The following is a 115343-nucleotide window of genomic DNA, read 5'->3' on the forward strand; positions in this document are numbered from 1 at the left end:
CTTCAGCGGTATTTTGGAGTACAGCCCGCGTTTCCCACTGCTCATTATCTGCAAGGGGTAATTGGGTAAAAATTTCTGACATATATAGATTCCAATCTTTTTTATATCTGTAAATTTTTACGTGTATAAATAATCGAGAAAAATATATATGACCCCTAAAACATGTATAGTTTTCATCACTTTTTATACACGTTTTTCCTGTCAGCCCTCCGCGCAAACGTACCCGATTTATCCATTATAGTGACTCAACACAGGGCACTGGCAGCGGGTGAGGAATTGATATTGAGTTGGTATTTCGCTGATTTTCTTGCAAAAAGAGAGGCCCCCGACCATCGAGATCGGGGGCATTACAGCACTGCCGGGCATTTTTTTATACCGCTGTTTGTCGCAACGGAGCCAGTTCAAGGCTGCTGCGGAAATCATCGCCCTGATAATCCGTGTCCAGTAGCTTCCTGCGACGCAGTTCCGGTAACAAGCCGTTCAGTAATAAATCCTGCTGATCCGGTTGTCCCAGCCCATGCAGGGAAATCACATCCAGCACCCCGGCCTGATAACGTTGTTCAATGGCATCCGCCAGCGTGGCAGGCGTCCCGGCAACAAACCAATGCCCGGTCTCTTCTGCTTTAATAATCAGCTCACGCAAGGTCATTCCTTCCAGCGCATACTGGCGGAAAATCGCGGCGCGGCCCTGACGGCGCTGTACCTGCGCCACTTGTGGGATCAACGCGGCAGGCAAGGGACGATCCAGCGGTTGATCGTGCAAATCCACCTCGCCGCCGAGCATATCCGCCACGCGCAACCGGCCCTGCTCATAGTCGATGCGTTCATGTTTTTCTCGCAGACGACGCGCCACATCCGCGTCGCTGTCTCCAATAATCGAATGGAATGAGTTCATGATCAGCGGTGGATGATGCTCACGTCCGAAACGCCGCGCACGCTGGTGTACGTCCGCCACAAACGCCTGTGCCGCTTCAAAGCTGGGTTGTGAGGTGTAGATCACCTCGGCGTAGCGCGCCCCCAGCGTGACACCTGCCTCCGATTGTCCGGCCTGGAACTGCACCGGGCGACGTTGCGGTGAAGGCGGTACATTCAGTGGTCCCGCAACCTGGAAATAGTCGCCCCGATAGTTGATCGGGTGCAGCCTGGCAGGATCAATGCGTATCCCGCCACTGGCGGTGCGCTGTGCCGCTTCGCGTTCGTTCGCGTCATAAAGCGCATTCATCACCTCGATAAACTCCGTGGCACGCGCATAGCGTTCCTGCGGTGGCGGCAGCGGGCTGTCGCCAAAATTCTCCTCACCAACGGAAGAGGTTACCGCATTCCAGCCTGCACGCCCGCCGCTCAGGTGATCGAGCGTACCCACCTGGCGTGCCAAATGGTAAGGATGCAACCAACTGGTGCTGACGGTGGCGATCAAACCAATCTGTGACGTGGCCTGACTCAGTGCCGCGAGCACCATCAGCGGATCCTGGCTGCCGGTGGTGCCAGCCAGTCCGGCAGGATCGGCCTGTAATAAATCAGCGGTAAATAACCCGGTGATCTTCTCGCGCTCTGCAATTTTTGCCAGTTCAATGGCGCGCGCGATGCCCAGCCCCGGCTGGCTGTCATTGCCTGCCGAAATGACGCTGCTGGCACCCACCAGCGTCTTGAGTTTTCTGCGATAGGGTTGCGACACGGTGTTCTCCTTATGGCCGCGTAAAATCAGCTTTGATGGCTTGCAAGGCCCCGGCATCGGTCAACAGACGCAGGCCGGTGCGAGCCAGTACCCGCGCACCGATCAGCAACGCCTGATAACCCCGTTCCGAGTTAGCGGCTTCACGAAAGGGCACGGTGTGGAAAATCAGATCGTCGGGACCGATCTTCAGCCAGGGATGTGCGGTCGGCACCGCGTGGCTGATATCCCCGGCATCCGTCGAGACTTTGTTCTTTTGTGGCGACAGATCGACCTGTTCACCCGCAGCGGTGAGTTCTTCCAGCAGCAGCGCATCCAGCGCCGGATTCAGGCGAAAATCGCGCGGACCAACCTGATGATCGATCTCAACCCGGGTGCCGGTAGCCAGCGCAACGCCTTTGGCAATCGCGCGCAGGCGCGGCTCCAGCAACTCCAACTGCTCGCGGCTGTCGGCACGGATGTAGTAATGCGCTGAGGCATATTCCGGGATCACATTCGGTGCCTGGCCGCCGTTGGTGATAATGCCGTGCACACGCACGCCATCCGGTAGTTGCTGGCGCAGTACGCTGATGCCGTTGTACAGCAACACCAACGCATCGAGCGCGTTAATCCCTTCATGCGGCGCACTGGCGGCGTGCGACGGCTTACCGTAGAAGTGAAAATAGAGGTGATTATTCGCCAGCGTGGCTTCAGTAAGGCGTGTTTTCCCGGCGGGGTGCACCATCAGCGCCGCATCAATCCCTGTCAGTAATCCCGCCTCAACGAAACGTTTTTTCACATTGCCTTTCGGACCGCCCTGTCCCGCCAGACCGCCTTCTTCCGCAGGCGTGCCCAGTACCACTACCCGCCCGCCGGTTTCCGCCAGCACCTGTGCCAGGGTGATGGCCGCCGCCACGCTGGTGGTGCCAATCAGGTTGTGGCCGCAGGCATGACCAATCCCGATCAGCGCATCGTATTCCGCCAGAAAAGCGATGGTCGGCCCCGGTTTGTCGCTACTTTTCTCCGCGTAAAAGGCGGTTTCATGCCCGGCAACATTACGCGTCACCCGGAACCCCTGCGCCTGCAACAACCCGGTCAACTGTTCGCTGGCGAAGTATTCATTGTTGCCGGTTTCCGGGCGCTGAAAGATGGTTTTGGCGATGGCAATGTACTGTGCGCTGTGGTGTTCAAGGCTGCTTGCCAGCGCCTGCTGCCAGTGGGTGATATCGCTCATATCAGGCCACCTGCTGACGGCGCTGCCGGGCAAATTGGTTCTCCGGCGCGGTTAGCCCGAGGTTTTCGCGTAGCGTCGTCCCTTCGTATTCGGTGCGATAAATCCCGCGCTGTTGCAGCAGCGGAATGACCTGTTCAACGAAGTCATCAAAGGCGGTTGGCGTGCCGCCACGCACGATAAATCCATCGGTCGCTCCGGCGAGGAACCACTGCGCCAACCCCTCCGCTACCTGTTGTGCGGTGCCGAGGAAACTGGGACGCGGAGTGGCTTCTTCCAGCGCCACCTGGCGCAGCGTCAGACCACGAGCCTGGGCATTACGTTTAATGGTGTCGGTGGTGCTGCGGAAACTGTTCTCGCCGAGATCGCCGATCTGCGGGAAAGGTTCATCCAGCGGGTACTGGCTAAAGTCGTGATGTTCAAAGTAGCGGCCAAGATACGCCAGCGCTTTATCGATGGTCACCAGCTCGGCGGTTTGCTGGTAACGTTGCTCAGCGTCCTCTGCGGTCGCGCCGATGATGACGCTGATCCCCTGGAAGACGCGAATATCGTCGGCATCTCGCCCCTGCGCCACCAGACGGCGGCGCACGTCTGCGCGGAACTCACGCGCCTGCTCCAGCGTTTCCTGGCGCGTATAGATGGCATCGGCGGCTTCTGCGGCAAACGCTTTACCGGCTTCTGAGGCTCCAGCCTGGAACACAATCGGCCTGCCCTGCGGTGAACGACCGACGTTGAGCGGTCCCTGCACGGAGAAATAGGTGCCTTTGTGGTTAAGGGTGTGCAGTTTGTCAGGATCGAAAAACTGTCCACTGCTTTTATCCCTGACAAACGCATCCTCTTCCCACGAATCCCACAGGCCTTTGACCACCTGCAAATATTCGCTGGCGACACGATATCGTTCATCATGTTCGGGATGAGTGGCACGCGAGAAGTTCCTCGCCGAGCCTGCCAGGGGTGAGGTGACCACGTTCCAGCCGACACGGCCACCACTCAGATGATCAAGACTGGCAAACTGACGCGCGACGGTAAAAGGCTCGCTGTAGGAGGTGGAGAGTGTCGCGACCAGGCCAATTTTCTTTGTCACCAGCGACAGCGCGGACAACAGGGTAATGGGTTCAAAACGATTGAGAAAATGGGGTATCGACTGGGGCGTGATATACAAACCATCGGCGACGAACAGAAAATCAATTTTCGCCTGTTCGGCTTTGCGTGCCAGATCCAGCACATAGTCCACGTTGATGCTGGCATCCGGCACCGCATCCGGATGACGCCAGGCCGACATGTTGCCGGACGCGCCCTGAATAATGGCCCCCAGCCGCAGCTGGCGTTGTGTCTGACTCATACAATGCTCCTTAATATGTGATTGCAGGCTGCCAGTCCGGCAGCACCGGCAACGCCTGTAATAGTTTTTGCGTCCAGGGATGCTGCGGCGTGGCAAAGACTTCGCGGATCTCCCCGCTTTCCACCACCTGCCCGTCCTGCATCACCAGCACCCGGTCGGCCAGATGCTGGATCACCCCCAGGTCATGCGAAATAAACAGCAGTGCCGTGCCGTGTTCGGCCTGCATTTCTGCCAGCAGATCGAGCACCTGCGCCTGTACCGACACATCAAGGGCGCTGACCGGCTCATCCGCCACCAGCAGCGCCGGGTTTGGCGCAAAAGCGCGGGCGATCGCCACCCGCTGCCGCTGACCACCGGATAACTGCTGCGGATAACGTTGCAGGAAGCGTTCGCCAAGCTGCACTTCATCGAGCAACTGACGCACGCGCTGGCGACGGGCATCGCCATAAATCCCCACGCTGTCGAGGCTTTCGCCGATGATTTTTTCCACCGTGTAACGCGGATCGAAGGAACTGAACGGGTCCTGCGCAATGAATTGCAGACGGGCGCGGCGCGCGCGGCGGGCTTTTTCGCTGATGTGCTGCCAGCGACTGCCTTCCAGCAGCAGCGTGCCGCTATCTGGCTCAGTCAGTCCCATGACCACTTTGACCAATGAAGTTTTGCCGGAACCGGACTCGCCCACCACGCCAAGGGTTTCCCCGGCGTGCAGACGGAAGCTGATGTCTTTCAGCACCTGACGATCACCATAGGTTTTATGCAGGCCGATGGCTTCCAGTAACGGCGCGGCTCCCGGCTGAGGGCGCGCGGGCAATGGTGTTGGTTCGGCCGCACTGAGGCGTAAACCACGCGTGGCGGGCGTGGGCACCGCACGCAGCAGGCGTTGCGTCCAGGCATGACGAGGACGATGCAGCAGTGGGCCACTCTCGCCCTGCTCCACCACTTCACCATCGCGCATCACCAGCACTCGGTCTGCCAGCTCGGCAACCACCGCCAGATCGTGACTGATCAGCAGCAGGCCATGCCCTTCACGCCGCCGTGCGGCGAGAAGCTGGAGAATCTGACGTTGCACCGTCATGTCCAGCGCGGTGGTGGGTTCATCGGCGATCAACAATGCCGGACTGCCCGCCAGCGCACTGGCTATCAACGCACGCTGGCGCTGACCACCGGAAAGTTGATGGGGATAACGCGCGAGGCGACTTTCCGCATCCGCGATCCCCGCCGCACGCAGCAGTTCAAGGCTTTTCTGTTGCAACGTCGCCGGGCCACGATAACCGGCGGCGGTCAGGGCATCCGCCAACTGCTGACCAATGCGGCGTAGCGGATCGAGAGAAACCAGTGCATCCTGCAACACGTAACCGATACGGCGGCCACGCAGGGCGCGCCAGTCATGGCGGCTGGCGTTCAGCATGTCGCGTCCGTCGATGACAAACTGGTCGGCGCTGAGTTGCGCCCCTTCCGGTAGCAAGCCAAGCAGGCTCCGGGCGGTGAGGGTTTTTCCCGAGCCGGACTCGCCCACCAACGCCACGGATTCGCCCGGCCATACCTGCAAGCTGAGATTTTTAACCACCTGCTGGGGACCAAAGCGAATGGAAAGATTACGGATATCAATCACTGGCTGGCTCATGAGGTTCTCCCTTCAAAACGTGCCTGCCAGTAGCGGCCCAGCGTATTCACGGCAATCACCGTCAGGGTAATAAACACCCCCGGCCAGACCGCGATCCACCAGGCGTTACGCAGGTAGTTCCGTCCTTCTGCCAACATCAGGCCCCACTCCGCCGTCGGCGGCTGCGGCCCCATGCCAAGGAAACTCAATCCCGCCGTACCAATAATCGCCGTCCCCAGCCCCAGCGTTGCCAGCGCAGGCACCTGCGCGATGGCATGCGGCAGGATATGACGAACGATCAGCGTAAAGCGCGACAAACCAAAGGTGCGCGCCTGTTCCACATAGCCGGAGGTCATCACGCGGTAGGTCTGCGCGCGCACCACGCGGGCAAAGCGCGGTACCGAGGCCACGCCGAGCGCAATAATCAGGTTGTTGGTCCCGGGGCCGGTAAACGCAATCAGCATCAGCGCCAACAACAGATCGGGAAAGGCTGAGATGACGTCAACCGCACGGCTCAACAGCTCGTCCAGCACACCGCGCGCCAGCGCGGCGGTTAAGCCCAGCAGCGTGCCGAACAGCACCGCCAGCGCCATCGCCGCGACGCTGATCAGCAACGAATAACGGCTGCCGTAGATCACCCGAGTCAGCAGATCGCGCCCCAGTTGATCGGTGCCCAGCCAGTGCTGGGCCGAGGGCGGTAACTGCGCATTAACCGGATCGGCCAGCAGCGGGTCACTGGACGTCAGCCAGTGCGGTGCCACAACTGCCAATGCCACCAGCAGCAGATAGAGGATCGCGATCCCTACCGTGGCAGGCAGCGCGGCAGGAAAGCGTTGCAGGATGGCTTGCATTATTTGCTCTCCCCACGCAAACGCGGATCAATCCACAGCGCCAGAATGTCCACCAGCGTGCTCATCACCACGTAAATCAGCGCCGAGAGGATGGCAACCGCCAGCACCACCGGCAGATCCTTCGCCAGCACTGCATCCACCGTCAGCTTGCCGAGTCCGGGACGACCAAACACCTGTTCAGTGATCACCGCCCCACTCAACAGCCCTCCCACCAGCCAGCCGGTTAAGGTCACCGCAGGCAGGGCGGCGTGGCGCAACGCATGCCGCAGCCGAATCGTGGTTTCACCCACGCCCCAGGCGCGAAGTGTCAGGGTAAACGGGGACTCCAGCGCGCGTTCCAGTTCACGGCGCAGCACCTGCGCGATGACTGCCCCTTGGGCGAGGCCGAGCGACAATGCCGGGAGCACCAGCGAGGAGAGATGACGGTCGCCCGCCACCGGAAACCAGCGCAGCGTAAAGCTGAAGATAAACAGCAGGACGATCCCCATCCAGAACGAGGGCGTGGAGGCCAGCAACAGTTCCAGACCATTGGCGATCCGGCGGCCCCAGCGCCGATGCGCCGTGGTCACCGCGATCGTTACGGCAAATACGGCACTGACCAGCAGCGCCGCAAGGGTGAGTTTCAGGGTGGGCCACAACTGCGTCGCCAGCAGTTGGCTTACCTCGGTGTTGAGGATGTAAGAACGTCCGAAATCGCCGTGCAGCACTCGCCACAGATAATGCAGATACTGCCACCACAGCGGTTCGTTCAGCCCCCATTCAGCGCGGATCGCCGCCTCTATCGCCGGTGTGCGGATCTGCTCCCCAATCAGCAGGCTGACAATGTCGCCCGGAGCCAGATGCACCCCAAGAAACGCCAGGGTAACAGCCGCCCACAGCACCAGCACGCCACCGAGCAGGCGCGCAACGATGCGGCGCGCCAGTTCACTGCGCCACAAAACTGGCCCTGGTGTTCTGGGGTTACGGGTAATGATGCTCTCCAGACTCATCCTCGCCTCCACGTATTAGTGTTCGCTCAGCCAGACGTCGTAGACGTTTTCCGGCATCTGTTTAAAACTGCGGAACCCGACACCGTGCACATAACTGGCCGCCGCAATCTGGTCTTCCGGTTCATACAACGGCACCGCCAACGCCTGCTGCGGCAGAGCATATTGCTGGAGCTGGCTGTAGAATTTACGGCGCTGATTGATATCCAGCGTGGCAGCAGCCTGGTCGAGCCAGCCGTTGATTTCCGGGCTGTTGACGCGGCTGTAGTTAATCGGCCCACCGGCTTTTACCGGGCGGTAGTGGTTTTCGATATCGATGCCATCGGTCTCCGTGTTGGAGTTGGCAATCGAGCCAAACTTGCCGGTATTGCGCACCTCAACGTAAGTGCCGGAATCGACATAACGCAGCTTCAACTCCACGCCCAGACGCTGGCGGGCCTGTGCCTGAATGGCCTGCAACAACACATCACGCTGGTCACGCACCGTCGCCTGCGCCTGGATCACCTCAATACTCAGACGCTGGCCGTCTTTGGTGCGGAAACCGTCGGCATCGCGCGTTTTCCAGCCCGCGTCATCGAGCAAGGCGTTGGCAGCCGCCGGATTGTTGCCATATTTTTCTTCCAGATCGTTGTTGTAGAGCGGATCAATCGGTGAGGTGATGCCCCAGGCGCGGGTGCGCTCACCGCGATACACCGATTTGAGGGTCGGATCGATATCCAGACCCTGTAACAGTGCCTGACGCACCTTCACATCTTGCGTCGGTCCATACTCCACGTTAAGGAACAGTGAATACGGCGTGCCGGTATTTAATGCGTGCTGGTAGGTGAAATCACTGCTGTCTTTAAACTCACCGGCATCGTTACCGGAGATCCCTTCAATCACATCCACCTGGCCGGACAGCAATGCCCCGGTACGCACTGACGATTCCGGCAAGAATCGGTAGGTGACACGGTCGAGATACGCCGCTCCCTGATGGTTCGCGGTGGCGGGTGCCCAGTTGTAGTGGGGATTTCTGACGAAGGTAACCTGTTGGCCTTTCTCGTAGCTTTCCAGAATAAAGGGACCGGTCCCGGCGATTTCCTTGCCGCCCGCTTTGAGCTGCGATGAGTGCCAACTGGCCGGAGCGAGGATTTGTAACTTAGCGGCGAAGGCGAGGAACGGTGAATAACCCTGCTTCAGGGTGATAGCGACCGTATGATCGTCCGGGGTGCTGATGGTGGCGATACGTGCGCCGATAGCGCACAGGCTACTACCGGCACAATAGGCCGCGTCCTGCAAATGCCGGAAGTTCTCCGCCACCGCACTGGCATCAAGCTTTTCGCCGTTTGAGAACGTCACGTCACGCCGCAGGTTAAAACGGTAGCTTTTACCGTCCGGGCTGGCCTCATAACTTTCCGCCAGCCAGGGCACAAAGCTGCCATCATTACGACGCGCCAACAACGATTCCCAGACGTTACGCAGCACTACTTCTGCTTTCGACTGGCCATTGAGCTGGGGATTGAACGGTACGGGCTCGGTTTCAACCCCATAAGTCAAACTGCCGCCGCTACGCGGTTGCTCGGCGGCAAAAGTATGGGATGCACTTCCCAGCAGGCAAGAGAGACCCAGCGCGAGAGTCAAGGCATTCGCTTTCATATTACCCTTCATGGTTGCAGGTGTTTTTTAATGTGAGGTTGCGGCACCGGTATTAAATTCCTTTTTCAGAAAAACCAATGCTTCACCTAATGGATTGGTGCGATGATAAAAAGGTTGATAGCCGCGACGCAGATAGAGATCGCTCAACCAGGGATGTTTTGTTGCGGTCGCCAAATAAACACCCGGTGCTTTTAATGTCTCTTTCAGCAATATTTCTTCGGCCCAGTTAATTATTTCCCGTCCATAGCCCTGGCCCTTAAAATCCGGGTCGACGGCAAACCAATGAATAAAGGGCAGTGATGAAGGGGCATTGTCATCCTGTTGCCACGGGAAACGCACGGTCAGCGTCGCCACGGCCCGTTTCCACTTGCGCAGCACCAGCACCGTTTCCTGCTCAATGGTGCGCCGCACCTGATCGACATTGCCCCTGGAAATGGTGAAATGGACATCCAGTGCCACCAGTGAGGCATAAGCGCGTTGTAATAATGCAAAAACCTCTTCCGCGTCGTCGGGGGTTGCCACCAGGATGGACTGACTCATTATTTCCGCTTCCATGTTAAATCATGGGGAAATTATCAAAATCCACCTGTGTAAAGTAAAATGAAAAGAATGAGAATGGTTTGTTAAAATGTGGGAATCAGACGGGAAGTGATGATATAAAAATAACGCATAAGGTAATGAGTAATCTTCTCTTCTTCTGGTTTTGAACATCAGGAGGGAATACGGGCGGATTTTACTACTGGCATCCATGATGTCTGCAAGGCATCAGTTCCAGATAGAAAGAAACACCCCCAGCGGCTCATTCTGCCCCCTGACGTTTAACCAGGACGTTTATCCCGAGCGTGACGGCCCAAAACCCCTGTCTCTGAAGCCAATCGCGACCCTGCCATCGCCATCCGGTTATAAGTCACATTATATTGGATGTTCTTATCACCTGAGCTACCTCTGCATTATTTATCTTACTCGCCTTAAGTGGTTTTGAAAAAACAAAAATCTCTTATCAGGCTATTCACATCTATAGCTTTATCAAACACATTTAATGTTATAAGTTAAAGGCGTGATGGCTTAGCACAGGTAACATAAATGCCCTTCAGATTACACAGCAAATTAATTCATGAAGTCGGTAGTCCAAAAGGTCTTCTGTACAGGATGATAATTTCCTATGCATTCACCTTAGTGCTGGTGATAATTGCAGCAGCAAAACTCAAAACCGGCACATTGAATGTCAACATTTACTTTATAATTAACTTCCTAACGGTTTTTTTGCTCACCTGGTTTATCAGGAAGTCATTCAATATTCTCTCGCAAGACAGGCATCTGGCCACATTCAGAATAGGGCTTTTCCTCCTCCTCAATTCTACACTGGCGTCTACCGCAGGAGGCCTGAAAGTCATAGATCGCGACATGACATCTCTCATCGCAGCGGTACTCTACGCACCCGCCATCTTATTGTTTATTCACTCATTTAATAGATTTATCTACTTTGTCAATGAACGGTACAGATCAGCGGTAGGCTTGTCGCTAACAGATGAGCTTACCCGTCTTCCTAACCGACGGCATATGAATATGAAATTACGTGATACCGAACAGATTGCAGGCATGTTTTGCATCATGGATATCGATGATTTTAAAAAGATAAATGATACATACGGGCATGAAGTCGGTGACAGCGTGCTCAAACAGACTGGAAATATACTCCGCCATTTCATTAATGATAAAACGTTTATCGCGCGTTCCGGTGGAGAAGAGTTCTCCATCATCCTGACAGGTGATGGTCAATCAAAGGAGTGCATTGAGGAAATAAAACACGCGCTTTCGGCTATTTCAATTGATAATCATCCTGTCACATTTAGTTTCGGTGTTGCCGTGAAAAAGGAGCAACAAACTACATCATCGGCATTATCAGCTGCCGACTGCGCATTATACGACTCAAAAAGACATGGAAAAAATAGGATCACCTACCACGCCGCCAAATAAAATCAGTTAAGCACAACTCACGGATAATAAGGCTTTTCCTAAACCTTCAGTGACAAGCAAATATTTCTTCATGGCAAAGAAAAATGAAACAATGCCGCTGACCAGAGAAGAAAAGTTTCAAGCAACGGTATATCTGCCAGGTCATGCCTGTGAATGATGATTGCTGAGCGCGGTATCGGCTGGCGGTCTGATCCAGCGCCGAGACAGATTCATCAGCAATGATCACCTGGGGCTGTACGGCCAGCGCCCGTGCGATGCAGATGCGTTGACGTTGGTCGCCTGAGAACTGATAGGGTAAGGCACTACACACGAATGCCTGCACCATGATAGCGACGAACTCACACAGCTTGGGTTAACGTGAGTTCGTCGTGGTGTTTATATTGTCTATGACTACGAATTAAGTGACTGAATCGCCCTCAAACCCGCTACTCGATTCGATAAACGCCCTATCCCGCTGATTTCAACTTCGATCGTATCACCCTCTTGCATAAATAACGGTGGGTTGCGTTTCTTACCCACACCGCCCGGCGATCCCGTAATAATCACATCCCCTGGATTAAGAGGGCTGAAACGAGAGATATAAGCAATAAGCTCTGCCACAGAACGCACCATATTTTGCGTTGAGTCGTGTTGCACCCGTTGCCCGTTCAGCCAGGTATTGATAGACAGCGTCTGAGGATTTGCAATTTCATCGCTGGTCACCATCCAAGGGCCAAATGCCCCGGTTCTCTGCCAGTTTTTCCCCGAGGTGAACCAGGTGTACTGCATATCACGCACCGAACCATCCATAAAGCAGCTGTAGCCAGCCACATACTCCAGCGCGTTGTTTCGGCTCACATTACTGGCATGCTTGCCAATTATGACCGCTAACTCACCTTCATAATCAAATTCATCGCTGCTCTCCGGCTTGCACAACTCGGTACTGTGGGCTGTCAGCGAATCTGGAAAACGCACGAACAACGTCGGAGCATCAATGGTTTGTTCAAACTCAATACGTTTATCCTGATAGTTCATACCCACACAGAATATTTTACCCGGGTTGTCGATCACCGGCAGAAAGGTGATTTCAGCCAAGGGAAACGCCGGAAATTGCCCATCAACGGGGTGCATATCGTGCAGAAAATTACTCATCAAGGCGGTTTTTAAATCCGGGCAATGACGACCCAAATCATAAACTTGATCATTCTGATGATATCCCCACGTTCTTTTTCCACTATTGGGATGAATAAAACTCAACAGTTTCATATAAACCCTCAGCCATCAGGCTATTTAATAAATTTAACCTGCTGGTTAATCTCTTCAATAATGGGCAATTTCCGCTCATTATAAACCTGCTTATTACCTTCGATCAGGTTGTTGCCTTCCGTATCAATTGAAATGATCAGTGGGCCAAATTCTTTCACCCGGCATACCCATAACGTCTCTGGCATACCTAAATCCCGCCACTGCGCATCCTCAATTTCTTCTACGCAGGTGGCCGCCAACACCGCACAACCGCCGGGGAATATCGCATGTACCGCTTTATGCTCACGGCATCCCTGCTCGGTATTGGGCCCCATGCCGCCTTTGCCGACGATCAGCTTCACACCGGTTTTCTCAATAAATTCTTTTTCGAATTTTTCCATACGCATACTGGTCGTCGGGCCAATTGAGATCATCTGGAACTGGTTGTCCCCTTGTTCGACGACGATCGGCCCAGCATGGAAGATGGCGAGGCCACGCAGATCCACCGGAAGTTCACGGCCCAGTTCAATCAAACGACGGTGCGCCACATCGCGGCAGGTCACCAGCGTCCCGGTCAGGTAAACCACCTCGCCGGGTTTTAATGCCAGTAAATCTTCGTCTTTAATCGGTGTTGTCAGAATTTTTTTCACAGTACCGCCCCCTTGTGAGACAGAATTTCATACGACAAATCAGCAGAGAAACGGATGGCTCCACGTCGATGCGCCCAGCAGCCGGTCGATACCGCGACACCGATGGTGGAAGGATGGCGCGCCGAGGATTCAATATTGACGCCCATCACCGACGCATTGCCGCCCAGCCCCTGAGGTCCCAGTCCGACCTGGTTCAGGCCCGCTTCCAGCAACCTTTCCATTTTTGCCGCATCAGCATTGGGATGGCATGAGTCGACCGGGCGCAGGATGGCTTTTTTCGACAGCCGTGCTGCGGTCTCTACCGAGGTGGACACCCCTACACCCACCAGCAGCGGCGGACAGGCATTGATGCCGTAGGAGGTGATGACGTCAAACACGAACTGGTTCACCCCTTCATAGCCCTGACCGGGCATCAGCACTTTAGCCGCGCCGGGTAACGAGCAACCACCCCCTGCCATATACACTTCAATGGTGCAGCCGTCGTCCTCTGGAATGATTTCCCAGTCCAGCCAGGGCACGCGCGAACCGGTATTGGTCCCGGTATTCTTTTCGACAAAGGTTTCCACCGCGTTATGACGCAAAGGTGCCTTCCGTGTCGCGGCCAAAGTGGCGCTCCGCAGCACCTCCTCAAGTTCACCGAGGTAAGGAAAACGCGCACCCGCCGTAATAAAGTATTGAATCACGCCGGTGTCCTGGCAGGACGGGCGGTCCAGTTCATCTGCACGTTTCTGGTTTTCAAACATCGAGTCATAAACGGCGCAGGCTAAAGGGGCCGTCTCCTGCTCACGCAGCGCTTCCAGTTTTTTCATCACGTCCGTAGGCAGACGTTTACCGACGTAGCCCGTGAATCGGGTCATGATGTCCGTCAGGTTTTCAACAGCATTTAATGTGCTCACAAGGGTTCTCCGACAAGAATTCAGGCAAGGGAATTGTTCACCGCTTCCCGTTTGCGGTTAATTTGCAAAGAAAGGGTCAGGATGGCCGACAGCAGCAACATTCCCGCCACGCAATACATCGCAAGCGAAAAGCTGCCAGTGGTTTCTTTCAGCCAGCCAATAATCGCTGGCCCGGCAAAACCACCAAGGTTGCCAATTGAATTGATCGCTGCCAGTCCGGCTGCGGCTGCCGGGCCTTTCAGAAATAGCGAAGGAATGCTCCACAGCGGCGGTTTACAGGACGAGATACCGACGCTGGCCATAACCAGAGCCACCACCGCCAACGTTAAGCTGTGCACCGAACCGGCCAGAATGAAACCGACGCATGCCAGTAAACAGGCTGACACCACATGCCAGGTGCGTTCATGAGTTTTGTCTGAGTGTTTCGCCCAGCTGATCATCGCAATAATCGACAACGCGGCGGGCAGCGCATTGATAAAACCGGTTTGCAGCGTGGTCAGGCCAAAGGATTTAAGAAATTGCGGGGACCAGATGTTGAGAGAATACAGCCCCGCCGAAGTGCCGAAATAAACGATAGCCAGCGTCAACACACGAATATCGGACAGCCCTTTCCACAGGCTGGTTTTTTCTCCCGGCGCTTTATTCTTGCCTTCCTGTTCGAGGGTGGTGATTAACCATGCGGTCTCGCGCTTATCCAGCCAGTTATTTTTTTCCGGCCGATCATTCAGATAAAAGAAGGTAAAAATACCGAGCAGGATGGCGGCAATCGCGTCCAGCAAAAACATTAACTGCCAGCCTTTCAGGCCCAGCGCACCGTGCATGCTGAGAATACTGGCCGCCAGCGGCGAGCCAAGCATGGCGGAGATCGGTGCTGCCGCCATAAAAAAGGCAATGACCTGCGCACGACGTTTTATCGGGAACCAAGTGCTCAGATACAGGATGATACCGGAGAAAAATCCGGCTTCCGCCACCCCCAACAGGAAACGTAATAAATAGAATCCGCTGGCACTTGTCACAAACATCATGCAGGCGGCAATCACACCCCAGCTAATCATAATGCGGGCCAGCCAGATACGCGGGCCAACCTTTTGCAAAATAACATTTGAAGGAACATCGGTAATAAAATACCCCACAAAAAATAACCCGGCACCCAGACCAAAAACCGAAGAAGAAAAGCCCAAATCCTGATTCATGGTTAATGCCGCAAAACCAATATTTATTCGATCAAAAAAGGCAATGAAGTAGGCAAACATTACAAAAGGGACGATACGCCACGTTATTTTCCTCAACGTGAGATGTTCAATATCATTACTCATATTTTCCAGCCTTATAAATATTATCGTAAAGTAGGTTACGGACTGTTCTTTAGGTTGTGCTGGAAAAACTATAATGAATTAAACTTATGCAATCATTGCGCCTTGGTTATATAAATAATTCACATAATCCAAAAGCCATCACCTGAGAGCATTTTGATTGACCTGGATCACTTAAATCAGGTGATAATTATTTATTTTTACAGCGAGACAAACTTAATCACACGATTAAGAAACAATTACGCGCAGAGGAAATAGTCAGAAGTGTGATCGCATTCAAATTATGATCGGGAGTGGTACTGAATGAAAAGGGGATTAAATAAGATTGATTCTCATCACATCAATATCTTTGCAGACAGGCGGCTGCCCGTCTGCGCCCGCAAAACATCATAGTTTCTCGGTGAGTTCCCGCTTATTATCGGTCAGCAACTTCAGCATATCCCTTAAATACTCATCTTCATTGCCTTTCTGCCAGGCAATGCTCAACGGCAGACCTTTAATATTTTCATCTAATTGCAGGTCAATATAGGCCACATTTTCGCTGTTCATGTTGCGGTAAGACGCAGGCACCACCGCCAGTCCAAGACCGGCAGCCACCAGACTTAAAATGGTCTGTTTTTCCTCAGCAAATTGCGCAATCATCGGCGTCAGTCCCGCCAATTTATAGATGCTCATGGTCAGATCATGGCTATGTGGCCGGGTGCGTCTTTCCGGGATGATCATGGCTTCATGCTTGAAATCATCTAATGATACAGCGCTACGATCGGCCAGCGGATGATTCGCCGGGACCGCCAGTACGCAACTTTCGCGCGTAATAAAACGCACGGAAATGGATGCATCGATGATTTGCGGCGCGCGAAAAAAAATCATATCCAGCCAGCCCGATTTTAATTTAGGCAGCAGGTTGATGGTTTTATCTTCAATGATATGAATATCGGTATTGGGATGCGTCGGAACAAACCGGTTCAATAGCGCCGGGACTAATCCGCGCGCGGCACTGTCAATCGCACCAATTCTTAACGTCCGACGCTCATCTTTTAATCCAACTTTAAAGCGTATTGCCAGAGCATCAAACTGATCGATGATTTTGTTAGCTTCGTCAAAAAAAATGGCACCCTCAGCAGTGAGCGAAACATTGCGTGTTGATCGATTTAAAAGCCGGACCCCGAGGTCCTCTTCGAGTAATCGAATGAAGCGAGAAAGTGACGCAGGCATCATTTCCATTCTTTGGGCTGCCCGCCCGAAATGTAACTCTTTGCCCACGGCGACAAAACAACGCAATTGATTTATATCCACATTTTCCTCGCCAAAGCATTATTCAAATAATTTATATAATCGCACATTAATGATCTGTTGATCCAAAACTGCATACTGAACTCGATTACAAAAAAATAACACACCCCTACACAATCTGGAGCACTTTAATATGAATAATCACCTCGAAAAAAGGGTGATGCGTAAAGTGACGTTGCGCATTGTCCCTTTCATCATGCTGCTCTACTTCATCGCATTTCTCGATCGCGTAAACATTGGTTTTGCGGCATTAACCATGAATCAGGATTTAGGTTTCTCCCCTACCGTATTTGGTCTGGGTGCCGGGATCTTTTTCCTTGGCTATTTTCTCTTCGAAGTGCCCTCAAATTTAATACTGCATAAGGTGGGCGCACGCATCTGGATCGCCCGCGTGATGATCAGCTGGGGTTTGGTGTCAGGCTGCATGGCGTTTGTCCAGGGCACCACCAGCTTCTACACCCTGCGCTTCCTGCTCGGTGTCGCCGAGGCCGGGTTCTTCCCAGGCATCATTCTCTATCTCAGCTACTGGTTTCCGGCAGCGAAACGCGCACAGGTCACGGCGATCTTTATGGCGGCCGCTCCCCTCTCCACCGCGCTGGGGTCGCCGATTTCCGCAGCCCTGCTTGAGATGCACGGCCTGCTGGGCTACGCCGGCTGGCAATGGATGTTTGTGCTGGAAGCCATTCCTGCCGTGGTGTTTGGCATCGTGGTGTTGTTCTTCCTCACTGACCGTCCGGCAAAAGCGAAATGGCTAAGCGAAGAGGAACGTGAGTGGCTGCAAAGTACCATGCAGGCAGAAGAACTGGCGCGTGCGGCAAAGCAGCACCACAGCAGCGCCTGGCGTGGGCTGGCTGATAAGCGGGTGTTAGCGCTGGCGCTGGTTTATTTCGGCACATCCGCCGGGCTTTACACCCTCGGAATCTGGTCACCGCAAATCATCCATAGCTTCGGCGCATCCTCAATGGAAATCGGCTTTCTTAACGCCTTCCCGGCAGTGGTCGGGGTTATCGGCATGATTCTGTGGGCGCGCCATTCTGACCGCAAAAATGAACGCAGCTGGCACGTGATTGCGGCCTGTCTGCTCGCTGCCGCCGGACTGATTTACGCCGGTAATGCCAGCACGCTGCTGGCAGTCATCATCGCACTCACCCTGGTGACCGTCGGGATCAGCGCCTCTAAACCCCCGCTGTGGAGCATGCCAACGCTGTTCCTCAGCGGCCCGGCTGCGGCCGCCGGCATCGCCACCATCAACTCGATCGGCAACCTCGGTGGCTTTGTAGGCCCGATGATGATCGGCGTGATCCGCCAACAGACCGGCAGTTATACCTGGGGACTTTACTTCGTTGCCGGTCTGCTCGCCCTGTCGGCCCTGATTGTTTTGATTCTGTCTGCGCAGGCGAATAAACCGCAGACAGTCGATATTCCACACCCTCATACACATTGATTTCACAGGAGAAATAACATGCGTAACTACTCAATTGCCGCCATTCCTGCGGACGGTATCGGTCCTGAAGTGATTTCGGCCGGTGTTGAAGTGCTCCATGCGCTGGAGCGCCAGAATCCACAGCTGAAATTTGATATTGAGACCTTCGACTGGGGCTCGGATTACTACAAAAAGCACGGTGTGATGATGCCGGAGGACGGTCTGCAAACGCTGAAGAAATTCGATGCGATCTACTTCGGCGCGGTTGGCGCACCAGATGTGCCGGATCACATCACGCTGTGGGGTTTACGTCTGCCGATCTGTCAGGGCTTTGACCAGTACGCAAACGTGCGTCCCACCAAAATCCTGCCGGGTGTGACTTCGCCATTGCGTAATCGTGGTCCGGGCGATCTGGATTGGGTGATCGTGCGCGAAAACTCAGAAGGCGAATACTCCGGTAATGGCGGTCGTGCCCACCGTGGTTTGCCTGAAGAGGTCGGTACTGAAGTGGCGATCTTCACCCGTGTTGGGGTGACCCGCATCATGCGTTACGCCTTCAAGCTGGCACAGTCTCGCCCACGCAAACTGCTGACCGTGGTGACAAAATCTAACGCTCAACGCCACGGTATGGTGATGTGGGATGAGATCGCCGCAGAAGTGGCACAGGAATTCCCGGATGTGAAATGGGACAAGATGCTGGTGGATGCGATGACCCATCGTATGACGGTACATCCGCAGAGTCTGGACACCATCGTCGCCACCAACCTGCACGCGGATATTCTCTCTGACTTAGCCGGTGCGCTGGCGGGCAGTCTCGGTGTGGCCCCGACCGCCAATATCGACCCCGAGCATCGCTTCCCGTCGATGTTCGAACCGATTCACGGTTCCGCCTTTGACATCACCGGCAAAGGTATCGCCAACCCGATCGCTACCTTCTGGACAGCGGTGCAAATGCTTGAACATCTTGGCGAACACGATGCCGCAGCCTTGGTGATGGAAGGTATCGAGTATGCCTGCACCCAAGGCATTCTGACGCCGGACGTCGGTGGCACGGCAAAAACAGCTGATGTGACCAAAGCTGTGGTTGAATTTATCACCTCGAAGGCCACCGTCGCTGAGACCGCATAATCATGAGAAATGCACAGGCCGCAGAGATTCTGCAAGATATCTTTCAGCGTGCTGTTGACAGTGCCCGTCCCGGGCCTGTCATTCCCCCCGCACTCCCTGAAAAACCCAAAGGTCGTTGTGTGGTCATTGGTGCTGGTAAAGCCTCTGCCGCGATGGCCGCAGCAGTAGACGCGGCCTGGCCGGATGTGGATGTCAGTGGTGTGGTGGTGACACGTTATGGTCACGCCGTTCCTGCCGGGCGCATCCGCATTCTGGAGGCGGCCCATCCGGTGTCCGATGCCATGAGTGAAACCGCCGCGATGCTGATCGTGGAATCCCTGCGTGGCTTAACCCCGGATGACCTGGTGCTGGCGTTGATTTCCGGTGGGGGTTCGGCGCTGATGGCACTCCCCGCCCCAGGGCTGACTCTGGCCGATAAGCAGGCGATTACCCGCGCGTTGTTGCATAGCGGGGCCAATATCAAGGAGATGAATCTGGTGCGTCGCCATCTTTCTGCGGTGAAAGGTGGCAAACTGGCGGTGCTGGCACAACCCGCACGACTGGTCACGCTGATTATCAGTGACGTCCCTGGCGATAATCCCACCGATGTCGCCTCCGGCCCGACGGTCGCCGATAGCAGTACCCCAGGCGATGCGCTGAAAGTACTGGAACGCTATGGCATTCCGGTCGCAGAACCGGTGCGCTATGTCCTCACTCAGCCCCGGCGCGAACTGCCGCCGACTGGACAGGCTGAAGCCCGGTTGATTGCGACCCCGGCATTAGCACTTGCAGCGGCCGCGACGGCGGTGCGTCAACATGGCTTAACCCCGTTGATCCTCGGTGACGCCATTGAAGGCGAAAGCCGCCAGGTTGCCGTGGTCATGGCGGGTATTGCCCGTTCGGTGAAACGCTACGGTCATCCGGTTAAAGGGCCAGCGGTGTTGTTGTCAGGAGGGGAAACCACCGTCACCGTGACAAATGGTCGGGCAGGCAAAGGCGGGCGTAATACCGAGTTCCTGCTCAGTCTGGCTTGTGCTCTTCAGGGAGAAAGGGGTATCTGGGCCATTGCCGGTGATAGCGATGGTATCGACGGCACGGAAGATGCTGCCGGAGCCATCATCGCGCCAGATACGCTAACCCGTGGCACGTTAAATGGTTTGAATGCCACCCGCTATCTCGATGAACATGACAGCTACAGCTATTTTCACTCGCTTGGCGATCTGGTGATCACTGGCCCTACCCTGACCAACGTGAATGATATTCGGGCCATATTAATTGCCTGACCTTCCTCCACAGCTTTCCCGGCGATGCGGGAAAGCTGTTATTGCTGCAATCACCTTCATTGTGATCCATTAAATAACACCGCTCGAAAAGCCATCAATTGTTAACGCCCATATGCCTGTGCCTTGCATAAATAATATGCAAAAACATTTCACAGGATTGTAGAGATAAAACAAAGTGTAAATGTACCTTATGGTACATAGTTGTTTTTCCATATAAATCAGGTCGCTAGCCCGATATGGATTATTTAAATAATTTATATAAACCAGATGACGTGATCCCGTGCTACCAATGCGCCTATCATGCGCCGTTACAAAACGGCAACAGAATTTCTAAGGCTATTTAAATATATCCGTTGATTCATTAACAGCAATGGCGCGTTGTTCTCCCACCAGGCAAGTGAATAATTTTCGCACTATAACGAGAAACTGAAATTAAAAATGGCAAATGAACCCTGTCGTATTGGAAGGCGTCCTTTTATTATTGGGTCGCTGATTGGTATCGCCTCATTCGGGATGAAAGGGGGTGTGAGCAGTGTCTTTGCCGCAGTTCCCTCAACTGCGGATGAGCTAAAACAATATCAACCCGTTTTTTTCACCGCAGAAGAGTGGCAATTTATACTGGCCGCCTGCGACCGCTTGATCCCTGCGGACAGGGAAGGCCCTGGCGCATTAGAAACCCATGTGCCGGTTTTCATCGATAAGCAGATGCTGACCCCTTATGGCAAGGGTGACGACTGGTATATGGATGGCCCATTTAACAGCCATGCCAGCCTGCTGTTCGGCTATCAAATGCCCTTCCCGTTACAGGTGCTGTACCGCAAAGGTATTTCACTGACCAATCAATACACGCGTATCAAATACAACCAAAATTTCTGCGACCTGCCAGACAAAATTAAGGATGCCGTGTTAACCGCACTGCAAAAAAATGTCGCTGATTTTGCGCAATTTGGCGAAGCCGATTTGAACGCGGGGTATTTCTTCACCCGGCTACTGGAAAATACCAAAGAAGGCTATCTGGCCGATCCGCAATACGGCGGTAATAAAAACATGGCGGCATGGAAAATGATTAATTTCCCTGGTGCGCGTGCCAGCTTCCCGCAATGGATAAAAATCCATAACGTTAAATATCCGCTTGGCCCGGTCTCGCTTAGCGGCGAACAAGCCTGATTCTTCCTGGAAAGCAAATGAAAAAGATCAATGACGCCGTCGATGTCATCATCGTCGGTTTAGGCTGGGCTGGCTCAATTATGGGTATTGAGTTGGCCCAGGCCGGATTAAAAGTGCGCGCGCTGGAGCGTGGCGAAGACCGTCTCAACAGCGATTACGCCTATCCTAAACCCGCCGATGAACTGGCCTTCACCAAGCGCCATAAAATCATGCAAAGCCCACATGATGCGGCTTTCACCGTTCGCCACAATGCCGCAGAAACCGCCTTGCCGATGCGCGAACTGGGCGCTTTCCGTCTGGGCGATGGCGTGGGCGGGGCCGGTCTGCACTGGACCGGGATGATCACCCGCCCTACACCTGTCGACCTTAAAATGAAAACTTACGCCGACGAACATTTCAAAGCGGGTGAGCTGGATGAAGAACTGCGCATTGCTGATTTCCCGGTCAGTTGGGAAGAGATCGAGCCGCATATGGACTTCTTCGATCGCGTGTGTGGCTCCTCCGGTGAGACTGGCAACCTGCGTGGCGTGATCCAGCAGGGCGGCGACCCGTTTGAAGGTGCGCGATCCAACCCCTTCCCCAACAAACCACTGGAAGATAGCCTCAACGCGACGATGTTTCGCAAGGCCACCCAGGAGATGGGACTCCATCCTTACTCGATGCCTTCGGCAGCGGTTTCTGTACCTTATACCAACCCCTATGGTCAGCAGATTGCCCCCTGCAACTACTGCGGCTTTTGTCAGTTTTACTCATGCCTGAACTATTCAAAAGCCTCGCCGCAAACCGCGATCCTCGATCGCCTGAAGCAGTTTAAAAACTTCGACTATAAAACCCGTGCCAACGTCATCCGGGTAGAAAAACATGCCGACGGCAAAACCGCGACAGGTGTGACGTACATTGATGAAAATGGCGACGAGGTGTTCCAACCCGCCAGCATCGTCATTCTGTCGACCTTTGGCCTGAACAATGTGCGCCTGTTACTTAACTCGTCAATCGGTCAGCCATACAACCCAATCACCGAGGAAGGCGTGATTGGCCGTAACTATACCCACCAGTACGGCGGCGGATTTACCCTGTTCTTCGATAACCTTGAATTCAACCCGTTCGCGACAGCCGGACCAACCGGCACGGTGATCAGTGACTATGGCACCGGCAATATTGACACGGCTCCGCTGGGTTTTATCGGCGGCGCGAAAATCTACAGCTCACAACCCACCGGCACGCCAATGGCGGCAGCGGTGAAGAAAGGCGCACCGTCATGGGGTAGCGGCTGGAAAAAAGCACTGAAGGAAAGTTACGGTCACTCGATGGGCGTCAAGCTCGAAGCCAGCAATATGGCGACGCGTGGCAACTATCTGGACCTTGATCCGGTGTACAAAGACCGTTTCGGCATGCCGCTGCTGCGTGTCACTTATGACTATGTCCAGAACGATCTGCGGATGTTGCAGTATCTGAAAGAGAAGATGGAGGCGATTACCAAACACCTCAATCCAACCCAGTACTCGCACAACATTTTGAAGATGGATAGCCATTTCGCCAGCTCGCCGAACTACGTCAACACCCATAACGCCGGGGGTGCCATCATGGGCGATAACCCACGCACCTCCGCGCTTAACCGCTATCTGCAAAGCTGGGATGTCCACAACGTGTTTGTGATGGGTGCCAACGCCTTCCCGCAAAACTTCTATGCCAACCCCTCGGCGATGGTGGCCGGGCTGGCGTACTGGTCAGCAAAAGCCATTCGCGAGCAGTATCTGAAAAACCCCGGTCCACTGGTGCAGGCATAAGGAGATAACCATGAAAATAAAACTGCGTTATCTGCTGATGGCGGGCCTGATGAGCGCCGCCGCGCAGGCGGCTGATAATCAGGATGCCGCGCTTATCGCCAAAGGGGAATATCTGGCTCGTGCCGGGGATTGCACTGCCTGTCACTCCATTGCCGGTGGTAAAGCGTTTGGTGGTGGCCTGGCGATTGCCAGCCCGATGGGGGTGATCTATTCCACCAATATTTCGCCTGATCCCGAAGCCGGTATCGGCAAGTACACCGAACAGGAATTTGCGGATGCGGTGCGTAAGGGGATCCGTCGCGATGGTAAACATCTCTATCCCGCGATGCCCTACCCGGATTATCGCGGCATTACCGATGAAGATATGCACGCGTTGTATGTCTATTTTATGCAAGGCGTCAAACCGGTGGCTGAAAAAGCGCCGGAAACGTCACTGATGTTCCCGTTTAGCCAGCGCTGGGGCATGTGGTTCTGGAATGTTGCGTTCACCGAAGATAAGCCGTTTGAACCCCGTCATTCCGTCCCTGACGACATCAATCGCGGTAAATATCTGGTGGAAACACTGGGGCACTGCGGTAGTTGCCACACCCCCAGGGGCATCGGCATGCAGGAGAAGGCACTGAATGAATCCAGTGACAAGTATCTCGCTGGTGGAGAGTTAAATGGCTGGCCTGTGCCCTCACTGCGCGGTATGCCAACCTGGAGTATCCAGAACATTACTGATTACCTCGCCACAGGTCGTAATGACTTTGCCTCCGTTGGCGGGGAAATGACCGGTGTGGTGGAGCACAGTATGCAGCATATGAATGATCAGGATCTGCATGCGATTGCGGCGTATCTCAAGTCATTGCCTGCGGATACTCCAGCCGTCAATCGTCGGGCTGATCCCGAGCAGGAAACCCGTAAGACTGCCGATGTTCTCACCCAAGGTCATAATCTGAACCCCGGGCAGATGCTGTATATGAACAACTGCGAAGCCTGTCACTGGACTGATGGTAACGGGGCCAAAGGGATCTTCCCGCGTTTGAACGGGGGTGATGTGGTGGTGGCAGATAACCCAACCGGTTTAATCAACATCATCCTGCAAGGGGCGCAAACCCCTTCAACACCGCAAGCACCGTCAGTTATGGCAATGCCCGGCTTTGCCTCCCGGCTAAGTGACGAACAGGTGGCGCAACTGGCAACATTTGTCCGTAGTGGCTGGAGTAACGATGCACCGGCAGTGTCGGCTAAAGAGGTGAAAAAGGTACGGGAAAGTCTGGCTAAACCTTAATGCAATCCCCGTAGTGGCGCGATAAATCGCGCCACTACGGTACTCAGCAATGAACCGTCTTTTACTCGCCTTTAAAGACCCGCAATCCGCCATAGGACTGGCAAACCGGCATCATTTCCAACGTATTGATATTCACATGCGCAGGCAGATTGCTGACCCACCAAATGGCTTCGGTGATATCTTCCGGCAACAGGGGTTGCGTATTGGCATAAGTCTGATCAACGCGCCCGGCATCACCCTTAAACCGCACGCTGGAGAACTCCGTCCCGCCGACCAACCCCGGTTCAATATTGGTGACACGCACCGCCGTACCCGCTAAATCGGTGCGTAAATTCAGGCTGAACTGCCGCACGAAAGCCTTGGACGCGCCATAGACGTTCCCACCCGCATACGGCCAGCTGCCCGCCGTCGAGCCGAGATTGATAATATGCCCGCGATTGCGTGCAACCATCCCCGGTAAAACCACCCTTGTCACATGCACCAGACCTTTGACGTTAACGTCTATCATCCGGTTCCAGTCATCCATATTGGCCTGCTGAGCAGGTTCCAGCCCCAAAGCCAGACCGGCGTTATTAATCAGCACGTCAATATCCCGCCATGCCAGCGGCAATTGTTCCAGCAGGCTATCCACTGCCAGTGAATCACTGACGTCCAGCCTGAGGGTGAAAATGTTGTCTCCGGCAATGGCTTTCAGGTCATCAAGACGTTCCTGCCGCCGTCCGGTGGCGATCACCCGGTGTCCATGTTGCGCATAACGCAGCGCCAAATCCCAGCCGAATCCGGCTGTCGCTCCGGTAATAAGAATAAGCATGACTACTGTCCTGGTAATTAGAGATCTTTAAATAAAACACCGCCGCGAGACTTGTGTTCTTTGTCCGTTTCAATCAGCGAAATAACAATGTATTCCTCTTTAACCGGTAACGCGTCTTTCACTGCCTGATAAATACCATCCATCAGTTTTTTCTTTTGTTCTGGAGTACGACCACTCACCATGTGCACAATAATTTCTGGCATGTTCTCACCTTATTGCTTTGGCATAATAAACTGGCCGACCAGACCCGCTGAGGCCAGAACGTGACCTTTCAGTTGCAACATTACCGCATCTCTTACCAGGCCTTTTTGCAGCGCATCAGGAGCATAATCAGTCGCAATTAGGGTGAAGTTATAGTTGTGAATATCACCCTTCACCGGAGGGCAAGGACCGGAATAACCCTGAATATTCTTCCCATTGGTGCCAGGGGTATAGCCGACAACGCCGGTCAAGTCCCCTTTAGCAAATTGATGGCGGCTACTGTCGATGCCGTAGCCAAGGAAATGGGTCATGCCCAGGCCGTTGGCCCCCTGCGGATCTTCAATCAGCAGCACATAGCTTTTGGTGTTGGCAGGTGCGCCACGCCAGCTCAACTGCGGTGAAATGTTTTGCCCCGGGCACTGGCCACCGCCACCCATCGCAACAGGTAATTTTCCTGCATTGTTGAACTGATTTGAGTGCAGCGTAAAGGGCGCTGCCAACGCCCCGGCAGAACATAACATCAGGCCTGCAAATAATCCTGCATGAACGCGTGATAACACGGTTTTCTCCTTTCTTCTGAATTATAAATCGATGCTTTTAATATCGGGTACAGCAGCCAGTAATGGATCAGTGTCAGCAATCAAGCGTTTAAAATGGGTTTGCTCGAAGTGATATTGAATCGCCTGTTCGCCTTGCCATTTTTCGTGGATCAGAAAGATATTCTCATCTTGCGTATTCTTATAAACATCGTAATGAATACATCCCTCTTCGGCGCGACTGGGAGCAATGCAGCGTTCAATAGCGTCAAATAATTCCTCCCCCTTTCCTTCCTGCGCAATAAACTTGGCAATAACCAGCTTAATATTTCCGCTCATCAGACTTTCTCTCGTATAAATATGATTTAAATCACTGTAATGCTGCTGTTAAAAAATCGGCGGGTACGATTGTCCAGTCTGTGATTTGACGCTCTTTGCCGCGTTTCCACATTGATCGCCGATCGGCAGACATCCCAGCTGTTGCTCTCGGGATAGCAGGCCAGAACCGAAAAATCCTGACTGCTTTGCAGCAGGCGCTGGCCAGTCCCCGCCGGTAAAAAAATCACATCACCCACCCTCGCTGGCACCACCTCGCCGTTATCGCCACCAATCTGCAACTGACCGTTGCCTGCCACCACGACAAAAATCACATGTGTGCTGCTGTGGAAATGCTGATACGCGAAGGGTTTTCCCTGCCATTGCTGCGACCATCCAGCCTTAATCAACCCGCCTGCGGCAGTCTCAGGCTGTGTCGTTCGGAAATGCATAACAGGTAAGGCGGGATTATTCGGCACCCACCCATCAGCTGACAGACGCCATTGATTGATCAGTTGCAACGGCATCGCGGTTGCACTGTTTGCGGCCCGCACGGCGAGAGTGGGTAAAAAGAAAGCCAGTAACGCCGAGTGCTGCAAAAAGTTGCGTCGGGTGAAGTGAGCCATATCCCTTCCTGAAATATTGTGGTCTGCCGGTACCGGAACAGATTGCAAAATCAACTATCCGGTCTCATTATCATACCTAGATAAACTAGGTATCAAGGCAACCTAAGTCAAGCTAAGATAACGGCGAAGTGTGTATCTATCTTTGTAAGCGGAAAATGACCATGAGAAGCAGTGCTGACGACAATCTGAAGAGCCATATTGAAATGGTCATACTTGCCGCGCTGGAGCGTGGCCCCAGTCATGGCTACGCATTAATTGAATTGATCCACCAGCTGACGGATGGCGTCCTTTCCTTCCAGGAAGGTACTGTCTACCCTCTTCTGCACCGCATGGAACAACGTGGCCTGATTGGCGCAGAGTGGGAGATTGCGCCATCTAAACGGAAACGCCGTGTTTATCAACTGACCAAAGAAGGTCAGCAGGAGTTGGTGAGAAAACGCGAAGCCTGGGATAGCTACTCCCTGGCTGTCTCCTCTTTATTGCAGAGGTCATAATGTCCACGCTGACTGAACTGCCAGAACCCGCTCAACGCTATCTGCTGGAGTTAAAGCATGAGCTACGTTTTGAACAGAAATATGCTGACAATATCTGTCTGGAGATCAGTGAGCATTTTTATGAAGCGGTAGAATGCAGCAACGATACTCCCGAAAAAGCGGCCCTGCGCGTGACGCAACGTTTTGGTTCCCCGCAAAACCTGGCCGCTGAATTTGCTGTGGTATTAATCACGCGCAAACTGCGCAACACCTTGTTTATCAATCTCGGCATCATTATCGCCATCGTGTTTGCCGTGTTTACCTGTCTAACCAATCACCACGGTGGGCCTGCGGTGATCACCGCCGCATTGAGCGGTTGTGTCACCTGGGCAGGTCTGCTGGCGATTCACCGCAACCAGCTTGAAGGGGTCCGCCTCTATCACTGGCTATGTACCCCGATGATTGCCTGTCAGACGACGTCATGCGCCCTGCTGTTGGCGCTGCTGTGGAACATTTTTAGCTCCCCCAACAGCTCCCTTTACTACCATTCTTTTGAATCGGCGGCGGTTGTGATCCTCGCCGCGCGGATGCTCCATTTGAAATTACGCAGCCGCAGCATGTGTGCGCTGTGGAAGAAAACCACGCAGCATTAACGCGTTTCCAGCGGCACCTTACGTGTGGGTGACGGGAAGGCTTCATCCAAGACGTTAAGATCTGCTGGCTGTAACTGCACGCTTAATGCGGCGGCATTCTCTTTGATATGTGCCGCCTCCCCTGACTCCGGTATGGCGATCATATTGCCGTTACGGATCACCCAGGCGAGCAGAATGGTGGAGGGACCGGTTTGATATTTAGCAGCCAGCTGGGTGATCAACGGATGGCGCAGCAGCGATGCCCCTTCACCACCCAGCGGGGAGTACGCCATCATTGGCATATGATGCTGGTTACACCAGGGGATCAAATCAAACTCAATGCCACGGCTCGCCGGGTTATAGAAAATCTGATTGGTTGCACAGCGATCGCCGTTCTCGGTAGCAAACAGATCCTCCATATCACTGACATCAAAATTGGAGACACCCCACGCCTTAATTTTCCCCTGCTGTTTCAGCTTCTCAAAACCTGACACCGCTTCAGACAAGATACTGCTGAAACGCCAGTGCAGCAGATAGAGGTCGAGGCAATCGGTGTTGAGTCGCTTCAGACTGTCATTACAGCTACGTTCCATCATCAGACGATTAGCGTGGTAAGGATAGATCTTTGAAACCAGATACACCTTATCGCGTAAGCCATTAATCGCTTTGCCAATTAATGATTCAGAACGGCCATCACCGTACATTTCGGCGGTGTCGATCACCTTTAGCCCGCTAGCAATACCGGCACGTAACGCATTGATTTCTGCCTGCGCGCTATGCCTGCCCTGACCCAGATGCCAGCTCCCCATGCCAATAGCGGGAACGTTCTGACCGTTAAGAGTGACTGTTTTCATGCAATGTCTCTTTGAGGGGATAAATGGTTTTCTCTTCCAGCTGTATCTGTTTGCGGCCCAACCACTGGCTGTTGACCAGCCAGATCAGCGAAAGGGGTAAGGCCAGCCAAAGCAGCATGCCGCCACTCATGCCTACGGCATTCATTGCCGCCCAACTCCATGCCCCTACCTGGTCACCGGCACGATACACAGCGGTATCAATCACGTTTTTGGCTTTGTATTTGTCTTCGCGTTTTAATACGGTGAACAGGACTTCGCGTGCCGGACGCGCCAGCGCAAAATTGCTGGCGCGTCTGAGCACGGAAAACATCACAATTGAAGCAGCCACCGGCCAGATCGACAGGCTGGCGAATCCCAGCAGCGTGATAATCGGCAGCAGACCGAGCACCAACTTAGTGCCATAACGCGCCATCAGACGGCTGGTGATAAATAACTGCGTCACCAGCGTCAGCACATTCACCACCAGATCAAGGGTGGCAAAAAAGGCGGTACGATCGCTGTCATACTGAAAAAGATGGCGTACCAGATCGGCCTGGCGGAAGTAGATCAGTGTTGAGGTGACCGAGTACAGCAACATGTACAGGCAGATGTTCAGCAAATAAGGCGATTGTGCAATCCGCACAATGCCTGAAAACACCCCGCCACCAAGCGGTTGCGTCTGGGCTGCGCCAGCATGGGTTGCATCCGCGAGATGAGTCACGCTGTTCAACCGCTTCACGCACACAACGGCACATTCCAGCAACACCGCTGCCAGCACGAACAGACCGATGGTATTGAAACGATGTACCAGCAACGCGGTGGTGGCCGATCCGACGATCGCCCCCAACGTGGCCCCGGCAGCCATCATGGCAAACAGCCTGCTGGCACGCTCACGCGAGAAAATATCGGCAACCAGTGACCAGAACACCGACACCACATAAAGGTTAAAGACCGACAGCCAGACGAAAAACACTCTCCCCAGCCACACCTGGGCAGCGACCGGCAGATAAAACTTCAGCACGGCAAAAATCAGTAAATGGCTGATAAAAAAACGATACACCAAAGGAATGAGCTTTTTGCGCGGCAGTTTACGAGACAGCGCCGCAAACGGCAGATTGAGGGCCAGCATCGCCAACAATGTGGCAGTGAACAGCCATTGCAGATTGTGCATTCCGCCATCAATACCAAAGGTGTCGCGGATCGGGCGCAGAACATAATAGGCAGATAACACGCAGAAGATGTAGATCATACAGACCAGCAACGCGCTCACTTCCTCTGCCTTGACGGGTGTCAGACGTAACCAGAAAGGCACTTTTAACTGACTGACAGGTTCAGTCGGCTGATTGCCCATAACGACTCCTGGATAAATAATGATTCCATGTCATCAGGTATCAAGCCGGATGACCCACTTACCTAGATAATCTAGGTAAGTGGGTTTTCACTGTCAAGAAATTGTGACCTGCTTCACAACAGGTCATTTAACGGAAGGGAAATCAGACCTTGTCAGGCAAGGCATAAGCGATAACTTCATCACCTTCTGGCGTCATCATGCCGTGATGACCACCCGCCATGATGATGAGGAACTGCTGTCCGTTCACCTCATAGGTCATCGGCGTGGCCTGTCCGCCAGCCGGAAGTTCGTCCTGCCACAATGTCTTACCGGTTTTCACATCAATAGCGCGCAAGTAGTCGTCGGTGGTCGCCCCCACGAACGCCAGGCCGCTTTGCGTGGTTAACACACCGCCGTTATTTGGCAGACCAATTTGCAGCGGCAGCATTGAATGCAGCCCCCAGGGACCATTACGTTCTGCGGTACCCAGTGGACGATCCCACAACGTTTTACCTGTCGCCAGATCAATGGCTTTGATCATGCCAAACGGCGGCTGTTTACAGATCACACCAATATTGGATACCCAGCCGGTGTTAACATCCTGACCGTAAGGCAGACCAGCCTGCGGACGATTACGTCCCGGTGGTGGGTTCTTATAGCGCGGGTCACCCATCCAGAACACACCCATCGCATCATCGGCTGCACGGGTCACCAGTTTTGAGTAACTTGGCAGATCGTTGTAGTTGGAGATGATAACGCCATTGTGTACATCAACCGAGATGCTGCCCCAGTCTGATCCGCCGTTGTTACCCGGATATTCAATCCAGGGTTTGTCCGCACTCGGTGGCGTAAAGATGCCCTGATAGTTCGCTTCACGATATTGGATACGGCATACCAGCTGGTCGATGGGAGAAATCCCCCACATCATTTTTTCGGTCAGGTCAGGTTTCTGCGTGTGGCTGTACAGTGAACGCGGCTGGGTCTTCGCGCGTTCTTCTGGCTCCACGCCGCCCTGTGGTGCCGGTTGCTCCTCGACCTTATGGAGGGGTTGCCCGGTACGGCGATCCAGCACCCAGAGATCACCCTGCTTGGTGGTTTCAATCAGTGCAGGCACCAGGCCTTTATCGGTCGGGAAATCCACCAGGCTCGGTTGTGCAGGTGAGTCGTAATCCCAGACGTCATTGTGCACAAACTGATATACCCAGCGCGGTTTGCCGGTGGTGACATCCAGTGCGGTGATGGAGGAGCTATATTTGCGCTCTTCTGCTGTTCGGGTTGAACTGTAGTAATCCCCCGCCGAGTTCGCCATCGGCAGATACACCAGCCCTAACTTTTCATCGGCCACGGCCGTGGACCACATATTCGGCGTGCCAAGTGAGTATGTTTTGCCCGCTGGCGGCGTGGTGGTGATATCCGGTTGTTCCATGTCCCATGCGAAGCGTAACTGACCGGTGACCGCATCATAACCGCGCACCACGCCAGAAGGCGCATTGCGCAGTTGGCCGTCCATTACCTGTTGACCCGTGACCACGACGCCCTTCACCACCGTCGGTGCCGCCGTAACCGAAACGATACCCGCAGGCCATTTGCCCATCCCATCCATCAAATCAACAAAGCCGTGATGACCAAAGTCCTGGCACAGTTCACCGGTCCGGGCATCCACCGCCGCCAGTTTGGCATCCAGCGTTCCCACAATAATGCGCTGCGAGCAGCTCTGATCGGCTGGGACGGCTGGATTTTCATAATAAGCCACGCCACGACAGGCCGAGTTGGGCGGAGAGGATTCTGCCGGGGTTTGCGGATCGAACATCCATTTCTGTTTACCGGTGGCGGCGTCAATCGCGAACACTTTATGGCGGATCGTACAACCATACACCACATCACCAATCTTGATGGGTGTCAGCTCGTTACCAAAATTCGGCGTATGTGCTTCACCGGTGTGGTAGACCCAGACACGTTTCAACTGGCTGACATTTTGCGGGGTGATCTGCGTCAGCGCAGAGAAGCGCTGGGCACCGTGACCACCGCCATAGGTCGGCCAGTCCTGCGCGGCTGGCGTGGTGACATTGTCAAAATAATTCCCTGGCGGCGTCGTCGCCGCCTCAACCGGATAGGGTTGCTGCGCCAGCGGGATGGCAATTGCCAACCCCACCACCGTTACCACCAGCAAACCCACACCATAACGCCGATAACCGCGTGCACCATCAGCGCGGTGGGCTGGCATCAGCACCACCGTGATAATCAGGAATAGCAGGGCCAGATCGAGGCGAGGCACCAACGCCCAGCCATCAAGACCCGATTCCCACAGGGACCACAGCAGTGTGGCAATGAAACTGATCAGGTACAGATACAGTCCACTCGCGCGACGTAATACCGCCAGTAAACCCGCAACAATCCACACACCCCCCATCACCAGGTAGTAGGGACTGCCAGAGAGCCGAACCAGTTTAAAGCCCGGTACGGCAAGGATGACGCCGGTGAGAACCAGCAAAACGCCATATCCCAGCGTGCACCATCCTCGCCAGCCTGAGATCCTGGTATTTCCTTGAAATGATGAATTCATGAGTAAGCTCAATGAGTAAGTTGATGACAGGCTGGCGGTGCCGTCTTTTGCAGATACGAGAAGTAAGCGTTGATACCGCCAGCAGGGTTACATGTCTGCAACATTAAAAGATTGTTGTTGTAACAATTTCCTGCATGCCTATATAATCTAGGTATCAACGGATGGGAATGTCAATAGATTTCGCAGAGAATAAACAAGGATAACCACATGATTAATTTGGTTTTTATTCAAATATCATGTGGTGGTTTGCGCAGTCTAATTATCGTTCAGCTGTCATGGATGCTCACTCAATGGGTGGCATCAGGAGGGGGGAAGATCACGACTTTTGTTGTTTAAACAACCATGCCCGCGCCGCATTGATATAGAAAAACTTACGAGCAGACGCCATATGGTCAACGCCCTTAAAGGTCAAAAACGTGATGTTCCCGCCTTCATCAAGGTAATGGTTTACCTGCTCGGTCAGCTTCTGCTGATTGTTAATCGGGAAGATCAGGGTCGGGTCCAGCAATTCGCTCGGCCGCGTCACCTTACCGCCGCCCTGCTCCCACACCGGTAAGCATTTTTCATTCCACGGCGTCGCTTTGTTGTCATCAGATCCGGTGATGATCAGCAATTTCTGCTGCGCCAGGGTCGCGACATCTTTAGGACGCTGTTGCCCGGCAATAATCAGGCCGGCAGCGAAGGTTTCCGGGTGTTTTGCCATCAGCCACAAAGATGTCATCGCTCCCATTGACCATCCGGTGCAGTAAACCCGTGAGGCATCAATTTTCAGGACCTTGTCTGCGCGATCCTCAAGATTGGGGTTACCGTAGTCCCAGGTGTTACTGAGCAAAGATTGCACCAGTCGCCAGGTATTCTCGACATCACTGGTGTGCTCCCAGTAATCGTTCATGGTGGTACGCTCGTAACGCGGTGTAACCACCACACATTCATGCAGATCCTGCTCTTCCGGCATGCTCCAGATCGACGCAATGCATTGTTCAGTCAGCGTCTGGGCACAGGTGCCGTCATAACTGGTGCCGGAGTGGGTGATGGCCAACACCAGCGGATAGGACTGCTTCTCTCCTCCGGGTTTGAGGAACGACTTCGGTAGATAGATGCTGTATTCAAGCCACGCTGAGCGGGTGTCGTCCCACCACCAGTGATTTTGCTCCCAGTCATCAACACCGCGAATAACAACATTGTTGCCATGTGAACCGGTGTTACTCCACGGTGTAGGGTGGGCGGCATAGATCTGACCGGCGAGCGTTTTGACGCTGTTAACCTGTGTCAGCGAGACGATGTCGCTGTCCTGTGTTGGTAGGCTAAGATCCGGGTCATGTGCAAATTCAGCAATCACATAGCGTCCGGTTACGCTGGATTGCCCCGCCAGTAGCGCTGGCTCAGCATTGGTGTAAATCGTTTTGATCGCACGGGGTACTGGCGCAGCCTGAGTGGCATTTTTGTCGGGTTCATTGGGCATACCGGCAAAAAAACCCTCTGCGGCCGGTACCACTCCGGCTTTAAAGGTTGAAAGCGACAGACTGGTCGGATCGATATCCGTATCATATTCAGCGGCAATACCGTAAACCTTTTCCCCACCGCCCGTGACTTCGCACAGTGCAAAAATACGTTGTAAACCCGGCCCTTTACCCGCGCCATCATCCTTGCTGGTCGTATTGGTCGATGCCGCCATAAATCCATTTTTATTCGCGGCAACCGCCTGACGAGTAATCCCGGTTGCGGAGACGACCCCCGCAAGGGCCGTCCCGGCTACCATAAAGGTTCTTCGTGACATATTTGCCATAATTTATCTTCCTGAATGAAGTTTGTACGTCATGCAGGTAAAGCCCGCATATGTTTTAACTGATTAATGATCGCCTGGGCTGCCACTTCACCGGCTCCAGGTGCAAAAGGTGAGGAACGGGCTTCATAGGTAAAGCGATCGTAACTGCTGCTATCAGGCAGGTATTTAGCCGCCCCATCCACCATCGTCATCACAAAGGTCTGTGCAAAAGGGGACGCTGCGCGAATATGTGCACCGAGGCAGGCAGAGAGTTCAGGCTGTACGCCGACTAACGCGCTATCTCCCCACTGCATCACCACCACCGGCAGCGTGCTCACACCGCTGACCTGATAATCAAATGCCTTAACCGGCCCGGTTGGCGCATTGCGCGGGGAGAAAATTTGCGCTTTAACGGTAATTTGCTGCCGTGCGAGCCTGAAGATGCCACCTGGCTCAGGGCTGACACTCTCGGCGATACGAATAACCTCCTCGCCCAAACGCTGACCGAATAAATCCAGCAGCGTGAATCCCTTTTCATGCATATCAATACGACTGGCGCTGCCATCTTTATTGACAACATGACGACTGGCTTGCAGATAGGGAACCTGATCTCCGGCGCATCCCACAAGATAGAACGCCACGGTGCCACTACCATAATGGCCTTCGACATATCGGCAGGTTGCCCCCGCGAGATCTGCGCTCATCAGACGTCCCCCGGCTGCGGTTTGAGATGCATCCATTACCGCCGGTTGCACCGCATAATTGATCAGAATGGCCAGGGGATGGCCGTCCTGCGCGGTCAGGCGAATCAGTCCTACATGCGGATCGGTATAACCGGCATCATCAGCACCAAGCCACCAACCCGCCGGCGTATTGATATTACGATTGACACCCATTCTGCTGAGGCCATTTCCGATGCCGAGCTGGACCGGCTGTAAAGAACGTAGCGCCTGCGTTGCGGCGGTGCGCAAGGCCTGCTCAAAGGCGGTGAGAACCGCGGGTGTCCGTACAGCCTGCGAGGACTCGGTAAAAATATGTGGTGTTGAGAACGAGTGGCTGGCATTGATGGTGGCGTTCGCCGCTGCGACGCCGCATACCTCTGCCAGTATAGACTTCATCCGGGCAATCACGTCCTGCGTCAGTGACGTCAGGTCAACCACCACAATGGCCTGACGTTGGCCTGCCTGTTGCAGCAACAACACTCGAGTCTCCAGCGAGTCATGCTCACCCACAAAATCATCCAGCGGATATAATCCGGTCAGTACAACACTCGCCCGCCCTACGCCCGCATTTAGCATCTTGTTGCTTCCGGTGATCAGGGCCGAAAAACCAGGCGTCAACATCGCTGCTGCCCCCAGCCCCACGCCCGCCTGAATGAAATGTCGTCGACTAAACGTCACCATTATGCGACCTTCACGGCCAGTTCTGTCCCACGCTTGATGGGCAGTGTGACCGAGATGAAACCATTGGCCGGGTTACGGATATACTCGAGGAAATCAGGTTCCGCGTTGTCATTCAGGACGTAACCCCCCACACGTAACTGCGGTGCCATGATCTCAATCACCTGTCTCGCCAGGGTCGGGCCTTCAGCCAACGGCCAGCCATCGATCAACACAAAATCGACTGGCCCACCGGTATCTTTAAGCGTCTCGCGTGCATCACCAATGCGGATATCTACGTAACTATCCAACCCGGCGGCCGCCAGATTGCGCTGTGCGGTGGCGGCTTTCGCAGCCACCAGTTCGGCCCCAATGACCTCACCGCCACCATTGTCGCGCATGGCAGCAGCGAAATAGAGGGCAGACATGCCAACGGAGGTGGCAAAGTCCACTACCCTTGTCGCTTTCATCGCACGACATAACAGATAGATAAGGTCGCCCTGTTCGGGATGAATCGAAAAGCCATAATCAGCAAACATCTCCGGGTCCGGCGCGCCCGGTCCGGCAAACGCGGCTGCATCCGGGCGTTTCCTTCGAGCGTTCATCTGGTTGAGCACATCTAAAATCAGCGGATCACGGATGGCTGAGGAGGATTGAGTAAACGATTCCGATTTCATGGACGTTCTCCAGGGTTACGATAAAATCTGCATTTGCTGGAAAATATCCTGTACCATTTATCGGTACTTATCAAGTACCGTATTTGTGACGAAGATTAACGGAAGACACAGTTAACATGACAAGTAGTGACTCATTACCCACACGCGGTCGCCCCAGAACCCAGGATGCCGCCAGCCGACGTCAGAGCATCATCGAAAGTGCTTACCGCGCCTTCGTGGAACTGGGTTTTGCCAGCACCAGTACAGCGGAAGTTGCCCGGCGAGCAAAAGTCTCGAAGCGAACGCTGTATGAGGTCTTCAGCGATAAACAGGCACTGTTTGCTGCGGTGATCAGCGAACATCGCCATCTTTTGCTTGATTTGCCCAGACCCAAGGATGAAGTGTGTGCATTGGACGAATGTCTGTTTCGAATTTTTCGCCTCGACATCAGCGAAGAAGAATCTCAGGAGCGGGAAGCGATTCTACGATTGATGACGCGTGAATCCATTCTCTTTCCTGAACTGTCTGATTATCTCTATGAAACCAGAGCGGTGAGTTCGCGGGAATTGCTTATGGACTGGTTAGTAAGTACCGCCAGCACGAAAAATTTGCCCCTCGACGATGTGGAAATCTGTGCCGGAATGCTGATGGATGTGGTTTTTGGCGCACTTTTGCCTCACCGACGAGTAGAAGACAGCAAACAAAAAAAGGCGATCACAGCACATATAAAAAGACGCATCCAGATCACGCTGTGTGGTATGGCGTGGTTACCTACGTGACATCGAAGATTAGCATCAACTTTCTGATTTTTCTGTCGCTAGTCTTACCTGATGGGATGCTGCCCGCCGCCAGGCGGGCCTTGCCGCCACGTTAAACCGTTAAAATGTCACACCCACCAGCATAAGCGCGATAAGAATGCTGATAGCCACCGCCACCAGCGTTTCCGCAACAAGTAACGCAATAAGGGAATTCTGGCGGGATCCCCAGGCACCGGATACATATTGCCTCCCACGCTGCGCTTTGAACCGTCGGATATGCATCACGTCTCTGATGTTACTGGCCACCCGCCACCACATGATAATGACAGTGGTGATCAGTACACACAGCATGCTCCAGTCCTTGAATGTCATGCCTTCCACAAATGTCAGAAACCTCTCTCTCATCTGGATTATTCTCCTGAGTTCAGCCATACCACTAACTCGTTTATGGACAACATGAAAATACGGGAACATGAATGAAACAGGCATGGCCGTTCAGACCACGATCTTCACCAGTACGTTACATCTCTCAGCTTCAGGACAGTCAGGAGGCCGACGACGAGCACCACCGCGATCTCGACGACCAGCAAAACATAGACGGGGATCAGTCGAGCCCCCCAGATCCGGCATGCATAGTAGCTCCCGCGTTTCATGCCTAATCGACGGAGATGCAGAATCTCTCTAACATTGCTGCCCACTCGCCAGAGAATGAGTAGGGACACCGTAATCATCGCCACATGTATCAACCATTCCCGGAACGTCATTTCCACGGCTAAGCTAAACAGCCTGCTAACCATCAGAATTGTTCTCCCTACAAAGGAAAAGCCACGTTATTACCTCGTTAAGGAAGTACAGAGCCGCGCCAAAAAGTCCCATCATTAGCTAAAACAGGCTTCTGGCTTTAGCATGTTAATCGACATTAACTGTACCGTACAGTTTATTTATAAAAGATATTTTGCCGTGCCTGACAGGAAGCCTACTTTCCGAATGACTACTGTGGAGAGTAACGGCAGAACGTTAGCATAACCACTATGGAGAGTAACCACCGTTTTCAGGATGACTACTGTGGTGAGAATTACATGATCAGAGGGATACCCACACCTGATTTAATACGTGGGATAAGCGCTTTCCATTAACCTACCATTTCGATGTTAGTGATCACTAACACGTGATGAACAAAGGCCTGACAAGTTAGTAAGTACCAGGGGGGTTGTGAAATGAGAAACTAATGCGTTGCTCTTTATCTCTCTATAGTGGTCATCTCTAGCCTGTGTTTATGCCTGCTTTCTCTCTACAGCGGTTTCCTTCCGGGGAGACAAATGACCACTATAGAGAGCAATAAAGACTACTATAGCGAGTGAACTCCTACATAAGCTTAGTGGAATAAACGCAAAAGACTGCTGTAGCGAGAAGCATCTCACTACAGCATTGAGGGATGGGTTTAAGCAAATTGGCGCTAACCTGGCTGGTCAGCTTTTTTTGGTTTTCCTGATGGTTTCCAGGATGGCAAGTTCTTCATCGGAGAGCATAACCATTTTGCCTGCTGGTTCTTCTTTCGTTTTCTTCGCTCTCGCCGCTGGCTTCGCCCTCACCTTCTGCTTAATCGGAACGATATCAATCTCACCATCCAGATCGTCCTCGCCAAGTTCAGGGAGACTCAAAGGGATGTTTGCCGGTCTGAGTTTGGGCTGTCGATAATGAATGGAGAAGTAGACGGTACTGGCGCGCTTAAACTCGGTGTAATCGAGGTAGCCAATCTCTTTGAGCTGCTCCATCGCCTTTCTGACCGTCGCATACTGGGTGTTTGGACGCGAAGTCAGGTTTAACCGCGCCTGTAAGCGTTGCATGGACACAGGAGCAGGATCCGGGGGCAGACTCTCAATAAAGGTATAAAGGGCCTGCGCGGACTCTTTACGCGCCAATTCGTTAATGGCACGGAGCTGAAGCAATACCTTACGATCAAACTGATACAGTTCGAAGATCTTGGGATCCGCCTGCAACGTGACAGTGTCATTTTTCACACTGTATTTTGCAGACTGCACCAGATGCGTAACGTAATACTCTCCCTCTTTATTGGTAAAGTGGATGGTATTCGTCGCAATACGCGTCAGAGAGGCTTCCAGACGTGTTCTAAGCTTTGCGGAGGAGCGAAGTGAGGGAATGCCACAGAGTTTGGCAAAATCAACGAAAGGCAGCGTTACGCTGTCTCCCAGCACCTTGTACTTGGCAAACGCATGAATGATCCCCACCCATGCTTTGAAGTCGTTGTCCATATCAAGACGCGCGCCGGTGATCTTGATATTTTCGTACCCTTCAGCTTTAACGATCGTCAGCTGCTTCAGCTCATCAGTGACATCCATGGTGGATAACTGATTTTTTCTGCCATTCGCAGTGGATTTGAGGGTTGGAACGAAGAGCCCCAGCCTCATTAACGCCACCGGTTGAACAGTGTTATTACTGTTCGGCGTGAGGTGCACAACCTCGCCGGTTCGTTTATCCGTTTCACTGAAGGCCTCAGCTATCAGTTTGTTTTCTTGTTCTTTTTTCGGCATTTGAAAAATCCGTGATCTGAACAAGCGATGATCGCCGTTACTCGATATTGGGGATACTAGCACTCACTACAGCGGTTATTCTACTCACTACAGCAGTTTAATTGCTCTCCATAGTAGTCATTTAACTCGCTACAGAAGTCTTTTTTACTCTCTACAGCAGTCTTTTTTTGATGTAACTTATTATAAATCATATCCTTGGATAATTAACAAAGTAACGTGACACCTGCAACATCTGGCGGATCGTTTATTAGATCCTGGTTATGGGTGATTTCTGATGGCTCTTTTAATGATTTTGCTGCGCAATTTGCTGTGCATAACTCTATGAAACTTAATCACAGTGAATTTAGAGGGTCAGTTGATAGCAGTAAGGACGCAGCGTAGCTCGAACTTTGCGCGTATTGACTTATAAACAACCAAATCAGATAGTTACTCACTACAGCGGTCATGAACAACTCGGCATAGCAGTCATCTACACTCTCTGTAGCAGTCAATTAGCTCAACACAGCAGTCATTTCTCTCTCCATAGCAGTCGTCAACATCCCTCTAAGCCATATCTATCAAGGGTTTCAGAGGTGATGGGATCTGTTAAGGATCTAAATGGGATCATATTAGGATCGAATAATTGGATCGGGCCTGTGGATAACGAGGACAAGGCTTCCCTGGATTGATATGCATCTGCGTCCTGTTGCTGGTCAACAATTCATAGATATCGATCGGAATGCTTCTACTCTGGAGAGATCAATGATCCGCATTTTGTCATGGTGGCATAAAAAACAGACCTCATCAGACGCAGCAGCAGCAGTTTAAAATGACCACTGTAGTGAGTGTATGACCACTATAGAGAGCAACGGATAATAGATCCGGTTTTAGTGATTCAACGTCAGTGAGCAAGGGCACTTTTCTACAAACCCCCTCCTCACAATCTGCTGCAAAAAACAGAAGACCACTGTAGTGAGTAAACTTACTCGCTATAGTAGTCATCGGCAACGATGCATTTCATCCCTAAATCCTGGGCTTGCCAGAAGAGTTATCAGTTGGTGGGAGAGCTGTTTTGTCCTGATTGATCTACACGGCTAACGATGAGGACGTCGAGTGTGTTTATCTTTCACCACCCGGCTTCAGAATGGGATGTGTTGAATTGCTCCACGTTGTTCATAACTTTGCACGGTAAGCCTTCTCGACGCTCTCATAACACAGTTCAAATCGATAGCCGTAAAGAGTGAACGGATCAAACGTGCATCCTTGCCATTTTTTCGCTGTACAGCTGGATTACATGTGGAAGATGGGTGCATCAAAAAGCTGAGTAAGCAAAAAACGCTTGCGGCAGGTTACCCGTCGCCAATATTTAAACTCGCACGCCGGTGTTACTCATTCTTTGGCTGTACAGCCTTCACTATCGAATCATTGCATAGTAAGAACCGCATCGAGGCTACGGCTTTTTCTGCTTTCGTTTTCTACGCATGAATGATGACGCAACCATTCTTGAGAATTGGTCGTAATACGTTGCTGTTGTTTTGCCGGGATGTCGACACTAGACCGGTGATGTACATAGCGATGTTTTGCGTATCCATCACCTGAATTCATACCGAAGCCCCTGCCCTCTGTTTTCTGCCAGTCTCTAGTAAGTAAGGGGTGTGCGCAGGCTTACCTTTGACTCCGGTGCTAATAATGCAGTTTTGAGTAAAAGCTCAAATGAGTAAATGAAGATATGCTTTTCTCATTATGAACAATAAGTTACATCACATCATGTAAAACACGGTTCACACTCAACTACTCAACTACTCAACTACTCAACTACTCAACTACTCATTTGAGTAAAGCGAATCATCCCCCCACTTCTGCCGAGCGATTATCATTTCATACTGAAAGCGAGCATTCAGCCTTGGTAGTGTTGCGAATGAAGGGTGCATAGTGGACCCAGAGAATAACTCATGAGTAAGTGAGTAAGTGAGTAAGTGAGTAAGTGAAATTATGTGTAAATGCTGATCTGAGTAAAAGCTCAATACCCTGTTTATGAGCGAACTTTTCTCTGAACTTGATGATAAAGCGCAACGGTTCTGTACGAGGTACAGCTTCTCAGGTTCCGATGGCGATCCTGCTCGCTAATGTGAAAAGCATGACTGTTACTGGTTTGAATGCAGGATTGAACATAGCAACGATGGGAAAAGGGACTTCATTTGAGTAAATACACATAAGGTTATATGAGTATTTACTCACTTACTCAAAGGAAGTAATGCGTTTTTACTCAACATGCCTAAAGATCGCAGCTTGGTTCAGACAGGTATGTATATGTTAATTCACTCAAATGTGTGTTTACTTATTTGAGTATAAACTCATTTACATATATGAGTTTGGGCTATACTCTCAAAAGCTCATTTACTCATTATCGTTAAGCCATTGATCTACAAGGTCATTAATAACCACTGTAATGTTGGTTCCACGTTTGGCGCAAGCGGCTTTGAAGCGAGCATGCTTAGCTTCGTCAAAGTTTACATTAACTCGTTTCTGCTTATCTGAACCCGGCAACACCGGAGAAGAGACAATCTTACTGATATCTCTGTGCTCACCAAAAGTCATCGTTGCTGATGAATGCTTCTTTTGCAGTGCCATAATCGTCATCCTTCTTAGTGAGTATTTGTGTAAAAGCAATTTTACTTAAATGAGTATATACCCATATGAGTATAAGCGTATATGAGTATTAACTCATTAAGAGGTTACTCGAAAAACGACTCAATCTCTCTTGTCAGGATTTGGATTTCGCCTTTTGCTGCACCATCTGACGTCTCAAACACGCTATCACCATCGAGGACAGATTTAACGTAACTCTGGCGTTGATTAATCGCCGTTTTCAGCGCCTTAATGCCGGTCTGGGCAATGCTGTCCTTGAGGACACTGAGCATTTTCGCTTGCTCAATCTTACGCGTAATCAGGAAACGGGCTTCAACCGGGCGATTATATGCCTGCGCTTCAAGTACTGTGACGACGGAACCAGAGGCCGAGAAATCCAACGGGCTTGGTGTTACAGGGATAATGATGAGATCACTGACCATCACTGCCGCAGAAGTAATGACGGAAAGAGAACCCGCACCATCAATAATGACGTAGTCATACTCACTAAGTTCTTTACGCACCTGGTAGACATCTTTTTCTGAAGAGGCGGTATAGACATCAAAGCGCGCTTTTTCGTTCCGGTTCCAGTTTGTCAGACTCATCTGCGGGTCGGTGTCGACTACCGCAACTTTTTTACCACTGGCTGCAAGGCAGCTGCTGACATTAATGGTGACGGTAGTTTTTCCAGAACCGCCTTTAGGGTTCAGGAAGGAAATAATTTTCATGCTCAAATCCTCAATGTCTCATATGAGTTATGACTCATATGAAGTAAAACACATATGAGTTAATGTGTAAATACGGTTAGTTTCATATGAGTAAATGAGTATTTGTGTGTTTATAGATTTGCCGATGATCCATCAAATGCCATCACCTCAGTAAAAAATAAATTATAATTTATTGATTTGTTACAATTTTATCGTCGTGAAGGCTTCAGCAGGTTTCTACACAGAGGGCTGATAGCGTTTATCCTTGTTGTCAATTAACAAGGAGAAGGGGAGGTGGTGAGTATGCTGGGCGATTCGAATATCATTGGGTTCAGAACAGCGGTATGCGGTCGAACTTCTTCCGGTATTCACGCGGACTGAGGTGACGATGCTGGCTGAAGATACGAGAAAAATAGAGTGGGTCCTCATAACCAACAGCGCGTGCAATCTGAGTTATCGACAGCTGTGTCTGTTGCAGCAAATCGCAGGCACGGGAGATGCGCTGACTTTCACGCCAGCCAAAAATAGTATTCCCCATCTCTTTTCTGAAGATATGAGTTAACCGGGAAGAGGAGAGGTAGGTCATTCTGGCCAGATCGTCGATGCGAACATCTTCCGCCAGATGCTCATTCAGGTAATGGCAGACCGTCTGGATGCGAGGGTCCCGGTTTCGATGGTTACTGGCTGGCTGTCGCTGGAATAACTCCAGGATAATGCGCTCCAGCGTGTTCATCGCCAACGCTTCAGCAAGTGGCTCTGATGCTGCATTCCAGCGAATCACGTCCTTAAATTGATTCGCGATCTGCTGGCTGTCAGCGGAACTGCCAAGCGGCATACGGCCAATATTCCCCTCGGTTCGATCCCAGTGCAGCCAGTCAATCCAGTAAGGACGTGGAATGAAATAAATCCACAAGTGGTCCCAAGCCGGACTTTCTTTGGCCCGGCCATAATGGTGGAGGACGCCTGGTGGGAATAACAACATCTCATCAGCCACGCAATGAAACTCCCCCTCCGCGTGGCGAATAACGCCTTCACCTTTAAGCGTAAGGTTGAGCATGTAGCCTTTCATGCCTTCGGGCCGGTGAATGAAGAAGTCGAGCCTGCTGCCGGGGCTTATCGGGGTAAATCCTGACACCATAAATGCATTAAAGGTGAAACGTCTCATCAGTGGCGAGTAGTTCACCATTTCCGTGTCAATCAGCTCAGCCATCATTAACCCGTCCGGTTGTTGGATTGCGGGAAGTATAACGGCAACGTCCGACCGAGAAGGACGTTGCCTGTCAGATTTGCGGCGAAGCTCACCCCTGGCTTTGTAATCTCTCCTTTGCGGGGGTTACGGCGGGTACATCAGCTTGTTGGTAACGCCCGGCAGATAAGTCATGAGCCACCGTTTCGTAAAAATCATCCAGCTTATAAAACCAAAGCAGGACCAAATTAATGGCCGCCAACAACAGGGGAAAGAAGATGAACATAAACTCAATGGTCTGAATGACGGTGGCGGACTGAGCCGTATTCCCACCGCTGACAAAACCAGCCGCTCCCAAAATCCAGCCTACGCTGGCAGTACCAAGCCCCATTCCCAGCGTCTGCCCAAGCGTACCCGCGCTGAACAGAATCCCTTCAATCCGCAAACCGGTGCGCCATTCCCCGTAATCAATGGTGTCGGCCAGTAGCGCAAACATCGTGGCTCCAATACCGCAGAAACCTACACTGCGCACCGCCGTGGATATGATGACAAAAAGCGCGTCCTGTTTATTAAGCAACGGGATCAGATAGGCCGCACAACACACCAGCAATCCAAGCGCTGCCAGACGTCGCTTACCCAGTTTTTTCAACAGGAAAGGGATAATCATCAGCGTGAGCAGGCCCGGTATGTACTGCGCCATGCTGATATAAGCAATCAGTGAGACATCAGACAAAATGTACTTGGAGTAATAAACCCCGACTGCGGAAAGGGCCGTCAGACTGGTAAACGTAATCAGCAGGTAAAAAAAGATAATGATCCAGTAGCGGTTTGCCATCATTGAATGCATGACCTGCCGTGCGTTGATCCGCGTACTGTTATCCTGGCTCACAGGTTCTACGCGCTCACGGGTACCCAGGGCGGTCAGCAGCAGGAAAAACGCCGTAAAAAAGCCCAGAATTGCGAACACGATGATCCAGGAGGTCCGGTCATTGCCGAAGAACGCGACCAGCGGCAGGGTAAACACACCCACCGTCAGCGAACCACAGGTCGACAGTCCCTTACGGAAGACACTGAGAATGCCGCGCTGGTAGTTATCTCGCGTAATTAATGCCAGCAACGAGCCATAAGCAATGTTGTTTGCTGTGAAGAATATATTGGCCAGCAGATAGGTAACACAGACCCAGGCGACCTTGAGGCCATAGCTCACGTCCGGCACGGTTGACATTAAGAATGCTGACAGGCCAAACGGGACGGCGGTCCAGAGCACCCACGGGCGGGCTTTACCCAGCCGGGAGCGGGTTTTATCAATCCGGATACCGACGAAAATGCAGATGATGCCATCCAGCACGCGGGCAAAAAACATCAGCGAACCAATTAACAACGCGGGCATACCCACTACGTCGGTGTAGAAAAACGCCAGAAACGTGACCATCAATGTGTAAGTCAGGTTCGTGCCATAGTCTCCAACACCAAAAGCCAGACGCTCTCGGATGCCAATGCGTTGCAGATCTTGATGAGTACCAGGTTGTGCCATCACGCGTTCTCCAGTTCAAAGATTGCTACACCCCAGTCAGCCAGGGTCAGTGTGTTGCCCGCCTGATAGCGCCTGTCGCTCAGTAATTCCCGCCCAGCGTTGAACGGTAAGATGATGTCCTGCGCGTCACTGGAATAGTTGAAGTAAAACAGCACGGTATTGCCGGCACGGTTGATGGCTCGTTTTACGATCAGCGGAAAATGGAGATGTTCAGCCTCGCTGTGCAGTTCAATCCTTTGCTGTAAGCGTGTCAGGACGCTTTCCAGCACGGTTTCGCTGGTGTGGCAGCCAATATAGCTTGCTGTCCCTTTACCGTGGCGTTTATGCACGATGGCGGCGTATTTTTGCCAATAGGGATGCTGATAGCGCGCCCAGACCTCGGTATCCGCACTGTCGACCTCCAGTAGCTCCATCCAGTGGCTGACTGCTGCGGACTCCGGTGGAATATCCAGGACGTCTGAATGTAGGGTGACATCCTGTGGTTCGACAAACAGCTGATAACTGGCTCCCAATGTCTCACGAATGACCGCAGGCTGACGCTCGTGTCGCACTTTGAGATGCTGATTGGCAAAGCCGGACTTGAAGGAGTACAGGATATGGCCGCCATCAGCCACAAACTGATTTAATCGTTGCAGTGAAGCATCAGAAACGGCGTAGAGCAGGGGAGCAATCAACAGTGCATAGCGTGACAGGCGCGGGTCATCCACAGTCAGAATATCGACTTCAATATTAAGTCGGTAGAGCGAGTCGTAGTAGCTGCGAATCAGGTCATTGTATTGATGCTCTTTATGACGCCCGAACTGATGACCCTGCCAGGGATGCCAGTCCACTGCGGTCAGTGAATTGTTGCTGACGAGCAATGCTACCCGGTTTTGCTTTTTCAGCCCGCTGAGTTGCGGTGACAGGCGCGCCAGTGCCTGCCCAACTTCTCTGGCTTCGTCATACACGGGATTGGGTTGCAGATCATGGCTGAGCAAGCCTTTCCAGTAGGTCTCATAGGCGTTATGTAGCGAATGCCAGTGCCAGTATCCGATCATCGCTGCACCAGAAGCGATATGGCTGAAAGCCTGCTGGCGCAATTGCCCCGGGTAGGGCGTCCAGTTCTTGAATGCCTGTGCCTGCGTTTCCAGTACCAGATAGTTTTTATCTTTAGTGGTGCGGGCGATATCCCCGCAGAAGGCAATTTCTGCCCCGGTCAGCTGATGCTGGCTGGGGTGATAAATATCAACGCCAGTGATATCAAGGGCTGCTGACGCGGAGAAGTGATCGACTTCACCCCGCACGCCAAAGGACCAGGTCCGCCACTCGAAATCAAAGTTGTGGGTGATGAACTGTTCCGGCAAACGATACTCACTGACCAGTTTCGCCTGCCAGGCGAGAAAGTCGGTAACCAGATCACGTTGATACTGCTGAAAGGCAGCGCCCAGGCTGGCGTTTATGGTGCTTTCCAGCGGTGGGAAATCTTCCCAGGCATCAATACGGTTGCTCCAGTAATCAAGCCCGTACTGCGCATTGAGTTTTTCCAGGTCCCCGGCAAAGCGTTGTTTCAGATGCTCAACAAAATCGCGCTGCACGTGTTCGCCACAAGTGTCGTAGTACTTGGTTTCGTTGTCTATCTGGTAGCCGATCACCGCCGGATGGTGTGCGGTGGCCGTAAGTAGCGCACGGATAATACGTTCGGCGTAACGCAGATAAATGGGGCTGGTGATGTCCATTTTCTGCCGATGGCCGTACTTGTTGACTCCCTGCGGCGTTGTGGCCATTACGGAAGGATGTTTTTTAGCTAGCCAGGCAGGAATGGCGTAAGTGGGGGTACCAATAATCACGGCAATCTGGTTGGCATGCATGCGGTCCAGTACGGTCAGCACAGAGGAGAAATCAAACTCACCCTCCCGGCGCTCATAACTGCTCCAGGTGCTTTCAGCGATGCGAACCACGTTGATCCCTGCGGCTTTCATCAGACGGATGTCCTCATCCAAGCGTTCTACCGGCATATATTCACGATAATAGGCGACACCGTATAACAGCTTCTCCATTGCACTTCCCTCATCTCAGTACCGATATGGCGGTACGTTATCCGAAGGGATCAGGTGAAAGATGAAGTATGTCGCTGCCAACATAGAGAAACTCGCTTCTGCGTGAGTCTTTTGATGGGCATCACATATCCCTGAAACGCATAACGCCGTAGGTTATCAACAGACTGCGTTGATGAAAGAGAATCTGTCCCCTTGGTTGACCTGTCAGGATCGCTATTGATCCCGCTCGCGATCCTTGCCATTGATAAGATGACTTTTCCAGTTATCCACTGAGATATTTTTAATATTTTTTATATTGTTATCTCTTTTTAAACCTTTTTAGCGTGCTCCCAGCCCTTGCTATCCGTGGCCTGCGAAGGATCAATATGTATAAATTACCCTCAACAGGTGTAGAGATTGCCCTGATTAGATGTAGAAATCACCCTCAGCATGTGTAATATCTGCCCTTAGCAGATGTAGAAACTGCCCTCAAACAGCAAACTTACGCACAGGGATCAACAGAGGATCGAAATCGGTGGATAAAGACAGGCAAGTTTTGACGCTGGTGGAAGCGGTCATGCCGGTGAGCAAGATCATTGCGCAGTCCAATGAGATGACTGAAGCGGCATATCATCTGACGCGCGATCAGAAACGCATCCTTTTCCTGGCGGTAGGGCGGATACGCAACGCCACAAAAGGCGGTGATAAATCTGCCGGTCTGTGTGAGTTTACCGTTGCCGAGTACGCAGACATGTATAATTTGCCCTCAACGGAGGCCAGCAAAGATATCCGTAATGCTCTGGCTGGGTTTGCAGCTAAGGAAGTATGTATTTTTCGCCCTGAAGAGGATGAAGGAAATGAGAAGGGGAGTGAGGTGTATCCCTGGATGATTAAAAAAGCCTACTCTCCGCGCCGTGGTACTTACATTGTCCATCTGAACCCCTACCTGATGCCATTCTTCACCTCACTTGAGAAGCGGTTTACGAAAATCAAGATCAAGGATGTTGCCGGTATCACCAATCCTTACGCCATTCGCTTGTATGAATCACTTTGTCAGTACAAGAATGCCGAAGGTTCTGGCTTTGCGGTGTTGGGGGTGGAGTGGATGATTGAGCGCTACGGTTTGCCGAAGTCGTACCTGAAAATGGCTGAGTTTAAGCGTGGTTTTCTGGTCAAAGCGGTGAAGGAAATCAAAGAAAAAACCCATATGACAATCACTTACAGTGAGAAGAAATCGGGTAATCGCATCACACATTTTCAGTTCACTTACCAGCAAAGCTAAGGGCAATGTCTACACCTTTCTCCTGAGACGGTCGAGGGTGATTTCTACATCTTCTTTGCTGGTAGAAAGGGAGAACTGAGGGCAATTTCTCCATCTCCTATCCTGATGCACACCCGGGCTTGAGGGCAATTCTTACATCTTCTTCCAACGTCACCTCAAAATGATTTAAGCGCTGCAGTCTGAGGGCAAATCTTACATCTGTTCAGGTACTGGATTGAAAACGGGTTGTTTTTAGTACTCTACTTTTTGGCCTGCACCGAAAGATGAGGACGATTTGGCCACACCCAATGTTCGGCAGGTGTAGTTTTTGCCCTTAGCTGAGGGCAAAAACTACATCATTTCACGTTATTCGCTTCTTACGCTCACTGGAATCGGCGCTTTTGAGGGCAAAAACTACACCTCCTGGCGCGGATCTGGGTCGTCATCGAACATTAAGGGCATTTTCTACACCTGACTCCTGCTTTGGCTCCACGCCAGGAATAGCAGAGGGCAATTTCTCCATCTGCACCTTCTCAGCATGAGGGTGATTGCTACACATCCCGGTAAGCATTAAGGGCAATAACTACACATTACGGATTGGGATATTGAGGGTGATTCCTACATCTCAATATAAACATCATAGGCTTAGCACTTCGTTATTATGTCCGTGCTACAAAGGTCAGGTTCTACGCTTTAACAGAGGATTTCATCCCCAACCAGTCCATCATGCCTTGTGCCGCATGGCGGCCTTCTGCCATCGCGGTGACCACCAAATCGGCACCGCGCACGGCATCTCCTCCGGCAAAGATTTTCGGATTCGTGGTTTGATAACGGAACGTGCTGTCTACGCGGGCAGAGATACGCCCCCGCTGGTCAAGGCAGACGTTCTGACGCTCCAGCCACGGCATTGCATGCGGATTGAAGCCAAAGGCCATAATCACGATATCAGCAGGCATCACAAATTCACTGCCCTCAATGGGAACGGGTTGACGACGCCCTGAGGCATCTGGCTCGCCGGGCTGCGTGCGCAGCAGACGAATGCCACAAACGTTGCCGCTGTTATCCACCTCAAGTTGTAGGGGTTGCACATTAAATTCAAATTCCGCACCTTCGTCGCGGGCGTTTTTCACCTCTTTGCGTGAACCAGGCATATTGGCCTCGTCGCGACGATAAGCACAGGTTACTTTACTCGCCCCGTGGCGTATTGATGTACGCACGCAGTCCATCGCGGTATCTCCGCCACCCAACACCACGACATTCAGACCGGCGGTATTGATAAACGGCTGCTCTGCACTGTCCGGCAGTCCCATCAATTGTCGGGTGTTGGCAATTAAAAACGGCAACGCAGCGCAGACACCTGGTGCATCTTCGTTAAGCAGGTTCGCCTTCATTGACTGATAGGTCCCGACGCCGATAAACACCGCGTCGTAATCACTCAGCAACGCTTCCAGCGCAACGTCTTTGCCAATCTCGCAGTTCAACTCGAAACGGATGCCCATGGCGCTGAAGATTTCACGTCGGCGTGCCAGAAGTGCTTTATCCAGTTTAAAAGAGGGGATACCAAAGGTAAGCAAACCGCCGATTTCCGGGTGGCGGTCATACACGGTGGCGCTGATACCGTTACGTACCAGCACATCGGCGCAGGCCAGCCCGGCGGGTCCGGCCCCGATAATGGCAACGCGTTTATCCACTTTCTGTACCGTGCTCAAATCGGGCCGCCAACCTTGAGTCAGCGCGTGATCCGAGATGTAACGTTCGATATTGCCAATGGTCACCGCGCCATATTCGTCGCGTACCGTGCAGGCGCTTTCACATAACCGGTCCTGTGGGCAAACGCGGCCGGTGATTTCAGGCAGACAGTTGGTTTGGTGCGACAACTCGACGGCGGCGGCAATGTCGCCTTCTTTCACCCGCGACACCCATTGTGGGATGTGGTTATGTAGCGGACAGTTCCATTCGCAGATGCTGTGTTCCCCGCAAGTCAGGCAACGCTGTGCTTCGCGCACTGCCTGATCTGTCTGAAAGGGCAGATAGATTTCATCGAAGCCATTTTGGCGTATTGCTACCGGCAGTTTATCCGGTTCACCACGTGGTGGCGTTGCTCGCATTTGCCGTACTTTGGGATGTTCAGGCGCATGTGGCAACGCCCCGGCGTTTTGCCATGGCTGTGCTTCCTGGCTGGCGGCACGCAAGCGACGCGATCTCACCAGACCAGTCAGCGTCGCGTTATTCACCAGTTGCAGAGCATGGGTAGGACAATGTTGTGCACAGGCTGGGCCTTCAGGGCGGCCAAGGCAGAGATCACACTTGTGCGCGGTGGCTTTGAGCTGCCCATTGCCAACAGGTGTGAGCAGCACCTCGAGGGTGCCAAAAGGGCAGGCGATGACGCAGGATTTGCAGCCAATACACAGCTGCTGATCAACCTGGACTGAATCGTCGATGCGGTTGATTGCGCCATTCGGGCAACTGCGGGCACAGGGTGCATCTTCACAGTGATGACAGGTGACGGCATTGCGTTGCCGCAGATGCTGAATCACGGTAATGCGGGGCTTGAACTGCGCAGGGGTTAACACATGTTGCTCATTATTATGCGACATCACACAGGCAACTTCGCACGCCCGACATCCTATGCATTGCTGGCTGTTCGCCATCACAAAACGGTTCATGACAACCTTCTTTTTTGGCTAAAACCTGATTTATTTTCTGGTTATTGGATTTTAAGGGTAGCCGGATGACAAACAATGTACATTTGCCCAGATCAGGTTATCTGTGATTCTGAAACCAAAATTTATTGCTGGTACAACAAGGCCGTGGAGTTCATAGCGCGCGAATTCGTTACCCTGTCACCGTTGAAAACGACTTATGGCAGCATCAGTTATTGGTTCAAAGAGGGACGGACGTAAGACTTTCTTGGTTTCTGGCACGAAACACCCTTTGCTATATGAGTGAACGTCATGCCTCATTGATAACAGAATGGAGTCCGGATAACCCGTCGCGATTGAGACAGTACAATTTTTCCATCGAATGATAAGGTTAGGTTTCCATATCCACTCTGAGCAGGAACGAAAATGAGCATTTCAGAGAAACATGAATGGCGTAAGAATAGCTTCCTGGTAAGCACAGATAGAGAAAAACTGGATGTTCAGGCTATTCATCGTTATCTGACGAGATCCACCTGGGCCAAGGATATTCCCCTGGAGATCGTCTCGGCGTCGATTGAAAACAGCCTTAACTTTGGCGTTTATTATCATGAACGACAGATAGGTTTCGCTCGTCTGATAACGGATTTTGCTACATTTGCCTATCTTTGCGATGTTTATGTCCTGGAGGATTATCAGGGAGAGGGGCTGGGAAGATGGGTTATGGAATGCATACATAATCACCCTCTGTTCGAACAACTGCGCAGGATTATGTTGTTCACAACAACGGCCCCATGGCTGTATGAAAAGTTTGGCTACGAGCCGGTAAATCGGGAAAACTATGCATGGGCTATTGTCCGACCTGAAATTTATACCAATGGATCAAAAACGGGCTGAAGAACACTCATATTCAACCCCCTACGTCCTGTGATACTTAGCTGCCTGTAATGAGCGACCGGCAGAACGAACCTTTCCGGTCTGGGGCAGCGTTGATGTTTCCAGACTGCCTAAGAGGGTTCCACCAAATAAGGTGACAGAAAATCCGCAATTTCATCTTTACCAATACCCAGCGTAAAGCTGATACCTGCATTTTTTAAAATGCGGAGTCCTTCACCACTGTTTCTTGGATGCGGATCTTCAATAGCAATATAGATATGTCGTGGCTTCATCTCAGCAAGTGTTCGAGCACAGGAGGGGGTTCTGCCTTGATAGGAGCAAGGTTCAAGCGTGACAAAGATGTCACATTCACCCATTGGAAACGTTAGTCTTGAGATAGCGTCAATCTCAGCGTGATGATGGCCTGGGGATTGAGTGAAACCTTTGGAAACCACAACACCATTATGAACAATCACGCATCCTACCGGTGGATTTGGTCTGCATTCAGGCAGTGCCAGGCGAGAGTATTCAAGCGCTAACAACATGAAGTCCAGTTCTTTACTCATCCACTTTTCTTCCTGAGTAGGTCAGTCATAGGCTTACGATTTTTAAGGCAATTGGCATAAATGTCCATAAGTTAGCTACCCTCAAACACCATCCATTCTGGACATTCTTTAGGTGAACATTGGGTGTTCAATCAAACCAGGTTTGTTCATCACTTGTCGCTATTCTCAAGCTGACAGTTATCTGTTCAGGTACGATTCTGGATAGCGACAGTGGAGGCAGGTTATTTACATCAAAAAATCCAACGTCAAGTGATTCATGGCTGATGGCAAGACTGCCACCGATTTCTTCGCACAGGAAAATCAACTTGTAAACATGCCAGGGTAATGGCGGATGCCCGTGTAGATTCCGATCCCATACCCCAAGAAGTTTGGTTACTTTTACTTGTAGTCCCGTTTCTTCCTCAACCTCACGGCGTACAGCTTCCAATGGCCGATCTCCGACATCAGCCCAACCGCCAGGGAGGCTCCATAACCCATCTGCAGCTTCCCTGACCATTAGAAGCCGGCCATCACGTAAAATGAATGCACGGACGTCTGTTTAGGGGGTTGCATATCCCGTCTCAGAAACGTTTATTAGTGCTTCTCTTGGGAGATCAAAATGGGAACTAAGCATCTCAGTGGCAATTTCTCTCAGAGTTTCATAACGTTCTTTATCAAAAACGTCTTTTGAATAAGTCAGGCCAGACTGGGCTAATGCCTGTAGTTTCTGCGCAATAGCAATCATATTCTCTTGGTCCAGGATTCCTGACATTTCACATCCTCTTCTCAGCATTTCAAAGGGTTAGTTTAGTTCTTATGTGATTGATGAAAAGTATCACATTTAACCTCAACAGATTTGGTTAAGCGAAATTTAGAGACTGCTGGAAGCATAGAACCTGTTACGACGAAGCAAAGTATTTGCTGGCTCTCAAAGCGCGAAACTCGCCCTTACTGAAGCCATAAAAAGCTTGTCGAATGTCTCAGGGCGTGAAGCGGACATCGATGGGAACAGCGAATCGCGCATTAAGCGTTAAGGATCTCTGGGTATAGATGATTAGTCATCGTGTAGCCGCTAACAGGCCTCATAGTTTATGCTTTGAGCATATAGATGCATGATTTTACTGTCTGCCCGGAAGATATAGTTACCTCAACGGGTACCCGTTCATACTCAAAACCTTCGAACTCATCGAGTATGTGCCAATGTAGATGCAAATCATCTGACGTGAAAAGAAAACCCTGTACACGATTACCTGAATCATCTAATACGATCCCAGGAAATCCCATCTCTGCTCCCCAACCTCTATCTAATAAAGAACCAACTACGTGGCCTTCCTGCCATGTACCCCCGATATTCTCAAGAATATGAGCATTCGGTCGACCAGGGCCCAGCGTCCCGTAAACAAACAAGCTTTCCATCATTCCTCCGATTATCGTAATGCAAATGTGAATGTTCTATGTGCTAGTTTTGATTTTCGGACTCTGGCCTGACAAATCATTTGTTCTCACAACACGCGTGAATTATTATCACGCGTATGATGTTCGAACACCTCCCCCCATTACAGACTCTCCGTGCTTTTGAAGCCGCGGCCCGCCTCTCCAGCATGACGCTGGCCGCAGCGGAGCTGCACGTTACGCATGGCGCTATAAGCCGGCAGATCAGGAAGCTCGAAGAGCATCTGGGGTTAAAGCTGTTTGTCAGACTGACCCGACAGATAATCCTGACAGAGGAAGGAGCTCAATTTCACCATGCGGTTACCCGTATTCTGGGTGAGTTAACTAGAGAATCCGAGCGTCTGCGCCGAAGGAGCCCTGCCAGGTATATACGTATCAGTACAACGGTTTCATTTGCCACTAAGTGGCTGGCCCCGCGTCTAAGCCAGTTCAGGCAGCGATATCCTGACTTTGATATTCAGCTGGATGTTACTGACATTAATGTGGATCTTAATGATGGTCAGGTAGATGCTGCAATTCGTTACGGCCTTGGCCATTATCGCGACGTTGTGTCTGAGCGTATTCTTGATGAAACAGTTACCCCTGTCTGTAGTCCAGGTTATCGTGATACGCATAATGGTCTGACAATAATTCAGGAACTTTCAGGTTGTGTTCTTCTCCATGAGTACAGAATGCTGGCGAACTGGGAGGCATGGTTTGAAATGGCCGGAGAAAAAAATTTCCGCTGCCATCAGGGGCCCTTGTGGACCCTGGGCAGCATGGCGACTGAGGCCGCTATACGTGGCGAAGGTGTGGCTCTTGGACGCAGTGTTCTTGTTGCAGATGATGTAGCTGCGGGAAGGCTTGTTGTTCCGTTTCCGCAATACAAACTTAAGGCTGAGCGGGGATACGATTTAGTTTATCGCTCGGATAATCAGGATTCATTTAAAATACGAATTCTGAGACAGTGGCTCTGTGAAGAAATGAGCTTGCTGGCAGGTTGAATGGCGATCTTAAATAATAAGGGGCTTGGTCAGCGAGGAGCGAGAGTTTACGATTGCTTCCACTGTTAATTAGGTCTTTAAAGCATCTCGGTGTGTAATAAACGGAGAGCAGGCCATGGGCTATACTCACAAGGCTAAGGCTGGCAACGGGTGACCGCCATACCATGTGTTATTCAGCGGGCAGTAAGTTATACCATGTCGTGATATAAAGTCCTTTAGTTGGCAGTTCGATCACCATTTATCGGTGACCGATTTCTACATTAAAAAACTCTTAATTATTTCCTCAGAATTTCTCCAACGTCTATTCGGTTTCCATCCGGGTCAGCGAAAACAAACGCCCGAATACCGTAATCTTTATCTTGTATGCGTTTGATAATTTTGGCACCAATCTCCTGGCATTGTGAATAAAGTGCATTTGCGTCATCTACAAGAAGGTGCGCGACTGGAAAGGAAGGCGCTTTGTGCAGTGGCTGGAGAGTCAAATGTAACTCGGCGGCTTCACGCTTTAGTATCATGAAGCCCACAGGGTCTCCATTTGCAAAAACATCCTTGAAATTCAGTCCATTGACGTAGAATTCACTGGAGAGCTTGATGTTTTTTACTGGTATTACGGCTGCTATACGACCAAATTTTACTGGATGCTGCATGATCAACCTCATGGTTGTTAATCAATAGCATAGCGATGGGCGGTGCCGTAGCTAAGCGACTGGACGGTGCCAGATGATTGATAAATATATGATATTTTATTCATAAATGACATTGAAACTTTTAAGTGCCGTGGCAAGTACTCATCCGCTAACTCTCTGTGATGATATTAACGTCCGTTTCTGGCATGAAGTACCCGGTAACGGGATATTGGTCTCTACAGAATTTGAATGTGAGGCCATGAAAATACGGTTATTTCTTGCACTCAGTATTTCTCTCGATTACCTTGTGTTTGTTAAGTGTCCATGACTGCCAGATCTATAGGGAGATAATCAGATGGTATGGGAATCAGAACGGTTACTTTTGCGTTATACCACACATGAAGATCTGAACGATTTGTTCAGGATTTATGGAAATCCTGAAACTCACAAGTTCAATCCACTTGGCCCTCATTCAGATATTGAATATTCAAAGGGTGTACTGGAAAGAACATTAAACATATATGAAGAGCATGGTTTTGGTGATTGGACCATTTTTGAAAAATCGAACCCAGATAAAGTGATAGGCTTTGGTGGCGTGTTTATAAGCCAATTTGATGGCCGAAAGACAAATAATCTTGGATATCGTTTCGAACCTGACGCATGGGGAAAGGGTTATGCTACTGAGCTTTCCAGAAGAGCTATACGTTTCGGTTTTGAAGAGGTTGGATTGGATGAAATCATAGGTGTGGTTAGAGCAAATCACATTGCTTCCCGTAGAGTATTGGAAAAATCTGGGCTGAAATTCCTTAAAAAAATAGTCGATTCAGAAGACCTTCCACCCAATCTGATGTTCCAGATTAATCGGACTCAATGGATGTCTGATCAATCCTGATTTTTTCGAAAATTCTTCATCCTTCTTTGGAAAGTTAATCTGTCTTTCCTATAACGTTTTCTGAGTGCCGAAAGACTGCTTAGAGCCATTCATATCTTTTTGGCATTTTGCGGCCTGTACGGAAATCTGAGTAGGCCGCGAAGAACGGACTATTTTGAATTATCATTAACGACTATAAAGTTCATTACGTTGAGAAATGAAGTGTAAAGTGAGTGGTTTTTGTTGAAAAAGGTATCTTTGCCATGAACCCTTATGAAAAAAAATACAGGCAACTCATAGCAATTGGCGCTGTAGCCTGGGCTGGAGAAGGGTATCTCAGAGCCAAAAAACAGCAGGAAAAAATCTTTCACTGGCTCGACACTCATCAACACTTACCCCATCCTGGCTCGCAGGTACTTGAGGTGGGATGCGGGAACGGAGCAATGGCGGCTCAGTATCTTGCTGAGCGGGGATATTCTGTCTGGGGGGTAGATTTGTCGGAAACTGCCATCCGATGGGCAAAAAATCGTTTTCAGCAGGCAGGACTGTCTGCTGAATTTATTGTCGGTGATGTTTGCAATATCTATCAATGTCAGAACTCAATGTTTGAGATGATTATTGATGGTAGTTGTTTACATTGCCTGATAGACAATGCCCGCCCCCTCTTTTTTGCCGAGGTGAGAAGGTTACTCAAACCCGGAGGGCGATTTGTGATCAGTTCTATGTGCGGCACCCCTCGTAATCCGGAGGACATTAACGCTTATGATCCAGTCAGGCATCATTTACTGAAAGAGGGCAGGCCCTGGCGTACCCTGAGACCGCTTCTGGCTTTAACTAATGAAATAGAGGCAGAAAAATTTAACGTGATTGCAATCAGCATTAATAACAACCCGTGGTGGGACCATGCCACGTTAGTCTGTTCTGTTAACCAATAATCGACGGATTTGCCAGTTTGATACCTCCGTTCTGACCGAGACGCGGAAGTTAACTACTATTATTCATTTTCGCGGCCGCCGAAAAAATAAGATGGCGACCAACGTCATTGCAAAGCACGTCAGCCTATTTCATTCACATATAGATAAATTCATATTTCACGATGTAGGTTCCGATTTTATTAACACGGACCGTTACCCAAACTCCTGTCATTCCTTGCTTTCGGTGGCTATATAGATAATCTTTGTTTGTACAAAGCTGTATCCATCTGGAGGTGTTCTGATCTTTTAGCCAGATGCCTGCTTCACAATGCCCATGTTTGCCTCTCGACGGCCCTGGGAAGACAACTTCATATTCAGATTTATAGCCAATAATTTTGTCTGGGAAGAGATAAACGTAGACATCGTAGCAGTTCAGGATCAACATAAATCCAAAAAATAACCCCCCCAAGAATGCATTGAGAAGATATTTTAATGTCTTGTTAAAAGTTCGCTGATAAAAAGCATACACTAAACTAACGCAGCCAACAAATACGCCAAATGAAATATATACTATCCATTCATGAACCGATTTTTGTAGGATGGTGTTTTTGGAAATGCTTGATGCCCACAACATATACCAGAACCAGCAGCCTAATAATATGTACATGACTGCTGTCACAAGCCATTTCCTGAATTTATTCTCCATTACTCACCACTATCTTCTCTCGTGTGTCGATTGTTAATATTTATCTCCTCACGGAATACTGTGTTTACTTTATAGTCTAACCATGTTCACTATCCCGGAGTGGTTCCAAAAAAACCGAAACTGGCTAAGCGGCAACGGTTCCGTGAGGTTTTTAGAATATGTAGTAATTATCCTCATGAGATTACTTTCGCTTTTCTAAATCATTTAATGCATACATACCTCGTTCTGCTACTGATGCCGATGTATCTGATGCTAATATTTTTGCCAATGCGAATGCTTCCTCACCAATATGCTCTAACTCCTTGATTAGTATTTCGCCTGCTATTCGGCGAACCATCGGAGAACGATCAACTATTGCCATTTTTAAACTTTCATTAAAGGGCTTAGTTGGGCGTACCATGCGTTCATTCAAAGCAGGAACAAGTCGTTGCTTTCCGTATATTTTGTCTGTCCATTGCCATTTCATTCCCTCAGCCCAAACAAATTTGCTTTCAAACTGGCAGCGATAAGCTTTTGCGCGTAAGGAGGGTTGAACCGATAGCTCTGCAATTTCTGCCAAAAAGGAATCTAACGCCTTGGTGCGACCCGCCTGAGTGAATATTGCAGTAACAGGACCAGAAGTGGATATAATAAGCCGATTCTTAAGAGCATTCGCTACTTTATCCATTGTTATAATTTTCATTATGACATGTTTTTCAGCATCCCTCATTCTTCCCCACGAATTCCAGTAGGGAAGCGTAACGAACAAGACATCAACGACAGTTTCCGGATCTGTCAATTCAGCAATCCATGGTAATGTATCACATGCGGCATTTCTAACCTGACTCACCCAATCATTAAGTCTTCGAAAGGCTAAAGCAAGTAAAAAACTGTTTGGTGCCCCTTCTGCTAATGTCCTTAAAGCTCTCTCTCGTTTGTAGCCATCACCATTACATAAATCCAGCCAACCAAGAGACCCCATTGAATCACTCTTTAGTTTGACGTTTGGACCGAAAGATGAATAAATCGCCCCACGGATTAGACGCTCCCATTCATCCAGTTTTTTTAGTTGCAGATCAGAGGTTACTGCAATGAATGTTGATATGTTTGGTCTAATCCGGTGATAAAAATTTTCAAAGTCCAATGTTTTGTTTATGGCTGAAATTATTTCCTGTTGAAGGGTTTTGTGGAGTTGCATGAGAAAACTTCCTGTTAGATTTTATAGCGGCTTCATTTCAATACACAGCCGGGATAGCTTACAACCAGATCATATTAGTCCGCATACAAACTGTGGCATGTAGATTTCGCGCAAAAAATGGTCCAGTAAGTCTGGAGTGAAATCGGCAAGCGTCTCAAAAACTTTAGCACTTTAAATTGCCATCAAGTAGACAGGGTTAAGAATATACTGACATTCTTCCTGATCACTGGCACAGAGCAAACTGGGTTAAGGCTGCTATGAACGAACAGCAGGTGTTGATTGTACCAACTCCAAGGCTGCCTTATGTTGCCAGGGACATTTTGCTCAATTCCTGATGCATGAAATCAATCAGCGCTCTTGTTTTAGCGGGCAAATAACGCCTATCTGAATACAGTGCGAACAATTGCAAGGGAGCTACAGATTGTTCAAACGCAATCTCGATTAGCCGCCCATCGCTAATATAGGGTTGGCAGGCTTGTTTCGATAGAATGGCAAAACCGACACCTGCTACCGCCGCTCGTCCTGCCATCTCTCCACTGTTGACCCGATAATGCCCTTTAACCTTAATTATCTCGAATCCGCCCTTTGTATTGATAAACTGCCAGGGAGCACCTTTCAGTGCACTTACCGTGGTAATGCAGGGCAATTCTTCAAATTGCTGGATATGAGAAGGGGTGCCATAACGCTGAATGACGGAGGGGGCTGCAACAATGGTGCAAGGGATAGTCACCAGGTGGCGGGCTATGTAGTCACTGTCATCCATCTGACCACGGGTAACGATGATAGCTAAATCCAGATCATCTCGCAGAGATTCGAGACCTGACAAATTGGTGACACAGCTAATCTCCAGGTCCGGGTACTGACAGGCGAAATCGGCAATAGCCGACCCCAGCAATGCAGGACCTATTTCATTGGGAATACAGATTCGTAATGGACCCTTGAGTTGCATTTGCCGCAACGTTAATTCTGTCTCAGTTTGCTCAAGCGCCTCCAGTAATGGTTTCGCTCGGGTATAGAGTAGGTGCCCCGCCTGGGTGAGCTTCATATGTCGGGTGCTGCGCTCAATGAGCTGAAGATTTAGTTTTTCTTCTAACTGAGCAATACAACGACTCACATTTGAAGTTGGCATTTCAAGGACTTTCGATGCCCCAACAAAACTTTCTCTTTCAACCACCGCAACGAACACTTTCAGGGCATTAAAATCAAGAGCCGGACGCATCAATTATCCCATATATGATAATAATAAGTGCCATTTCTACCATATAATAAACACCTTTGATAGCAGCTAAACTCGGATATCTTTCATCCATAGGTTGCTTGCTATGCCACTGGTATCACACACGTTTAATCATAAAGCCCTCATGCGGATAGCCATTGTAATGGCTTTTATCCAGTTCACTAATGCGCTGGAGTACATGGCGTTAACGCCTGTTTTTGCTTTTATGGCAGACGGGTTTTCGGTTCCTGTATCATTTTCTGGCTATGTCTCAGGTATGTACACCCTGGGTGCTGTTCTTACTGGAATTGCTGCTTTTTATTGGATCGACCGGTTTAATAAAAAACAATTCTTGCTCAAGAATATGATGCTGCTGGGAACGCTCACATTTTTGTCCACACTCATTGCTGATTTTGACACTCTCCTGGCACTACGATTTTGTGCAGGATTGGTTGGTGGTACCACAATGGGGGTGGGTATGAGTATTTTGATAAATGATGCCCCGATAAATTTACGTGGAAAAATGCTGGCAACAGTGATTGCATCATTTTCGATGGTAAGTATCGTCGGAATGCCAGCTATATTATTTTTGTGCACGCACTTTGGTTGGCATACTGCGCTGTGGCTAATCAGTTCACTTTGCCTGTTGTCTTTACCGTTGATCGTATTTATCCTTCCCAAGGATACGGTCCCACCAGGCGTGAAGAACAACCTGTCTATTGATACTCAGACCTTACTTTTCGCCTCTTGTACTGCACTGGTACAATTTAGTCCAATGCTGATTATTCCTATTCTGACGCCATTAATGATGCAGTATATGGGAGCATCACAAAACCTGTTGCCGCTATTGTTCTTAAGTGGCGGAATTGCAGGTTATCTGTCTACAAAAATAACAGGTGTTCTGATATCGCATTTGTCTGCTGTGAAGTTGGCATCAATTTCAACTCTGTTCTTTATAGCAAGTTTGCTGATTCCTGCGATGGGCTATCATAATGCATTTCTATTCATAATCTTATTTCTGGCTGCCTCATATAGCCGACTTGTTTCCGCTTCGTCGGTTGCTGTCCATTACCCTGCGGATGAACAACGAGCCAGTTTTTCATCACTACAAACAGCAATGATGTCCCTGATAACAACGCTCGCATTCTTTCTGTCTTCCTTATTGCTGCCTGACCAGGGAATAACACCGCAAAATCTAAACAGACTGTTGGTTGTAAGTGCATTAGCCGCGTCTGGATTTCCCATAATGATCATAATACTGCAAAAGAAACTGGCTAAACGTACTATCCGGCCTGACCACATCATCATTGATTAGCATAGCGTCCGCTTCTGGCATGAAGTTGCCAGAAGAAAGGGCTTGGTCAACTATGAGCGAAAAGCAGCATTAAGCTCTAAAAGCCGTTTGATCACAGGCTTTGGATTAGCAGATGTATACTCAATCACGTTTAACCAGACGATTTTATCTGCGTCGAATCCACGATGAGAAAACAGAAACCTGAGGCCTGGGGCGCAGACGAGAAGAGCAGGAGTACGTGCTATTAAAACCTCAACATTTGACTCGGTGTCATCAGCGAAAACTTTCCAACCAAAATCCCGTTTGTCCAGTTCTCCCTGCAGGGCTTTGATGTACTTATCAGTGAGTGCATAAGGAAAAAACCCTCTCTGCAAGGGTGAACGACCTAATAAAGGGCTGGGACTGTGAATAAAGTAAATAGCTTTGTTTTCCATAACATTCCCTGTTTGCATCAAGACAGCGAAATACAGACAGTTAGTTGTACGCCTCATACCTACAGCATTGCAACGTCTGGATTTAATCTACGCGTTCATAGAGCATCTTCACGATGAATTTAGATTTTAAGTGCAGTGAGGATTGTGGCTTCCATTTTCTCCGGGGTGGTGAACGGGGCAAAACGCTTGAGCGGTTTACCGTCACGTCCGATCAGGAACTTAGTGAAGTTCCACTTGACCCGCCCACCCAGCACGCCGGGCAATTCATTTTTCAGATAACGAAACACCGGGTGCGCAGCGCCTCCGTTGACCTCAACTTTCTCAAACATCGGGAAGCTCACACCGTAGTTAATGTGACATGTCTGCGCGATCTCGTCGGCACCACCGGGTTCCTGTTTGCCGAACTGGTTGCAGGGGAAACCAAGCACGACTAAACCCTGAGCGGCGTACTTCTTGTAAAGCGCTTCAAGGCCGCCGTATTGTGGCGTGAATCCACAATGGCTGGCGGTATTAACGACCAGAACCACCTTTCCAGCATAGTCGGCCATAGAGATAAGCTGGCCGCCAAGACTGGTAGCGGTAAGTTGATAAAAGGTGGTCATAAAGGAATCCTCAAAGCAGAACCAGTTCGACGTCGACATTGCCACGTCACACGTTGTTGCCGGCGCACAAGTCATGGGGCGTGGAGAAGAGTGCTTGCTCGTGATTGCGTGGCAGGTCTGGAATTGTGTGCAATATATCTTTGCAAAGTCGAGGGAAAAGAACAACAAACAGGTGACCTTTAGTCATAAGCGGACTGCTATAAGCGATTTGCTGTCGTACTAACCGTCGATGTAAGAGGTATAACGCCAGACTCAATAACACAAATTATCAGCAAGAAAATGGCCAACCTTGAGATTTGGCCTCCTGAAATAATTTATGCCTGAGGTTGTCCAACCGGGCCTTTACTCATTGGGCCGCCAGGGACTGGCTGCTCCGTTGGGACATTTGGTCGTCCATCGGGACCAATTGGCCGGTCAGGGTGATAGCAACCTGCTAATGCAATCAGGCTGGTGAGAATGATCATCAGCCAGCTTAACGAACGTTTCATATAAGCCATTCCCTTTCATGCAACTTAGTGCTGCCACTTAATCTTAGTACATATGCAAACTCTCTGGCGGCAGTGTTATTTGTCTCGACGGTGTCATAAAGCCAGCTACACAAACTGATGAATGGTCATAGCCCTGTCTGCAGATATGACCAGATTTGAAACGAATATCGCTATTTGGTGTTATCCATCATCGCTTTAATTTCTTTTTCTTTCATCTTTTTCGCCATGGCACTCAAGAAAGATCGGAACATAAAACCATTGGTGAAAGTCGTCAGTGTGATGGTGAAAAATGTGCTGATAGCCAGATCGATATACTTATTTCCACAGCTGATAATCACCGGGCGATAAATGATTACACCGGCAAGTACTACCCAGTGGCTCATACAATAAAAACAATGGAATAAATAGCCGGTCATATGGCCAATCTTATTGGCCAGGTTTCGCACGGGAACGAAGAGTTCTGTCTGGGTAATGGTAAAAGAGATGCTGGCGGCAGCAAAACTCAGAACGAAGCAGGTCCAGAGAGATTGGAGAGTTGATAATTCAATAATGTGTTGCACAAAGGCTCCTGATAATTTGCCTGACTCATGTAACAACAAAAGATACGATCTGTTTTGTGCGAGATCAACATGACAATTCTGGGGTCATAAAAATTTAAGCACGTATAGCTAAAGGGTAGCGATGTGGAGCAATAGGTTAGGTATTGTTTTCTTTGAATTTATTACACAAATGACTGAGGGTTATTTCGTTTAAGCGGTTCATTAACAGTGACTCAGCCTGTTTCAATGCACCATCTAACTCATCATTGACGGCATTCTCAATTAAGCAGTGAGGATTATCCCTGTTAATACCAAGGTTGTAGAGGTGGGTGATACCCACAGCTTTATAGATATCCAGCAACGTCACTTGCGCAGGGTCACAGCTTAATGACCAGCCGCCATTGTGTCCTTTTTCGGAGCGAACATATCCGGCTTCCCGCAATCCGGCCATGGTTCTGCGCACCAGTGCGGCGTTGGTATCCAGCATCTCAGCCAGTTGTTGAGACGTATAATTGCCTGAATCACAGGCCAGATGAACCAGGACGTGTAAAACTCGCGATAATCGTGTGTCGCTTCTCAAGTGCCCTCCGTCGCTCCGGGACTACAGTATCATGTTGGATCATAACGTAATACAGCATGATACTGTAGTCATTCAGCTGTCCAGAGACATGGGTTTGTCACCGCCTGGCGGTAAGCCGAACAACTTACGAACCCAGTTCAGAAACGCACCATAAGGCCGACCCAGAAAAAGCATCATTAAGGCCGCGCCGAGCGTGCCTCGTACCAGCCCGCCACCTGTAGCACCACTGAACGCAATGATGGCTGCATAGATCGGCACCTGGAAACTGACGAGGGCCATGCTGTCCCACAACAACTGAGAACCCCGGCTCGGATTGGCGCGCTGCATGAGCCAATCCCGCCATATGCCATAAGGACGAGCAACCGGAATCATTAAGGCTGCGCCAATGAGGCGAGCATGGAGCACCTGATCCCACGACATCCCGGCAATCATGCGTTCATTAATGATGCCGGTTGTCGTGAAAAAGAGGATGAGTGCAACCGTGTCTGCCAAAAATTCAGTCCCGCGTTTCTTCTGTCTTTGGTTTTTAGCCAAATTTGTTATCCGATCAATTAACGATTGCCATGACAAAGCCATCCCATCCTTTCTCACCAACAGTCTGGATGGCGGTCGCGTCCAGTCGTTCGTCTTCGGCAATCATCTGTATAAAGTCTCTCAGTCCCTTCACATTAGGGTCATTGCTTCCAGGATCAATCACGCCTCCGCCACGCACCACATTATCCCCGACGATTACCGTTCCTTGCCCAGACAGTTTTATTGCCCACTCCAGATAACGCGGATTATTAACTTTATCGGCATCGATAAAAATGAGGTCAAAGGGCGGCTTGAGGGTGGGTAACACATCCAGGGCTGCGCCATTATGAAGTTCGATGCGTTTGGTCAGTCCAGCATTCTCAATATTCTGGCGAGCCACTGCTGCATGATGCGGATTAAACTCGATAGTCGTGACGCATCCGTTATCGGGTAATGCTTTAGCCATCCAAATGGTGCTGTAGCCTCCGAGGGTCCCGATTTCAAGCACGCGTACCGCACGGGTCATTTTAACGAAGAGTGACAGCATCTTGCCTTGTAAGGCCGATACATCAATGGCAGGTAATCCATGAGTGGCGTTATTTGTGAGGGTGTCTTGCAGGTCCGGCTTTTCGGGCGTGAGTTGCTCAGCAAACCAGCTATCGACCTGTGCCCATTTTGTTGCATCGCTGGAGGGATAATCAGGGGTGCGCATAGATGACCTTATCTCCTTTAGTGGGTTTTATTAAAGTGTAGTTATCTCAGGGGAGTCGCTGTGTCTGAAAACGTTTGCAATGCTTCTTCTGGTGTTGGTCCGAAGCCCGGTTTTACCAACATCAGCCTGTTGCCACATGAGTGTGTTTAACCTTTTTCTCTGGTGCAGGATGGTGCATCTTTGTGCAGGACACGTAATGCGTTATCCTGTAGGGAATGAATGAAGAGGTACGTATGAAACAAAAATCCACTCCTGCAGCAGTTGCCGCTATAGTCGCTGCGCTTACTGCATCGCTAGCGCCGGTTCCTGCAAAAAGCACCGTTCTGCCTGCTTCAGTGGTTGAGTCAAAAGCCCACAGCCGAATGGCTACCGTAATGACACTCGATCTTCCTGGTGGGCAAGTGTACTTGCCTTTGGATGTTGCCACTGACTATTTAAATGATATCAGTGAGCGTCAGCAATTTGCCCTTCACAACATAATCCAGGATCGTCAACGTGAGGGAAAAGGGGCGCTTCTGCACGAAGCACAGACGCTGAAGGATCTGAAACGACTCTGCCTTGAGTCAATTGAGAACAGTCTTCGAGTCAAGGAAGCAGTTAAAATTGTCATGGCTCAGGATAACCTTGCCAAGCAATACCCCGGCGATCTGGAACAGCAGGTCAAGTATCGCAACCAGTTAATACGGTTTGGTCGTGCTGTTGCAAAAAGTGAGTTTTTGGCTCGCGATATGATTTCAGCCATAGAGCAGAGCAAGGCACCCGCTAAGACAGTCAAGCTAACTGACATGCCCAGCGATGAAGATGTGCGTAACATGATTGCTGCCGAGCACCGAAACCTTGGACTGCCTTCAACGGGATTCTCTTAATGGCATATGCGGTTAGTATTCATAAGGATGTGGAGTTTCAGCAGATAGCTAAGCCTTATGCTAAAGCCCTCCAGGACTGGAAGAATAACGGTGTTCTGCCTGACCGGTTCGGAAGTGAGGGGCAGTGGGAGCACAATGCCAGGCTCTGTGACTCACACGTTTATAAGATACACATCAGACTCCCAGCTGAGCAAGCATGGCCTAAGAACCGAGCACAGATTGATCGGACATCAGATCATTATCTGGTTTATACAAAGCACTGGATGAGTGAGGAGAGGATTCAGATCATCAGCATCATGAGTCCCAAAGGACACCAGATGGCCAATACATCATTTTTGGCGGTGTTAGAGGCGAGAGCCGAGGATTTTCAAAATGAATAAAGCCCGCGAAAAGCGGGCTTAGTTTTTTCAAGGTGGTCTCAGTGTGGACACTTTCAGAATTAAATCCACTTAATTCAATGAGGTAACACTATGAAATCAACGCTTTATCTGTTTTGTTGCTTAATTCTGTGTGTCAGTACCAGCGTGCTGGCACAAACCCTGCCTCGTATCGGTATTATCGGTGCCGGATCGATGGGGGGAACGCTTGGCCGCTTGTGGGTAAAAGCGGGTTACCCGGTCTTTTTTTCTTCCCGACATCCACAGGAATTACAGCCACTGATCGCCTCGCTCGGTCCCCTGGCGAAGGCGGGTACACCCCAACAGGCCGCTGAGTTCGGTGATGTGGTTGTCATGGCTGTACCTTACGGTGCTCTGCCTTCCCTGGGGAAAAGCCTGGCTGATCCGTTGAAGGGCAAAGTGGTGCTGGATGTAGCCAACCCCTACCCGCAGAGAGATGGTGATGTTGCCACCCAGGCGTTACAGGTTGGAAGCGGTGTTTACAGTGCCGGTCTGTTTCCGGAGGCTCGCGTTGTGCGCGGATTTAATTCGCTGGCGGCTTCCAGTCTTGCATCCAATGCGCATCGGAGCGGCGAGGCTCTGGCCGTACCTCTGGCCGGAGACGACAAAAAGGCGCTGGATACTGTCGTACAATTGACGAAAGCCGCTGGTTTTGCCCCGGTTGTGGTGGGGGATCTGAGCAAAGCCAGGTTATTTCAGCCAGGCAGTGATTTATTTTTACAAACGATGACGGCGGATGAGTTAAAACAGGCGATTAACCAATGACATGAGCCGCGCATAATTCTGATTCGCTGAATAAATGCTTGCTGGCGCTCCATGAAATGTTCATCTTTCTGACAGAGATGATGAGCTAACATGAAGACAGTGAACCAAACCTCACGATTTGTGTTTCCACTCCTCGTGCTTCTACGGCATAATCCGCCCCCGCCGAGTCAGAGGTCCCTCCAGGGCCGTGACGCCACAGAGGTTTAAGTATGACAGACATTCAGCAGCTGATACTCGCTGCCAGGCCCTTGATTCCCTTCAGACGCATCCATGACGCACAGGCATTCCTGAAATTATGGCCGCTGGAGGATCAGTTTGCGCTGATCAGTGCGCTTTGCATCGGGCGTGACCACATGGGTGCCAACGTTATCCGGCCCGGATATGTCGCCGAGGATCAGTCATTTGACCGCTTCCTGCATATCGGTAGCACCGGAATCTGGCTGATCATGCCAGAGGATTTTGCTGGCATGCTGTGTGAGGCTGGCGCATCGCTGTCAGAATGGTTTACCGCGTTTGAGCATTGTGCTGAGGCGTCGGGCTACGAGCTGGACGAATTCTGAATCTTTTGTAGGCTCGCCACCTGTGCACGATTTCGCGGCAAAAACGCCAGAATATTTACATCTTTGACCCGCCCTGGACTTGCGACTCCCTATTGCAAAGGTGCCAACAGTGATTCAGACGCTGGCACCTTTCCAGCTGTTTTCAGGACGAGCAATTATTTAAAACTGCACGCCTTTAGTCAGCCCGCCATCGACAGTGAGGTTAGTCCCTGTGGTAAAGCTCGCTGCGGAGCTTGCCAGAAAAAGCACGGCTTTCGCCACCTCGTCCGGACGTGCCATACGCCCCATTGGGTTCATCGCCAGGCATTCGGCAAACAGTTCAGGTGTCTCACGTTCGATTTTCCCCCACACCCCGTCGGTAAAGTAGACGTTGCCAGGAGAAACGGTATTGACGCGAATGTTTTCAGCGGCCAGCTTTGCCGACAGGGTTTTTCCATAGTGGATCAACGCGCTCTTGAGTACGCCATAGGGTTCAGCAAACATATCCACTTCACGACCAGACACGCTTGAAATAAGCACGATAGATCCCGATTGCGACTGGCGAAGCCAGGGCAAAGCCGCGTTCACCATCCCCACTGAACCGAGCAGGTCGGTTTCAAAAGCGAGACGCCAGGTTTCAGGATCAGAACCCCCGGCCAGGGCGCTGACATTGGGAATAACGATATCGATACCGCCCATTTGTGCGGCAGCTTCCGCCGCCCAAGTGTTTAACTGTTCAGGTTCTGTGACATCGACTTTATAGCCAAAGGCACGCTCTCCCAGTGCGGCTTGTGCCGCCGCAATCTCTTCACCCTTTCTGGCACAAAATGCGACAGTGGCCCCTTCGGATAAAAATGCTTCGGCAATGGCTCGGCCAATTCCGCGTGTTCCACCACTCAGCATGACTCTGGCATTCTTGAGACCCAAATCCATAATATTCTCCTGTTCCCCACGCTCAACCGGCCGGGATGATGATTGTCTGTGGAGCAATATAGGATTTGACCCTCATTCTGAAAAATGAAATTAATAGAACCCATCATTCATAAAATAAGAACACGCAATGCAACTTTCTCAACTCAGAGCTTTCTGTGCGGTCGCGCAAACCGGGTCGATCTCGGGTGCGGCCCGGGTGTTAAACCGAGTACCTTCCGGCATCACGGTGCGCATTCAGCAACTGGAACAGGATTTGGGCTGTGAACTGTTTCTTCGCGACCGGCAGGGGATGTCGCTGTCGCAGAACGGTCGCTTACTGCTGGAGCATGCTCAACGCATTCTGGACCTCACCGACAGTACGCGACTTTTGATGCGAGAAGAAGATTTGGGCGGCAAACTGGTGATTGGCGCTCTGGATGTGGTTTTGGTTGATTTCATGCCCGCACTGATTGGCACCTTTCGTAAAAGATACAGCGGCATTGGTCTCGACATCCGGCACGAAGCCTCTGAAGTTTTAGTGCAACATGTGGCTGATGGGACGCTCGACATCGCACTGACGGATGGCCCGGTACAGTCAAAGGCACTGGAGAGCCGACTGGCCTTCGTGGACGAAATGTTGCTGATTACGGAGCTTAATCATCCCGCCGTAACAACGCCATCGGACCTCCAGTGTTCAGAGCTCTATGGTTTTCGGCATGATTGTTCTTTTCGTTTTCGCATGGATCGATGGCTGGCCGAAGAACGTATCAACCATCTGCCTGTCACGGAAATTGAGTCATACCATACGATGCTGGCCTGCGTAACAGCAGGGATGGGGGCGGCGTGGGTGTTGCGATCGGTATTACAAACCTTACCCGGTCATCAGCTTGTGCGTAGCCACTCACTTGGCAAGGTCGGGTATACCGAAATCCATTATCTCTGGCGCAGCGGGCATTTATCCCCGAATGCCCGCCGGTTGATGGAAACAGGGAGTGAACTGGGCGAACGGCGTAATACCCGTAGCTGGAGCAAAATATGATATCCGGGCCTGCTGAAAATCAGCGGCCCGGACATGCCCCTGCGTTATGACATTGCCACCACAGAACGTTTCATGGTTCCGGTCAGGTTGCCCAACAGGTTGTTAACGATGTGAATCGCCAGCACTACGCTGCGGATATTGTAATAAAGCGCGCCATCGTTCTGGATGAGGTATTGCTCAAATTCGCGATTCTGCATTAACGCCAAGGCCTGGTTGATATGCTCCCGCAGGTGATTGCAGTTATTCATATACACGTCCAGGGACTGATACATGCCATCCGTCAGTTGATAGAGTAGGGCATTCACTTGCTCAAATTGTGTTATCAGTTCCTGATGGTGATGACCGTGTTGAATAAAACCATCGATATCCATTGATTACCTTCCTCTGTCACTGCTTCGCTGATTAGAAACTTTGCCAGTTAGCGTCAGCCGTCTTATCAAGGGATACCGGTTGAAGGGGCAAGGTCTTTACCGTACTGACAGTTTTGTTGGTGTGTACTGACTTCGCCTGAACATCATTTGTGGTAAGGGTGAACTGGCTGACCAGCGCAGATAAAGAGCTTGCCTGATCCTGAAGAGAAGCGGAGGCGGCGGAGGCTTCCTCAACCAGTGCCGCATTCTGCTGGGTAACATCATCCATTTGACTGATGGCAAGATGTACCTGAGTGATACCGGTGTTCTGTTCTTCGGCTGCCGCCGCGATCTCATTGACCAAATCGTTGACCTGCCGGAAAGCGGTTTTCAGACCGGCCATATTTCCTTCGACGGCTTCTGCCTGCACAGCACCGGATTCAACCAAGTTATACGAGCTGTCGATGAGGTGCTTGATCTCCCGGGCAGCTTGGGTAGATCGCTGGGAAAGATTGCGTACCTCGCCAGCCACCACAGCGAACCCTTTACCGTGTTCGCCCGCACGGGCAGCTTCAACCGCAGCATTGAGGGCCAGGATATTAGTCTGGAATGCAATGCCTTCGATTAAGGTTACGATCTCGGTAATTTTTTTCGAACTGCTCCGGATCTCGGTCATCGTCGCCAACATGCTGGCGAGCGATGCCTCGCTCGCGTCAGAGAGTTCAGTTGCATTGCTGGCTAAACGGCTGGCCTGACGGGTGTTATCCGCCGTCTGCCGGACGGTTTCGCTCAGCTCTGCCATGCTGGCTGCGGTCTGCTCAAGTGATGCTGCCTGTTGTTCCGTTCGGGATGACAGATCTTCATTACCTGCTGCGATTTGCGCGGAAGCGGAGCTGACAGAATGGGAGGCCGTGCTCACCGATGCAAGTGCGGAACCCACACGACCAAGAAGCTGGTTAAATGAACGGGCCATCGTACCGACTTCATCTTTGCTACTGGCGTCTGCCGAGACACTCAAGTCCAGGTTTTCACCCACATGGTTCATGATATCGCCAACACGTTTAAGACTGCGGCGGATTCTGATAATCGTCATCGCCGTAAGCGCGCCGAGCAGGATAAGGGCTGTTGTGACACCAATGTTCATGCCCCACAAAGTACGCTGGTAGGTTTGCTGATTAATGGTGCGCAATCCGTCCCCGAGTGCAATGTTTAGCGCCAGCTGTTTGCGATAATTATCTTTAAGCTGGGTAATGGCCCCGCCGATGCCATTCTCGCTATCAAGCATGCTCAGCGTGACGTCATCCTGATGCGATCGCGATGCATTGAGAAATGCAGGCAGACGAGATTCAACTTGTTGCAATATGGCTAAGCCTTTCTCGGTCATTCTTTGGTCTTCATCGCTGGAGATATCGTTTTTGAGGTAGTAATCAGCGAGTGTTTTGATATCCGCTATCCGTTGCATTATCTGTTGTTCAACCGGAGGCATTTTAGCGTTATCGGTCTGGCTCTGGTGCCGGTATAGCGAAATGGAAAGTCGGTTGCTCCGATCAATAAGTTCACCTAAATCTTTTATTGAAGGAATCGCGTTGACCTGTACGAATTCGAAGCGCTCCTGAAACCCGGCCAAAAGTTTGAGCGAGATAATACCGGTAATAACCAGTGACGCTGATAGTAGAACGAAAGCCAGGGTAAGCCTTTGAGTGATATTCATCATTTTTACCTGGTAAATGTTAATAATAGTGAGATGTAACTTCCGAACCATCGGCAGGGGACGGAGAAGTTTTATTTCAAAATAAATGACTTAATTTATTTATTATGTTCAGTTTATTTGATTAAATGGTGGGGTATTAATTCCGACCGGACGTTGCTTTCGCGGCCATCCATTGACGATATTGCGCTGGTGACATTTCCATCATCTGATTAAATGCTTTGCGAAATGAGGTCTCTTCAGAATAACCACAGTCCCTCGAAATCTGACGAATACTGACACTGGTGCTGGTTAGCATGGTACAAGCCGATTCAATCCGGATTCTTGTAATGAATTCCTTTGGTGTTTCCTGGGATAGTGTCTTTAACCTTCTTTGCAGGGTGCGTTCGGTGGTATTTAAGGCAACGGCCAGCTGTGCCGCATTGATGGAAGGGTTCTGAAATCGAATGATCTCCTGGGCACGAACCAGCAGCGACGTCCCGGCACTCAGCGATTCCAGCGGTGTGCCAAGGTGTTGGCCCAGGAAATGGTTATCCGCCAGTGACATCTCTGACGTGAGATGAGCCACCTCTGCACCGGCACCTTTTTCAATGATCTTTAGGGCCAGTGATATCCAGGAAAAACACCCGCCAGTGGTCAGCACTCCCCGGTCTTCGACCAGTGTTTCACCCCGTGCCGGAATGGCGTCTGGATAACGTTCTTGCAGCATATGACTGACCCACCATGTAGTTGCATAAGACCTTCCCTGTAGCAAACCGGCTTCGCCGAGAACGACGCCTCCGGTACCGGAAGCAGCGACCAGAGCACCGTTCTCATACACTTTCTTAAACCAGGCGGCGGCCAGGCGGATATTGGCTATGTTTAGCGGCCGCAGGTCCGCTCCGAGTAACATGCCCGGTGCAATCACCACATCAGGTTGTCCTGCCGCCTGAAAAGAACTGTCGATGTGAATAAGCCGGCCTTCAGTATCCCAGACCGGTCCGCCATCGGCACTGACCACCAGAGTTTCAAAGGTTTTTCCCGGGAATTTAGCCGCATGAGTGGGGGAACCGGCGATGGCTTTATTGGTGATCCAGAATAAATCGGTCAGTCCTGCAACAGCGGAAAGAACGCTGCCTTCCAGGGCAAGTATGGCAATACGCATCTATTTCATCCTGTTTTAAAATTGTCGTAAATTGCGTGAAAAATGTGACTTTTTTCCTGTCTGATTTTTGGCATATCTGACGATCGATTTTTGTTTGCTTTTGTTCACCTAAAACAAGTTTTGAATGGACCTGATTATCCCATGAAAACAGCAGGCACTGCTGCGGTTATGTAACTTTCCTGCTAACAGGATGTGACTGAAATTTGTACAGCAGGCAGGGGCCGGGCGCGCATGACAATAAGTGGGCTGAGGTGGCGGGTATACATGGATAGAAAAGAAGAGATGGTGAAAGCGGGGATATTACTTGTTGTTTATTAGCGTGGCGGAATCGTTATTTTCAATAATGGTTACGCACCCATTTCCCTTACCAGGGAAATGATTGCATTAAACATTCAGTGCTGAGTTTCATGTTCAAAAGAGGATGAAAATTCATCAAAGATGAATCGGTTCGCTGGATAATTTGTCCGGCGTACTTTTTACATCAGCCAATCCAATTTTCAGCCATAAAATCAATAAAACAGCGTATCCGCGGGGAAAGATAGCGACTGGTTGGCCACAATGCGGAAAAGGTGCCCTGCTTTATGCAAGAACCGGCCAGAACTTCTTTCAGTTCTCCCTGATTGAAAGCTTCACGCACGACAAAGTCAGGGACATAACTGATCCCCAGCCCTGAGGTACTGATACGGATGACAGCTTCAATATTGTTCGCCGTTAACACGGACGCGGGATTAAAATCACCGGTGATACGCATCTCGCGCAGCTCCCAGGGTTGGATAAGCCCGGTGGCAGGGAAGCGAAAGAGAACACATTTATGGTTGCTCAACTCTTCGGGTGACGCAGGTGCACCATGCGCATCAAGATAAGCGGGGCTGGCGCAGAGCACGAAGTTAAAATTACCCAACGTTTTTGCTGTCAGCCTGGAATCCGCTATTTCCCCACTGCGAATAGCCACATCGAAACCTTCATCGATAATGTTGACCAGTCGATCGCTGAAGTCCAATTCCAGCTCAATATCAGGGTAACGCTGGGTAAAGGCAGGAAGCAGGGGAAGCAGCAACCGATAGCCAATTACCGGAAGTGAAACCCTCAATTTCCCTGCGGGTTGCTCCACGGTGCTGGTCAGCTCGGCTTCGGCTTCCCGCAACTGTTCAAGAATGTGCTGACAGCGTGCCAGCAATACCACACCTTCAGCCGTCAGGCTGACATTGCGAGTGCTGCGATTAAAAAGCCTGACACCCAGTTTGTTTTCAAGTCTGGCAACGTTCTTGCCCACTGCCGATGCGGAAATACCCAGGGACCGTGCTGCTTCTACAAAGCTCAGGGCTTCGGCTGTGCGAACAAAAGAAGTCAGTGAAGTAAAACTGTCCATTGATTATTAACTTTATGTCAGTTCAGAAGGTATTTTCAGTCTATTTATCTCCTTAAATATCCGCAATAGGATGACTGGATATTGTTTTCCCCTCTTTCAATATCCTGAATGCAAAAGGGTCATCAGATGTCTTTAGTCATCGTATCCTCTTCACGCCATGCCAGAACTGCCGCAGCGATATCGGTTTTCATGGCTGCTATGTTGTTGCCACTCAGCTTTACCGGCGGTGTGGTCACCACGCCTGCGATCAGCCATATGCTGGGAGGCACGCCTGCTGCCCTCGCATGGCTAACCAATGGATTTATGCTGACGTTTGGCAGTTTCCTGCTGGCTGCTGGCATTGTCGCCGACAGTAAAGGCAGCAAGCGCGTATTTACAGCAGGTTCAGTCATTTTTTGCTTAAGCAGCCTGCTGATTTATCTTGCTACCAGTACCGCGGTAATCGGGGCGCTCAGAGCGCTTCAGGGCGTTGCAGCAGCGATGACCCTTGCCGGAGGAAGCACAGCGCTGGCCCGGCTTTATGACGGTAATGCACGCACCCGGGCGTTCAGCATGCTTGGCACGATGTTCGGCACCGGATTAGCGTTTGGCCCGCTGCTTATTGGATTGATTACCGACGCGTTGGGCTGGCGCTGGGTTTATGCTGTGATGGCAATGCTATCCGGTTTCGTCATGCTGACCGGTACAGCATTTCTGCCCGCTTCAGAAAAGCAGTTGGCACAGAAATCCGATGCAGCGGGTATCGTTCTGTTTACTGCGGCGCTCATCCTGTTTACCCTGGGAGTGATGCTGGTGCCTGAGTCAGGATTCTTATCCATTCCCGTTCTGGCGTTATTTATTCTTTCCTTGCTGCTTATCCGAGGGTTTGTCATTCACTGTCGGAAATCACAACACCCGGTTTTTGATCTGGCTCTTTTACGTTATCCGCGCTTTGTTGGCGTGCTGTTACTGCCGGTTGCCACCTGTTATTGCTACGTTGTACTGCTGATTATCCTGCCGCTGCACTTTATGGGAGGGGAGGGCTTCAGCGAGACACAGAGCGCGTTCTATCTGTTGGCACTGACAGCTCCAATGCTGATATTCCCCTCGTTCGCCGCCTTCCTGACCCGATGGTTTAAACCGGGTTCTGTTTCAGCCGTTGGCTTGATCTTCGCTGCCGCTGGTTTGCTTGTTCTGGGACAGGCGTTGCAGGGCAACAACAGCGTTCTGCTGGTGGTCTCCATGATGGTCATTGGTGCCGGAGCGGCGCTCCCATGGGGACTGATGGACGGGTTGGCCGTTTCATCTGTACCTGTGGAAAAAGCGGGTATGGCGGCAGGTTTATTTAATACCGTGCGCGTTGCCGGTGAGGGGATTGCACTGGCGATGGTCACGGCATTTCTGGTCGGGATCAACGATCTGAACCTCGCCGGAATGACGTCGGGTTATACGGCAGATGAAATAAAAAGGGCAGCTACCTGGCTGGGAGCAGGCAATCCCGGTCAGGCTGCAGATAGTCTCCCGGGGGTTGCGATGGCGCTGCTTCGCAGCAGCTATGACTCGGCCTATGCAATTTTATTTCAGGTTCTGGCTGGACTGACTCTGCTGTGTGCTTTTGCGGTCTGGAAAATGTTAAGTAGCAACAAATCAATACGCTAAGGCTGTTCAACAGCTCAGAGGGGTGCGCGCGTGCACCGTGTTTATCCGAGGCGTCACCACAAACCCGAAAGGGCAAAGACGACGAGACAAGAGGGTTGATTGCGGGAGGTTAGGGCCATCACATCATCTTGTCTCGTGTACGAAGCTCTGTTCACGCTGGTATTGTTTTTCCTGGGTATTTCAGTGAACTCAAAACAAATTTAATCAATGCCATAACAACGTATGTAACTGATAAAGAAATGATTATTATCACTGCCACCCTCTGTTACGATGCATATATCGATGTGCCATTCTGCTATTACCTCAGATAAAACCGATAATTATTATTCCAGTTATTTCTATTATTTTTTATAAAACTAAAATTAAAAATGGATTTATTATTAATGCATATTTGCAACTAGTCTGATTAATTAAAAAAGCCTTCACTATTGTTATATAAAACGGCACACTACCAACCAAAAGTGAGGGAGTTAAATAATGAGTGAAAGGGTGATTGGTGAGATAAGAATAATTGATTAAGTGAAAGTGCCTTTCATTCATAAAGAAAAAACAAAAAACCATGTATATGTGAGACATGAAATGTACACTAACGCATTTTGGATCATGCTGGAGAAGTCAGTTAGTATCATCGGCCTGATATATATTAACTCACTCATGGCAAAGTACATTGGCCCTGATAATTTTGGCAAGATAAATATCTCCACTTCGCTCTTTATATTTGTGCAAACATTATCATGGTTTGGTGGCCAGAATATTCTGTTTAAGCGCATGAGCGAAAACACGAAGTCCGGCATCGCGATGGCGATGCATACGCAGAATCAACGGCGTATTTTGTTTCTTCTATCATCAGGATCAATTTTAGCCTATCTGTATTTCTATACTGATTGGGTTGTGTTTCTGTTTGGCGTGGCCAACTGCATTGCTACATATTATATTGTGATGGACTTCTTCTCCATTTACAACAACACACAGTTGAAGTCAAAAATAAACACAATAACCAATGTGGTTGGGCTGTCTTTGGCGCTCGTGATCAGATTTTACATCTCATACTTCAAGCTGCCAGTTTACTACTTCACGATACCCATCATCATCATTCCTTTTATACCTTATGTCATGCGTCTCGTTTATTTTAAATATACAACAAGGCCAAAAGAAAGCAGTAAGGGTGCCGGATTATATAATCGGCACATGCTTTACGCTGGCGGGGCGTTAATCTTATCAAGCCTGTCAGTGGATATTTATACTCAGATATCTAATATTTTCCTGGCAAAAATCCTTTCTTACTCAAACCTGGGGGTCTATAGCGTAGCCTTATCAACGGGAAGTGCGTGGTCATTTATCGTGTTGGCATTGATAACCAGTTTCTTCTCAAAGATATATAGTGAGAAAAGCCCAATAGCTGTTGAGAAGCTACTGATTAAAATTAATCGAATTGTAATCCTGTTTTCTCTTGTTGCTTTAGGCGGGTTCTATATGTTTGGTGATTTTTTTATACATGTACTGTATGGCGATAAATACAGGGATGCAGTTAATATCGTTCCAGTGATAATTATTGCCACAATGTTCTCTGCATTGGGGACGATTTGCTACAGATATATGATAAAAGAATCAGGATACGGTTACCTGGCTAAAAAAATGTTTTTATGTTGTGTATTAACGATACCATTGTCTTGGGTGATGATTAGCTCATTCGGGATTAATGGTGCTGCATATTGTTTCTTGATTGTGGAAGTTTTGTCCTGCACGTTACTTAATTATTTTTTCAGGAACAAAACAATCATTAAAATGCACCTTAATATTTTTAAACCGGGGTTGTTGAAATGAAAATGATAAAACAAACAGTTAGATCGGCTCTAAAGGTTAGTGCTAACATCTTCCCTGAATTCTACGCTAAAACTCACTATCTGATTCGGTTTAAGAAAAAGTTAAACTTACGGAATCCCGCAAGTTTTAATGAAAAAATACAGTGGCTGAAGTTCAATGAGCTAAATGATGACATTTACACGCTGTGCGCTGATAAATATAAGGTTAGGGAATATGTATCCGCTAAAGGATGTGGCGAAATTCTTAATGATCTGTACGGAGTATATGATAACCCGCAAGAAATCGACTATGATGCATTGCCCAAAAAGTTCGCACTTAAATGTAATCATGGTGCGGGTTATAATGTCATATGTGATGATAAATCATCATTGGATATCGAGAAGACGAACAAAAAACTCAATGAATGGTTAAAGCAGGATTACTCTGCAAATTTCGTTGAGCCGCAGTATAAAAAAATAGAAAGAAAAATTTTGTGTGAAAAGTACATTGAAAATGAACGCGGCGGCTTTCCTGATGACTATAAGTTTTACTGTTTTAATGGTAAACCCTACGCAGTAATGGTTTGCGTGGGACGAGAGAAAGGAACGCCCAAGTTTTATTATTTTGATATGAACTGGAACCCTCTTCCTTTTGAGGACACCATTGAGCTGATTAAAGAGAAGCATTGTCTGAAGATGCCAGAGGGTTTTAATAAAATGAAAGCTTATGCCATTAAGTTAGCGTCTGATTTCAAATTCGTTCGAGCTGACTTCTATCTCCTGAACAATGAGGTGATTTTTGGCGAGCTGACATTTACCCCTTCAGCGGGATTGGATGTCACCTTACAGGAAGCCGATATCTTTCTGGGAAGCCAGCTGAAATTGTAGTTTTAGCCGGATCTGGTTTGACTCTGTCTGGCCATTTTCATGCATTTGGATGTCTGCCTGATGTGGGCAGGCATCCACTTGTCACCCATAACTGCCCGGCTCTATTTCTTCTTGTTGAGCATCGACTTCAAATCGGCAAAGGGGTTGTAGGTCGCAGCAGCGACATCTTTTTGCGCATCCTCACCGGCCACAACACGGGTACCGTACTGGTCAGCTTCAGTGTACTTCGAGTGTTCGTGATCATGGCAATACAGGCACAATAGCTCCCAGTTGCTGCCATCTTCAGGGTTATTGGTATGATCGTGATCGATATGGTGAACCGTTAGTTCGCGGAGATTGGAATACACAAACTCACGTGCACAGCGTCCACACACCCATGGATAGATTTTTAGTGCTTTCTCGCGGTAGCCGCTTTCCAGCCGCGCGTAGTTTTTCGGGATCAGAGCCATTGTTGATACTACCTGTCATAAAGTGATATTCCTCCATTATATCCCAAACCAGCCTCGAAAGAGACTGGCTCCCACAGTCCGCTTGAAGCCGTAAGATGACAGATGGAGGCTTAGCATCCTGACAAGGATACTTTGCAGTGATTCAGGGAATGCGATAACGGCTACCTTATCGTCAGACACCCGGCGTGTTATTTCCCTTTATTTAAATCCCCCATCATAAATGTAGAAGGATTTCCGTACTGTGCATCACATAATTAATAAACAAAATTACCTGTGATTGATTCTGCACGGCCTGGAGTTGACTGGAGTCCGAACAGCAGGAAGTTGAAAAAGGCCCGCGACAGCGGGCAAACGGACTTTAGATGATAGATTTTTTATATTAAGCAACACTTTTGCTGTGTGTCGCCTGGCGATCATAACCTATTGATAGATGGTTATGTTTAATGTTTTCAGGGTTTTTATCTGAAAAAATAGATCGCTTGCGTAGGCGAAGAGTGCGTATTTGATGTGACAGATACAGAATATGATTTCGTCCTGCAATGATGTTTGTGATGTTCTCCGTTTCAGACGGCCCACTTTATAAATCATCATACAGTTATCTTCTGGCTATCTAAAAAACAGGCAATTAAAGAAGCTATAAAATCTTAATCTAAGGTAATCCGATTTACAGGTCAGGGTATTCTGATAGCGTTGGAAATCTGAGTCGCGGGGTGCGCGGCAATACGTATTGCGCGGCTATTGAGAGGGCGTTAGCGAATCGGGCTCGAATGGACAAGTCGAACAACCCATTCAGTGTATGCTGAGCAATATTTAGCTGCCCGTCCAGGCAGGCTTAACCACAGGAGTACCGGATGTTTTCACATATGCGCATAGCCAAACCCGTAACGGATCTTGAGCGATCTTTCCTGATGTACCGAAAAGGGTTAGGTTTTAAAAGAATTGCTGATTTCACCGATCACGACGGTTTCAGCGGGATTATGTTAGGTATCGAGGGTTTACCATGGCATATAGAGTTAACGTTATGCCGTAATCACCCGGTGAAGCCTTTGCCGACGGAAGAAGACCTGTTCGTGCTGTATTACCCCGACGAGAAAGAATGGGGACAGGTCTGCGCAAACATGCTCGATGCTGGATTCGTCAGGGTCAACTCGTTTAATCCGTATTGGGACGCTAATGGCCGCACCTTTCGTGATATCGACGGATATAGAGTGGTTATTCAGAATCAGGCATGGGGATGATTAAGCACCGCCCTGATGAGGGTGCTTAATTTAACTACCGATGCCATTTGCTGTCTCTGTCAGACACAGCCAGCCCAAAAATCAAATGCGGGTCAATACATAAGTGAGCGATGCGTTGCGCATTTTTATTATCCTTTAAGTAAGCAACATCACATCCTGGTGATATTCCTGACAGGCATAGAGGTTATGCGCCAGCGTGTATTTCTGACGGTAGCTCGTCATTTTATGCTTTTCTCATCATCCATTGAGAGAGCGACAAATGAACACATTATTCACCCCCATTACCGCAGGAAAACTGCGTCTTCAGCATCGGGTTGTTATGGCACCGGCCACACGTATGCGCAGCGAAACGGGTGGCGTACCGGGTGAGCTGATGGTTGAGTATTACCGTCAGCGCGCCAGTGAGGGGGGGCTGCTGATCGCCGAGGCTACGGCGATTTCCCCCTATGCCAATGCCTATGCAGATGCACCGGGTATCTTCACTCACGAGCAGCAGGCTGGCTGGAAACGTGTGGTGGATGCTGTTCATGGTCGTGGGGGGCAGATTGTGTTGCAGTTGTGGCATCCGGGACGCCAGTCCCTGCCAGAGCTGTCTGATGGCCATCAGCCTGTCGCGCCTTCTGCACTGACAGCGCGTGAAACATACGGCGTGAGCAAAAACAGCGACGGCAGCTATGAGGGGAAATTATTCCCTGAGCCACGTGAGCTTGATGAACAGGAGATAGCAAGCCTGATCGAGGAATTTCGTCAGGCGGCTATGCGGGCTAAAGCTGCGGGGTTTGACGGTGTGGAGCTTCATGCGGCCAATGGATATCTGCCAGAACAGTTCTTGCTGGACGGCAGCAACCGTCGGCAGGATGATTGGGGCGGAAGTCTGCCCAAACGCGCGCGCTTTTTGCTGCAAACGGTAACAGCATTGACGGATGTATGGGGGGCAGGACGCGTGGCGGTGCGTATCTCTCCAAGCGGGATTTACGGTGATATGTATGACAGTGACCCGGCGGCCACTTTCAGCTATCTGGTTGAAAAACTGAACGATGCCGGGCTGGCTTATTTGCATATCATCGAGCCACGTATCGTCGGGCCAGATGACCGGGAAAGTGGTTACTATGCAGAGCCGGTTGCCAGTCGTCAGTTACGTGAGTTCTACCACGGGATCATTATTGCCGCTGGTGGCTTTACGCCTGGAGCGGGTGAAGCAATGTTGGCAGCCGGGGACGCGGATTTGATCGCGTTTGGCCGACTTTTTACCTCCAACCCTGACCTGCCGGAACGCATTCAACAAGGCTACCCTTTGGCACAATATCAGCGTGAAACGTTCTTTGGTGGTGATGCCCGTGGCTATACTGACTTTCCCGCATACACCCTGTAAACCTTAAACTTACAAAGCAGTACGGGCAGCTTTCGAGCCGCCCGTACTGCTTTTCTGGCGTTGAAATCATGGCTCTCTAAATCCGAGAGACCCCAACCGAAGCGCCGCCATCAACATATAATGTCTGTCCGGTAATAAATCCTGCATCTTCTGAAAGCAGGAAGCTGATAGCGGCCGCTATCTCTTCAGGTTTGCCCAAGCGTTTCATCGGTACACTCTCGAGGTAACGTTGTTCCCCCTCACTGCCTGGCGCGTTACTCGCGCGGAACAGCTCGGTTTCAGTCGGGCCGGGAGCAACGGCATTCACCGTAATACCCTGCGTAGCCAGCTCAAGCGCCCAACTGCGGGTGAAGCTCACCAGTGCGGCTTTTGCGGCTGCGTAGGACGTTCGTTGAGGCACACCAAGTACCGTCAAGCTGGCGATATTGATAATTCTGCCCCAGCCGCGGCTTTTCATTCCCGGTAATGCCGCCTGTGCCGCCAGCAGGGCAGGATGCAAATTAACGCGCAATACGTCATCCAGCGCCTCTGTCGTCACCTCCGGCAGCCACTGTGGGCGTACCAGCCCGACGTTATTGATCACGCCATCCAAATTAAATTCAGCATTAATCTCGCTCAATGCGCGCTGAACCGCTGGGGTATCTGCCAGGTTGAGGGTAATAAAATGGCCCGGATAGTCCCGTGCCGGTGCATTTCGGGCAATGCCGATCACCGTATGTCCTGCCAAAGCTAACTTTTCAGATAAGGCGTAACCAATGCCTTTACTTGCGCCAGTGATGAGGAAAGTTCTTTTCTGATCCATAGGATTCTCCGCTAAACGGAACGACAAAAACCGGCGCAGTACGCTGCGCCGGATGAATGATTATTGCAAAGATGAATTAAGATGCTGAGGCCGCCTGCAATGCCACGTCGGCTGCGCTGATGCCTTCCAGCGCCAGGCCATAACCTGCGCCCTCGTCAATAAGGCGACGGAGTCTCTGCGTTAGCGCAATGCGTGTATAGCGACTCGTCAGCGGCGGCAATGCGGCGAGCGACTCTGCCAGTTCATGGGCACGCATCAGCAATGATTCGCGGGGAACGATTTCATTTACCGCTCCCCAATCTTTAGCCGTTGTGGCATCCAGTTCCTGACGTGTCAGCAGGAAATAGCGACCACGTATGCTGCCGATTACTTCAGGCCACAGCAGGTTGACGCCGTCTCCCGGAACGATGCCGAACTCAAAGTGTGGCTTGTCCTGGAATACCGTATCAGGCGTTGCCAGTACGATATCTGACAACAATACATATTCTGAATGCAGGCGGACCGGTCCGTTCAACGCCGTTATTACAGGTACTTCGATGTCCAGCAGGTTCATCAGCACCTTTTTGCCTTCACGATAAATTTTGTCGTAGCCGCGAGGGGTGAAGAAATCAAAGCCATCCGGGCTGATGTTTTCCATAAATGCGTCACCTGCGCCGGTCAGGATAACCACACGGTTATCCGGGTCCGCACCAATCTGGTGAAAGAGTTCGACAAACTCCTCGTGCGTATGGCCGTTAAACAGCAGCGATCCGCCGTCGGTATGCAACATCACTTCGAGCACACCGCTGGCTGAGCGGTTGAGGCGGGCATGGTTAAAGCTGTTACGGTAATTTTCGAAACGGGACATGGTCATTTCCTCTTAGTTGATCAGGATTCAATTAGGGCATGCAGTTTTGCGACTGCACGCATGACAGCAGGGCGTGCGGATACGGTGGCAAACCAGCGGGTAAGGTTGGGCAATCCCTCCAGGCTGACGCCTGCGAATTCACGTCGCCACATCCAGCCGTAATGCGCGATATCAGCGATGGAGTACTCATCGCCAGCAATCCAGGGGGTCTCCCCAAGTTGGCGTTCCAGCAGACCGGTAACTCTGCGGGCTTCCGCGCTGAACCGCTGCTGCGCCAGCGGTTGCGGCTCGGTGGCCAGGCGGGTGAAAAATCCAGCCTGTCCGAATGCAGGGCTGAGCGCGGAGGCGTGGAAAAAGAGCTGTTCAAATACCCGAGCGCGGGAAGCTCCGGAGGCGGGCAGGAGTCTGCCGTGCTTTTCCGCCAGATAAACCAGAATCGCTGCTGACTCGCTCAGCACACTATCGTTGTCACGCAGCACGGGTACCTTGCCGTTCGGATTGAGCGTCAGGAAGTCATCACGCTTTTGCTCTCCCTCGCGGACGTTAACGGCGTGCAGCTGCCAGGGTTGCTCCAGTTCTTCCAGCATGATGGCTGGCTTGATGCTATTGGGGGTGGCGAAGGCGTAAAGTTCATACATGGTCAGGCTCCACTTCAGGTTTAAACAGGCGATGACTGTTGCCCGTTGTCGTTGATGTGAAGTATCTGCTAATGTCCGGGGGTAATGGCAGACAGCTAAAAACCATAATTGCTATTCCCAGGAGGAATGACATGGATCGCTTTCAGGCAATGCAGATGTATGTTCAGGTGGTGGATGCGGGATCATTTTCTGCGGCGGCACGTATCCTTAATATCGGTCAGCCCGCGGTGTCCAAGACCATCGCTCAGCTGGAAAAGCATCTGGACGTGCGTTTATTGCTGCGGACCACTCATGGATTAACGCCGACAGAGGCGGGGCAGCGATTCTATGAGCGGGTGCGGATCACCCTGCAGCAGGCTGAAGAAGCCGAAATCGCTGCAAGGGGGGCGGATAAGGGGCTGACAGGGATTCTTCGGGTTGCTGCGGCACCGACCTTCGCCAGATTGCATGTCATTCCGCACCTGGCAACGTTTATGGCACAACATCCAGAGCTGCAGGTAGATATCATGCTCGACGATCGCCCCATTGATCTTATCTCCGAAGGTATTGATATCTGCCTGCGCATGGGCACTTTGCAGGATTCAGGTGCGGTCGCGCGTAAGCTCGCCACTTCACGCCGCTCTGCTCTGGCTACGTCAGAGTATTTGTCCCGGTACGGGTATCCTCAACATCCTCGTGAGCTGAGTCAGCATGAGGCACTTATTTTCAGCCCGTTAAACGATACATGGCAGTTCAGTCGTAAAGACGAAGTCGAAAATGTCAGTTTACAAGGGCGACTTCATCTCAGCGCAGCGGAAGGTATTCGCTCAGCCGTTCTTGCGCACATGGGGATTACCGTCGCGTCAGACTGGATGTTTTCCGAGGAGATTACTGACGGAACCGTTGAGCGTCTGGTGAGTGACTGGACTTTACCCGATATTGATCTGTGGGCGGTTTTTCCCGGCGGACGAATGGCCACAGCAAAAGCGCGTCAGTTTGCCGCGTTTGTTGAATCCCTGTTCGAAGCATGATGTTTCCCTGAACTCACCGTGGTCACTTTGGTCTGTTGAACGTTATTTAACCGGCGTTGCCACAGGCAGCCTTTCATGCGGATATCAGGCTTTTATTCACAGGCTATTGAGCCGGATATGCACGCTGATTGTGGATAACTGCCATGAAATGTTTAACGCGTCGCTCAGGGGCTGAAGCGGACATAACGGTGACAGATGCGGACAAAAGAGGGTAACCGTCTTGAGTCTGACTATCCCGTTAGGTCACCCTGTATTGACGAAGTGAGTCCACTTTTATCAAAGGGAAAAAGATGAGGTTTTATAGCAGCAAGGAATTTACCGGCTCTAAAGCCTGGGAATCATTACCTGTAGCGAGTTTTGATAATACCAGTGTGAAGCTGCACTGGACGGATCAACCTTACAAGTGGCATATCAACGACGGACATGAAGTCTTTGCGGTGATGGATGGCTGCGTTGAGATGTTTTATAAAGAAAATGGCCAGGTAAAAAGTAAGATGCTGCATACGGGTGATATTTTCTACGCCAGTGAAGGGACAGAACACGTCGCGCATCCACAAGGCGCAGCGCGGGTGTTGGTTATCGAAAAAGAGGGATCTGTTTAGACACATCACAAATGATGTTCCACAGCGGATTCATACCCAGACTCTGAAGAGGGTATGCTGGTGGACAAGGCCCCAATGTCAGGGATTTATCCTGCTCGCCGTTTTCTGGCAACCTCACTTACACCCCCTCGATAAATCCATAATTGTTTTCAACAGAGAGTGATGACCAAATCATTGCCATAGTGGCGGGTTGAATTCTCCATACAACCAGTTAGCGTATGAATTTTATTGAGATGTTGCGTTGCCAGGAGAAGATTGCGTGAAGCGAATCAAAGAACAAATCAGGGAATTGCTTCACATAGTGAAGCAATGCCCGGTGCCGGTTCAGTCAGTTTCTGCTATTGCGCTCTCAATGTTGCGCCATAGGTCGGCCAGCCTTTGGCATACCTCTGCATTTTCGATTAATGAAAATTCTGTGGATTCAGGTAGCACATAAGGCGTAGCAAGCGTCGCTCTGGGACAACATTGGTCAGGCAATAGCGCGCCCATTACGGTTAATGTTTCAGCAAGCTGTGAGTGGGCCAGATGCGCTCTCACAGACAAGTTAGGCAATGCCAATGGCTTATCCAGCAATTCACCGCTGCTCACGATCCAGTCGAGTGCATTTTTAATCACCCCGGTAACACCGTGTGCGTATTCCGGGCTGGCTAATAAGATCAGATCTGCTCTGGAAAGTGCTCGTCTCCAGTGGTCCACCGCCAGGTTCTCGGTGTTTTCATTATCGACGTTAAAAAGCGGAATTTTATCCAGTGAATCATATATTTCGAACGTGATACCCGCAGGGCAGAGAAGGGACATAGCCCGTAAAAAAGCGCTATTGAGAGAAGCAGAACGAAGACTGCCAGAAATGCCTAAGACATATTTTCCATCACGCATTGAAGTCGCTCCCTGAAATTTTATCTTATTTAATATTGAACACCACTTAGGCTACAAGTGAAAACCGTAACATCTCCCTGGTTCTGTCCGCTAATGGCACAGAGTAAACGGGGTTAACGGCTGCTATGAGCGAGGAGCAGATCTTTAAAAATGATATTTAATGGATTGATTGCAGAGAACTAAATGATTAGCATCTTCTCTTTCGGACAAAGAAAATGACTGTTAACGATTCCCTCTTCGCATTCTCTCTCGCAGCACTGTTACTTACCCTGACTCCCGGCCTCGATACGGCACTTATTCTGCGCACCGCTTGTGCTGAGGGCGGTAAAAAGGCTTTTCACGCTGCACTTGGCATTGATGCTGGCTGTTTTATATGGGGCGCGCTGGTCGCGTTAGGTCTTGGCGCTCTTCTGGCGGTTTCAGAGATGGCTTACACTGTGCTCAAAGTTTGTGGCGCTGTCTACCTGAGCTGGCTGGGCTTACAACTCCTGATACGTCCCCGAGCCTCTTTCAGTGATGGCGATGACAACAACGGTTCTCAGAGGAACTGGTTTATGAGAGGAATGCTGGGCAATGTGCTCAATCCCAAAATGGGCATTTTCTATGTCTCTTTTTTGCCGCAGTTCATACCTGTCGGTCACTCACCTTTGATATGGACTTTTATTCTGGTCAGCATCCACGTGGCGATTGGGACTATATGGTCAGTCACGCTCATTTTATCCACGCATTTTGCGTCAGCATTATTGAAGAAAAGCCGCGTTGTCCAGGTGATGGACAGAGCAACAGGGGGCTTATTTTTATGCTTCGCGGCTAAACTTGCTATAAGCACGAGATAGCCTTGGGTTAGCTGTAAACGTCCGCTCTTGGCACGAAGCTGCCAGAAGTAGGGCCTTGGTCAGCTATGAGCGAAAAGCGGATCTTTCCATTACTTTCTCCAGTTCACCAAATCATCAGGATATAACAATTCCCCGTGCTCTCAGGCTACGTCTGCTTGAATTGATGACCTCCAGCAGGCGTGAGTGGCTTTCGCGTAGATGCCCGGAAAGTAATTCCGCCGCTTTTTCAATGTCCTGCGATCGAAGCGCAGCGATTATTGCATGATGATCATCCCAGGCGGGGTTGGATGGCGCGTTGTCGAGCCATCGGGCCCGTGAGAGGCGGCGCAGGGCATCACTTACCCCCTCGATAATAAATGCATTCTGACAAAGGCGGGCCAACTGGAGATGGAATTGTGTTCCGGCATCATGCATCGCCTCTTCAGAGGTATCACTGGCCTCCACTTCGAATAGGGCTTCCAGGCCATTTAGTTGTTCTTCCGTGATCCTGCTGGCTGAAAGTTTTAACGCGGCCACTTCCAGCACTTCCCGATATATACACAATTGTTCCACTTCACTGACATCGATCGGTGCCACCGTCCAGCGTATTCCATCACGGCATACCAGCCCCTCGGACTCCAGCTTTTGTAATGCAGCACGTACCGGCGTTCGTGACGCGTTAAACGTCGCTTCAGCCCAGCGTTCCGTAAGTCTTTCTCCCGGGCCCAGCTCCATGTTGAGTATCAGTTTTCTTAATTGGTTTTCAACGTCTGATGCCTGGCTCATGACGACAATGTCCTCCTGGATTGACAGTAAATTGCGCAATCGATATTGTATACCAGTTTGGTATACCAAAAAAGAGTGCTTTTATGACCCAAATTTATAACAGGTTTTGGCTGCGAAACCTGATCGTTTGCTTTATTGGCTCGTTCTCAACCGTCTTTGCTATGACCCTGATGCTGCCGTTTTTGCCCTTGTATGTCGAAGAGCTTGGTGTTCGTGGACATGCAGCTGTTGTCCAGTGGTCTGGTGTGGCATTTAGCGCAACTTTTATCACTGCCGGGTTGATCGCGCCCGTCTGGGGGCGACTGGGTGACAAGTTTGGACGCAAGTCGATGCTTGTCAGAGCCAGCCTGGGGATGGCGATGACTGTTTCGCTTATGGGGGTGGTGACAAATATCTGGCAACTCGTCGGACTGAGGTTGTTAGTTGGTCTGGCCGGGGGCTATTCATCCGGAGCGACCATTCTCATCGCAGTCCAGGCTCCCAGAGAACGTGCCGCGTGGGCGCTGGGGATTGTTTCATCCGGCGTAATGGCTGGTAATCTTGCGGGCCCACTTGCCGGGGGATGGCTGCCGGGGCTGATTGGTATCCGCTCCACGTTTCTTTGCGCCGGTGCACTGATATTTCTGGCTTTTATCATGACCCTCTCTTTCATCCGCGAAGAGGTGCCAAAACCCGTGGATACTGCAGCCAAAACGCGAGTGAGCTGGTCGGAACTGCCTGCCCGCTCAGTGATTATCTGCATGCTTTGCACGGGCCTGTTACTGATGCTGGCCAATATGTCGATAGAACCCATTATTACAGTCTATGTACGCACCTTAGTCAGCGATGCCTCTCAGGTGACAAAAGTAGCGGGATATGTGATGGCTGCAGCGGCCCTGGGAAGCATTATTTCCGCCTCCTGGCTTGGGAAACTGGCAGACAGAAAAGGACATATGTTCATTATCACGCTGGCACTGGCTGCGGCTGGTTTGTTGCTGATCCCACAGGCATTTGTCTCATCAGGCTGGCAGTTGATTGCTCTGCGCTTCCTTATGGGGCTGGCGCTGGGTGGGTTACTGCCCTGTATTGCGGCGGTGATACGTCATCGCGTACCAGAAGGAATGGTAGGCAGCATCCTCGGCTATTCGGTTGCCGCGCAGTTCGCAGGCCAGTTCATCGGGCCGCTGCTCGGAGGGGTGGTCGGCGGTCATATAGGAATGCGAGCTGTGTTTCTGGCAACCAGCTGCATCCTGCTGCTGGGCGCGGCCTGGAATCTCAAAATACATCGCCAGTCAGTTCCACACTGACTGACTGCTCTATCTTTCACCTGTAAATTGCGGAGATCTCATGACAACTCAACTCAATAATATCCATAAAAACAGCGCATTGCTGGTAATGGACTTTCAGGCGGTGATTCTTAATCACTTTCTCCCGCAAGATCGCGCTGGTGACGTTATTCGTAATACTGCATCGCTGATAGCCTCTGCACGCGCCGCAGGCGTACCCGTCATCTACATCAGTGTTGGATTTCGTCAGGGCTATCCTGAGGTCAGCCAAAACAACACGATTTTCTCGGCGATCAAAAACAATGGAATTTTCATAACCGGCAGCGAGGGTGCGGCCATTCACACTGCTGTTGCACCGGCAGAAAATGAGGTCGTCATCATTAAACGCCGAATTGGTGCTTTTTCATTTACCGATCTCGAGATGATTCTTCGCGCGCAAGGCATCGAAACCTTGATCCTTGCTGGTGTCACTACCAGTGGCGTGGTGCTTTCTACAGTCGGGCAAGCTTTTGATCTGGATTACCGTCTGGTGGTTGCGAGTGATTGCTGTGCCGATCCGGACCATGACATCAACTTGTTTTTACTCGAAAAAATCCTACCTCAACACGCTATTGTGGCCCGTTCATCTGCAATATCAGACGCCTGGGCATAAAAATCTGAGTATTTGGCCGTCGCAATAACCACAGGTTACCAGTGATATCTGACCAGGAACGAGCTTAGTTCAGCAGACCCAGGTGCTCGACAAGGATTGAACTACCGATGGCAATCAGTACCACGCCGCCGAGGATTTCTGCCCATTTGCCGAACTTCGCGCCGAGAAAACGGCCCAGCAGCATGCCGCTGGCGGCCATCACCGTGGTTGCGGCACCGATTGCCAGTGCCGTCACCACGATGTTCACCTGCAAAAATGCCAGGCCAACGCCCACGGCCATCGCATCAAGGCTGGTGGCAATGGCGGTCGTCACCAGCAACCAGAATCCATGGCGGCGCGGTGCCTCTTGCGGCTCGTCAGTTTCTTTGCGGATGCCTTCAACGATCATACGAGCGCCCAGCACAAACAGGAGCGTAAATGCGACCCAATGATCCCAGCTCATGATGAATTGGCTGGCAGCAAGACCGATTCCCCAACCGATAACGGGTGTAATGGCTTCAATAACGCCGAAGATCAGGCCGGTGCGCAGCACCTCTTTGAAAGGAGGGCGGTGCAGTGAGGCACCTTTACCAATGGCGGCGGCAAAGGCATCCATCGACATGCCAAAGGCCAGAATGATCACAGCATAAAAGCTCATAACTGATTCCCGGGTGTGCTTTCAAATCGGGGAAAGCGTGAAGTTTTTTAAGAGGTCGCTATCGTGCCACAAAACAAGAAATAAAAAAACCTTAAAATTCAAGATGTTATAGCTATGGCTAAGTTTGATAGCCAAGGCTATAGCTGCTGTCGAATTAACCTTATCGATAGTGACACTGCATAGAAGGACGGATGCAGCTAAAACCTTAATAAACGCATAAGCCATTGCTGCTTTTCACTCACGCGGTGAGGTAGAGTGGTATTTCCCATTATCCGCATCTCTTGCTTCTTCGCAGATAAGGTTGCTGCCGGGTTAAACGTGTTCCAGTTAAAGGCAAAAGGACTCGCATGATCTACTGTGCGGGCAGAAATGATAAGTGAGGGAATGATGAGAGACTTACTTGAGCTGATTGCTGACTTTTTTATCTACTGGCCAACAGGAAAGAAAGGAAAAACGTTAAAGAAGAAGAGGTCCTCAGATCTGCAATATCGGCCTGTTTGTAAGATTGTACAGACGGAGCTGACGCGTGAGAACGTCAAGACGCGGGGCGAAACGTCCAAAAATTGATGCTCCGTTGCTTATCGACAAAGGTCCGGGAAGCCTGTCATGCGTACCTGTGCTATACCGGATTATCAACCCTGATTGACATTTTCCTTCTCCTTCGGAGAGGGAAAATGGGGTCAAGATCTTCAGATTAATCCATATTCAATTTTTTTGAATTATATCAGCAAATCCCTCAGCTTTTCCTCGCCGCCCGACAGGTCTATTCTCTCTCACATCGAGGCACAACGCCTCACCGACTAAACAAACTTCTGAGGAAATGACCATGAAATCTATCAAAACTTTCGTTGCAGTTGCGGCCCTGTCACTGGTTTCTTTCGGCAGCTTTGCCCAGAGCATTACCGCTTCCGCTTCAACCCTGGACGGCGCAGAAGCCAAAATCGCCGCGCAGGCAAAACAGGCAGGTGCTTCCTACAAAATCACCGGCGCACGCGTAGACAACGGTGCTTACCTGTCAGCGGAACTGACTAAATAAGGTAATAATTAGCAAGATCACAGTTATCGCACTAATTATCAATAATGAAACGATAACTGTAGTTATTATTACTTTCATCGAAGGCGCACAGCCTTCCAACCAGACAAATTAAGGATTAAGACCATGAAAACTATCAAAGCACTGTCAATCGCCGCTGTAGCCGCTCTTTCCCTGATGTCAGCAGCCAGCTTCGCGCAGAGCATCTCTGTGACCTCTTCAACGCTGGACGGTGCGGAAGCGAAAATCGCTGCACAGGCAGCTCAGCAGGGTGCACAGTACAAAATCACTGAAGCGAACACCAATAACCGTGTTCACATGACCGCAGAACTGTACAAATAACGGATAGTCGTACAGTGAAGTGCCGGGAAAGGTCGCCATAGAGCGGCCTTTCTTGTTTTTGTATGCCGCTCAACGGCAAATCAACAGTTCCTCCACACCAGCAATCAGCGCAACTTCTGCCGTGTTTCCCCAAGCATACTGAAACAGCAGGGAGTTGAAGCCAATTGACCCGTTACATTATGCTGGCAACATTGCCAGCGTACCCGACTCAGGGCCGCCTAACCTCCATTGTATAAAAAGGTCCTTATGAACAAAGGAATGCTTATTTCACGCACCACCCTGCACAGTGAAATAGCAGATGCTATCCGGGAGATGATCGTCAGTGGTGAACTGGAACCCGGTGACAGAATCCCGGAAAAAGATCTCTGTGAACGGTTCGGGATATCCCGCACGCCGTTGCGGGAAGCACTTAAGGTGCTGGCGACTGAGGGCATGCTGGTGTTGCTGCCACAGCGCGGTGCGCGCGTAGCGACCCTGACCGATGAAGAACTGAGTGAACTGTTTCCCATCATCGCCAGCCTGGAAGGACTGGCGTGTGAACTGGCCTGCGTGCAGATAACTGACGAAGAAATGGCGCATATTGAACAGCTGCATGCCGATATGCTGCGAAGCTACCAACAGCAGGACAAGCTGGAATACGCACGCTTAAATCGGGAAATCCATCTCGCCTTATTCGATGCCGCACGCAATCAATCGTTGGTGACCTTCTACCGCAATCTGGAACAACGTATCCGTAATATCCGCCACACCGTGCGTCAACTGCCTGATGACTGGCGGCTGGCGGTGCAGGAGCATGAGGAAATCATGGTTTGCCTGCGCGCCCGTGAATCCGCTCGTCTGGCGCAAACCATGCGTCAGCACGTGATGAATACCGCCAACGCGGTCCGTAATGCTGTAAACGCCAGCCGACTCACTTCCGAGTAAAGATTGACGGCGGGGTCGCTCGCCGTCAGCACATCTCTACGACTTTCCCTGACTTTGCCGCCTGGGCATGCTGCTGCCTTTTGGCAATATGAATTCATTATACATTATTAATTTTCGTTGACGAAAACTTCACCAACGATTCATTCTGACGTCCAGCGCTTACGTCATCTGTTCCCGTTGGTGCATGGGAACAGCCAAATTCACATTTGATTGCAACATTTGGCCTGGCACGGAGAAACCATGAAACCCTATCTGCCCCTGTTCACCGTATTCACCCTGGGAATGCTCGCTTTGCCGGTTGCGGGCGAGGAACTTAACGGAACACTGAAGAAGATTGCCGATAGCGGAGAAATCGCCGTCGGGCATCGCGATGGCGCAGTGCCTTTTTCCTATTACGATGACAAGCAGCAGCCAATCGGCTACGCGATGGATATCTGCGGGGCAGTGGTGGATGCAGTCAAAGCCAAGCTGAACAAACCCGATCTGAAGGTTGATACGATGGCCGTGACCGGTGCTACGCGTATCCCGTTGCTGGCCAATGGCACCATAGACATGGAATGCGGCACCACAACGAACAACGCGGAACGGCAAAAACAGGTCACTTTCTCCACGACGTATTTCGTTGCGGCGGTTCGCATCATGTCCAAAAAATCGGCTCCGGTGTCGGATATGGCCGAACTGAAAGGCAAAGCGGTGGTGACGTTGGCTGGCACTACCAGCGTCAAGATCATCAACGATGCTAACAATGCTCAACATCTGGGGATGCGCATTCTATTGGCGAAAGATCTGGCTGAAGGGATGCTGACGCTGGAAACCGGTCGTGCTGCGGCTTTCATTTTCGACGATGTCTCCCTGGCGGGCGCTCGCGCTACAGCCAAATCTCCCGACGACTACCAGATCTCTGAGCAGCCGTTATCAGTAGAACCCTATGGCATCATGCTGCGCCGCGACGATCCGCAGTTCAAAGCGTTGGTGAATGCTGCTATTGAGGGGCTGTATAAAAGCGGCGCTATCAACGCCATCTATGACAAATGGTTTACCCAGCCGATTGCCCCGATGAATGTAAACATGAACTTCCCCATATCGGCACAGTTGCAGAAAGCCATCGCTAACCCGACCGACGATCCAAACCCCGAGCTGTATCGTTAAGCCGTAAAGTGTGGGAAGGAAATACACATGAACTACCACTGGAACTGGGCTGCCTTCTTTGATGTGTCACTGGACGGTGCACATAGCTGGTGGGAAACGCTGGTCATGGGGTTGGGCTGGACCGCTGCCACCGCGGTCGGTGCTTTCGCCATTGCGTTGCTGCTTGGCTCGCTGGCTGGTGTCCTGCGGAACTTACCATCACGCGGGCTGAACGGCATGGGCAGTGCCTTCGTCGAAGTGTTCCGTAATATCCCACTGCTGATGCAGATGTTCCTGTGGTACTTCGTGTTGCCGGAAGCATTGCCCCGTGCGGCTGGGGATTGGCTGAAGCAATTGCCAAATGCCCAGTTCTACACCGCGGTATTATGCCTCGGTTGTTATCACGGTGCGCGCATGGCGGAAGTGGTGCGCGCCGGGCTGGAGAGTTTGTCTAAAGGCCAGCGCATGGCCGGGCAGGCGTTGGGGCTGACGCTGCCTCAAACCTATCGCTATGTCCTGCTGCCGGTGGCGTATCGCATTGTAACCCCCGCCATTACCTCAGAATTTCTCAGCTGTACCAAAAATACCTCAGTGGCGCTGGCGATCGGCCTGATCGAGCTGACCGGCAGCGCCCGTGCCATGCAGGAAAACACATTTCAGGTCTTCGAGGCGTTCAGCGTCGCTACGGTGTTGTATCTGCTGCTCAATATGGCGATCGTCTTCGCGATGCGCGGCATCGAAAAGCGGGCGGCGCTGCCGGGCTTTGGAAAAAAAGGATAGGTTATGCTGTCGGGATTTGACATTCAAAGCATCGTTAGCGCGCTGCCCTATCTGTTTATGACAGGTATGCGCTTCACCCTCAGCCTGACACTTTGTGCCACGGTAATTGGCATTGTGTTCGGTACTGCTCTGGCCATCATGCGTCTGTCCCGCTTCCCACTGCTGGTGATGCTGGCTTCCAGTTACGTCAATCTGATGCGTTCATTGCCGCTGGTGCTGGTGATTTTCTGGTTCTACTTCCTGGTGCCTTACCTGCTTCAGTGGCTCACCGGTTCCTCGTTTCCGGTCCGGGTAGATCCGTTCTGGTCATCGGTGATTACCTTTACCTTGTTCGAAGCCTGCTATTTCTGCGAAATCGTTCGCTCGGGAATCCAGTCGTTGCCGCGAGGCCAGAGCAGTGCCGCGCTGGCACTGGGTCTCACCCCCGCGCAGTCTCTGCTTTACGTGATATTGCCGCAGGCGATGCGCAACATGCTGCCGCTGTTCCTGACGCAAACCATCATTCTTTTTCAGGACACCTCGCTGGTCTATGTCCTCTCGATCACTGATTTCCTCGGCGCTGCCGCCAAAGTAGCCCAGCGCGACGGCCGTCTGCTGGAGATGTACCTGTTTGCGGCGGCGGTCTATTTCCTGATCTCTTACGGCGCTTCGTGCGGCGTGCGCTATCTGCAAAAGCGCATCTCCATCGTGCGCTAACGCGATATTTCAACCTGACGGATGTTTCGATGACTGTACCCCACAATAATGATTACGCCCTGCATGCTAACGATCCTGACGCTCTGCTGCGCGAGTCGGCGGCACGAACGGAAACGTTGTTAAATGGCCGTATTGTGCTTTATGCCGGGGCGAACCTGCCCAGTCCGGCAGCGATGGCCGCCTATGCTCCAGGGTTAAGCGCTTATCCGGCGATGGGGCCCGCTTTCAGCAAGGAGCAGCCAGATACCGGGCTGGTTTCAACACTGGAAGTCGCACTGGAGCAAGAAATCAATGGGTTGCTTGGTTCTGCATGGGCGGAAACCCGATTGCCCAATTGCACTACCGCTAATCTGGCGGTATTCCACGCTTTCAGCCAGCCGGGCGATTTGCTGCTGGCCCCGGATGCGGCCCATGGCGGACACCTGAGCCAACGCCGCAACGGTACGCCTGCTCTGGCTGGCTTGCGGGTGGAGGAATTGCCGTTCGACGCGTCAAACTGTTGTCTCGATGCGGTAGCGGCAGCGGAACAGGTCCGTCAACGACGACCCGCCATGGTGATGTTGGGGCGCTCTGTCATGATCACACCCGACGATGTGGAGCCAGTAGTAGAGGCGGCCCGTGCAGTCGGTGCCATCACGGTGTTCGATGCATCTCATGTGCTGGGCCTGATTATCGGCGGCGTATTTCCCAATCCGCTGGCAATGGGCGTCGATATTCTGACCAGCTCCACCTACAAAACGCTGCCAGGTCGACCGCACAGCATCATCGCCGGACGTGATGCCGCACAGGGGAAACACTTAGCACAACTCATCGGACAGCGGTTGATTGCCAACGCCGATGCAGGCTGTCTGCCGTCATTGCTGGTCACGTTGCAAGAAGCCCGTCAGGAAGGTGTCGGTTACGCTCAGCAAATCTGCCGCAATACAACAGCCATGGCTGAGGCATTGCAGGGGTTTGCTGTGACGGTCACCGCGGCGAAACCCGGGCAAACGGCTACCCACCAATTGCTGATACCCATGAGCGATGTAATGCCAGCCAGCGCGGTGATTGACCATCTGGCCCGTCAGGGTGTGCTGGTGGGTACCTGCAATGATCCCCTGGCTCCCGGTAGATTCGCCCTGCGAGTGGGCACCCAGTTTATGACCAGACAGGGATGTGACGAAAAGGATTTCGAGGTATTTGCCCGTCGCCTGGCGGCGTTATTGGTGCGCGACCCGGATGGGCGTATGGCTTGTCTTCCTGAAAACGGATAAACGGCGTCCCTTCGTTGGTTGTGAACCTCCGGTGAGAACAACATGGTGGTTTATCACCGGAATACACAAATACTCATTTACTCAAAAACTCATGGAGACAGGCATTTAGCGGTAGAGGTAGCTGCCAATCCCCACTAAAGTGACGATGTCACTTTTTGTTGCGGTCACTGTTGGCCGATTAGCCGTATTCATTGTCCATATACGGATACTTTGCACCATCCGGCTTTCTGTATTCTGTGACGACGAGACCTTGTCTGTGTCAAAGGAAAATACATGAAAACGCATCGTCAGATTGTCGTTGACGCCTTAACGGAAATTGTCAGCAACCCAATACATGATGAAGTGAAAATCGCGTCATATTTTTCGCCTGCCTATCAGCAATATGTTGATGGCAAGCATATGGATTACCGCGATTTCATCAAACATATGGCAGTGCTGAAAACGTTGACGCATCAGATGCAGGTAACAATGCTAAGCATTGTTTCTGAAGGAAACAGGGTCTGCACGCATCATCGCGTTAAGGTTGAAAAACACAATGGTGCACGCAGCGAAGTGGAGGTGATGGCACACTTCACGTTGGCAGCAGATCGGATTGTCCGATGTGATGAATTAACCCGTCAGATATCCGGTGATAAGCGTGATCATGATTTGGGCAGCAGGATCTAAGCTGTCAACGAAGCCTTGCCCATCATTTCATCATTGCAATGATGGGGCGGCGGAATGAAACATTAGTCAGTCCTGCCAGCGCCATTCAGGCTGACTGAGATGTTTGGCAAAAAAGTCCGACAGTGCTTTTACCTTAAGCGGGCGGCTGCGCGATGTCGGGGTAACAAAGTAGAGCCCTCCCTGGGTCATCGACCACTCATCAAGCAGATGCACCAGTCTCCCGTCTTTCAGATACTCAGCGGCAATAAATTCAGGCAGTTCGGCGATACCCAACCCCGCCAACAGCGGCGGCAGCAGCGCGTCGGAGTTGGTTACCCGCAACGGGCCGTTCGGCACAATATCTTCCTGCAAACCAGACGAGTGGCTAAACCGCCACACCTGGCTTCGTGCCCTGTAGGCATAGCTGAAGCACTGCCGGGCAGACAACTCACGCGGATGCTGCGGCATACCGTGTTGTGCGAGGTAAGCCGGTGACGCCACCAGATACTGCGTCACCGCACACAGCCGGCGTGCGACCAGTGAGGAATCCGGCAGCGACGCAATACGCAATGCGGCGTCAAAGCCCTCCGCGATCAGATCGACTGACGCATCGGACAGATGCAGATCCACGCTCAGTTCCGGGAACTGGCGAATAAGTTCTGGCATCAGGGGGGCAACCCACCGCAGTCCAAATGACATCGGGACGGCCAGCCGTACCTGACCGCGTGGTTGTACTGCCAGATCGTGCGCTTCGCTTTCCATTTCTTCCGCCTGGCGATACATCTCCGAGGCCTTGGTAACCATGCTCTGACCAAACTCCGTCAGAGCCAGCTGGCGTGACGTTCGGTTAAACAGCCTGCCGCCCAGTCGCTCCTCAAGCCGTGCCACAGCGCGGGAAACGGTCGGTACGGATACGCCCATCACTCTGGCCGCAGCAGCAAAAGAACCTTCCTCTGCCACCTTTGCGAACATCGCGAGTCCTTCAAAATCGGGAAATTTGTTCATTTCAAATTTGCAATGATGAGTTTCAAATCATTCTATTTTGAAAATCACCTTTCGTCGATATGCTTTTCACATCGCGATGACAACCGTTGTCGCCCGGGACTCAGATTCGGGTCATTAACGCATTACAGGGATAAAAAATGAAAACCAACCGCATCGCTTCAACACTGTTTGCTTCCTCTCTGTTACTGGGAGCGGCCAGCGTCGCTGCACCGGCCTTCAGCGCCAGCCAGCCGCCGCTGGTCACGATTTCCGGCGTGGATCATGCCGGGATTAACGTCCCGGATTTGGATAAAGCCATCGCATTTTTCCAGACCACTTTCGGCGCGACACTGGAATCAGACATCACCCCGGGAGCCATCCCGGATGCGTGGAAAGCGGCTTTTAACTGGCATCAGTCCAGTGAACTTAAGCGTTTTGTCATGATGCGCCTGCCGGATGGCACCGGTGTGGAACTCTTCCAGTATCGGGGTGAGTTAATCGGTCATGAGCGTCCTCATCAGGATGATGACGCCGCGACGCACATCGCGCTGAAAACGCATGACGTACAGACCAGCTATGCAGCCATCAAGCAAGCCGGGCTGAAAACCCTGAACGAGCCAGTGACAAACGCCGATGGCACCCAGTGGTTTTACTTCCTGACGCCGTGGGGCTCGCAGATTGAGCTGGTTGGCAAAGTGAAAACATCAAACTGACAGGACACTGAGATGAAAAAGATATTTACCCAAGGCTTACTCCTGACCGCTTTGCTGGCAGGCACCTATAACGTATTTGCGGAGAACACCACCATGAACATCACCACCACTGAGACGGTTCCTGCGGGTTTGCAGCAGCTGATTGATCGCCACTTTGCCATCTGGAACAACACCGATGCCACTGAGCGGGCGAAAGGTTTTGCCGGTGTCTATACATCTGATTTTTTCGTTGCCGATTACGACGGACTGAATAAGGGGGCGGAACGCGTGAATGCCGCCATCAGCCGAGTGCAGTCAAAACACCCTGGTTTTATCTTTACCCCGGCTCCCGTCGAGTGGAATCACGGCATTGCCCGTGTGACATGGGGCTATGGCCCGAAAGATAACCCTTACCTGGTGCGGGGGGAAGATGTCATTACCGTCAGCGGCGACAGGCTGTCGAGCGCCCGTGTTTTTCTCAGCAAATGATGCAGTACGGGCAATCATTATCAATTATCCACCTGTGTGAAGAGTGTTTTTCTGATTAGTGCGTTTTTCCGCACTGATTAAAGACGTTACAGTGCTTGCCGGACGTAATAGCCGGGTTTTCACTGTAATTCATTGATTAAAAATTAATATTAAGGGGTTACACCATGAGTAAAAAACTTTCGGACAAAATCGCGTTAGTCACAGGCGGCAGCTCAGGTATCGGCTTGGCGTCAGCGCAGGAGCTGGCAGAGCAGGGCGCGACAGTGTATATCACGGGCCGCCGCCAGGAAGAACTCGATGCCGCAGTGGCCTTAATCGGGCCGTCAGCAAGAGGGATTCGTGCTGATGCCTCGGTATTAAGCGACCTCGATACTGTGTTTTCGACCATCGCCAGCGCGTCAGGCAAACTGGACATACTGTTCGCCAATGCGGGTGGCGGCGACATGATGCCGCTGGGCAGCATCACTGAAGAACACTTTGACCGTATTTTCGGCACTAACGTGCGTGGCGTGCTGTTCACCGTTCAGAAGGCGCTACCGCTGCTGACAAATGGTGCTTCCGTGATTCTTACCGGTTCAACAGCCGCGACGAAAGGCACCGCCAACTTCAGCGTTTACAGCGCAAGTAAGGCTGCGGTGCGTAACCTGGCCCGTTCCTGGGCGCTTGATCTGAAAGACCGTGGTATTCGCATCAATGTGGTCAGCCCTGGACCGATCCGCACGCCAGGCCTGGGAGGGCTTGTCCCGGAAGAACATCGTCAGGGGCTGTTTGACATGCTGGCCGCTGGCGTACCGCTGGGTCGCCTTGGTGAACCAGAAGAAATTGGTAAAACGGTCGCGTTTCTGGCGTCTGACGATGCGAGTTTTATTAACGCGTCTGAAATCTTCGTTGACGGCGGACTCGCTCAAATTTAACTCGTACACCCGCTATTTAATTACTGCTCCGAAGCAATTTATACGCTTATCGGCCGCATAGCCTTGCGTCATAAATGCCAGAATGAATGTTCGATGTACGTTAACCAATTACGGTCGGAATTTATTTATGGCATGACGTCAGGCGGGAATAACCTGCACATCATTAATGGAGAATGACCATGAGCTTTATTACTACATCTGACAAAACCCGTATCTTTTATAAAGACTGGGGTGACAAAAATGCCCAGCCAGTTATTTTCTCACACGGATGGCCACTCAGTTCTGATGCATGGGACGGGCAAATGCTCTTTCTGTTGCAGCAAGGTTACCGGGTAATTGCACACGATCGTCGCGGACACGGTCGCTCAGATCAGCCAGCTTACGGCAATAATATGGACACCTACGCCGATGACCTGGCAGCCCTGCTGGATGAGCTGGATATTAAAAATGCGGTGCTGGTGGGTCACTCGACCGGGGGCGGTGAAGTTGCTCACTACATCGGTCGCCATGGTGTAGGCCGAGTGGCTAAAGCCGTACTGGTGGGGGCGGTGCCACCGGTCATGGTTTCAACGGCACAGTGGCCGGAAGGGACTGATATCTCGGTATTTGATAACATTCGTCAGAGCGTGATGGATAACCGTTCAGACTTTTATCTCAACCTGGCGATTCCTTTCTATGGCATGAACCGGGAGGGTGTGGCGATCAACGAAGGTCTGCGCCTGAGCTTCTGGAATCAGGGGATGGCGGGATCGATTGTCGGCCAGTACGCCTGTATCAAAGAGTTCTCTGAAGTGGACTACACGGAAGACCTGAAAAAGATTACCGTTCCGGCGCTGGTTATTCATGGTGATGACGACCAGATTGTCCCCATCGCTCATTCAGGCATCCTTGCGGCAGATATTATTCCCAATGCTGAGTTGAAGATTTATGTCGGTGCGTCACATGGCCTGGCAGCAACGCATCAGAACCAGCTTAATAATGATCTTCTGGCATTTATTAAATCCTGAATCAGGAATGCTTACTACCTTATCCATCGATAGGGTGGTAAGCGTATTTATTTAAATGCATTTGATTTGCTATCCCCACAGGTTACAAGCCCCGCTATAAACGACTTAAAAATTCGAGACAGAACTACGAACCATGGTTAAAATGGACGCGCTTACATCATTTAAAAGCAAAATTTTATCGGGATGATAACCTGGCAGGGTATAAAAATGAGAACCGCTTCCATTCTTTTCGCTTCAGCTTTGCTATGCCTTTCAGCTACACAAGTACAGGCAGAGACCGGCTCCGGACTTCCAATGAATCAAGTTTATCTGGGAGCAATCCATCTCCCGGATTTCAATGGAAGAGACAGTCAATACGCCAGATTTAAAACAAGAATTACCAACGAAATGAAGACCGGACCAAATTTTGCGGGCCACTATGCCATCGTGACTGTTGGGTGCGGCACCAGTTGTAACTTTTCCTTTGTGGGGGACGTAGCGACAGGTCAGGTCTACACCTTTCCTTATGGCGGGGAACAATACTACATGCTTCAGTTGCGATACGGGGTTAAAGATAACTCTGTATCGGTAAGATGGGTAGAAAACGAAGTATGTAATTCTGACTACATTAGCTGGAATGGTCATGAGTTCACTTCTACTGGCAAAACTGTCCTCGGGGCAAGAGAAAAGTGTGACTATTAACGCGTAGTGATCACTCCCCTCTCCGTATCCCTGTTCAGAGAGGGGGAAACTTTTCTGCTCCCTTCTGTCGCATAATATTCATTCAATATTTTTGAACTCTATCAGCAAAACCCTCAGCTTTTCCTCACCGCTCGACAGGTCTATTCTCTCTCACATCGAGGCACAACGCCTCACCGACTAAACAAACTTCTGAGGAAATGACCATGAAATCTATCAAAACTTTCGTTGCAGTTGCGGCCCTGTCACTGGTTTCTTTCGGCAGCTTTGCCCAGAGCATTACCGCTTCCGCTTCAACCCTGGACGGTGCAGAAGCCAAAATCGCCGCGCAGGCAAAACAGGCAGGTGCTTCCTACAAAATCACCGGCGCACGCGTAGACAACGGAGCTTACCTGTCAGCGGAACTGACTAAATAAGGTAATAATTAGCAAGATCACAGTTATCGCACTAATTATCAATTATGAAACGATAACTGTAGTTATTATTACTTTCATCGAAGGCGCACAGCCTTCCAACCAGACAAATTAAGGATTAAGACCATGAAAACTATCAAAGCACTGTCAATCGCCGCTGTAGCCGCTCTTTCCCTGATGTCAGCAGCCAGCTTCGCGCAAAGCATCTCTGTGACCTCTTCAACGCTGGACGGTGCAGAAGCGAAAATCGCTGCACAGGCAGCCCAGCAGGGTGCACAGTACAAAATTACCGAAGCGAACACCAATAACCGTGTTCACATGACCGCAGAACTGTACAAATAACGGATGGTCGTACAGGGACGTGCCGGAAGAGGTCGCCGCAAGGCGGCCTTTTTCGTGTTGCCTGTACGGCAGTGATGAATTTTCCCACCATCAACCTTGCCTACCCACTACTCGATCCTCGTTCAGTTTTCTCGCGGCCACCACTTACCAGGGCTGAATACCGGTGAGATCCGTCGCTACCCTGCCTGTGCAATGAGGGCGGGTATCCGCTCAGGTTTTGAAGCCGCAGTCCTCGCTCATGGCGCATACGCGAACCCCCGCAAATCGTAAGGATCAGAGATTTTTTACGCTTTATTGATAATGAAATTGTAAATCACTCTCATTATTGTTAGTGTTCGTATCAAATTCTTACAACTCTTATCTGACATAACAGATCCTGGATACAGGTCACGGGTTTTGACAGTCATGTGCCAGTAAAACTCGCCAGAGGCAGATATTGGGCAGTGCATTTAGGGGCAGGGAAGGTTTTGCTGACATCTGATTATTCTGTGAAGTCGTCAGGTACGGCTGGGTTTTTGACTCAGTCGCCTTGGTTCTCGCATCGCAAAGCCCTCTCAGTTTGTTCCTCGGTTGCGGCACATCTCTTGCTTTTGGTGTTACTGGCGAGCTTCCGTAACGCACCCTTGCCGATAAAGAACGAGGCGGGTCATGCCGGTAATCAAATCTCCGTCGTAAATTTGAATCAGGCGATGTTGCCGGTTGTTGAGCCGCAGCCTTCTTTACCAGAACCGCAGGTGACGTTGCCCAAAACCGTTGTCGTCAGCAAGGCAGAGATTGTCGTTGAAAGGCAAAAGCCCGCCACGCAACATCCGCCGGTAAAAAAAGCCATGACGACAGAAAACCAACCTGTCAGGCCGCGCCCGGTGGTGAAACCCGTGTTACAGCCAGTAACCACGGATATGCAACGGCAAGCGGAACCCGCACCACAGAAAGCAATATCTGAGTCGACGACCGCCACGGTTACCTCTGGCAGTGGTGGCGATGCCGCACCGGGTGGTGAAAGCACCTCCGGCCATGCCGCGAAGGGGGCTGGCAATGCAACTACGTCCAGGGTTCGGGTGCTGAACCGTCGGGTCAATTATCCTGCCCGCGCTCGCTCAATGGGCGTAGAAGGCCGGGTGAAGGTGCAGTTCGATATCAGTGCGTCTGGAACAATAAAAAATATTCAAATTCTTGCTGAAGATCCTGCGGGTGTATTTAGCGGCGATCTGCGGCGGGATATTACACGCTGGCGCTATGACATTACTGGTGAAGTTAAAAACCAGATTGTTACCGTTATTTATAAGTTAGATGGGCGTATTCAGGTCATAAACTGAGTTTCACTTCTGGGAAAATCATGAAAATAGCAGGTTGTATTATTATACCGCTTAGCATGTTTGCTATGCCATCGGTAGCGGAAACGCATGCCGCAATTCAGGACGTAAATACCACCACCGAAGAATCTGGCACTGAACAGCCGGAGGATTCCGGTGATACCATTATTGTTCGCTCTGCGCCAACCAGCCAGACCATGGGCACGCAGGTGATTAACGCCGAACAAATCGCGCGTTATCCGACCGGTAATGGCACCATTACCGAATTGCTGAAACACAATCCAAATGTGCGTTTTGCAAACAATACCGACTCCAGCAATAACCCGGGTGAGATTGCGCCGGAGAATGTCTCGTTTCACGGTGAGAAGTTTTATAACAACAACTTTATGATTGACGGTCTGTCGAACAATAATACTGTCAATCCGGGCAGTAATAATGGTGATTTGACCGCTGATCCCGATGGTTACAGCCCGACAGACCTCCCCGCAGGGGGTACGCAGTCGTTCTGGATAAACTCTGAACTGCTTGACAAGCTAGAAGTTTTTGACAGCAATGTCTCTGCAAAATATGGTGATTTCACTGGTGGCGTAGTTGATGCACGTCTGAAAGACCCCTCCCTTGATCGTGCTTCCGGCAGAGTTTCATGGCGTACTACGCGTGACAGCTGGACGAAATATCATATTGATGAATCAAAGCGTGAAAGTTTTGAAGAGGCGACTGACCTGTCAAATCAACCAAGATTCACTAAAAATTTCTACTCGGTCAGTGTTAACCAACCTTTAAATGACAGTGCGGGTCTCATCTTCTCGTATAACAGGCAGGAATCGAAGATCCCTTTTTATAACCCCAATATGAATATGTGGACCAATCAGGAACGCATTGCCGAAACTTATTTATTGAAGGGAACATGGTTTGCGGAAAATGGGGATATTTTCCGACTGACCGGTATGTACGCGCCACATGAATCGACTTATTACAAAAAGGAGATGATGAATGGCGGTTTTACCAATAAGGGTGGCGGCTATAGGGCAAATATTGAATGGGAACATTTCGCTCCTTGGGGCAAAGTGACCAGCCTTGCAGGCTATCAATACGAGCAAAACAAGATCGAGCATGCAGCAGATTCTTACCAGTTATGGTATCGCTACAATACGAGTCGGAACTTCACGTCGGATGCAATCACCTGGGGAAGCACCGCTGCTGGCTCTAATGCGCAGTACGGTTACATCGGCGGATACGGTACGTTTGGTACCGACAAGTCCACCACCACATTAAAGCAGGACGCAGAATTTAATCCTTTCTCTGCATGGGGCATCACCCATCAACTGGACGCGGGCTGGCAGACAGACTTTTATCAGGCGCGGTATCGCCGATTCAGTGATGTTTCCACCAGTACCGGCACCCCGACCATTGACACCAGCGTTGTTTGTACATCTGGAGATGTCTACTGCATTGACGGTGAGCAGTATATTAAAAACCGCAGGGTGTATCCGGCACGCAGTGTTGAGGGTAACTACACCAATTACGCCCTCTACCTCCAGGACAGCATGCTTTATAAGCGTCTTGAAATCACGCCGGGAGTTCGTCTCCAGTACGATGATTTTATGAAGAACCTGACGTTAGCTCCCCGTTTTGCTACATCGCTGGATGTCTTCGGTGACCGTTCAACACGTCTGTTTGGCGGTGCCAACCGCTACTACGGGCAGAACCTGCTGGCCTACAAATTGCGTTCGGGGATTAGCGAGTACATTGCTCAGACACGTACCAGCGCGAACAGTGCCTGGGTCGGAGATACGTCCAAATACAATTCATACGATTACGATATCTCCGATTTGAAAACCCCTTACAGCGATGAACTGTCTCTGGGGCTGTCCCAGCGAGTGATGGACACCGTCTGGACCCTCAAATGGGTTAACCGTAAAGGCCGCGACCAGTTCGGCCGGGACAGCTACACCGACTCAAGTGGGCAGAAATATTACATCCTGAACAATAACGCGAAAACGGAAGGGAATACCTGGTCGCTGACAGCGCAACCTATCAGCCCGTATCACTTTAGTGTGGCAGATATCAGTTGGGAACTGGGGGCCAGCATCGTCAGGAATAAGTCCAGCTCACAGACGTATTACGATCAGTCGGACAGTGATGACAATATGGTCATCATTGATGGGAAGTTGATGGAAAAAGGAGACATGAAGGCGCTCGATTACAACACGCCTTGGACCGCCTTTATCAATGTGAATACCTTCTTCCCGGCGATCAATCTGAACTGGAGCCAAAACATCGGTTACACCGCGGGGTACACCGGTTATACCACCTCGTCTATTGCCTGCCCTTCGGGTAACAGTGCCTGCGGCAGTTATGAAGGCAATGCCAGCCTGTACCAGAAAACCAAATATGACGACTACTTCACCTATGACTGGCGCTTCGCCTGGTCGCAGCCCACTTTCCAGAATCAATCTGTAGAGCTGACGCTGGACGTGTTGAATGTGTTTGATACCGCTATCGAAGCCAGTCAGACCACCGGCAGCTCTGCCAAAACCGTGACCTACAAAACCGGACGGCAGTTCTGGTTTGGTGTCGCTTATAACTGGTAACCCTCCACGTTGCCTCCGGCGGAATGCCGGAGGATTTGTGCTGCGCGCTTGCAGCACCCGATCTTATAAGGAAGAAACATGTGTAAACGCAGACGTTTTGCCGGGGTTACACTCTTGCTGCTGGCCTTATCTCAGCCAGCATTGGGTGAAGAAGTGAAAACAACGCTGCCGGTTGTAACAGAAGGCGTATTGGCTAATGGGCTTCAATACACCCTGGCACCGATCAAATCCGATGCCGGACGCATTGATGTCCGACTGAGCGTGGAGGCCGGATCGCTTGATGAAACCAACGATCAGTCAGGTGTGGCGCATATGGTTGAGCATATGGTGTTTCGCGCCAGCGACGCCTGGCCGGAGGGGGTGTCGACGGCGCTTGCGCAGCAGGGGTGGTCGCGCGGTGCAAATTATAATGCGGTAACCAATTACGAACGCACCCAGTTCATGATGAGCCCGCCTGATGGGGTAAAAGGGTTAGGTTTAGCCTTACAGGCACTGGCGCAGATGACGGCGCATGCACGTATTACTCAACCTGATCTGGATGATGAACGCAAAGTCATCCTCGAAGAGTGGCGGGGAAAGCTGGGTGTTGCAGCCCGGATGAACCAGCAGCGCATTGCGGCCCTGCGTGAGGGTTCCCGCTATCCTGACCGACCGACCATCGGGCAAGTTGCATCCATTGAGCATACCCCGGCAACCACGCTGCAAGCGTTTTATCAGCGCTGGTATCACCCGGCCAATATGCGTCTCCTGATCATCGGTGATTTCGAGCCAGAGAAAGTGAAAGCGCTGATTACCCAAAATTTTGCCGGATTACCAGCCATCACTGTTCCGTTGCGGCAGGACAGCGATTACAACCAGCAACTGAAAAAGCAGCTGCGGGTGATCCATCTGCAGGATTCGGAAAGCGGCGGCAGTCAGGTTTCGTGGGTAAACCGCTTTGATGAAAAACAGATGCAGGGCACCGCAGGTTATCGGGATCGGTTGATCAACCAAATCACCCTCAGCGTGCTTACCCGTCAGCTCAAACGTCAGCAAAATGCCCTGCCAGACTCGATTGGCAACATCGTCGCGCGGAAATCTGAAACCGGCCGCTCTACCGTGGCGTTTGGACTGTTTGTTGATGTGATGCCGGGTGACTATAAGTTGGGCCTGGAAACGCTGATCCGTGAGCGCGAACGGCTGATACGTTTTGGTCTGGATGCAGACGAAGTTGCAGATGTGAAAAGTGATTTATTGGATGCGGCAACGCGTTTGGCGGGCAAACCGGAAAACCGGACGTTCACTGACTGGGTCCAGACGCTGGCGATTGCCTGGCAGCAACAACAGCCATACGTCGACTCTCAGCAGCGTGGTGTCCGTGCGCTGGCTGAGCTCAAGACCATCACCAGCGCGGATATTAACGCACGTCTGAAAAAGTGGTTACAGGCACCGGATCAAGTGGTGCAGTTCAGCGTTCCCGGACGGGTTGTCTACAGTGTGCCATTGCCTTCCGAGATTCAGCGGATGGTCACGCAAATTTCCACTGAGTCATTAACGCCTACAGTGATGGTAAAGACATCTGCTTTGGCACCCTTGCCGGATCACGATACTTCGGGTAAACGCACCTCCGTGAAAAATTACCCGGCAGAATCAGTGCAGGAGTGGCAGCTCAGTAACGGCGATCGTGTGGTCTGGATGAAAACAGCACCGGCAAAAGGCCGTCTGTGGTTCGAAGCGCAGAGTAATGCTGGCTATCTTGGTTATGGGCTGAGTGCCTGGCAGGCGCAATTAGCGACTCAATTGTTGAGGTATGGTGCCCCGACGGGTTGGAACGAAGATGACTATCGACGCTGGAAGCAGGACAAGGATCTTTCGCTGAGTGTCAGTCAGCAGGAGTACAACCTGGAGATCCTCGGAAATGCGCCTGCCAGTGAGCTCAATACACTCCTGCATGCTTATCAATTGCTGCACACTGATAATCATATCGATCCTGCTTCAATCAAAAACAGCATCCTGACGTTTGCTCGCCAACAGGTCATGCAGGACAGCTCTCTTTCTTCTCAACGTCAGAAAGAAGTGACCAATCTGCGTTACGGCAGAGCGTCGTTCGCGATGCCGGATGAAGCCCAGCTTTCGACTCTCAGCGCTGCAACGCTGGCTGAACAGTGGAAAAAAATCAGCGCTGCGCCTGTGACCTTCTTTGTGATGGCCGACCTGCCTGAAAATACGCTCCGGGAGGCGGTTGAACGCTATCTGGCAGGTATTAAACGTGGCGTTCCCTTACCCGCCGCACCGTATGTCGCGTTGCCTGGGCATCGTGAAAAAGTCAGTCAGCTAAACAGTGAACCGAAAGCTGATGTGACGTTATGGAGCTACAGCGATGAAGTCTGGTCGCCGGAACGCGCAGTACAGGTCAGCATCGCCGAAAATCTGGTTACCCGGCATCTTAAAAAGGTACTGCGCGATGACGCCCGGGGTATCTATAACCTGAGATTTAGCACGGTGCTTAATGACAGAACTAACAGGATTGAAACCGAACTACGGTTCAGCACCTCTCCTGAGCGTGCCAGGGAGTTGGCGTTACTCGCCCGGCAGGCATTTGAACATGCTCAGAGCCAGATCAATGATCGCACCGTGAAAGAGATGAAAGCTTCATTCCGACGTTCACAAGCCTTATGGCAAACCTACGACTTTATGACTCAGCGCCGGCTGATACTCAGCTACCGCCATTTCAATAATCCAGGTTATCTCTCCCGCGTTTCATCACTGGATAACGCCATTACCACTGACGGCGTTCGTGCGATGGCATCGCGTATCTACAACCCGAAAAATCTGGTGATTTACACGGTTCTGCCGCAAGAGAAGAAATAATGAATAAGAAACTGGCCACGGTGTGGCAACTGAGCCGGGCGTTCTGGGGCGGCAAGCAGAGCTGGAGTGCGTGGTTAATTCTGGCGGTGATCCTGGGTCTGGGGGGATCGATCGTCTGGCTGAACGTATTGATCAACGACTGGAGCAAATCCTTCTATGACGCGTTAGGAGAGTTTAATGGCTCAAAGGTCTACAGCCTGGTGAAGGAGTATTGTGTCTTCATCCTGATCTATATCGGCGTGTTCGTTTATCAGGACTGGTTTACCCGGCTGCTGATTATTCGCTGGCGTAAATCGCTGACGGCTCAGCTGGTGGACAGCTGGCTGGCGAAACAGGCTTACTATCATCTGTCCCTCACCGGAAAGGTTGATAACCCGGATCAGCGTATTGCCGAAGACATCAACTTCTTTGTCGATAAGACTATCAGCCTGCTGGTGTCGTTCCTGATCACCAGCGCTCAGTTGTTCTCGTTTGTCTGGATTCTGTGGAAGCTGTCGGGCGTTCAGACCTTCACCCTGTTTGGACAGGAGTGGGTGATTAAAGGCTACCTGGTCTGGGTCGCGGTGCTTTACACCCTGGTGGGCAGTCTGGTGACGCACCTGATAGGTAAGAAGTTGCATGGGCTAAACTATCAGAAACAACGGGCCGAAGCTGACTTCCGCGCAGCCTTGTTACGTAAGCACGATAACGCTGAGCAGATCGCGCTGTATCAGGGGGAATCCTGGGAGAAACAGCATCTGAATCGTGCCTTTAGCGCTATCGCACAAAACTGGCGCGCATTGATGAACGGCGAACGTAACCTGGGCTTCTTCACTACCGGTTACACCCGGATCAGCCTGATTGTACCGGTGTTTGCTGCGCTGCCATTGTTTATGGCGAAAACGATCACCCTCGGTGGTCTGATGCAGGTGCGTTCTGCCTTTGGTCAGGTTCATGGCGCTTTGAGCTGGTTTATTCGTGTTTACAAAGCGCTGGTGGAGCTGTCGGCCAGTATCTCGCGTCTGGAGCAGTTCTGCCAGGCGATCGCGGCATGTCAGAACGGCAAGAATGCCAATCCGGCTGGCGAAATCGTCGAGGTTGATAAACTGACGGTAACCACTCCGCAAGGGAAGGCGTTGCTGTCAGATATGCAATTCCGTTTTCCCGTCGGAAGCTGGAGCAAACTTTCTGGTCGCAGCGGTATCGGCAAATCAACCTTGCTGAGAACGCTGGTCGGTGTCTGGCCCTGGTTTGAAGGCCATTGGCAGAGCCAGCAGGGCAAAAGCCTTTTGCTTCCCCAGAGGGCTTATATCGGACAGGGTACATTGCGTGAGGTGCTGTGCTATCCGCAGCAGCCTGACCCTGATTCGGAGAAACTGGCCCGCTATCTGGCAGATACTGGCCTTGGGGAGTGGAGTGGGGCGCTTGATAAGCAACTTAACTGGGAACAGGTTTTGTCAGGCGGTCAGAAACAGAGGCTGGCATTTGCCCGGGCATTGCGACTGAAACCAGACGTACTGTGGCTGGATGAAGCGACCAGCAGCCTGGATGCTCAGTCGGCGCGTGAGATGTTGCTACTGCTGAAAACCCGGCTGCCAGATTGTACAGTCATTGCAATAACACACCAGACCGATATCGACGGACACTTTGGTCAGCATCTCAATCTTGATAGCGTAGCGGCAGGGAAATAGCACTGCGTCACCGCCAGGTGGAGTGGATTAAAACATGCTCCGCCTGGTTCGCTACCAGAAATACCAGCGCCATTCAGCAGCCTTATACGGTGGTTATACGTTTTTACTGGGTTATTCAAAAGGGTCAGGCTGCGTTAAGCCTGTGAGTTATTGAAGCAGAGTCGTGTTTGTCAGCGAAAAGATGGCACGCCATACTCAGTGCCCTCTTTGAAAGGGAACTTATGTTGTCACTGTTCACAGCTTAACATTTATTCAGTTTTTTTGAACTCTATCAGCAAAACCCTCAGCTTTTCCTCAGCGCTCGACAGGTCTATTCTCTCTCACATCGAGGCACAACGCCTCACCGACTAAACAAACTTCTGAGGAAATGACCATGAAATCTATCAAAACTTTCGTTGCAGTTGCGGCCCTGTCACTGGTTTCTTTCGGCAGCTTTGCGCAGAGCATAACCGCTTCCGCTTCAACCCTGGACGGCGCAGAAGCCAAAATCGCCGCGCAGGCAGCCCAGCAGGGTGCACAGTACAAAATCACCGAAGCGAACACCAATAACCGTGTTCACATGACCGCAGAACTGTACAAATAACGGATGGTCGTACAGGGAAGTGCCGGAAAAGGTCGCCGCAAGGCGGCCTTTTTCGTATTCACAGCGACTGTCTACGGGAACAGGAACACTCCACTGCCATTTTCGAGCATTAATCGCTTATGGATTTTCAGGTCAAAAAGTCACGTGGTGTCGAGCCCAGTATCGAACGAAAAGCCGCAGTAAAAGCAGCCGGACATGAAAAGCCGAGTTGGTAGGCAACCTGTTTAATGGGAATACCAGCGGAAAGCAAATCCAGGGATACACAGATCCGTGCCCGCTGTTTCCAGGTTCTGAAGCTGAAGCCAGTATCCTGGATAAACAGTCGAGAGAAGGTACGCTCCGACATGGCTGCAATGTCCGCGAGGTCGCTCATTGAGGCTGCCCAATGATGATGAATAAGTAACTCTGAGGCGGCATGCGACAGACGCTCGTCCTGCGGCATCGGAAGCTCGGCTGCGAGATGGTCTGTTTCACTCAGGATCTCCATTAACAATAGAGCCATCGCCCTCTGACTCGTGCTCCGATATTCGGGACTGAACAATCCGGCGATAAGCTCTTTCACCAGTGGTGTCGCCGTGATGACATGCACATCGTTGCTCTTGATAAAACTTGTGCATGCTTCAATAAGATTGCGGCTGAAGTAAAGCGTGCGAAGTTCAGTATGCGAAAGCAAGCTGTAACTGTGCTCCTGAAGTGGTGGGAGCCAGAGGGCACGCTGAGGAGGGATTACCCATCGCTTCTCTTCCGTTTCAACCAACATAACACCCCGGGTCGCAAACAGGAGCTGCCCCTCGATATGATAATGCGGGGGATCCACCTCTCCTCGTTTATAACTTTTGGCGAGTGTTGACCAGCCTATCGCTTCATCATGTCTTGGCGCTTTAGCTACATTGTTTGGCATTTCAGATTACAACCCTGCATTTATGATTATCCTGCTCACGATGTCCAGATCGGTTGAACACCGATATTACGGACAACTTAAGCAACGAACGCAACCTCCAAATTGATTCATCTTCATCTGCAAAGAGATAAAAATATGGCTTCGCTTTCTACTGACTCCGATAATTCTTCAGCGATAACGCCCGTCAAAACGTCAGAGCCAGTCCAGGGGTTTTTAATCACTATTGTGGGAGCAACAGCCCTCGCACATGGCTGTAATGACATGATCCAGGCTGTACTGCCCTCGATCTATCCCATGCTAAAAGCGAGTTTCACGCTCACTTATGCGCAGATCGGACTGATATCGTTGGTGTATCAGATTACGGCTTCTTTGCTGCAACCCTGGATAGGACTCTACACCGACAAACATCCCCAACCATTTCTGTTGCCGGCGGGAATGGGGGTCACTCTGTTGGGGATTGGGTTACTCGCTATTGCCAGTAATTTCATGATGATTTTGACTGCCGCCGCGTTAGTTGGGGTCGGGTCCTCCATCTTCCATCCTGAAGCATCCCGCATTGCTCGTATGGCTTCAGGTGGGCGATTTGGAACCGCTCAGTCTGCTTTCCAGGTCGGTGGGAACGCGGGATCTGCATTCGGACCATTACTGGCGGCATTGTTGATAATCCCTCACGGCCAGTTGTCCGTGGCCTGGCTGATGCTTTGCGCGCTGGTTGCCATTGTTATTCTGACGAAACTCAGTCAGTGGTCAGCCCGTCATGGTCATGCGCATATGAAACGGCATGGTAGTGCCGCACTGCAAAAACTGCCAAAAGTGAAAGTGTTACAGGCCCTGGTAGTCGTCAGTATTCTGATGTTCGCTAAATTTACCTACATCGCTTCACTGAGCAACTATTTCACATTTTATCTTGTCCATCGTTTTAGTTTGCCTTTAGAGCAGGCCCAGATGTGCTTGTTTGCATTTCTTGCCGCCGTGGCAGTTGGAACATTCGTAGGAGGGCCGGTCGGTGACCGTATAGGCCGTAAGGCCGTTGTCTGGGTTTCATTTTTGGGGGTCATTCCGTTTTCCCTGCTTTTGCCCCACGTGGATCTTATCTGGACGATCGT

At 50.9% G+C, this 115343-nt stretch carries 113 protein-coding genes and 1 pseudogene (1 of these 114 only partly in view); 52 read left to right on the forward strand and 62 right to left on the reverse strand.

The features are described 5' to 3' along the window. Positions 1-370: 370 nt before the first annotated feature. From PAT9B_RS26580 to PAT9B_RS26615, 8 genes are read right to left on the reverse strand one after another with little or no spacing between them, the layout of a single operon-like run. Positions 371-1675, reverse strand: a complete 1305-nt coding sequence (locus tag PAT9B_RS26580) for an NtaA/DmoA family FMN-dependent monooxygenase (protein ID WP_013512378.1) — start codon at positions 1673-1675, stop codon at positions 371-373. Between the two features lie 10 nt (positions 1676-1685). Then, complete coding sequence (locus PAT9B_RS26585) at positions 1686-2885, reverse strand: M20 family metallopeptidase (protein WP_013512379.1); 1200 nt, start codon at positions 2883-2885, stop codon at positions 1686-1688. Position 2886: 1 nt separating this feature from the next. After that, the gene (locus PAT9B_RS26590) at positions 2887-4224 is read right to left on the reverse strand and encodes an LLM class flavin-dependent oxidoreductase (RefSeq protein WP_013512380.1); all 1338 of its coding nucleotides are present in this window, start codon (positions 4222-4224) and stop codon (positions 2887-2889) included. Positions 4225-4234: 10 nt separating this feature from the next. Next, positions 4235-5848, reverse strand: coding sequence for an ABC transporter ATP-binding protein (locus PAT9B_RS26595; RefSeq protein WP_013512381.1), 1614 nt, complete (start codon positions 5846-5848; stop codon positions 4235-4237). Then, on the reverse strand, positions 5845-6678 hold the full coding sequence (locus tag PAT9B_RS26600; protein WP_013512382.1) for an ABC transporter permease: 834 nt from the start codon (positions 6676-6678) through the stop codon (positions 5845-5847). The genes PAT9B_RS26595 and PAT9B_RS26600 overlap by 4 nt, the downstream gene beginning before the upstream one ends. Next, positions 6678-7667, reverse strand: a complete 990-nt coding sequence (locus PAT9B_RS26605) for an ABC transporter permease (RefSeq protein ID WP_013512383.1) — start codon at positions 7665-7667, stop codon at positions 6678-6680. The genes PAT9B_RS26600 and PAT9B_RS26605 overlap by 1 nt, the downstream gene beginning before the upstream one ends. A 15-nt stretch (positions 7668-7682) precedes the next feature. Beyond that, positions 7683-9299: an ABC transporter substrate-binding protein gene (locus PAT9B_RS26610; protein ID WP_013512384.1), complete on the reverse strand. Its 1617-nt coding sequence runs from the start codon at positions 9297-9299 to the stop codon at positions 7683-7685. Between the two features lie 27 nt (positions 9300-9326). Then, a complete protein-coding gene (locus PAT9B_RS26615; protein ID WP_013512385.1) occupies positions 9327-9839 on the reverse strand; it encodes a GNAT family N-acetyltransferase in 513 nt (170 codons plus the stop codon). Between the two features lie 543 nt (positions 9840-10382). Between PAT9B_RS26615 and PAT9B_RS26620 the strand changes: the two genes are divergently transcribed. Then, a complete protein-coding gene (locus tag PAT9B_RS26620) occupies positions 10383-11276 on the forward strand; it encodes a GGDEF domain-containing protein (protein ID WP_013512386.1) in 894 nt (297 codons plus the stop codon). A gap of 190 nt (positions 11277-11466) precedes the next feature. Here the strand turns inward: PAT9B_RS26620 and PAT9B_RS30165 are convergent. The 6 genes and pseudogenes from PAT9B_RS30165 to PAT9B_RS26645 form a co-directional block, all read right to left on the reverse strand. Further along, positions 11467-11571: pseudogene (locus PAT9B_RS30165) on the reverse strand (ATP-binding cassette domain-containing protein); the annotation flags it as partial. Positions 11572-11666: 95 nt separating this feature from the next. Next, positions 11667-12521, reverse strand: a complete 855-nt coding sequence (locus PAT9B_RS26625; RefSeq protein ID WP_013512387.1) for a fumarylacetoacetate hydrolase family protein — start codon at positions 12519-12521, stop codon at positions 11667-11669. 20 nt (positions 12522-12541) lie between these two features. Continuing rightward, the gene (gene ttdB / locus PAT9B_RS26630; RefSeq protein ID WP_013512388.1) at positions 12542-13150 is read right to left on the reverse strand and encodes a L(+)-tartrate dehydratase subunit beta; all 609 of its coding nucleotides are present in this window, start codon (positions 13148-13150) and stop codon (positions 12542-12544) included. Next, positions 13147-14007 (reverse strand): L(+)-tartrate dehydratase subunit alpha, encoded by an 861-nt coding sequence (ttdA, locus tag PAT9B_RS26635; protein ID WP_041526240.1) that lies wholly within the window; start codon positions 14005-14007, stop codon positions 13147-13149. The genes ttdB and ttdA overlap by 4 nt, the downstream gene beginning before the upstream one ends. 59 nt (positions 14008-14066) lie before the next feature. Beyond that, positions 14067-15362 carry an MFS transporter gene (locus PAT9B_RS26640; RefSeq protein WP_013512390.1) on the reverse strand — a complete coding sequence of 432 codons (1296 nt, stop codon included), beginning with the start codon at positions 15360-15362 and terminating at the stop codon, positions 14067-14069. A gap of 384 nt (positions 15363-15746) precedes the next feature. After that, positions 15747-16655 (reverse strand): LysR family transcriptional regulator, encoded by a 909-nt coding sequence (locus tag PAT9B_RS26645; RefSeq protein ID WP_013512391.1) that lies wholly within the window; start codon positions 16653-16655, stop codon positions 15747-15749. A gap of 130 nt (positions 16656-16785) precedes the next feature. On the opposite strand from PAT9B_RS26645, the gene PAT9B_RS26650 reads away from it, so the two are divergent. The 6 genes from PAT9B_RS26650 (at position 16786) to PAT9B_RS26675 (ending at position 24692) form a co-directional block, all read left to right on the forward strand. Beyond that, on the forward strand, positions 16786-18096 hold the full coding sequence (locus PAT9B_RS26650) for an MFS transporter (protein ID WP_013512392.1): 1311 nt from the start codon (positions 16786-16788) through the stop codon (positions 18094-18096). A gap of 18 nt (positions 18097-18114) precedes the next feature. Next, complete coding sequence (locus PAT9B_RS26655) at positions 18115-19203, forward strand: tartrate dehydrogenase (protein ID WP_013512393.1); 1089 nt, start codon at positions 18115-18117, stop codon at positions 19201-19203. 2 nt (positions 19204-19205) lie between these two features. Then, positions 19206-20465: a glycerate kinase gene (locus PAT9B_RS26660; RefSeq protein WP_013512394.1), complete on the forward strand. Its 1260-nt coding sequence runs from the start codon at positions 19206-19208 to the stop codon at positions 20463-20465. A gap of 438 nt (positions 20466-20903) precedes the next feature. Further along, positions 20904-21632: a gluconate 2-dehydrogenase subunit 3 family protein gene (locus PAT9B_RS26665; RefSeq protein WP_013512395.1), complete on the forward strand. Its 729-nt coding sequence runs from the start codon at positions 20904-20906 to the stop codon at positions 21630-21632. A gap of 17 nt (positions 21633-21649) precedes the next feature. Further along, positions 21650-23419 carry a GMC family oxidoreductase gene (locus PAT9B_RS26670; RefSeq protein ID WP_013512396.1) on the forward strand — a complete coding sequence of 590 codons (1770 nt, stop codon included), beginning with the start codon at positions 21650-21652 and terminating at the stop codon, positions 23417-23419. Between the two features lie 10 nt (positions 23420-23429). Beyond that, on the forward strand, positions 23430-24692 hold the full coding sequence (locus tag PAT9B_RS26675) for a cytochrome c (RefSeq protein ID WP_013512397.1): 1263 nt from the start codon (positions 23430-23432) through the stop codon (positions 24690-24692). A gap of 61 nt (positions 24693-24753) precedes the next feature. Here the strand turns inward: PAT9B_RS26675 and ydfG are convergent, their stop codons facing one another. Genes ydfG through PAT9B_RS29530 form a run of 5 tightly spaced genes read right to left on the reverse strand, consistent with a single transcriptional unit; the run spans position 24754 to position 27181 of the window. Further along, positions 24754-25503, reverse strand: coding sequence for a bifunctional NADP-dependent 3-hydroxy acid dehydrogenase/3-hydroxypropionate dehydrogenase YdfG (ydfG, locus tag PAT9B_RS26680; protein ID WP_013512398.1), 750 nt, complete (start codon positions 25501-25503; stop codon positions 24754-24756). Positions 25504-25520: 17 nt separating this feature from the next. After that, positions 25521-25706 carry a tautomerase family protein gene (locus tag PAT9B_RS26685; RefSeq protein WP_013512399.1) on the reverse strand — a complete coding sequence of 62 codons (186 nt, stop codon included), beginning with the start codon at positions 25704-25706 and terminating at the stop codon, positions 25521-25523. Positions 25707-25715: 9 nt separating this feature from the next. Further along, positions 25716-26264 carry a YbhB/YbcL family Raf kinase inhibitor-like protein gene (locus tag PAT9B_RS26690; RefSeq protein ID WP_013512400.1) on the reverse strand — a complete coding sequence of 183 codons (549 nt, stop codon included), beginning with the start codon at positions 26262-26264 and terminating at the stop codon, positions 25716-25718. A gap of 21 nt (positions 26265-26285) precedes the next feature. Further along, positions 26286-26579 carry a putative quinol monooxygenase gene (locus PAT9B_RS26695; protein ID WP_013512401.1) on the reverse strand — a complete coding sequence of 98 codons (294 nt, stop codon included), beginning with the start codon at positions 26577-26579 and terminating at the stop codon, positions 26286-26288. A gap of 26 nt (positions 26580-26605) precedes the next feature. Further along, on the reverse strand, positions 26606-27181 hold the full coding sequence (locus PAT9B_RS29530) for a cupin domain-containing protein (RefSeq protein WP_013512402.1): 576 nt from the start codon (positions 27179-27181) through the stop codon (positions 26606-26608). Between the two features lie 161 nt (positions 27182-27342). On the opposite strand from PAT9B_RS29530, the gene PAT9B_RS26705 reads away from it, so the two are divergent. After that, entirely contained in the window at positions 27343-27675 is a 333-nt protein-coding gene (locus PAT9B_RS26705; RefSeq protein ID WP_013512403.1) for a helix-turn-helix transcriptional regulator, read from the forward strand. After that, a complete protein-coding gene (locus PAT9B_RS26710; protein WP_013512404.1) occupies positions 27675-28307 on the forward strand; it encodes a hypothetical protein in 633 nt (210 codons plus the stop codon). Before PAT9B_RS26705 ends, PAT9B_RS26710 begins: the two co-directional genes overlap by 1 nt. Here PAT9B_RS26710 and PAT9B_RS26715 read toward each other — a convergent pair. The 6 genes from PAT9B_RS26715 to PAT9B_RS26740 all read right to left on the reverse strand — a co-directional run bounded on the left by PAT9B_RS26715 (position 28304) and on the right by PAT9B_RS26740 (position 36833). Continuing rightward, positions 28304-29140, reverse strand: a complete 837-nt coding sequence (locus tag PAT9B_RS26715) for an aldo/keto reductase (protein ID WP_013512405.1) — start codon at positions 29138-29140, stop codon at positions 28304-28306. The two genes, PAT9B_RS26710 and PAT9B_RS26715, sit on opposite strands and share 4 nt — an antisense overlap. After that, on the reverse strand, positions 29121-30470 hold the full coding sequence (locus tag PAT9B_RS26720; RefSeq protein ID WP_013512406.1) for an NTP/NDP exchange transporter: 1350 nt from the start codon (positions 30468-30470) through the stop codon (positions 29121-29123). Before PAT9B_RS26720 ends, PAT9B_RS26715 begins: the two co-directional genes overlap by 20 nt. A 142-nt stretch (positions 30471-30612) precedes the next feature. Beyond that, on the reverse strand, positions 30613-33012 hold the full coding sequence (locus tag PAT9B_RS26725; protein WP_013512407.1) for a membrane-bound PQQ-dependent dehydrogenase, glucose/quinate/shikimate family: 2400 nt from the start codon (positions 33010-33012) through the stop codon (positions 30613-30615). 316 nt (positions 33013-33328) lie between these two features. After that, positions 33329-34798: a prolyl oligopeptidase family serine peptidase gene (locus tag PAT9B_RS26730; RefSeq protein ID WP_013512408.1), complete on the reverse strand. Its 1470-nt coding sequence runs from the start codon at positions 34796-34798 to the stop codon at positions 33329-33331. A 29-nt stretch (positions 34799-34827) separates the two neighbouring features. Beyond that, on the reverse strand, positions 34828-36180 hold the full coding sequence (locus PAT9B_RS26735) for a hypothetical protein (RefSeq protein ID WP_013512409.1): 1353 nt from the start codon (positions 36178-36180) through the stop codon (positions 34828-34830). Next, positions 36180-36833, reverse strand: a complete 654-nt coding sequence (locus PAT9B_RS26740) for an O-methyltransferase (RefSeq protein ID WP_013512410.1) — start codon at positions 36831-36833, stop codon at positions 36180-36182. Before PAT9B_RS26740 ends, PAT9B_RS26735 begins: the two co-directional genes overlap by 1 nt. A gap of 116 nt (positions 36834-36949) precedes the next feature. Between PAT9B_RS26740 and PAT9B_RS26745 the strand changes: the two genes are divergently transcribed. Beyond that, a complete protein-coding gene (locus PAT9B_RS26745) occupies positions 36950-37591 on the forward strand; it encodes a TetR/AcrR family transcriptional regulator (protein WP_013512411.1) in 642 nt (213 codons plus the stop codon). A gap of 99 nt (positions 37592-37690) precedes the next feature. On the opposite strand, the gene PAT9B_RS26750 is transcribed toward PAT9B_RS26745, so the two are convergent. The 7 genes from PAT9B_RS26750 to PAT9B_RS26785 all read right to left on the reverse strand — a co-directional run bounded on the left by PAT9B_RS26750 (position 37691) and on the right by PAT9B_RS26785 (position 48192). Then, positions 37691-38002 (reverse strand): hypothetical protein, encoded by a 312-nt coding sequence (locus PAT9B_RS26750; protein WP_223300527.1) that lies wholly within the window; start codon positions 38000-38002, stop codon positions 37691-37693. 1037 nt (positions 38003-39039) lie between these two features. Continuing rightward, the gene (locus tag PAT9B_RS26760) at positions 39040-40122 is read right to left on the reverse strand and encodes a RepB family plasmid replication initiator protein (RefSeq protein WP_013512414.1); all 1083 of its coding nucleotides are present in this window, start codon (positions 40120-40122) and stop codon (positions 39040-39042) included. Positions 40123-42498: 2376 nt separating this feature from the next. Next, positions 42499-42732, reverse strand: coding sequence for a plasmid partition protein ParG (locus PAT9B_RS26765; protein ID WP_013512415.1), 234 nt, complete (start codon positions 42730-42732; stop codon positions 42499-42501). A 104-nt stretch (positions 42733-42836) separates the two neighbouring features. Then, positions 42837-43457 carry a ParA family partition ATPase gene (parA, locus tag PAT9B_RS26770; protein WP_013512416.1) on the reverse strand — a complete coding sequence of 207 codons (621 nt, stop codon included), beginning with the start codon at positions 43455-43457 and terminating at the stop codon, positions 42837-42839. A gap of 310 nt (positions 43458-43767) precedes the next feature. Then, positions 43768-44649 carry an arabinose operon transcriptional regulator AraC gene (gene araC, locus PAT9B_RS26775; RefSeq protein ID WP_013512417.1) on the reverse strand — a complete coding sequence of 294 codons (882 nt, stop codon included), beginning with the start codon at positions 44647-44649 and terminating at the stop codon, positions 43768-43770. 85 nt (positions 44650-44734) lie between these two features. After that, positions 44735-46156, reverse strand: a complete 1422-nt coding sequence (locus PAT9B_RS26780; RefSeq protein ID WP_013512418.1) for an MFS transporter — start codon at positions 46154-46156, stop codon at positions 44735-44737. Beyond that, positions 46156-48192 carry a beta-galactosidase gene (locus PAT9B_RS26785; RefSeq protein WP_013512419.1) on the reverse strand — a complete coding sequence of 679 codons (2037 nt, stop codon included), beginning with the start codon at positions 48190-48192 and terminating at the stop codon, positions 46156-46158. Before PAT9B_RS26785 ends, PAT9B_RS26780 begins: the two co-directional genes overlap by 1 nt. Positions 48193-48748: 556 nt before the next feature. On the opposite strand from PAT9B_RS26785, the gene PAT9B_RS26790 reads away from it, so the two are divergent. Further along, entirely contained in the window at positions 48749-49453 is a 705-nt protein-coding gene (locus PAT9B_RS26790; RefSeq protein WP_041526281.1) for a RepB family plasmid replication initiator protein, read from the forward strand. 665 nt (positions 49454-50118) lie between these two features. On the opposite strand, the gene aegA is transcribed toward PAT9B_RS26790, so the two are convergent. Then, positions 50119-52098 carry a formate-dependent uric acid utilization protein AegA gene (gene aegA / locus PAT9B_RS26795; RefSeq protein WP_013512421.1) on the reverse strand — a complete coding sequence of 660 codons (1980 nt, stop codon included), beginning with the start codon at positions 52096-52098 and terminating at the stop codon, positions 50119-50121. 402 nt (positions 52099-52500) lie between these two features. Here aegA and PAT9B_RS26800 point away from each other — a divergent pair, with 402 nt between their 5' ends. Then, the gene (locus PAT9B_RS26800; protein ID WP_013512423.1) at positions 52501-52968 is read left to right on the forward strand and encodes a GNAT family N-acetyltransferase; all 468 of its coding nucleotides are present in this window, start codon (positions 52501-52503) and stop codon (positions 52966-52968) included. Between the two features lie 110 nt (positions 52969-53078). Here PAT9B_RS26800 and PAT9B_RS26805 read toward each other — a convergent pair whose 3' ends face one another. The 4 genes from PAT9B_RS26805 to PAT9B_RS26815 form a co-directional block, all read right to left on the reverse strand. Beyond that, the gene (locus tag PAT9B_RS26805; protein WP_013512424.1) at positions 53079-53513 is read right to left on the reverse strand and encodes a diaminohydroxyphosphoribosylaminopyrimidine deaminase; all 435 of its coding nucleotides are present in this window, start codon (positions 53511-53513) and stop codon (positions 53079-53081) included. Positions 53514-53640: 127 nt separating this feature from the next. Next, complete coding sequence (locus PAT9B_RS31315; RefSeq protein ID WP_223300534.1) at positions 53641-54033, reverse strand: NUDIX domain-containing protein; 393 nt, start codon at positions 54031-54033, stop codon at positions 53641-53643. An 18-nt stretch (positions 54034-54051) separates the two neighbouring features. Next, positions 54052-54264 (reverse strand): NUDIX hydrolase N-terminal domain-containing protein, encoded by a 213-nt coding sequence (locus PAT9B_RS31320; protein ID WP_049792259.1) that lies wholly within the window; start codon positions 54262-54264, stop codon positions 54052-54054. 317 nt (positions 54265-54581) lie between these two features. Beyond that, entirely contained in the window at positions 54582-54908 is a 327-nt protein-coding gene (locus PAT9B_RS26815) for a gamma-glutamylcyclotransferase family protein (RefSeq protein ID WP_013512425.1), read from the reverse strand. A 119-nt stretch (positions 54909-55027) separates the two neighbouring features. Here PAT9B_RS26815 and gcvA point away from each other — a divergent pair, with 119 nt between their 5' ends. Continuing rightward, entirely contained in the window at positions 55028-55927 is a 900-nt protein-coding gene (gene gcvA / locus PAT9B_RS26820) for a transcriptional regulator GcvA (RefSeq protein WP_013512426.1), read from the forward strand. A 275-nt stretch (positions 55928-56202) separates the two neighbouring features. Here gcvA and PAT9B_RS26825 read toward each other — a convergent pair whose 3' ends face one another. Then, positions 56203-56574, reverse strand: coding sequence for a VOC family protein (locus tag PAT9B_RS26825; protein WP_013512427.1), 372 nt, complete (start codon positions 56572-56574; stop codon positions 56203-56205). A gap of 334 nt (positions 56575-56908) precedes the next feature. Here PAT9B_RS26825 and PAT9B_RS26830 point away from each other — a divergent pair, with 334 nt between their 5' ends. Continuing rightward, positions 56909-57445, forward strand: a complete 537-nt coding sequence (locus tag PAT9B_RS26830; protein ID WP_013512428.1) for a GNAT family N-acetyltransferase — start codon at positions 56909-56911, stop codon at positions 57443-57445. A gap of 242 nt (positions 57446-57687) precedes the next feature. Then, positions 57688-58359, forward strand: a complete 672-nt coding sequence (locus PAT9B_RS26835) for a class I SAM-dependent methyltransferase (RefSeq protein ID WP_013512429.1) — start codon at positions 57688-57690, stop codon at positions 58357-58359. Positions 58360-58492: 133 nt separating this feature from the next. Here the strand turns inward: PAT9B_RS26835 and PAT9B_RS26840 are convergent, their stop codons facing one another. The 3 genes from PAT9B_RS26840 to PAT9B_RS26850 form a co-directional block, all read right to left on the reverse strand. Beyond that, the gene (locus PAT9B_RS26840; RefSeq protein WP_013512430.1) at positions 58493-59044 is read right to left on the reverse strand and encodes a hypothetical protein; all 552 of its coding nucleotides are present in this window, start codon (positions 59042-59044) and stop codon (positions 58493-58495) included. 181 nt (positions 59045-59225) lie between these two features. Beyond that, entirely contained in the window at positions 59226-60221 is a 996-nt protein-coding gene (locus PAT9B_RS26845; RefSeq protein WP_013512431.1) for a hypothetical protein, read from the reverse strand. Between the two features lie 301 nt (positions 60222-60522). Next, positions 60523-61440, reverse strand: coding sequence for a LysR family transcriptional regulator (locus tag PAT9B_RS26850; RefSeq protein ID WP_013512432.1), 918 nt, complete (start codon positions 61438-61440; stop codon positions 60523-60525). A gap of 103 nt (positions 61441-61543) precedes the next feature. Here PAT9B_RS26850 and PAT9B_RS26855 point away from each other — a divergent pair, with 103 nt between their 5' ends. After that, the gene (locus PAT9B_RS26855) at positions 61544-62752 is read left to right on the forward strand and encodes an MFS transporter (protein WP_013512433.1); all 1209 of its coding nucleotides are present in this window, start codon (positions 61544-61546) and stop codon (positions 62750-62752) included. Between the two features lie 50 nt (positions 62753-62802). Here the strand turns inward: PAT9B_RS26855 and PAT9B_RS26860 are convergent, their stop codons facing one another. From PAT9B_RS26860 to PAT9B_RS26890, 7 genes are all read right to left on the reverse strand, one after another. Continuing rightward, positions 62803-63165, reverse strand: a complete 363-nt coding sequence (locus tag PAT9B_RS26860; protein WP_013512434.1) for a hypothetical protein — start codon at positions 63163-63165, stop codon at positions 62803-62805. 119 nt (positions 63166-63284) lie between these two features. Continuing rightward, positions 63285-63767, reverse strand: coding sequence for a glutathione peroxidase (locus tag PAT9B_RS26865; protein WP_013512435.1), 483 nt, complete (start codon positions 63765-63767; stop codon positions 63285-63287). 314 nt (positions 63768-64081) lie between these two features. Further along, on the reverse strand, positions 64082-64255 hold the full coding sequence (locus PAT9B_RS31045; RefSeq protein ID WP_190274697.1) for a hypothetical protein: 174 nt from the start codon (positions 64253-64255) through the stop codon (positions 64082-64084). A gap of 170 nt (positions 64256-64425) precedes the next feature. After that, complete coding sequence (locus PAT9B_RS26875; protein WP_013512436.1) at positions 64426-64815, reverse strand: hypothetical protein; 390 nt, start codon at positions 64813-64815, stop codon at positions 64426-64428. 136 nt (positions 64816-64951) lie between these two features. Then, entirely contained in the window at positions 64952-65374 is a 423-nt protein-coding gene (locus PAT9B_RS26880) for an Rrf2 family transcriptional regulator (protein ID WP_013512437.1), read from the reverse strand. A 72-nt stretch (positions 65375-65446) separates the two neighbouring features. Beyond that, a complete protein-coding gene (gene alaE / locus PAT9B_RS26885; RefSeq protein ID WP_013512438.1) occupies positions 65447-65950 on the reverse strand; it encodes an L-alanine exporter AlaE in 504 nt (167 codons plus the stop codon). Beyond that, positions 65922-66599 carry an O-methyltransferase gene (locus tag PAT9B_RS26890; protein WP_013512439.1) on the reverse strand — a complete coding sequence of 226 codons (678 nt, stop codon included), beginning with the start codon at positions 66597-66599 and terminating at the stop codon, positions 65922-65924. Before PAT9B_RS26890 ends, alaE begins: the two co-directional genes overlap by 29 nt. A gap of 233 nt (positions 66600-66832) precedes the next feature. Here PAT9B_RS26890 and PAT9B_RS26895 point away from each other — a divergent pair, with 233 nt between their 5' ends. The 4 genes from PAT9B_RS26895 to PAT9B_RS26910 all read left to right on the forward strand — a co-directional run bounded on the left by PAT9B_RS26895 (position 66833) and on the right by PAT9B_RS26910 (position 69188). Continuing rightward, positions 66833-67465: a hypothetical protein gene (locus PAT9B_RS26895; RefSeq protein WP_013512440.1), complete on the forward strand. Its 633-nt coding sequence runs from the start codon at positions 66833-66835 to the stop codon at positions 67463-67465. After that, positions 67465-67845: a type II toxin-antitoxin system YafO family toxin gene (locus tag PAT9B_RS26900; protein WP_013512441.1), complete on the forward strand. Its 381-nt coding sequence runs from the start codon at positions 67465-67467 to the stop codon at positions 67843-67845. The genes PAT9B_RS26895 and PAT9B_RS26900 overlap by 1 nt, the downstream gene beginning before the upstream one ends. Positions 67846-67935: 90 nt before the next feature. Beyond that, positions 67936-68628 (forward strand): NADPH-dependent F420 reductase, encoded by a 693-nt coding sequence (locus tag PAT9B_RS26905; RefSeq protein ID WP_013512442.1) that lies wholly within the window; start codon positions 67936-67938, stop codon positions 68626-68628. Between the two features lie 209 nt (positions 68629-68837). Then, positions 68838-69188 carry a hypothetical protein gene (locus PAT9B_RS26910; RefSeq protein WP_013512443.1) on the forward strand — a complete coding sequence of 117 codons (351 nt, stop codon included), beginning with the start codon at positions 68838-68840 and terminating at the stop codon, positions 69186-69188. 159 nt (positions 69189-69347) lie between these two features. Here PAT9B_RS26910 and PAT9B_RS26915 read toward each other — a convergent pair whose 3' ends face one another. Then, positions 69348-70100 (reverse strand): SDR family NAD(P)-dependent oxidoreductase, encoded by a 753-nt coding sequence (locus PAT9B_RS26915; RefSeq protein WP_013512444.1) that lies wholly within the window; start codon positions 70098-70100, stop codon positions 69348-69350. Between the two features lie 127 nt (positions 70101-70227). On the opposite strand from PAT9B_RS26915, the gene PAT9B_RS26920 reads away from it, so the two are divergent. Next, positions 70228-71118, forward strand: coding sequence for a LysR family transcriptional regulator (locus PAT9B_RS26920; RefSeq protein ID WP_013512445.1), 891 nt, complete (start codon positions 70228-70230; stop codon positions 71116-71118). A 44-nt stretch (positions 71119-71162) separates the two neighbouring features. On the opposite strand, the gene PAT9B_RS26925 is transcribed toward PAT9B_RS26920, so the two are convergent. The 4 genes from PAT9B_RS26925 to PAT9B_RS26940 all read right to left on the reverse strand — a co-directional run bounded on the left by PAT9B_RS26925 (position 71163) and on the right by PAT9B_RS26940 (position 75689). Further along, positions 71163-71489: a hypothetical protein gene (locus tag PAT9B_RS26925; RefSeq protein ID WP_013512446.1), complete on the reverse strand. Its 327-nt coding sequence runs from the start codon at positions 71487-71489 to the stop codon at positions 71163-71165. 31 nt (positions 71490-71520) lie between these two features. Next, positions 71521-73179 carry a methyl-accepting chemotaxis protein gene (locus PAT9B_RS26930; RefSeq protein WP_041526244.1) on the reverse strand — a complete coding sequence of 553 codons (1659 nt, stop codon included), beginning with the start codon at positions 73177-73179 and terminating at the stop codon, positions 71521-71523. Between the two features lie 136 nt (positions 73180-73315). Beyond that, positions 73316-74320 carry a GlxA family transcriptional regulator gene (locus tag PAT9B_RS26935; protein ID WP_013512448.1) on the reverse strand — a complete coding sequence of 335 codons (1005 nt, stop codon included), beginning with the start codon at positions 74318-74320 and terminating at the stop codon, positions 73316-73318. A 481-nt stretch (positions 74321-74801) separates the two neighbouring features. Further along, complete coding sequence (locus tag PAT9B_RS26940; protein ID WP_013512449.1) at positions 74802-75689, reverse strand: LysR family transcriptional regulator; 888 nt, start codon at positions 75687-75689, stop codon at positions 74802-74804. 126 nt (positions 75690-75815) lie between these two features. Between PAT9B_RS26940 and PAT9B_RS26945 the strand changes: the two genes are divergently transcribed. From PAT9B_RS26945 to PAT9B_RS26955, 3 genes are all read left to right on the forward strand, one after another. Further along, the gene (locus PAT9B_RS26945; protein WP_013512450.1) at positions 75816-77327 is read left to right on the forward strand and encodes an MFS transporter; all 1512 of its coding nucleotides are present in this window, start codon (positions 75816-75818) and stop codon (positions 77325-77327) included. 579 nt (positions 77328-77906) lie between these two features. Next, the gene (locus PAT9B_RS26950) at positions 77907-79151 is read left to right on the forward strand and encodes an oligosaccharide flippase family protein (RefSeq protein ID WP_013512451.1); all 1245 of its coding nucleotides are present in this window, start codon (positions 77907-77909) and stop codon (positions 79149-79151) included. Continuing rightward, positions 79148-80017, forward strand: coding sequence for an ATP-grasp fold amidoligase family protein (locus tag PAT9B_RS26955; RefSeq protein WP_013512452.1), 870 nt, complete (start codon positions 79148-79150; stop codon positions 80015-80017). The genes PAT9B_RS26950 and PAT9B_RS26955 overlap by 4 nt, the downstream gene beginning before the upstream one ends. Before the next feature lie 101 nt (positions 80018-80118). Here the strand turns inward: PAT9B_RS26955 and yajD are convergent, their stop codons facing one another. Further along, positions 80119-80466: an HNH nuclease YajD gene (gene yajD / locus PAT9B_RS26960; protein ID WP_013512453.1), complete on the reverse strand. Its 348-nt coding sequence runs from the start codon at positions 80464-80466 to the stop codon at positions 80119-80121. Positions 80467-81317: 851 nt separating this feature from the next. Between yajD and PAT9B_RS26965 the strand changes: the two genes are divergently transcribed. Together PAT9B_RS26965 and PAT9B_RS26970 are read left to right on the forward strand one after the other, a co-directional pair. Further along, the gene (locus PAT9B_RS26965) at positions 81318-81704 is read left to right on the forward strand and encodes a VOC family protein (protein WP_013512454.1); all 387 of its coding nucleotides are present in this window, start codon (positions 81318-81320) and stop codon (positions 81702-81704) included. Between the two features lie 259 nt (positions 81705-81963). Then, positions 81964-83076 (forward strand): alkene reductase, encoded by a 1113-nt coding sequence (locus tag PAT9B_RS26970; RefSeq protein WP_013512455.1) that lies wholly within the window; start codon positions 81964-81966, stop codon positions 83074-83076. A gap of 76 nt (positions 83077-83152) precedes the next feature. On the opposite strand, the gene PAT9B_RS26975 is transcribed toward PAT9B_RS26970, so the two are convergent. The 3 genes from PAT9B_RS26975 to PAT9B_RS26985 form a co-directional block, all read right to left on the reverse strand. Next, the gene (locus PAT9B_RS26975; protein ID WP_013512456.1) at positions 83153-83878 is read right to left on the reverse strand and encodes an SDR family oxidoreductase; all 726 of its coding nucleotides are present in this window, start codon (positions 83876-83878) and stop codon (positions 83153-83155) included. Positions 83879-83954: 76 nt separating this feature from the next. After that, a complete protein-coding gene (locus PAT9B_RS26980) occupies positions 83955-84725 on the reverse strand; it encodes an enoyl-CoA hydratase/isomerase family protein (RefSeq protein ID WP_013512457.1) in 771 nt (256 codons plus the stop codon). Positions 84726-84745: 20 nt separating this feature from the next. Further along, positions 84746-85363 carry a glutathione S-transferase family protein gene (locus PAT9B_RS26985; RefSeq protein ID WP_013512458.1) on the reverse strand — a complete coding sequence of 206 codons (618 nt, stop codon included), beginning with the start codon at positions 85361-85363 and terminating at the stop codon, positions 84746-84748. A 131-nt stretch (positions 85364-85494) separates the two neighbouring features. Between PAT9B_RS26985 and PAT9B_RS26990 the strand changes: the two genes are divergently transcribed. Next, the gene (locus PAT9B_RS26990) at positions 85495-86373 is read left to right on the forward strand and encodes a LysR family transcriptional regulator (protein ID WP_013512459.1); all 879 of its coding nucleotides are present in this window, start codon (positions 85495-85497) and stop codon (positions 86371-86373) included. Positions 86374-86663: 290 nt separating this feature from the next. Further along, on the forward strand, positions 86664-86975 hold the full coding sequence (locus tag PAT9B_RS26995) for a cupin (protein WP_013512460.1): 312 nt from the start codon (positions 86664-86666) through the stop codon (positions 86973-86975). Positions 86976-87299: 324 nt separating this feature from the next. On the opposite strand, the gene PAT9B_RS27000 is transcribed toward PAT9B_RS26995, so the two are convergent. Continuing rightward, positions 87300-87851 (reverse strand): NADPH-dependent FMN reductase, encoded by a 552-nt coding sequence (locus PAT9B_RS27000; protein ID WP_013512461.1) that lies wholly within the window; start codon positions 87849-87851, stop codon positions 87300-87302. A 215-nt stretch (positions 87852-88066) separates the two neighbouring features. Here PAT9B_RS27000 and PAT9B_RS27005 point away from each other — a divergent pair, with 215 nt between their 5' ends. Then, a complete protein-coding gene (locus PAT9B_RS27005) occupies positions 88067-88687 on the forward strand; it encodes a LysE family translocator (RefSeq protein WP_013512462.1) in 621 nt (206 codons plus the stop codon). Positions 88688-88801: 114 nt separating this feature from the next. Here the strand turns inward: PAT9B_RS27005 and PAT9B_RS27010 are convergent, their stop codons facing one another. Continuing rightward, positions 88802-89452, reverse strand: coding sequence for a GntR family transcriptional regulator (locus PAT9B_RS27010; protein ID WP_013512463.1), 651 nt, complete (start codon positions 89450-89452; stop codon positions 88802-88804). An 83-nt stretch (positions 89453-89535) separates the two neighbouring features. On the opposite strand from PAT9B_RS27010, the gene PAT9B_RS27015 reads away from it, so the two are divergent. Beyond that, positions 89536-90738 carry an MFS transporter gene (locus PAT9B_RS27015; protein WP_013512464.1) on the forward strand — a complete coding sequence of 401 codons (1203 nt, stop codon included), beginning with the start codon at positions 89536-89538 and terminating at the stop codon, positions 90736-90738. 40 nt (positions 90739-90778) lie between these two features. Beyond that, on the forward strand, positions 90779-91369 hold the full coding sequence (locus PAT9B_RS27020; RefSeq protein ID WP_013512465.1) for a cysteine hydrolase family protein: 591 nt from the start codon (positions 90779-90781) through the stop codon (positions 91367-91369). Between the two features lie 64 nt (positions 91370-91433). On the opposite strand, the gene mntP is transcribed toward PAT9B_RS27020, so the two are convergent. Further along, on the reverse strand, positions 91434-92006 hold the full coding sequence (gene mntP / locus PAT9B_RS27025) for a manganese efflux pump MntP (RefSeq protein ID WP_013512466.1): 573 nt from the start codon (positions 92004-92006) through the stop codon (positions 91434-91436). Between the two features lie 826 nt (positions 92007-92832). Between mntP and PAT9B_RS27040 the strand changes: the two genes are divergently transcribed. The 8 genes from PAT9B_RS27040 to PAT9B_RS27075 all read left to right on the forward strand — a co-directional run bounded on the left by PAT9B_RS27040 (position 92833) and on the right by PAT9B_RS27075 (position 98828). Then, entirely contained in the window at positions 92833-93042 is a 210-nt protein-coding gene (locus PAT9B_RS27040) for a YdgH/BhsA/McbA-like domain containing protein (protein ID WP_013508023.1), read from the forward strand. A gap of 123 nt (positions 93043-93165) precedes the next feature. After that, positions 93166-93381: a YdgH/BhsA/McbA-like domain containing protein gene (locus PAT9B_RS27045; protein WP_013508022.1), complete on the forward strand. Its 216-nt coding sequence runs from the start codon at positions 93166-93168 to the stop codon at positions 93379-93381. A gap of 246 nt (positions 93382-93627) precedes the next feature. After that, the gene (locus tag PAT9B_RS27050) at positions 93628-94305 is read left to right on the forward strand and encodes a GntR family transcriptional regulator (protein ID WP_013512468.1); all 678 of its coding nucleotides are present in this window, start codon (positions 93628-93630) and stop codon (positions 94303-94305) included. Positions 94306-94545: 240 nt separating this feature from the next. Further along, positions 94546-95454, forward strand: coding sequence for a transporter substrate-binding domain-containing protein (locus PAT9B_RS27055; protein WP_013512469.1), 909 nt, complete (start codon positions 94546-94548; stop codon positions 95452-95454). 27 nt (positions 95455-95481) lie between these two features. Further along, entirely contained in the window at positions 95482-96213 is a 732-nt protein-coding gene (locus PAT9B_RS27060) for an amino acid ABC transporter permease (protein ID WP_013512470.1), read from the forward strand. Positions 96214-96216: 3 nt separating this feature from the next. After that, complete coding sequence (locus PAT9B_RS27065; protein WP_013512471.1) at positions 96217-96909, forward strand: amino acid ABC transporter permease; 693 nt, start codon at positions 96217-96219, stop codon at positions 96907-96909. A gap of 29 nt (positions 96910-96938) precedes the next feature. Continuing rightward, on the forward strand, positions 96939-98162 hold the full coding sequence (locus PAT9B_RS27070) for a PLP-dependent transferase (protein WP_013512472.1): 1224 nt from the start codon (positions 96939-96941) through the stop codon (positions 98160-98162). 273 nt (positions 98163-98435) lie between these two features. After that, the gene (locus PAT9B_RS27075; protein ID WP_013512473.1) at positions 98436-98828 is read left to right on the forward strand and encodes a nuclear transport factor 2 family protein; all 393 of its coding nucleotides are present in this window, start codon (positions 98436-98438) and stop codon (positions 98826-98828) included. 66 nt (positions 98829-98894) lie between these two features. Here the strand turns inward: PAT9B_RS27075 and PAT9B_RS27080 are convergent, their stop codons facing one another. Beyond that, complete coding sequence (locus PAT9B_RS27080) at positions 98895-99812, reverse strand: LysR family transcriptional regulator (RefSeq protein ID WP_013512474.1); 918 nt, start codon at positions 99810-99812, stop codon at positions 98895-98897. 137 nt (positions 99813-99949) lie between these two features. Here PAT9B_RS27080 and PAT9B_RS27085 point away from each other — a divergent pair, with 137 nt between their 5' ends. The 12 genes from PAT9B_RS27085 to PAT9B_RS27140 all read left to right on the forward strand — a co-directional run bounded on the left by PAT9B_RS27085 (position 99950) and on the right by PAT9B_RS27140 (position 113336). After that, complete coding sequence (locus tag PAT9B_RS27085; protein WP_013512475.1) at positions 99950-100504, forward strand: VOC family protein; 555 nt, start codon at positions 99950-99952, stop codon at positions 100502-100504. Between the two features lie 12 nt (positions 100505-100516). Next, positions 100517-100972, forward strand: a complete 456-nt coding sequence (locus tag PAT9B_RS27090) for a hypothetical protein (protein WP_013512476.1) — start codon at positions 100517-100519, stop codon at positions 100970-100972. Positions 100973-101136: 164 nt separating this feature from the next. Beyond that, positions 101137-101886 (forward strand): SDR family NAD(P)-dependent oxidoreductase, encoded by a 750-nt coding sequence (locus tag PAT9B_RS27095; protein WP_013512477.1) that lies wholly within the window; start codon positions 101137-101139, stop codon positions 101884-101886. Between the two features lie 179 nt (positions 101887-102065). Further along, entirely contained in the window at positions 102066-102893 is an 828-nt protein-coding gene (locus PAT9B_RS27100; protein WP_013512478.1) for an alpha/beta fold hydrolase, read from the forward strand. A gap of 207 nt (positions 102894-103100) precedes the next feature. Beyond that, complete coding sequence (locus PAT9B_RS27105; protein WP_013512479.1) at positions 103101-103574, forward strand: hypothetical protein; 474 nt, start codon at positions 103101-103103, stop codon at positions 103572-103574. Between the two features lie 203 nt (positions 103575-103777). Beyond that, positions 103778-103987: a YdgH/BhsA/McbA-like domain containing protein gene (locus PAT9B_RS27110; protein ID WP_013508023.1), complete on the forward strand. Its 210-nt coding sequence runs from the start codon at positions 103778-103780 to the stop codon at positions 103985-103987. 123 nt (positions 103988-104110) lie between these two features. Beyond that, complete coding sequence (locus PAT9B_RS27115) at positions 104111-104326, forward strand: YdgH/BhsA/McbA-like domain containing protein (protein ID WP_013508022.1); 216 nt, start codon at positions 104111-104113, stop codon at positions 104324-104326. A 467-nt stretch (positions 104327-104793) separates the two neighbouring features. Continuing rightward, positions 104794-105642 (forward strand): TonB family protein, encoded by an 849-nt coding sequence (locus tag PAT9B_RS27120; RefSeq protein WP_013512480.1) that lies wholly within the window; start codon positions 104794-104796, stop codon positions 105640-105642. 20 nt (positions 105643-105662) lie between these two features. Then, positions 105663-108233: a TonB-dependent siderophore receptor gene (locus tag PAT9B_RS27125; protein WP_013512481.1), complete on the forward strand. Its 2571-nt coding sequence runs from the start codon at positions 105663-105665 to the stop codon at positions 108231-108233. A gap of 78 nt (positions 108234-108311) precedes the next feature. Next, entirely contained in the window at positions 108312-111083 is a 2772-nt protein-coding gene (locus PAT9B_RS27130; RefSeq protein ID WP_013512482.1) for a M16 family metallopeptidase, read from the forward strand. After that, on the forward strand, positions 111083-112753 hold the full coding sequence (locus PAT9B_RS27135; RefSeq protein ID WP_013512483.1) for an ABC transporter ATP-binding protein/permease: 1671 nt from the start codon (positions 111083-111085) through the stop codon (positions 112751-112753). The genes PAT9B_RS27130 and PAT9B_RS27135 overlap by 1 nt, the downstream gene beginning before the upstream one ends. 373 nt (positions 112754-113126) lie before the next feature. Further along, positions 113127-113336 (forward strand): YdgH/BhsA/McbA-like domain containing protein, encoded by a 210-nt coding sequence (locus PAT9B_RS27140; protein WP_013512484.1) that lies wholly within the window; start codon positions 113127-113129, stop codon positions 113334-113336. Between the two features lie 127 nt (positions 113337-113463). Here PAT9B_RS27140 and PAT9B_RS27145 read toward each other — a convergent pair whose 3' ends face one another. Further along, the gene (locus PAT9B_RS27145; RefSeq protein WP_013512485.1) at positions 113464-114237 is read right to left on the reverse strand and encodes a helix-turn-helix domain-containing protein; all 774 of its coding nucleotides are present in this window, start codon (positions 114235-114237) and stop codon (positions 113464-113466) included. A 135-nt stretch (positions 114238-114372) separates the two neighbouring features. On the opposite strand from PAT9B_RS27145, the gene PAT9B_RS27150 reads away from it, so the two are divergent. After that, positions 114373-115343, forward strand: the 5' portion of a protein-coding gene (locus PAT9B_RS27150) for an MFS transporter (RefSeq protein ID WP_013512486.1). Its footprint extends 262 nt past the window's final position; only the first 971 of its 1233 coding nucleotides appear in the window; its start codon is at positions 114373-114375; the stop codon falls past the right edge of the window.

The organism is Pantoea sp. At-9b (assembly GCF_000175935.2).
Lineage (GTDB): Bacteria > Pseudomonadota > Gammaproteobacteria > Enterobacterales > Enterobacteriaceae > Pantoea.

What these genes read in the sequence shown, in the direction of transcription:
- PAT9B_RS27065 (WP_013512471.1), top strand. Translation starts at nt 96,217, where the DNA reads ATGCTGTCGGGATTTGACATTCAAAGCATCGTTAGCGCGCTGCCCTAT.
- PAT9B_RS26940 (WP_013512449.1), bottom strand. Translation starts at nt 75,689, where the DNA reads ATGGACAGTTTTACTTCACTGACTTCTTTTGTTCGCACAGCCGAAGCC.
- araC (WP_013512417.1), bottom strand. Translation starts at nt 44,649, where the DNA reads ATGATGGCTGAGCTGATTGACACGGAAATGGTGAACTACTCGCCACTG.
- PAT9B_RS31045 (WP_190274697.1), bottom strand. Translation starts at nt 64,255, where the DNA reads ATGAAACGTTCGTTAAGCTGGCTGATGATCATTCTCACCAGCCTGATT.
- mntP (WP_013512466.1), bottom strand. Translation starts at nt 92,006, where the DNA reads ATGAGCTTTTATGCTGTGATCATTCTGGCCTTTGGCATGTCGATGGAT.
- PAT9B_RS26670 (WP_013512396.1), top strand. Translation starts at nt 21,650, where the DNA reads ATGAAAAAGATCAATGACGCCGTCGATGTCATCATCGTCGGTTTAGGC.
- PAT9B_RS26905 (WP_013512442.1), top strand. Translation starts at nt 67,936, where the DNA reads ATGAAATCAACGCTTTATCTGTTTTGTTGCTTAATTCTGTGTGTCAGT.
- yajD (WP_013512453.1), bottom strand. Translation starts at nt 80,466, where the DNA reads ATGGCTCTGATCCCGAAAAACTACGCGCGGCTGGAAAGCGGCTACCGC.
- PAT9B_RS26835 (WP_013512429.1), top strand. Translation starts at nt 57,688, where the DNA reads ATGAACCCTTATGAAAAAAAATACAGGCAACTCATAGCAATTGGCGCT.
- PAT9B_RS26955 (WP_013512452.1), top strand. Translation starts at nt 79,148, where the DNA reads ATGAAAATGATAAAACAAACAGTTAGATCGGCTCTAAAGGTTAGTGCT.
- PAT9B_RS26715 (WP_013512405.1), bottom strand. Translation starts at nt 29,140, where the DNA reads ATGAAAACAGTCACTCTTAACGGTCAGAACGTTCCCGCTATTGGCATG.
- PAT9B_RS27090 (WP_013512476.1), top strand. Translation starts at nt 100,517, where the DNA reads ATGAAAAAGATATTTACCCAAGGCTTACTCCTGACCGCTTTGCTGGCA.
- PAT9B_RS26900 (WP_013512441.1), top strand. Translation starts at nt 67,465, where the DNA reads ATGGCATATGCGGTTAGTATTCATAAGGATGTGGAGTTTCAGCAGATA.
- PAT9B_RS26720 (WP_013512406.1), bottom strand. Translation starts at nt 30,470, where the DNA reads ATGGGCAATCAGCCGACTGAACCTGTCAGTCAGTTAAAAGTGCCTTTC.
- PAT9B_RS26615 (WP_013512385.1), bottom strand. Translation starts at nt 9,839, where the DNA reads ATGAGTCAGTCCATCCTGGTGGCAACCCCCGACGACGCGGAAGAGGTT.
- PAT9B_RS27050 (WP_013512468.1), top strand. Translation starts at nt 93,628, where the DNA reads ATGAACAAAGGAATGCTTATTTCACGCACCACCCTGCACAGTGAAATA.
- PAT9B_RS27115 (WP_013508022.1), top strand. Translation starts at nt 104,111, where the DNA reads ATGAAAACTATCAAAGCACTGTCAATCGCCGCTGTAGCCGCTCTTTCC.
- PAT9B_RS27070 (WP_013512472.1), top strand. Translation starts at nt 96,939, where the DNA reads ATGACTGTACCCCACAATAATGATTACGCCCTGCATGCTAACGATCCT.
- PAT9B_RS26840 (WP_013512430.1), bottom strand. Translation starts at nt 59,044, where the DNA reads ATGGAGAATAAATTCAGGAAATGGCTTGTGACAGCAGTCATGTACATA.
- PAT9B_RS26815 (WP_013512425.1), bottom strand. Translation starts at nt 54,908, where the DNA reads ATGGAAAGCTTGTTTGTTTACGGGACGCTGGGCCCTGGTCGACCGAAT.
- PAT9B_RS26865 (WP_013512435.1), bottom strand. Translation starts at nt 63,767, where the DNA reads ATGACCACCTTTTATCAACTTACCGCTACCAGTCTTGGCGGCCAGCTT.
- PAT9B_RS26845 (WP_013512431.1), bottom strand. Translation starts at nt 60,221, where the DNA reads ATGCAACTCCACAAAACCCTTCAACAGGAAATAATTTCAGCCATAAAC.
- PAT9B_RS26685 (WP_013512399.1), bottom strand. Translation starts at nt 25,706, where the DNA reads ATGCCAGAAATTATTGTGCACATGGTGAGTGGTCGTACTCCAGAACAA.
- PAT9B_RS26790 (WP_041526281.1), top strand. Translation starts at nt 48,749, where the DNA reads ATGCCGGTGAGCAAGATCATTGCGCAGTCCAATGAGATGACTGAAGCG.
- PAT9B_RS26595 (WP_013512381.1), bottom strand. Translation starts at nt 5,848, where the DNA reads ATGAGCCAGCCAGTGATTGATATCCGTAATCTTTCCATTCGCTTTGGT.
- PAT9B_RS26780 (WP_013512418.1), bottom strand. Translation starts at nt 46,156, where the DNA reads ATGGCACAACCTGGTACTCATCAAGATCTGCAACGCATTGGCATCCGA.
- PAT9B_RS27080 (WP_013512474.1), bottom strand. Translation starts at nt 99,812, where the DNA reads ATGAACAAATTTCCCGATTTTGAAGGACTCGCGATGTTCGCAAAGGTG.
- PAT9B_RS27105 (WP_013512479.1), top strand. Translation starts at nt 103,101, where the DNA reads ATGAGAACCGCTTCCATTCTTTTCGCTTCAGCTTTGCTATGCCTTTCA.
- PAT9B_RS26765 (WP_013512415.1), bottom strand. Translation starts at nt 42,732, where the DNA reads ATGGCACTGCAAAAGAAGCATTCATCAGCAACGATGACTTTTGGTGAG.
- PAT9B_RS26925 (WP_013512446.1), bottom strand. Translation starts at nt 71,489, where the DNA reads ATGGATATCGATGGTTTTATTCAACACGGTCATCACCATCAGGAACTG.
- PAT9B_RS26950 (WP_013512451.1), top strand. Translation starts at nt 77,907, where the DNA reads ATGTACACTAACGCATTTTGGATCATGCTGGAGAAGTCAGTTAGTATC.
- aegA (WP_013512421.1), bottom strand. Translation starts at nt 52,098, where the DNA reads ATGAACCGTTTTGTGATGGCGAACAGCCAGCAATGCATAGGATGTCGG.
- PAT9B_RS26935 (WP_013512448.1), bottom strand. Translation starts at nt 74,320, where the DNA reads ATGCGTATTGCCATACTTGCCCTGGAAGGCAGCGTTCTTTCCGCTGTT.
- PAT9B_RS26985 (WP_013512458.1), bottom strand. Translation starts at nt 85,363, where the DNA reads ATGTATGAACTTTACGCCTTCGCCACCCCCAATAGCATCAAGCCAGCC.
- PAT9B_RS26750 (WP_223300527.1), bottom strand. Translation starts at nt 38,002, where the DNA reads ATGGCTGAACTCAGGAGAATAATCCAGATGAGAGAGAGGTTTCTGACA.
- PAT9B_RS31320 (WP_049792259.1), bottom strand. Translation starts at nt 54,264, where the DNA reads ATGTCAGGAATCCTGGACCAAGAGAATATGATTGCTATTGCGCAGAAA.
- PAT9B_RS26895 (WP_013512440.1), top strand. Translation starts at nt 66,833, where the DNA reads ATGAAACAAAAATCCACTCCTGCAGCAGTTGCCGCTATAGTCGCTGCG.
- PAT9B_RS27140 (WP_013512484.1), top strand. Translation starts at nt 113,127, where the DNA reads ATGAAATCTATCAAAACTTTCGTTGCAGTTGCGGCCCTGTCACTGGTT.
- PAT9B_RS27060 (WP_013512470.1), top strand. Translation starts at nt 95,482, where the DNA reads ATGAACTACCACTGGAACTGGGCTGCCTTCTTTGATGTGTCACTGGAC.
- PAT9B_RS26610 (WP_013512384.1), bottom strand. Translation starts at nt 9,299, where the DNA reads ATGAAAGCGAATGCCTTGACTCTCGCGCTGGGTCTCTCTTGCCTGCTG.
- PAT9B_RS27020 (WP_013512465.1), top strand. Translation starts at nt 90,779, where the DNA reads ATGACAACTCAACTCAATAATATCCATAAAAACAGCGCATTGCTGGTA.
- PAT9B_RS26725 (WP_013512407.1), bottom strand. Translation starts at nt 33,012, where the DNA reads ATGAATTCATCATTTCAAGGAAATACCAGGATCTCAGGCTGGCGAGGA.
- PAT9B_RS27125 (WP_013512481.1), top strand. Translation starts at nt 105,663, where the DNA reads ATGAAAATAGCAGGTTGTATTATTATACCGCTTAGCATGTTTGCTATG.
- PAT9B_RS26660 (WP_013512394.1), top strand. Translation starts at nt 19,206, where the DNA reads ATGAGAAATGCACAGGCCGCAGAGATTCTGCAAGATATCTTTCAGCGT.
- PAT9B_RS26995 (WP_013512460.1), top strand. Translation starts at nt 86,664, where the DNA reads ATGAGGTTTTATAGCAGCAAGGAATTTACCGGCTCTAAAGCCTGGGAA.
- PAT9B_RS26890 (WP_013512439.1), bottom strand. Translation starts at nt 66,599, where the DNA reads ATGCGCACCCCTGATTATCCCTCCAGCGATGCAACAAAATGGGCACAG.
- PAT9B_RS26590 (WP_013512380.1), bottom strand. Translation starts at nt 4,224, where the DNA reads ATGAGTCAGACACAACGCCAGCTGCGGCTGGGGGCCATTATTCAGGGC.
- PAT9B_RS26675 (WP_013512397.1), top strand. Translation starts at nt 23,430, where the DNA reads ATGAAAATAAAACTGCGTTATCTGCTGATGGCGGGCCTGATGAGCGCC.
- PAT9B_RS26915 (WP_013512444.1), bottom strand. Translation starts at nt 70,100, where the DNA reads ATGGATTTGGGTCTCAAGAATGCCAGAGTCATGCTGAGTGGTGGAACA.
- PAT9B_RS27075 (WP_013512473.1), top strand. Translation starts at nt 98,436, where the DNA reads ATGAAAACGCATCGTCAGATTGTCGTTGACGCCTTAACGGAAATTGTC.
- PAT9B_RS27085 (WP_013512475.1), top strand. Translation starts at nt 99,950, where the DNA reads ATGAAAACCAACCGCATCGCTTCAACACTGTTTGCTTCCTCTCTGTTA.
- PAT9B_RS27040 (WP_013508023.1), top strand. Translation starts at nt 92,833, where the DNA reads ATGAAATCTATCAAAACTTTCGTTGCAGTTGCGGCCCTGTCACTGGTT.
- PAT9B_RS27135 (WP_013512483.1), top strand. Translation starts at nt 111,083, where the DNA reads ATGAATAAGAAACTGGCCACGGTGTGGCAACTGAGCCGGGCGTTCTGG.
- PAT9B_RS27015 (WP_013512464.1), top strand. Translation starts at nt 89,536, where the DNA reads ATGACCCAAATTTATAACAGGTTTTGGCTGCGAAACCTGATCGTTTGC.
- PAT9B_RS26605 (WP_013512383.1), bottom strand. Translation starts at nt 7,667, where the DNA reads ATGAGTCTGGAGAGCATCATTACCCGTAACCCCAGAACACCAGGGCCA.
- PAT9B_RS26975 (WP_013512456.1), bottom strand. Translation starts at nt 83,878, where the DNA reads ATGGATCAGAAAAGAACTTTCCTCATCACTGGCGCAAGTAAAGGCATT.
- PAT9B_RS26860 (WP_013512434.1), bottom strand. Translation starts at nt 63,165, where the DNA reads ATGGAAAACAAAGCTATTTACTTTATTCACAGTCCCAGCCCTTTATTA.
- PAT9B_RS27130 (WP_013512482.1), top strand. Translation starts at nt 108,312, where the DNA reads ATGTGTAAACGCAGACGTTTTGCCGGGGTTACACTCTTGCTGCTGGCC.
- PAT9B_RS26640 (WP_013512390.1), bottom strand. Translation starts at nt 15,362, where the DNA reads ATGAGTAATGATATTGAACATCTCACGTTGAGGAAAATAACGTGGCGT.
- PAT9B_RS26855 (WP_013512433.1), top strand. Translation starts at nt 61,544, where the DNA reads ATGCCACTGGTATCACACACGTTTAATCATAAAGCCCTCATGCGGATA.
- PAT9B_RS27005 (WP_013512462.1), top strand. Translation starts at nt 88,067, where the DNA reads ATGACTGTTAACGATTCCCTCTTCGCATTCTCTCTCGCAGCACTGTTA.
- PAT9B_RS26825 (WP_013512427.1), bottom strand. Translation starts at nt 56,574, where the DNA reads ATGCAGCATCCAGTAAAATTTGGTCGTATAGCAGCCGTAATACCAGTA.
- PAT9B_RS27145 (WP_013512485.1), bottom strand. Translation starts at nt 114,237, where the DNA reads ATGCCAAACAATGTAGCTAAAGCGCCAAGACATGATGAAGCGATAGGC.
- PAT9B_RS26850 (WP_013512432.1), bottom strand. Translation starts at nt 61,440, where the DNA reads ATGCGTCCGGCTCTTGATTTTAATGCCCTGAAAGTGTTCGTTGCGGTG.
- PAT9B_RS27000 (WP_013512461.1), bottom strand. Translation starts at nt 87,851, where the DNA reads ATGCGTGATGGAAAATATGTCTTAGGCATTTCTGGCAGTCTTCGTTCT.
- PAT9B_RS27045 (WP_013508022.1), top strand. Translation starts at nt 93,166, where the DNA reads ATGAAAACTATCAAAGCACTGTCAATCGCCGCTGTAGCCGCTCTTTCC.
- PAT9B_RS27010 (WP_013512463.1), bottom strand. Translation starts at nt 89,452, where the DNA reads ATGAGCCAGGCATCAGACGTTGAAAACCAATTAAGAAAACTGATACTC.
- PAT9B_RS26830 (WP_013512428.1), top strand. Translation starts at nt 56,909, where the DNA reads ATGGTATGGGAATCAGAACGGTTACTTTTGCGTTATACCACACATGAA.
- PAT9B_RS26730 (WP_013512408.1), bottom strand. Translation starts at nt 34,798, where the DNA reads ATGGCAAATATGTCACGAAGAACCTTTATGGTAGCCGGGACGGCCCTT.
- PAT9B_RS26980 (WP_013512457.1), bottom strand. Translation starts at nt 84,725, where the DNA reads ATGTCCCGTTTCGAAAATTACCGTAACAGCTTTAACCATGCCCGCCTC.
- PAT9B_RS26745 (WP_013512411.1), top strand. Translation starts at nt 36,950, where the DNA reads ATGACAAGTAGTGACTCATTACCCACACGCGGTCGCCCCAGAACCCAG.
- PAT9B_RS26705 (WP_013512403.1), top strand. Translation starts at nt 27,343, where the DNA reads ATGAGAAGCAGTGCTGACGACAATCTGAAGAGCCATATTGAAATGGTC.
- ydfG (WP_013512398.1), bottom strand. Translation starts at nt 25,503, where the DNA reads ATGCTTATTCTTATTACCGGAGCGACAGCCGGATTCGGCTGGGATTTG.
- PAT9B_RS26910 (WP_013512443.1), top strand. Translation starts at nt 68,838, where the DNA reads ATGACAGACATTCAGCAGCTGATACTCGCTGCCAGGCCCTTGATTCCC.
- PAT9B_RS27110 (WP_013508023.1), top strand. Translation starts at nt 103,778, where the DNA reads ATGAAATCTATCAAAACTTTCGTTGCAGTTGCGGCCCTGTCACTGGTT.
- PAT9B_RS26760 (WP_013512414.1), bottom strand. Translation starts at nt 40,122, where the DNA reads ATGCCGAAAAAAGAACAAGAAAACAAACTGATAGCTGAGGCCTTCAGT.
- PAT9B_RS26735 (WP_013512409.1), bottom strand. Translation starts at nt 36,180, where the DNA reads ATGGTGACGTTTAGTCGACGACATTTCATTCAGGCGGGCGTGGGGCTG.
- PAT9B_RS26920 (WP_013512445.1), top strand. Translation starts at nt 70,228, where the DNA reads ATGCAACTTTCTCAACTCAGAGCTTTCTGTGCGGTCGCGCAAACCGGG.
- PAT9B_RS26695 (WP_013512401.1), bottom strand. Translation starts at nt 26,579, where the DNA reads ATGAGCGGAAATATTAAGCTGGTTATTGCCAAGTTTATTGCGCAGGAA.
- PAT9B_RS26600 (WP_013512382.1), bottom strand. Translation starts at nt 6,678, where the DNA reads ATGCAAGCCATCCTGCAACGCTTTCCTGCCGCGCTGCCTGCCACGGTA.
- PAT9B_RS26990 (WP_013512459.1), top strand. Translation starts at nt 85,495, where the DNA reads ATGGATCGCTTTCAGGCAATGCAGATGTATGTTCAGGTGGTGGATGCG.
- ttdA (WP_041526240.1), bottom strand. Translation starts at nt 14,007, where the DNA reads ATGACCCGATTCACGGGCTACGTCGGTAAACGTCTGCCTACGGACGTG.
- PAT9B_RS26945 (WP_013512450.1), top strand. Translation starts at nt 75,816, where the DNA reads ATGTCTTTAGTCATCGTATCCTCTTCACGCCATGCCAGAACTGCCGCA.
- gcvA (WP_013512426.1), top strand. Translation starts at nt 55,028, where the DNA reads ATGTTCGAACACCTCCCCCCATTACAGACTCTCCGTGCTTTTGAAGCC.
- PAT9B_RS26585 (WP_013512379.1), bottom strand. Translation starts at nt 2,885, where the DNA reads ATGAGCGATATCACCCACTGGCAGCAGGCGCTGGCAAGCAGCCTTGAA.
- PAT9B_RS27055 (WP_013512469.1), top strand. Translation starts at nt 94,546, where the DNA reads ATGAAACCCTATCTGCCCCTGTTCACCGTATTCACCCTGGGAATGCTC.
- parA (WP_013512416.1), bottom strand. Translation starts at nt 43,457, where the DNA reads ATGAAAATTATTTCCTTCCTGAACCCTAAAGGCGGTTCTGGAAAAACT.
- PAT9B_RS26665 (WP_013512395.1), top strand. Translation starts at nt 20,904, where the DNA reads ATGGCAAATGAACCCTGTCGTATTGGAAGGCGTCCTTTTATTATTGGG.
- PAT9B_RS26930 (WP_041526244.1), bottom strand. Translation starts at nt 73,179, where the DNA reads ATGAATATCACTCAAAGGCTTACCCTGGCTTTCGTTCTACTATCAGCG.
- PAT9B_RS26800 (WP_013512423.1), top strand. Translation starts at nt 52,501, where the DNA reads ATGAGCATTTCAGAGAAACATGAATGGCGTAAGAATAGCTTCCTGGTA.
- PAT9B_RS27095 (WP_013512477.1), top strand. Translation starts at nt 101,137, where the DNA reads ATGAGTAAAAAACTTTCGGACAAAATCGCGTTAGTCACAGGCGGCAGC.
- PAT9B_RS26970 (WP_013512455.1), top strand. Translation starts at nt 81,964, where the DNA reads ATGAACACATTATTCACCCCCATTACCGCAGGAAAACTGCGTCTTCAG.
- PAT9B_RS27100 (WP_013512478.1), top strand. Translation starts at nt 102,066, where the DNA reads ATGAGCTTTATTACTACATCTGACAAAACCCGTATCTTTTATAAAGAC.
- PAT9B_RS26650 (WP_013512392.1), top strand. Translation starts at nt 16,786, where the DNA reads ATGAATAATCACCTCGAAAAAAGGGTGATGCGTAAAGTGACGTTGCGC.
- PAT9B_RS26965 (WP_013512454.1), top strand. Translation starts at nt 81,318, where the DNA reads ATGTTTTCACATATGCGCATAGCCAAACCCGTAACGGATCTTGAGCGA.
- PAT9B_RS26655 (WP_013512393.1), top strand. Translation starts at nt 18,115, where the DNA reads ATGCGTAACTACTCAATTGCCGCCATTCCTGCGGACGGTATCGGTCCT.
- PAT9B_RS26785 (WP_013512419.1), bottom strand. Translation starts at nt 48,192, where the DNA reads ATGGAGAAGCTGTTATACGGTGTCGCCTATTATCGTGAATATATGCCG.
- PAT9B_RS26805 (WP_013512424.1), bottom strand. Translation starts at nt 53,513, where the DNA reads ATGAGTAAAGAACTGGACTTCATGTTGTTAGCGCTTGAATACTCTCGC.
- PAT9B_RS26625 (WP_013512387.1), bottom strand. Translation starts at nt 12,521, where the DNA reads ATGAAACTGTTGAGTTTTATTCATCCCAATAGTGGAAAAAGAACGTGG.
- PAT9B_RS26710 (WP_013512404.1), top strand. Translation starts at nt 27,675, where the DNA reads ATGTCCACGCTGACTGAACTGCCAGAACCCGCTCAACGCTATCTGCTG.
- PAT9B_RS26740 (WP_013512410.1), bottom strand. Translation starts at nt 36,833, where the DNA reads ATGAAATCGGAATCGTTTACTCAATCCTCCTCAGCCATCCGTGATCCG.
- alaE (WP_013512438.1), bottom strand. Translation starts at nt 65,950, where the DNA reads ATGGCTTTGTCATGGCAATCGTTAATTGATCGGATAACAAATTTGGCT.
- PAT9B_RS26620 (WP_013512386.1), top strand. Translation starts at nt 10,383, where the DNA reads ATGCCCTTCAGATTACACAGCAAATTAATTCATGAAGTCGGTAGTCCA.
- PAT9B_RS29530 (WP_013512402.1), bottom strand. Translation starts at nt 27,181, where the DNA reads ATGGCTCACTTCACCCGACGCAACTTTTTGCAGCACTCGGCGTTACTG.